The sequence below is a fragment of the Streptomyces uncialis genome (assembly GCF_001905345.1).
Classification (GTDB): Bacteria; Actinomycetota; Actinomycetes; order Streptomycetales; family Streptomycetaceae; genus Streptomyces; species Streptomyces uncialis.
In genome coordinates, this window is sequence record NZ_LFBV01000001.1 from 1,390,372 (window position 1) to 1,505,714 (window position 115,343).

98 protein-coding genes and 6 pseudogenes (1 of these 104 running past the window's edge) are annotated in these 115,343 nt (G+C 70.6%); 50 read left to right on the forward strand and 54 right to left on the reverse strand.

The window, feature by feature from the left end; genetic code table 11:
- Positions 1–26: 26 nt before the first annotated feature.
- Both AB852_RS05995 and AB852_RS06000 read right to left on the reverse strand, forming a co-directional pair.
- Positions 27–1,814 carry an FAD-dependent monooxygenase gene (locus AB852_RS05995; protein ID WP_073784287.1) on the reverse strand — a complete coding sequence of 596 codons (1,788 nt, stop codon included), beginning with the start codon at positions 1,812–1,814 and terminating at the stop codon, positions 27–29.
- Positions 1,815–1,976: 162 nt separating this feature from the next.
- The gene (locus AB852_RS06000) at positions 1,977–2,246 is read right to left on the reverse strand and encodes an acyl carrier protein (protein WP_073784289.1); all 270 of its coding nucleotides are present in this window, start codon (positions 2,244–2,246) and stop codon (positions 1,977–1,979) included.
- A gap of 234 nt (positions 2,247–2,480) precedes the next feature.
- Here AB852_RS06000 and fabG point away from each other — a divergent pair, with 234 nt between their 5' ends.
- From fabG to AB852_RS06045, 9 genes are read left to right on the forward strand one after another with little or no spacing between them, the layout of a single operon-like run.
- Entirely contained in the window at positions 2,481–3,266 is a 786-nt protein-coding gene (gene fabG, locus AB852_RS06005; RefSeq protein ID WP_073784291.1) for a 3-oxoacyl-ACP reductase FabG, read from the forward strand.
- Positions 3,267–3,282: 16 nt separating this feature from the next.
- Entirely contained in the window at positions 3,283–4,152 is an 870-nt protein-coding gene (gene rfbA, locus AB852_RS06010) for a glucose-1-phosphate thymidylyltransferase RfbA (protein WP_073784293.1), read from the forward strand.
- Between the two features lie 53 nt (positions 4,153–4,205).
- Positions 4,206–5,162, forward strand: coding sequence for a putative sugar O-methyltransferase (locus AB852_RS06015; RefSeq protein ID WP_073784295.1), 957 nt, complete (start codon positions 4,206–4,208; stop codon positions 5,160–5,162).
- The gene (locus AB852_RS06020; protein WP_073784297.1) at positions 5,159–6,178 is read left to right on the forward strand and encodes an NAD-dependent epimerase/dehydratase family protein; all 1,020 of its coding nucleotides are present in this window, start codon (positions 5,159–5,161) and stop codon (positions 6,176–6,178) included. The genes AB852_RS06015 and AB852_RS06020 overlap by 4 nt, the downstream gene beginning before the upstream one ends.
- Positions 6,165–6,893, forward strand: coding sequence for a class I SAM-dependent methyltransferase (locus AB852_RS06025; protein ID WP_073784299.1), 729 nt, complete (start codon positions 6,165–6,167; stop codon positions 6,891–6,893). The genes AB852_RS06020 and AB852_RS06025 overlap by 14 nt, the downstream gene beginning before the upstream one ends.
- The gene (locus AB852_RS06030; protein WP_073784301.1) at positions 6,890–7,999 is read left to right on the forward strand and encodes a DegT/DnrJ/EryC1/StrS family aminotransferase; all 1,110 of its coding nucleotides are present in this window, start codon (positions 6,890–6,892) and stop codon (positions 7,997–7,999) included. Before AB852_RS06025 ends, AB852_RS06030 begins: the two co-directional genes overlap by 4 nt.
- A 25-nt stretch (positions 8,000–8,024) precedes the next feature.
- Positions 8,025–8,624, forward strand: coding sequence for a dTDP-4-dehydrorhamnose 3,5-epimerase family protein (locus tag AB852_RS06035; RefSeq protein ID WP_073784303.1), 600 nt, complete (start codon positions 8,025–8,027; stop codon positions 8,622–8,624).
- Positions 8,621–10,030, forward strand: a complete 1,410-nt coding sequence (locus tag AB852_RS06040) for an NDP-hexose 2,3-dehydratase family protein (RefSeq protein ID WP_073784305.1) — start codon at positions 8,621–8,623, stop codon at positions 10,028–10,030. Before AB852_RS06035 ends, AB852_RS06040 begins: the two co-directional genes overlap by 4 nt.
- Before the next feature lie 13 nt (positions 10,031–10,043).
- Positions 10,044–11,021, forward strand: coding sequence for a Gfo/Idh/MocA family protein (locus tag AB852_RS06045; RefSeq protein ID WP_073784307.1), 978 nt, complete (start codon positions 10,044–10,046; stop codon positions 11,019–11,021).
- Positions 11,022–11,123: 102 nt separating this feature from the next.
- Here the strand turns inward: AB852_RS06045 and AB852_RS06050 are convergent, their stop codons facing one another.
- The 5 genes from AB852_RS06050 to AB852_RS06070 form a co-directional block, all read right to left on the reverse strand.
- Positions 11,124–12,158 (reverse strand): glycosyltransferase, encoded by a 1,035-nt coding sequence (locus AB852_RS06050; RefSeq protein ID WP_073784309.1) that lies wholly within the window; start codon positions 12,156–12,158, stop codon positions 11,124–11,126.
- Between the two features lie 201 nt (positions 12,159–12,359).
- On the reverse strand, positions 12,360–14,747 hold the full coding sequence (locus tag AB852_RS06055; protein ID WP_073784311.1) for an ATP-binding cassette domain-containing protein: 2,388 nt from the start codon (positions 14,745–14,747) through the stop codon (positions 12,360–12,362).
- A 167-nt stretch (positions 14,748–14,914) separates the two neighbouring features.
- Positions 14,915–15,709, reverse strand: a complete 795-nt coding sequence (locus AB852_RS06060) for a VOC family protein (protein WP_073784313.1) — start codon at positions 15,707–15,709, stop codon at positions 14,915–14,917.
- Positions 15,710–15,791: 82 nt separating this feature from the next.
- Positions 15,792–16,202 (reverse strand): VOC family protein, encoded by a 411-nt coding sequence (locus tag AB852_RS06065; RefSeq protein WP_073784315.1) that lies wholly within the window; start codon positions 16,200–16,202, stop codon positions 15,792–15,794.
- An 89-nt stretch (positions 16,203–16,291) separates the two neighbouring features.
- A complete protein-coding gene (locus tag AB852_RS06070) occupies positions 16,292–16,708 on the reverse strand; it encodes a VOC family protein (protein WP_073785511.1) in 417 nt (138 codons plus the stop codon).
- A 93-nt stretch (positions 16,709–16,801) separates the two neighbouring features.
- Between AB852_RS06070 and AB852_RS06075 the strand changes: the two genes are divergently transcribed.
- Positions 16,802–17,434 carry an SMI1/KNR4 family protein gene (locus AB852_RS06075; protein WP_073784317.1) on the forward strand — a complete coding sequence of 211 codons (633 nt, stop codon included), beginning with the start codon at positions 16,802–16,804 and terminating at the stop codon, positions 17,432–17,434.
- Between the two features lie 55 nt (positions 17,435–17,489).
- Here AB852_RS06075 and AB852_RS06080 read toward each other — a convergent pair whose 3' ends face one another.
- The gene (locus AB852_RS06080) at positions 17,490–18,023 is read right to left on the reverse strand and encodes a hypothetical protein (RefSeq protein WP_073784319.1); all 534 of its coding nucleotides are present in this window, start codon (positions 18,021–18,023) and stop codon (positions 17,490–17,492) included.
- 87 nt (positions 18,024–18,110) lie between these two features.
- Positions 18,111–18,530, reverse strand: coding sequence for a helix-turn-helix transcriptional regulator (locus tag AB852_RS06085; RefSeq protein ID WP_073784321.1), 420 nt, complete (start codon positions 18,528–18,530; stop codon positions 18,111–18,113).
- Positions 18,531–18,668: 138 nt separating this feature from the next.
- Between AB852_RS06085 and AB852_RS06090 the strand changes: the two genes are divergently transcribed.
- The 4 genes from AB852_RS06090 (at position 18,669) to AB852_RS06110 (ending at position 22,090) form a co-directional block, all read left to right on the forward strand.
- Positions 18,669–19,448: an alpha/beta hydrolase gene (locus tag AB852_RS06090; protein ID WP_073784323.1), complete on the forward strand. Its 780-nt coding sequence runs from the start codon at positions 18,669–18,671 to the stop codon at positions 19,446–19,448.
- A complete protein-coding gene (locus AB852_RS06095; RefSeq protein ID WP_073784325.1) occupies positions 19,445–19,708 on the forward strand; it encodes a hypothetical protein in 264 nt (87 codons plus the stop codon). Before AB852_RS06090 ends, AB852_RS06095 begins: the two co-directional genes overlap by 4 nt.
- 59 nt (positions 19,709–19,767) lie before the next feature.
- Positions 19,768–20,094, forward strand: a complete 327-nt coding sequence (locus AB852_RS06100; RefSeq protein ID WP_073784327.1) for a TcmI family type II polyketide cyclase — start codon at positions 19,768–19,770, stop codon at positions 20,092–20,094.
- Between the two features lie 181 nt (positions 20,095–20,275).
- A complete protein-coding gene (locus AB852_RS06110) occupies positions 20,276–22,090 on the forward strand; it encodes an ABC transporter ATP-binding protein (protein WP_143201190.1) in 1,815 nt (604 codons plus the stop codon).
- A 195-nt stretch (positions 22,091–22,285) separates the two neighbouring features.
- Here AB852_RS06110 and AB852_RS06115 read toward each other — a convergent pair whose 3' ends face one another.
- A complete protein-coding gene (locus AB852_RS06115; RefSeq protein WP_107499131.1) occupies positions 22,286–23,158 on the reverse strand; it encodes an NmrA/HSCARG family protein in 873 nt (290 codons plus the stop codon).
- A 152-nt stretch (positions 23,159–23,310) separates the two neighbouring features.
- The gene (locus AB852_RS06120) at positions 23,311–24,039 is read right to left on the reverse strand and encodes an SDR family oxidoreductase (protein WP_073784329.1); all 729 of its coding nucleotides are present in this window, start codon (positions 24,037–24,039) and stop codon (positions 23,311–23,313) included.
- Positions 24,040–24,278: 239 nt separating this feature from the next.
- On the opposite strand from AB852_RS06120, the gene AB852_RS06125 reads away from it, so the two are divergent.
- The 3 genes from AB852_RS06125 to AB852_RS06135 all read left to right on the forward strand — a co-directional run bounded on the left by AB852_RS06125 (position 24,279) and on the right by AB852_RS06135 (position 28,538).
- On the forward strand, positions 24,279–25,775 hold the full coding sequence (locus AB852_RS06125; RefSeq protein ID WP_073784331.1) for an FAD-dependent monooxygenase: 1,497 nt from the start codon (positions 24,279–24,281) through the stop codon (positions 25,773–25,775).
- Positions 25,776–25,807: 32 nt separating this feature from the next.
- Positions 25,808–27,292 (forward strand): FAD-dependent monooxygenase, encoded by a 1,485-nt coding sequence (locus AB852_RS06130; protein ID WP_073784333.1) that lies wholly within the window; start codon positions 25,808–25,810, stop codon positions 27,290–27,292.
- A 115-nt stretch (positions 27,293–27,407) separates the two neighbouring features.
- Positions 27,408–28,538, forward strand: a complete 1,131-nt coding sequence (locus AB852_RS06135; protein ID WP_073784335.1) for a ParB/RepB/Spo0J family partition protein — start codon at positions 27,408–27,410, stop codon at positions 28,536–28,538.
- A gap of 698 nt (positions 28,539–29,236) precedes the next feature.
- On the opposite strand, the gene AB852_RS06140 is transcribed toward AB852_RS06135, so the two are convergent.
- The 3 genes from AB852_RS06140 to AB852_RS06150 all read right to left on the reverse strand — a co-directional run bounded on the left by AB852_RS06140 (position 29,237) and on the right by AB852_RS06150 (position 32,214).
- Positions 29,237–30,121, reverse strand: a complete 885-nt coding sequence (locus AB852_RS06140) for a helix-turn-helix domain-containing protein (RefSeq protein WP_073784337.1) — start codon at positions 30,119–30,121, stop codon at positions 29,237–29,239.
- Positions 30,122–30,144: 23 nt separating this feature from the next.
- Positions 30,145–30,927 carry an AfsR/SARP family transcriptional regulator gene (locus AB852_RS06145; protein WP_073784339.1) on the reverse strand — a complete coding sequence of 261 codons (783 nt, stop codon included), beginning with the start codon at positions 30,925–30,927 and terminating at the stop codon, positions 30,145–30,147.
- 66 nt (positions 30,928–30,993) lie between these two features.
- Complete coding sequence (locus AB852_RS06150; protein ID WP_073785517.1) at positions 30,994–32,214, reverse strand: aminotransferase class I/II-fold pyridoxal phosphate-dependent enzyme; 1,221 nt, start codon at positions 32,212–32,214, stop codon at positions 30,994–30,996.
- A gap of 220 nt (positions 32,215–32,434) precedes the next feature.
- On the opposite strand from AB852_RS06150, the gene rfbB reads away from it, so the two are divergent.
- Both rfbB and AB852_RS06160 read left to right on the forward strand, forming a co-directional pair.
- Positions 32,435–33,418, forward strand: coding sequence for a dTDP-glucose 4,6-dehydratase (gene rfbB, locus AB852_RS06155; RefSeq protein WP_073784341.1), 984 nt, complete (start codon positions 32,435–32,437; stop codon positions 33,416–33,418).
- A 193-nt stretch (positions 33,419–33,611) separates the two neighbouring features.
- Positions 33,612–34,256 carry an antibiotic biosynthesis monooxygenase family protein gene (locus AB852_RS06160; protein ID WP_073784344.1) on the forward strand — a complete coding sequence of 215 codons (645 nt, stop codon included), beginning with the start codon at positions 33,612–33,614 and terminating at the stop codon, positions 34,254–34,256.
- A gap of 51 nt (positions 34,257–34,307) precedes the next feature.
- On the opposite strand, the gene AB852_RS06165 is transcribed toward AB852_RS06160, so the two are convergent.
- From AB852_RS06165 to AB852_RS06180, 4 genes are all read right to left on the reverse strand, one after another.
- On the reverse strand, positions 34,308–34,922 hold the full coding sequence (locus AB852_RS06165) for a response regulator transcription factor (RefSeq protein ID WP_073784346.1): 615 nt from the start codon (positions 34,920–34,922) through the stop codon (positions 34,308–34,310).
- A 77-nt stretch (positions 34,923–34,999) separates the two neighbouring features.
- Positions 35,000–36,265 (reverse strand): sensor histidine kinase, encoded by a 1,266-nt coding sequence (locus AB852_RS06170; RefSeq protein ID WP_245876617.1) that lies wholly within the window; start codon positions 36,263–36,265, stop codon positions 35,000–35,002.
- 126 nt (positions 36,266–36,391) lie between these two features.
- Positions 36,392–38,740, reverse strand: a complete 2,349-nt coding sequence (locus tag AB852_RS06175) for a TOMM precursor leader peptide-binding protein (RefSeq protein ID WP_073784348.1) — start codon at positions 38,738–38,740, stop codon at positions 36,392–36,394.
- Positions 38,741–38,937: 197 nt separating this feature from the next.
- Positions 38,938–39,126: a hypothetical protein gene (locus AB852_RS06180; protein ID WP_073784350.1), complete on the reverse strand. Its 189-nt coding sequence runs from the start codon at positions 39,124–39,126 to the stop codon at positions 38,938–38,940.
- Between the two features lie 318 nt (positions 39,127–39,444).
- On the opposite strand from AB852_RS06180, the gene AB852_RS06185 reads away from it, so the two are divergent.
- Entirely contained in the window at positions 39,445–40,254 is an 810-nt protein-coding gene (locus AB852_RS06185) for an AfsR/SARP family transcriptional regulator (protein ID WP_073784352.1), read from the forward strand.
- A 296-nt stretch (positions 40,255–40,550) separates the two neighbouring features.
- A complete protein-coding gene (locus AB852_RS06190) occupies positions 40,551–40,961 on the forward strand; it encodes a nuclear transport factor 2 family protein (RefSeq protein ID WP_073784354.1) in 411 nt (136 codons plus the stop codon).
- 110 nt (positions 40,962–41,071) lie between these two features.
- Here the strand turns inward: AB852_RS06190 and AB852_RS06195 are convergent, their stop codons facing one another.
- The 3 genes from AB852_RS06195 to AB852_RS06205 form a co-directional block, all read right to left on the reverse strand.
- The gene (locus AB852_RS06195) at positions 41,072–42,646 is read right to left on the reverse strand and encodes an alpha/beta hydrolase (protein ID WP_073784357.1); all 1,575 of its coding nucleotides are present in this window, start codon (positions 42,644–42,646) and stop codon (positions 41,072–41,074) included.
- A 456-nt stretch (positions 42,647–43,102) separates the two neighbouring features.
- Positions 43,103–44,278: a glycosyltransferase gene (locus AB852_RS06200; protein ID WP_073784359.1), complete on the reverse strand. Its 1,176-nt coding sequence runs from the start codon at positions 44,276–44,278 to the stop codon at positions 43,103–43,105.
- Positions 44,279–44,456: 178 nt separating this feature from the next.
- Entirely contained in the window at positions 44,457–45,443 is a 987-nt protein-coding gene (locus AB852_RS06205) for a methyltransferase (protein ID WP_218623232.1), read from the reverse strand.
- Between the two features lie 317 nt (positions 45,444–45,760).
- On the opposite strand from AB852_RS06205, the gene AB852_RS06210 reads away from it, so the two are divergent.
- From AB852_RS06210 to AB852_RS06235, 6 genes are all read left to right on the forward strand, one after another.
- Positions 45,761–46,789 (forward strand): methyltransferase, encoded by a 1,029-nt coding sequence (locus AB852_RS06210; RefSeq protein ID WP_073784362.1) that lies wholly within the window; start codon positions 45,761–45,763, stop codon positions 46,787–46,789.
- 166 nt (positions 46,790–46,955) lie between these two features.
- Complete coding sequence (locus AB852_RS06215; protein ID WP_079184321.1) at positions 46,956–48,515, forward strand: FAD-dependent monooxygenase; 1,560 nt, start codon at positions 46,956–46,958, stop codon at positions 48,513–48,515.
- Between the two features lie 28 nt (positions 48,516–48,543).
- Entirely contained in the window at positions 48,544–49,503 is a 960-nt protein-coding gene (locus AB852_RS06220; protein WP_073784363.1) for an aromatase/cyclase, read from the forward strand.
- Positions 49,500–51,005, forward strand: coding sequence for an FAD-dependent monooxygenase (locus AB852_RS06225; protein WP_079184322.1), 1,506 nt, complete (start codon positions 49,500–49,502; stop codon positions 51,003–51,005). The genes AB852_RS06220 and AB852_RS06225 overlap by 4 nt, the downstream gene beginning before the upstream one ends.
- Entirely contained in the window at positions 50,992–52,518 is a 1,527-nt protein-coding gene (locus tag AB852_RS06230) for an FAD-dependent monooxygenase (protein ID WP_073784367.1), read from the forward strand. The genes AB852_RS06225 and AB852_RS06230 overlap by 14 nt, the downstream gene beginning before the upstream one ends.
- Before the next feature lie 68 nt (positions 52,519–52,586).
- Entirely contained in the window at positions 52,587–53,324 is a 738-nt protein-coding gene (locus tag AB852_RS06235) for an antibiotic biosynthesis monooxygenase family protein (protein ID WP_073784369.1), read from the forward strand.
- An 84-nt stretch (positions 53,325–53,408) separates the two neighbouring features.
- On the opposite strand, the gene AB852_RS06240 is transcribed toward AB852_RS06235, so the two are convergent.
- The 5 genes from AB852_RS06240 to AB852_RS06260 all read right to left on the reverse strand — a co-directional run bounded on the left by AB852_RS06240 (position 53,409) and on the right by AB852_RS06260 (position 59,728).
- Positions 53,409–55,406 (reverse strand): hypothetical protein, encoded by a 1,998-nt coding sequence (locus AB852_RS06240; RefSeq protein WP_073784371.1) that lies wholly within the window; start codon positions 55,404–55,406, stop codon positions 53,409–53,411.
- Positions 55,403–55,738, reverse strand: a complete 336-nt coding sequence (locus AB852_RS06245; RefSeq protein WP_073784374.1) for a 4Fe-4S dicluster domain-containing protein — start codon at positions 55,736–55,738, stop codon at positions 55,403–55,405. Before AB852_RS06245 ends, AB852_RS06240 begins: the two co-directional genes overlap by 4 nt.
- A gap of 73 nt (positions 55,739–55,811) precedes the next feature.
- Positions 55,812–56,606, reverse strand: a complete 795-nt coding sequence (locus AB852_RS06250) for a DUF3050 domain-containing protein (protein WP_073784376.1) — start codon at positions 56,604–56,606, stop codon at positions 55,812–55,814.
- A 198-nt stretch (positions 56,607–56,804) separates the two neighbouring features.
- Positions 56,805–58,307, reverse strand: a complete 1,503-nt coding sequence (locus tag AB852_RS06255) for a glutamine synthetase family protein (protein WP_073784378.1) — start codon at positions 58,305–58,307, stop codon at positions 56,805–56,807.
- A complete protein-coding gene (locus AB852_RS06260) occupies positions 58,307–59,728 on the reverse strand; it encodes an amidase (RefSeq protein ID WP_245876618.1) in 1,422 nt (473 codons plus the stop codon). Before AB852_RS06260 ends, AB852_RS06255 begins: the two co-directional genes overlap by 1 nt.
- Positions 59,729–59,977: 249 nt before the next feature.
- Between AB852_RS06260 and purB the strand changes: the two genes are divergently transcribed.
- The gene (gene purB / locus AB852_RS06265; RefSeq protein WP_073784382.1) at positions 59,978–61,264 is read left to right on the forward strand and encodes an adenylosuccinate lyase; all 1,287 of its coding nucleotides are present in this window, start codon (positions 59,978–59,980) and stop codon (positions 61,262–61,264) included.
- A gap of 100 nt (positions 61,265–61,364) precedes the next feature.
- On the forward strand, positions 61,365–61,643 hold the full coding sequence (locus AB852_RS39550; protein WP_245876679.1) for a GNAT family N-acetyltransferase: 279 nt from the start codon (positions 61,365–61,367) through the stop codon (positions 61,641–61,643).
- Positions 61,644–62,201: 558 nt separating this feature from the next.
- On the opposite strand, the pseudogene AB852_RS41290 reads toward AB852_RS39550, so the two are convergent.
- A pseudogene (locus AB852_RS41290) lies at positions 62,202–62,987 on the reverse strand (ATP-binding protein); the annotation flags it as partial.
- Between the two features lie 266 nt (positions 62,988–63,253).
- Here AB852_RS41290 and AB852_RS06280 point away from each other — a divergent pair.
- The 3 genes from AB852_RS06280 (at position 63,254) to AB852_RS06290 (ending at position 65,750) form a co-directional block, all read left to right on the forward strand.
- Entirely contained in the window at positions 63,254–64,642 is a 1,389-nt protein-coding gene (locus AB852_RS06280; protein WP_073785525.1) for an NsdA family TPR-like regulatory protein, read from the forward strand.
- 75 nt (positions 64,643–64,717) lie between these two features.
- Positions 64,718–65,200 carry an SAM-dependent methyltransferase gene (locus AB852_RS06285; RefSeq protein WP_073784384.1) on the forward strand — a complete coding sequence of 161 codons (483 nt, stop codon included), beginning with the start codon at positions 64,718–64,720 and terminating at the stop codon, positions 65,198–65,200.
- A gap of 235 nt (positions 65,201–65,435) precedes the next feature.
- Complete coding sequence (locus tag AB852_RS06290) at positions 65,436–65,750, forward strand: hypothetical protein (protein WP_073784386.1); 315 nt, start codon at positions 65,436–65,438, stop codon at positions 65,748–65,750.
- Between the two features lie 60 nt (positions 65,751–65,810).
- Here the strand turns inward: AB852_RS06290 and AB852_RS06295 are convergent, their stop codons facing one another.
- The 4 genes from AB852_RS06295 to AB852_RS06310 all read right to left on the reverse strand — a co-directional run bounded on the left by AB852_RS06295 (position 65,811) and on the right by AB852_RS06310 (position 67,612).
- Positions 65,811–66,119, reverse strand: coding sequence for a hypothetical protein (locus AB852_RS06295; RefSeq protein WP_073784388.1), 309 nt, complete (start codon positions 66,117–66,119; stop codon positions 65,811–65,813).
- A 160-nt stretch (positions 66,120–66,279) separates the two neighbouring features.
- Positions 66,280–66,528 carry a hypothetical protein gene (locus AB852_RS06300; RefSeq protein ID WP_073784390.1) on the reverse strand — a complete coding sequence of 83 codons (249 nt, stop codon included), beginning with the start codon at positions 66,526–66,528 and terminating at the stop codon, positions 66,280–66,282.
- Entirely contained in the window at positions 66,525–66,830 is a 306-nt protein-coding gene (locus tag AB852_RS06305; RefSeq protein ID WP_143201181.1) for a hypothetical protein, read from the reverse strand. Before AB852_RS06305 ends, AB852_RS06300 begins: the two co-directional genes overlap by 4 nt.
- 131 nt (positions 66,831–66,961) lie before the next feature.
- Positions 66,962–67,612: a TetR/AcrR family transcriptional regulator gene (locus tag AB852_RS06310; protein ID WP_079184415.1), complete on the reverse strand. Its 651-nt coding sequence runs from the start codon at positions 67,610–67,612 to the stop codon at positions 66,962–66,964.
- Between the two features lie 80 nt (positions 67,613–67,692).
- Here AB852_RS06310 and AB852_RS06315 point away from each other — a divergent pair, with 80 nt between their 5' ends.
- From AB852_RS06315 to AB852_RS37665, 3 genes and pseudogenes are all read left to right on the forward strand, one after another.
- Positions 67,693–68,100: a RidA family protein gene (locus tag AB852_RS06315; protein WP_073784395.1), complete on the forward strand. Its 408-nt coding sequence runs from the start codon at positions 67,693–67,695 to the stop codon at positions 68,098–68,100.
- Between the two features lie 54 nt (positions 68,101–68,154).
- Complete coding sequence (locus tag AB852_RS41600) at positions 68,155–68,367, forward strand: transposase (protein WP_107499132.1); 213 nt, start codon at positions 68,155–68,157, stop codon at positions 68,365–68,367.
- Between the two features lie 44 nt (positions 68,368–68,411).
- Positions 68,412–69,164, forward strand: a pseudogene (locus tag AB852_RS37665) (transposase family protein).
- Positions 69,165–70,332: 1,168 nt separating this feature from the next.
- Here AB852_RS37665 and AB852_RS06340 read toward each other — a convergent pair.
- A complete protein-coding gene (locus AB852_RS06340; protein WP_245876619.1) occupies positions 70,333–73,578 on the reverse strand; it encodes a DNRLRE domain-containing protein in 3,246 nt (1,081 codons plus the stop codon).
- A 433-nt stretch (positions 73,579–74,011) separates the two neighbouring features.
- Between AB852_RS06340 and AB852_RS39185 the strand changes: the two genes are divergently transcribed.
- A complete protein-coding gene (locus tag AB852_RS39185; protein WP_143201183.1) occupies positions 74,012–74,242 on the forward strand; it encodes a hypothetical protein in 231 nt (76 codons plus the stop codon).
- 569 nt (positions 74,243–74,811) lie between these two features.
- Here AB852_RS39185 and AB852_RS06345 read toward each other — a convergent pair.
- From AB852_RS06345 to AB852_RS39190, 4 genes are all read right to left on the reverse strand, one after another.
- Entirely contained in the window at positions 74,812–75,105 is a 294-nt protein-coding gene (locus AB852_RS06345) for a hypothetical protein (RefSeq protein WP_073784399.1), read from the reverse strand.
- Between the two features lie 581 nt (positions 75,106–75,686).
- Positions 75,687–75,989: a thioredoxin domain-containing protein gene (locus tag AB852_RS06350; RefSeq protein WP_073784401.1), complete on the reverse strand. Its 303-nt coding sequence runs from the start codon at positions 75,987–75,989 to the stop codon at positions 75,687–75,689.
- 396 nt (positions 75,990–76,385) lie between these two features.
- A complete protein-coding gene (locus AB852_RS06355) occupies positions 76,386–77,606 on the reverse strand; it encodes an acyl-CoA dehydrogenase family protein (protein WP_245876620.1) in 1,221 nt (406 codons plus the stop codon).
- Positions 77,607–77,949: 343 nt separating this feature from the next.
- Positions 77,950–78,840, reverse strand: coding sequence for a ParB N-terminal domain-containing protein (locus AB852_RS39190; protein ID WP_073784405.1), 891 nt, complete (start codon positions 78,838–78,840; stop codon positions 77,950–77,952).
- A gap of 802 nt (positions 78,841–79,642) precedes the next feature.
- Between AB852_RS39190 and AB852_RS40550 the strand changes: the two are divergent.
- Positions 79,643–79,762 (forward strand): annotated as a pseudogene (locus AB852_RS40550) (DUF255 domain-containing protein); the annotation flags it as partial.
- A 45-nt stretch (positions 79,763–79,807) separates the two neighbouring features.
- Here the strand turns inward: AB852_RS40550 and AB852_RS40555 are convergent.
- The 6 genes and pseudogenes from AB852_RS40555 to AB852_RS06390 form a co-directional block, all read right to left on the reverse strand.
- Positions 79,808–79,894 (reverse strand): annotated as a pseudogene (locus tag AB852_RS40555) (DNA-binding protein); the annotation flags it as partial.
- A gap of 103 nt (positions 79,895–79,997) precedes the next feature.
- Positions 79,998–80,729 carry a type I-E CRISPR-associated protein Cas6/Cse3/CasE gene (cas6e, locus tag AB852_RS06370; protein WP_079184325.1) on the reverse strand — a complete coding sequence of 244 codons (732 nt, stop codon included), beginning with the start codon at positions 80,727–80,729 and terminating at the stop codon, positions 79,998–80,000.
- On the reverse strand, positions 80,726–81,565 hold the full coding sequence (gene cas5e, locus AB852_RS06375) for a type I-E CRISPR-associated protein Cas5/CasD (protein ID WP_073784409.1): 840 nt from the start codon (positions 81,563–81,565) through the stop codon (positions 80,726–80,728). The genes cas6e and cas5e overlap by 4 nt, the downstream gene beginning before the upstream one ends.
- Positions 81,562–82,917, reverse strand: a complete 1,356-nt coding sequence (locus AB852_RS06380) for a type I-E CRISPR-associated protein Cas7/Cse4/CasC (RefSeq protein WP_073784411.1) — start codon at positions 82,915–82,917, stop codon at positions 81,562–81,564. Before AB852_RS06380 ends, cas5e begins: the two co-directional genes overlap by 4 nt.
- 4 nt (positions 82,918–82,921) lie before the next feature.
- A complete protein-coding gene (casB, locus tag AB852_RS06385) occupies positions 82,922–83,521 on the reverse strand; it encodes a type I-E CRISPR-associated protein Cse2/CasB (protein WP_079184326.1) in 600 nt (199 codons plus the stop codon).
- Positions 83,514–85,118 carry a type I-E CRISPR-associated protein Cse1/CasA gene (locus tag AB852_RS06390; RefSeq protein WP_079184327.1) on the reverse strand — a complete coding sequence of 535 codons (1,605 nt, stop codon included), beginning with the start codon at positions 85,116–85,118 and terminating at the stop codon, positions 83,514–83,516. Before AB852_RS06390 ends, casB begins: the two co-directional genes overlap by 8 nt.
- Before the next feature lie 32 nt (positions 85,119–85,150).
- Here AB852_RS06390 and AB852_RS06395 point away from each other — a divergent pair, with 32 nt between their 5' ends.
- Together AB852_RS06395 and AB852_RS06405 are read left to right on the forward strand one after the other, a co-directional pair.
- Positions 85,151–88,198 (forward strand): CRISPR-associated helicase/endonuclease Cas3, encoded by a 3,048-nt coding sequence (locus tag AB852_RS06395; protein ID WP_079184328.1) that lies wholly within the window; start codon positions 85,151–85,153, stop codon positions 88,196–88,198.
- 523 nt (positions 88,199–88,721) lie between these two features.
- Positions 88,722–88,877 (forward strand): annotated as a pseudogene (locus AB852_RS06405) (DUF255 domain-containing protein); the annotation flags it as partial.
- Between the two features lie 504 nt (positions 88,878–89,381).
- Here the strand turns inward: AB852_RS06405 and AB852_RS06410 are convergent.
- Positions 89,382–90,767 (reverse strand): beta-propeller fold lactonase family protein, encoded by a 1,386-nt coding sequence (locus AB852_RS06410; protein ID WP_073784419.1) that lies wholly within the window; start codon positions 90,765–90,767, stop codon positions 89,382–89,384.
- A gap of 642 nt (positions 90,768–91,409) precedes the next feature.
- Here AB852_RS06410 and AB852_RS06415 point away from each other — a divergent pair.
- Complete coding sequence (locus AB852_RS06415) at positions 91,410–93,500, forward strand: SpoIIE family protein phosphatase (protein WP_073784421.1); 2,091 nt, start codon at positions 91,410–91,412, stop codon at positions 93,498–93,500.
- A 660-nt stretch (positions 93,501–94,160) separates the two neighbouring features.
- Here AB852_RS06415 and AB852_RS06420 read toward each other — a convergent pair.
- Positions 94,161–94,409: a hypothetical protein gene (locus AB852_RS06420; RefSeq protein WP_143201184.1), complete on the reverse strand. Its 249-nt coding sequence runs from the start codon at positions 94,407–94,409 to the stop codon at positions 94,161–94,163.
- A gap of 1,223 nt (positions 94,410–95,632) precedes the next feature.
- Between AB852_RS06420 and AB852_RS41295 the strand changes: the two genes are divergently transcribed.
- From AB852_RS41295 to AB852_RS06455, 8 genes and pseudogenes are all read left to right on the forward strand, one after another.
- On the forward strand, positions 95,633–95,764 hold the full coding sequence (locus AB852_RS41295) for a hypothetical protein (protein ID WP_281257685.1): 132 nt from the start codon (positions 95,633–95,635) through the stop codon (positions 95,762–95,764).
- Positions 95,765–96,032: 268 nt separating this feature from the next.
- Complete coding sequence (locus tag AB852_RS06425) at positions 96,033–97,445, forward strand: YVTN family beta-propeller repeat protein (protein ID WP_073784425.1); 1,413 nt, start codon at positions 96,033–96,035, stop codon at positions 97,443–97,445.
- 201 nt (positions 97,446–97,646) lie between these two features.
- Positions 97,647–97,973 carry a thioredoxin TrxA gene (gene trxA, locus AB852_RS06430; RefSeq protein WP_073784427.1) on the forward strand — a complete coding sequence of 109 codons (327 nt, stop codon included), beginning with the start codon at positions 97,647–97,649 and terminating at the stop codon, positions 97,971–97,973.
- 268 nt (positions 97,974–98,241) lie between these two features.
- The gene (locus AB852_RS06435) at positions 98,242–100,518 is read left to right on the forward strand and encodes a thioredoxin domain-containing protein (protein WP_245876622.1); all 2,277 of its coding nucleotides are present in this window, start codon (positions 98,242–98,244) and stop codon (positions 100,516–100,518) included.
- A 239-nt stretch (positions 100,519–100,757) separates the two neighbouring features.
- Positions 100,758–102,047 carry a glycosyltransferase gene (locus tag AB852_RS06440; protein ID WP_073784429.1) on the forward strand — a complete coding sequence of 430 codons (1,290 nt, stop codon included), beginning with the start codon at positions 100,758–100,760 and terminating at the stop codon, positions 102,045–102,047.
- Positions 102,044–103,681: an ArnT family glycosyltransferase gene (locus AB852_RS06445; RefSeq protein WP_073784431.1), complete on the forward strand. Its 1,638-nt coding sequence runs from the start codon at positions 102,044–102,046 to the stop codon at positions 103,679–103,681. Before AB852_RS06440 ends, AB852_RS06445 begins: the two co-directional genes overlap by 4 nt.
- Positions 103,678–104,880 (forward strand): annotated as a pseudogene (locus tag AB852_RS06450) (glycosyltransferase); the annotation flags it as partial. The gene AB852_RS06445 and the pseudogene AB852_RS06450, both read left to right, overlap by 4 nt.
- A gap of 234 nt (positions 104,881–105,114) precedes the next feature.
- Positions 105,115–107,604, forward strand: a complete 2,490-nt coding sequence (locus AB852_RS06455; RefSeq protein WP_073784433.1) for a galactose oxidase family protein — start codon at positions 105,115–105,117, stop codon at positions 107,602–107,604.
- Between the two features lie 78 nt (positions 107,605–107,682).
- Here AB852_RS06455 and AB852_RS06460 read toward each other — a convergent pair whose 3' ends face one another.
- From AB852_RS06460 to AB852_RS06485, 7 genes are all read right to left on the reverse strand, one after another.
- Positions 107,683–108,288, reverse strand: coding sequence for a lipoprotein (locus tag AB852_RS06460; protein ID WP_073784435.1), 606 nt, complete (start codon positions 108,286–108,288; stop codon positions 107,683–107,685).
- A gap of 62 nt (positions 108,289–108,350) precedes the next feature.
- Positions 108,351–109,136: a Mut7-C RNAse domain-containing protein gene (locus AB852_RS06465; protein WP_073784437.1), complete on the reverse strand. Its 786-nt coding sequence runs from the start codon at positions 109,134–109,136 to the stop codon at positions 108,351–108,353.
- A gap of 28 nt (positions 109,137–109,164) precedes the next feature.
- Entirely contained in the window at positions 109,165–109,386 is a 222-nt protein-coding gene (locus tag AB852_RS06470; RefSeq protein ID WP_073784439.1) for a DUF397 domain-containing protein, read from the reverse strand.
- A gap of 7 nt (positions 109,387–109,393) precedes the next feature.
- Positions 109,394–109,774: a Scr1 family TA system antitoxin-like transcriptional regulator gene (locus AB852_RS06475; protein ID WP_342748464.1), complete on the reverse strand. Its 381-nt coding sequence runs from the start codon at positions 109,772–109,774 to the stop codon at positions 109,394–109,396.
- Between the two features lie 45 nt (positions 109,775–109,819).
- A complete protein-coding gene (locus AB852_RS39560) occupies positions 109,820–109,978 on the reverse strand; it encodes a hypothetical protein (RefSeq protein WP_178390941.1) in 159 nt (52 codons plus the stop codon).
- A 60-nt stretch (positions 109,979–110,038) separates the two neighbouring features.
- Entirely contained in the window at positions 110,039–110,251 is a 213-nt protein-coding gene (locus tag AB852_RS06480; protein ID WP_073785533.1) for a DUF397 domain-containing protein, read from the reverse strand.
- 5 nt (positions 110,252–110,256) lie between these two features.
- The gene (locus AB852_RS06485) at positions 110,257–111,108 is read right to left on the reverse strand and encodes a helix-turn-helix domain-containing protein (RefSeq protein ID WP_073784443.1); all 852 of its coding nucleotides are present in this window, start codon (positions 111,106–111,108) and stop codon (positions 110,257–110,259) included.
- Positions 111,109–111,307: 199 nt separating this feature from the next.
- Here AB852_RS06485 and AB852_RS06490 point away from each other — a divergent pair, with 199 nt between their 5' ends.
- Together AB852_RS06490 and AB852_RS06495 are read left to right on the forward strand one after the other, a co-directional pair.
- Entirely contained in the window at positions 111,308–111,733 is a 426-nt protein-coding gene (locus tag AB852_RS06490) for an ATP-binding protein (RefSeq protein ID WP_073784445.1), read from the forward strand.
- A gap of 77 nt (positions 111,734–111,810) precedes the next feature.
- Positions 111,811–112,770, forward strand: coding sequence for a LysR family transcriptional regulator (locus AB852_RS06495; protein ID WP_073784447.1), 960 nt, complete (start codon positions 111,811–111,813; stop codon positions 112,768–112,770).
- A gap of 67 nt (positions 112,771–112,837) precedes the next feature.
- Here the strand turns inward: AB852_RS06495 and AB852_RS06500 are convergent, their stop codons facing one another.
- From AB852_RS06500 to AB852_RS06510, 3 genes are all read right to left on the reverse strand, one after another.
- Complete coding sequence (locus AB852_RS06500; RefSeq protein ID WP_073784449.1) at positions 112,838–114,166, reverse strand: fibronectin type III domain-containing protein; 1,329 nt, start codon at positions 114,164–114,166, stop codon at positions 112,838–112,840.
- 116 nt (positions 114,167–114,282) lie between these two features.
- Entirely contained in the window at positions 114,283–114,909 is a 627-nt protein-coding gene (locus tag AB852_RS06505; RefSeq protein ID WP_073785535.1) for a TetR/AcrR family transcriptional regulator, read from the reverse strand.
- Positions 114,910–114,913: 4 nt separating this feature from the next.
- Positions 114,914–115,343, reverse strand: the 3' end of a protein-coding gene (locus AB852_RS06510; protein WP_073784451.1) for a DHA2 family efflux MFS transporter permease subunit. Its footprint extends 1,127 nt past the window's final position; only the last 430 of its 1,557 coding nucleotides appear in the window; the start codon falls outside the window, past its right edge; it ends in the stop codon at positions 114,914–114,916.

Genomic DNA, 115,343 nt, shown 5'->3' on the forward strand with positions numbered 1-115,343 from the left:
CCCGGGCGGGCGCCTTGTCCGTCCGCTCATGCCTCCTGGGGGACCAGGGACGCGGCCGTCTGGTGCTCCAGCACATGGGCGACCGCGTGGGTCAGCACATCGACCGGGTTGTCGACCGCGTCCGCGCTGCGCCACGCCACATGGTTGTCGGGCCGTACCAGCACGGCGCCCTCGTCGGTCGTCTGCCGGACGGCCGCCCACCTGCCGTCCGCGTCCGTGTACTGGCCGCCGTCCCCGATCCGGGCGGTGACGATCGGGACGGAGAACTTCTCCGCGACCTGCGCGGCCGCCTCGCACCACGCGCTCCCGGCCGGTCCGGTGAGCAGTGCGAAGCCGGTCGCGCTGCCGGTCAGGTCGTGCGTCGACAGCCGCTGTCCGTCGCGCTCCAGCCAGGCGTGCGGCAGCACGTGCCCGGGGCGGGTGGTGGGGTGGTGCTCGTCGCGCATGGGCGCTCGGGTCGGCGGTCCGCTGCCGTCGGGGACGACCGCGCCGTCCTCGTAGGCGAAGCCGATCTCCAGGTCGTGCGCCTGGCAGCCGCCGCGGTGCGTCACGAACATCTCCCGTGCCCGGGTCCGCGCGAGCTCGCCCATCGGGGAGTCCTCGAAGTACGCGGTGAACATCTGCTCCCGGCGCTCCAGCGGGATGCGCTGGCCCAGACCGATGGCGTTCATGATCGCCTGGTGGTGGAGGGACGCGGACACCGCCCAGTCGACGTTGAGCCGGCACACGGGCCGCCGCTCCGCCTCATAGGTGTCGAGGAGGCTGTCGTCCGCGCGGCCGGAGAGCACCGCGGCCAGTTTCCAGGCGAGGTTGTGCGCGTCCTGGATACCGGAGTTCAGACCGAGCCCGACGGTCGGCGGCTGACGGTGCGCGGCGTCACCGGCGAGGATCACCCGGCCGACCCGGTAGCGCTCCGCCAGCAGCGCCTCCACGTTCCAGTTGGTCACATGGAGCAGGGTCAGTTCCAGGTCGGGCAGACCGAGGACCTCACGGATCTTCGGGGCGACCTCCTCCTCGTCGAAGCTCGCCGCGTCGCCCGGGTGGAAGTGGAGGACCCATTCCTCGCAGTGCTTGCCCCAGGTCGGGCCCATCTCGATGAGGTTGCCGGAGAGGTCCGGGTGATAGGGGTTGAGAAAGTGGGTGATGAGGGTGCCCTCGTGCCACCACGGTGACAGATCCGCGGAGAAGTACGCGGTCTTCACGTCGAGGAGTCCGGGGCGGCCCTGCATCCGCACCCCGAGGGCGGCCCCGATGCCGCGTCCGCCGTCGGCCGCGATGACGTACCGCGCCTTGACGGTGGTGATCTCCCCGGTCGCGGTCTCGCGGACCTCGGCGACGACATGGTCGCCCTCGTCGGAGAACGAGGTCATCTCATGGCCGAAGAGGACCCGGCCGGGATTGCGCCGCTCCGCGGACCGCCGCAGGATCGGCTCCAGCCGGACCTGCGGCAGCTTGACGGGCAGGACCGGACCGGCCGCCGCGTACGTCTCGCGCAGCGCGCCGCCGCCGAAGGCGTCCATCTCGTGGACCACCCGCGCGTCCAGCGGACCGTCCCCGGCGAGCGAGGTCAGCCAGCGCACCTGCCCGAACTCCTCCAGCGACGCGCCCTGTTCGGTCATCGGGCCGTCGAGTCCGTGCTGGCGGTAGATCCCCATCGTGCGCTGGTTGAGGTAGTGCGCCTTCGGTATCCGCGAGGTGTCCGTGTGCCGCTCCACCAGCAGATGGGCGACGCCGTGGTCGGACAAGAAGTTGGAGGCCGACAGGCCGCATCCCCCGCCGCCCACGATCAGAACTGGGACCTCGATTGCTCCCATATCCTTCCTTCCACATGTGTGCTGCGAACTTCCGGAATGTTTCCGCGTATGGAAATGCGGGCTGTCCCCACGGCCCACCGGCGCCCTTTCCGGACCCGGTTCGGTAAACGGAGTACCCGGTTCGGGGAACGGCGGACGCCGTACGGTGGCCCTGCGGCGGTGCTACGACGCCCCGGCCACGGTGAGCTGGGTGTTGACCGCCGCGATGAGGACCCTCGGGGTCTGCGCTTCGAGCAGTGCCGTGTCCTCCAGCTTGATCCCGAATTCCCGCTCGATACGGCTGCCGGTTTCGAGCCGGGCCAGTGAGTCGTAACCGAGCTCGGTGAAATCCGTGTCCAGGGTGCCGGCGCCGACATCGGCCCCGTCACTTTCGCCGGCGGCCTCGTGCAGGATGCGCCTGAGGTCGCTGACGGTGAATTCGCCGGATGCCATGGAGGCTCCTTCCCCTCGGGACCCTGCCGGTCGGTGGATCGCAGGGTGACGGCGGAGCCCGACGTTAAGCGGGCGCGTCACCGGGCCGCAACTTCCGTATTTCCTCGGAGTGTGGCGCTGAACGTTCAACTGAAGAATCGGCGTGGTCGAACCGGAGCGGTCCACCGGCGCTCGACCGAGATTATGGGAATCGCCGCGACGCTGCCGGAACACCGTATCCACGAAGGGGTTGGGATGGCGGAAAACGGAGAGCAGGTAGCACTGATCACCGGCGCTACGAGCGGAATAGGCCTCGCGGTCGCCGAGATCCTCGCGGAGCGCGGGCTCACGGTATTCATCTGCTCGCGGAACGCCGACGCCGTCGCGGAGACGGTCGGCAAGCTCCGGTCGAACGGCCACCGCGCCGACGGCTGCGCCGCGGACGTGCGGCGTCCGGAGGACGTCCGGCGGCTCGTGGCCACCGCCGTGGAGCGGTACGGGCACATCGACGTCCTGGTGAACAACGCCGGACGCAACGGCGGCGGCGTCACCAAGGACATCGACGACGAGCTGTGGGACGACGTCATCGACACCAATCTGAACAGCGTCTTCCGGGTGACCCGCGAGGTGCTCAGGTCGGGGAAGCTGCTGGAGCGCGGCTGGGGCCGGATCATCAACATCGCGTCGACCGGGGGCAAGCAGGGCGTGGTGCTCGGCGCCCCCTACTCCGCCTCCAAGCACGGCGTCATCGGCTTCACGAAGGCGCTCGGTCTGGAGCTCGCGAAGACGGGGGTCACCGTCAACGCGGTGTGTCCCGGCTATGTCGAGACCCCGATGGCGCAGCGGGTGCGCGAGGGCTACGCCGCCCACTTCGAGACGACGCAGGACGCGATCCTCGAACGTTTCCAGGCGAAGATCCCGCTCGGCCGCTACTCCACGCCCGAGGAGGTGGCCGGTCTCGTCGGCTATCTGACCAGCGACGCGGCCGCCCCGATGACGGCGCAGGCGGTCAACGTCTGCGGCGGCCTCGGCAACTACTGAGCCCGGAGGTCCCGCGGTGAAGGGAATCGTCCTGGCCGGCGGCTACGGCACGCGGGTGCACCCGATCACACTCGGGGTCTCCAAGCAGCTGCTCCCGGTCTACGACAAGCCGATGATCTACTACCCGCTGTCGGTGCTGATGCTGGCGGGCATCACCGAGATCCAGATCGTGTCGTCCCCGGACGATCTGGCGGCGTTCCGGCGGCTGCTGGGCGACGGCTCGTCGCTCGGCATCCAGCTGAGCTACGCGGAGCAGGACAAGCCGCGGGGTCTCGCGGACGCGTTCCTGGTCTCCGCCGACCACATCGGGGACGACTCCGTCGCCCTCGCGCTGGGCGACAACGTGTTCCACGGCGCCGGGTTCGCGGCCCTCCTCCAGGAGGCCGCGCGCAGCATCGAGGGCTGTGTCCTGTTCGGTCACCCGGTACGTGACCCGGAGCGTTACGGGGTCGGTGAGCTGGACGAGCGGGGCAACCTCGTGGCGATCGAGGAGAAGCCGACCAGCCCGCGGACCAATCTGGCGATCACCGGGCTCTACTTCTACGACAACGACGTGGTGGACATCGCCGGGCGGCTGCGGCCCTCCGAGCGCGGCGAGCTGGAGATAACCGACGTCAACCGCGCCTATCTGGAACGCGGGGACGCCAAGCTGATATCGCTGGGCCGGGGATTCGCCTGGCTGGACACCGGAACGCATGACGCCCTGATGGAAGCCGGGCAGTACGTGCAGGTCCTCCAGCGCAGACAGGGCGTGCGCATCGCGTGCCTCGAAGAAATCGCCTGGCGTATGGGATACATCGACCGGGAGGCCTGTTACCGCCTCGGCAGCCGGCTTTCGAAGTCTCCCTACGGCCGGTACATCATGGCGATCGCCGAAACCGGTTGAGGGCCGGCCACCACCTCGTTACCACCGCATTCCAACGGCGAGGGAAGAAGACGATGCCACACACTTATCAGGCCAGCCGGCAGTGGGAACGGATCAGCAGGGACTGGGTCACCGCAGAGGCGGCCGTGGACCTGACCGACTTCAAATCCGAGCGGCCGAACCACAAGATATCGCTCTGGGACCCGGGGTCGAACGGCGTCCGGTATCTGAAGACGATGGTCCACAACATGGCGACGGGTCTTTCCCCCGCCGACTGGGACCGGCTGCGCCGGACCCGCAACCGTGACGTGGGCAATCCGCACGCGGTGCGGTGGGACGGCGAGGACATCTGTCTCGACTATCTCCAGGCCACCCTCGAACTGGGCTTCATCGAGGAGCGGGTGGAGCTGCGGGGCGCCGCCGTCCTGGAGATCGGCGCCGGTTACGGACGGACCTGCCACACCCTGCTGTCCAACCACGACATCGCGACGTACTGCATCGTGGACCTGCCGACCACCATGGAACTCAGCAAGCGGTACCTGCGGACGGTCCTGGACGACGAGCGGTTCGCGAGGATCGACTTCGTCACCGTGGACGAGGTCGACGACGCGCTCGCCTCGCGCCGTTTCGACCTCAGCATCAACATCGACTCCCTCGCGGAGATGTTCCCGGAGACGGCGGGCAACTACCTCGCGCTGATCGACCGGTGCTGCGCCGCGTTCTACACCAAGAACCCGGTCGGCAAGTACCTCGACCGCACCCTGGACGGCCGCCCCGAGGGCGAGGACGAACTGCTGCCCGCGGCGATGGAGACCGGTCTGCTCCGGCAGGTCCTGGACGTCCACGACAGCCGCGCGGTGCGGGACGCCGTCCCCGGCTTCCTGGACGCCTACCGGCCGGGGGACGGCTGGAGCAGCGCCGCCGACGCGTGGGCCGCGCCGTGGAGCTTCTACTGGCAGGCCCTGTACCGCAAGGGCGGAACGGCCGGGAACGCAGGGACGGGCGGGAAGTCCGCGGGAGCCGCCCTGTGACGGGCGCCGGGGACCGGCCCCTGGTGACCGTGCTCGGAGCCTCCGGCTATCTGGGCTCCGTGCTCACCGCCCTCCTCGCGGACCTCCCGGTCCGGCTGCGGGCCGTGGCCCGGCGGCCCAGCCCCGTGCCCGCGCGGACGACGGCCGATGTCGAGGTGCGCACCGCGGACCTCACCGACGCCACGAGCCTCGCCGCGGCGGTCGCGGACGCGGATGTCGTCCTCCATCTGAGCAAGCACAGCGGCGGCTGGCGCGACGCCGAGGGGAACCCGCAGAGCGAGCCGATCAACGTCGGGGTGATGCGCGGGATCGTGCGGGTCATGGGCGGCCGGACCGCCGCGGGCCCGCCCCCGGTGGTGGTGTTCGCCGCGACGACCTCCCAGGTCGGCCTGCCGCCGGAGCACCCCATGGACGGCAGCGAGCCCGACCGCCCCGAGACGGTCTACGACCGGCAGAAGCTGGCGGCCGAGCGGATGCTGCTGGCCGCGTCCGCCGAGGGCGTGCTGCGCGGGGTGAGCCTGCGGCTGCCGACGGTCTTCGGCCGCAGCCCCCTGTCGGCGGTGCCCGACCAGGGCGTGGTGTCCACGATGATCCGCCGCGCGCTGGCCGGTGAGCCGCTGACCATGTGGCACGACGGGACGGTGCTGCGCGACCTGGTCCCCGTCGAGGACGCGGCCGGGGCGTTCCTGGCCGCGATGCGCCGGCCCGACGCGCTCGCCGGACGGCACTGGCTGGTGGGCACCGGCCGCCAGGACCCGCTGGGCACGGTCTTCCGGACGGTGGCGGAGTCCGTCGCCGCGCACACCGGACGGCCACCGGTCCCGGTGACATCGGTGGAGCCGCCCGCGAACGCGCCGGTCATCGATTTCCTGAGCACGACCATCGACCCCGCACCCTTCCGGCTCGCGTCGGGATGGAGTGCGCGCACCGGACTGCGGGACGCCGTGGACCGCACCGTGACCGCCTTGCTCGACGAGGCCGCGACCACAGGGAGGGAGCCCAGTGTACGGAGGTGAAGTCGCCGAGATCCACGACGACCTGAACAGCAGCCGGGGCAAGGACTACGGCTCGGAGGCCGAGTACGTCACCGAGGTGATCCGCCGCCACCGGCCGGGAGCGGCCTCGCTGCTCGACGTCGGGTGCGGGGCGGGCGGGCATCTGGAGCACTTCGCGCGGCTCTTCGACCGGGTCGAGGGCCTGGAGCTGTCCGCTGACATGCTGACCGCCGCGCGCCCCAAGCTGCCCGGGGTGCCCCTGCACCTCGGTGACATGCGGGACTTCGCCCTCGAAGGCCGGTTCGACGCGGTCGTCTCGCTCTTCGGCTCGGTCGGCCACACCCGCGACGAGGACGAACTGCGCGGCACGCTGGAGTGCTTCGCACGGCATCTCACCCCGGGTGGTGTCGTCCTGGTCGAACCGTGGTGGTTCCTGGAGAGGTTCATCGACGGCTATGTCTCCGGCGACGTGGTGGAGACCGGCCGCCGGACCATCGCCCGGCTCTCCCACACCGTGGGTACCGGCGACGCCGCCTCGGCCATGGACGTGCACTTCCTGGTGGCTGACCGCGAGCACGGGGTGCGGCACTTCTCGGAGCGCTACGAGCACAAGCTGTTCCGCCGCGACGAGTACGAGTCCGCCTTCGCCGCGGCGGGCTTCGAGGTGAGCTACGTCGAGGACGTCCAGGGCGGCCGGGGGATCTTCGTCGGCGTCGTGCGGGGGGAGCAGCCGTGACCATTCGGGTGTGGGACTACCTGGCCGAGTACGAGAAGGAGCGCGAGGACGTCCTCGACGCGGTGGGGACGGTGTTCCGCTCCGGCCGGCTCGTGATGGGCGACAGTGTGCGCGGCTTCGAGGAGGAGTTCGCCGCGTACCACGGCATCGCGCACTGCGTCGGCGTGGACAACGGCACCAACGCGATCAAGCTCGGTCTCCAGGCGCTCGGCATCGGGCCCGGCGACGAGGTGATCACCGTGTCGAACACGGCCGCGCCGACGATCGTCGCCATCGACTCGGTGGGCGCCAGGCCCGTCTTCGTCGACGTCCGCGCCGAGGACTACCTGATGGACACCGCGCGGGTCGAGGCGGCCGTCACCGCGCGGACCCGCGCCCTGCTGCCGGTCCATCTCTACGGCCAGTGCGTCGACATGCGCCCGCTGCGGGAGATCGCCGACCGGCACGGTCTGCGGGTCCTGGAGGACTGCGCCCAGGCGCACGGCGCGCGCCACCACGGCGCGCTCGCCGGGACGATGAGCGACGCCGCGGCCTTCTCCTTCTACCCGACCAAGGTCCTCGGGGCCTACGGCGACGGCGGCGCCACGATCACCGCGGACGCCGAGGCGGCGGAGAACCTCCGGCGGCTGCGGTACTACGGCATGGAGGAGCGCTACTACGTGGTGCGGACCCCCGCCCACAACAGCCGTCTCGACGAGGTGCACGCCGAGATCCTGCGCCGCAAACTGGGCCGCCTCGACACCTATGTCGCCGACCGGCGCGCCGTCGCCCAGCGCTACGCGGACGGCCTCGCGGACACCGGACTGGAGCTGCCCCGGGTGACCGCGGGCAACGACCACGTCTACTACGTCTACGTGGTGCGCCACCCCCGGCGCGACGACATCATCGAGCGGATGCGGGCCCATGGCGTCGAGCTGAACATCAGCTACCCCTGGCCCGTGCACACGATGGTCGGCTTCGCGCATCTGGGCTACGGGAAGGGCGACTTCCCGGTCACCGAGAAGCTCGCCGGGGAGATCTTCTCGCTGCCCATGTACCCCTCGCTCCCGATCGGTCTCCAGGAGAAGACGATCGGCGCGCTCCGGGAAGTCCTCAGCACGCTGTGAGCGGTTCGAGCCCCAAGGGAGAGCAGTGAAGGCGGAAGAGCTTGCGGTCGAGGGTGCGTACGTGTTCACCCCCGAGGTGTTCCCCGACCAGCGCGGATTGTTCGTGTCCCCCTATCAGCAGCACGCGTTCACGGGCGCGCACGGCGCCCCGTTGTTCCGTGTCGCGCAGACCAACCACAGCATGTCCAAACGGGGCGTCGTACGGGGCGTCCACTACACGCTCACCCCTCCCGGCACCGCGAAGTACGTCTACTGCGCCGCCGGTGAGGCCATCGACATCGTCGTCGACATCAGGGTGGGCTCGCCCACCTTCGGCAAGTGGGACGCGGTGCGGGTCAACCCCAAGGAGTTCCGCGCCGTGTACTTCCCCGTCGGGGTCGGCCACGCCTTCGTCGCGCTCGCCGACGACACCGTCATGTCGTACATGCTCGCCGCGCCCTATGTGGCCGAGTACGAGCTGGGGATATCCGTCCTGGACGAGGAACTGGGGCTGCCGATCCCCGGTGACATCGACCCGATCCTGTCCGACCGGGACCGGATCGCCCCGGGGCTGGCGGAAGCGGCGGCGGCGGGACTGCTGCCGGACTACGAGCGGTGCCGGGCCATCGAGAGGGACCTCGCATGACGTCCGCCCCGGCCCGGCACGACAGCGCCGCGCGGATGTTCACCGATTCGGTGCTGGCGCCCCGCGCGGCCGACCGGTTCGCACCCTGGTGGGCGGAGCGCGCCCGGTCGAACCGCTTCGACGTCACCCAGGTGCCCTTCGACGAACTCGGGGACTGGCGCTTCGACCCGGACACCGGGAACCTCGGCCATGTCAGCGGGAAGTTCTTCTCGATCGAGGGCATGGACGTCCGCAGCGACAGCGGCCCCGTGCGCCAGTGGTCGCAGCCCATCATCAACCAGCCGGAGATCGGCATCCTGGGCATCATCGTCAAGGTCTTCGACGGGGTGCCGCACTGTCTGATGCAGGCCAAGATGGAACCCGGCAACGTCAACACCCTCCAGCTGTCCCCGACGGTCCAGGCGACCCGCAGCAACTACACCCGGGTGCACCGCGGCGGCCGGACCCGCTACCTGGAGTACTTCGCGGAGGGCGAGGACCGCGGCCGGGTGCTCGTCGACGTCCTCCAGTCCGAACAGGGCTCCTGGTTCTACCGCAAGCGCAACCGCAACATGGTCGTCGAGGTGACCGGGGACGTCCCGCTGCACGACGACTTCTGCTGGCTGCCGCTGCGCGAGGTCCTGGACCTGCTGCACACGGACAACCTGGTGAACATGGACGCCCGTACGGTGCTGTCCTGCATGCCGTTCGCCCCGCCGCCCGGCGACAGCGGCTCCCGTCACGCGCCCGCCGCGTTCCGTGCCGCGCTCGCCCGGTCCCTGGACCGCTCCGCGGGCTCCCTGCACGAACTCGGCGATGTGCTGAGCTGGTTCACCGGCGAGCGCACCCGGCACGACATGTCGGCGAGCCTCGTCCCCGCCAACCGGATCACCGGCTGGAAGCGCACGGCCCACGAGATCGTCCACGAGGACGGCAAGCACTTCCGGGTCGTCGGGGTCGACGTCAGCGCCACCTCGCGGGAGGTGCAGTCCTGGCGGCAGCCGCTGCTGGCACCCGTCGGACGCGGTGTCATCGCCTACCTCGCCAAAACCGTCGACGGGGTCATGCATGTGCTCGCGCACGCCCGCGTCGAACCCGGCTTCGTGGACACCGTCGAGCTCGGCCCGACCCTCCAGCTCATCCCGGAGAACTACACGGGCCTGCCGCAGCCCCGCTATCTCGACGACGTGCTCGGCGCCGACCCCTCCCGTATCCGGTTCGACGCCCATCTCTCGGAGGAGGGCGGGCGGTTCCTCGACGCCCAGAACCGCTACCTGGTGGTCGAGGTGGAGGACGACTTCCCGCTGCGGGTCCCGCAGGACTACCGTTGGGTGACCCTCGGCCAGCTGAGCGGACTGCTCCGGCACAGCCACTACCTGAGCGTCCAGGCACGCACCCTCGTCGCCTGCCTGCACAGCCTCTGGTGAAAGGACGCACCGCATGCACGTGGTCCGCATGGGAGTCCTGGGGTGCGCGTCCATCGCGTTCCGCCGGGTCCTGCCGGCGATGCAGGAGGCCGACGGGATCGAGCTGAAGGCCGTCGCGAGCCGCGACCCGGCCAAGGCGCGCAGGTTCGCCGCGCACTTCGGCTGCGCCGCCGCCGACGGGTACGACGAACTGCTGGAGCGGCCGGACATCGACGCGGTGTACGTCCCGCTGCCGACCGGTCTGCACGCCCACTGGGTGAGCCGGGCCCTCGCGGCGGGCAAGCACGTGCTGTCGGAGAAGCCCCTCACCTGGGACCAGACCACCGCCCTCGACCTGGTGGACCAGGCGCGCAAGGCCGGGCTGTGGCTGATGGAGAACTACATGTTCCTCCACCACGGCCAGCACGCCACGGTCCGCGGCCTCGTCACGGACGGCCGGATCGGGGCGCCCCGGGTGTTCTCCGCGAGCTTCGGCATCCCCCCGCTGAACGAGGCCGACGTACGGTACGACTCCGGGCTCGGCGGCGGCGCCCTGCTGGACGTGGGCGTCTACCCGATCCGCGCGGCCTCCTACTTCCTGGGGCCCGAGCTGGACGTCATCGGCTCGGTGCTGCGGCTGCACCCGACCCGTGGCGTCGACGTGGCCGGCCACATCCTGCTGGCCGCCCCGTCGGGCGTCACCGCCGAACTGTCCTTCGGCTTCGAGCACTCCTACCGGTCCTGGTACGGGATCTGGGGCGACCACGGCCGGCTCACCCTGGACCGGGCGTTCACCCCGCCCCCGGCCCGGCAGCCGGTGATCCGGATCGTGTCCCAGGACCACGCCGAGGAACTGACCCTCCCCGCCGACCACCAGTTCAGGAACATCGTCGAGTACTTCGCCCGCTCGGTCCTCGACGGCGCCGACTACGACGCGCAGGCCGAGGCGATCACCCATCAGGCGGAACTGGTCGACCGGGTCCGCTCGCACGCGGTACGCGTCACCGCCTGACCGCGCGAAGAGCGCGAGAAGCGCGCAGAGCACAGCGGGAACGGCCCGCCGGCCCGGATGCCACCGGGCCGGCGGGCCGTTGTCCGTGGTGGCCGCCGCGGGTCAGCCGCCGGCCATCGTCTCCAGCTGCTCGACCACGTCGTACGGCGTCGGCAGCGCCGCGATCTCCTTGGTGAGCGCGCGGGCCCGCTCGGCGTAGCGGGGATCGCCGAGGATCTCCCGGCAGCTCGCCGCGATGACCTCGCCCGGGTCCTCGTCGGGGCGTTCCTGCGGCACCACCGTGCGGGCGCCGCCGAAGCCGGTGAAGGCCCGCGCGATCGCCTTGGCGTAGTCGTTCTCGGGGGTGATCAGCTGCGGCACCCCGGCGCTCGCGCCCGTCATCGCGGTGGACGCCCCGCCGTGATGGACCATCAGATCGCAGGTGGGGGCCACCACGTCCAGCGGCAGCCAGCCGACCCGGACATCGCCCAGTTCCGTGCCGAACTCCTCGGCCGCACCGGGCGGCGCCGCGACCAGCACCTCGGCCCCCGTCAGCGTCAGTTCGTCCACCAGCCGCCGCATGGAGGCGCCGGTGTTGCGCAGCCTGAAGGCCCGGGTCCCCGCGGTGATCAGCACCCGGGGGCGCCCCTTGGGACGGGTGTACATCCAGGGTTCGAGCCGCAGCTGCCGGTTGCGCGGCACCCAGCGCATCGGCCGCGCGCCCGGGGTCGGCGACGGACGCAGGCACGGCGGACAGACATCGATGAACAGGGCGTGCTCCGGCGGCCCGGTCAGGCCCATGCGCTCCAGCAGCGGCGGCAGCGCGGGCTCGTCCCGCAGCGGCACGATGTCCCAGTAGTGGCGCACGTACGGCACGTCGAGATGGGCGGCGAGCAGCCCGGGGACGTACGACAGACCGCCCACGACCACATCGGGCGTCCAGTCGCGCGCCAGCTCCAGCAGCGCGTCCAGCCGGGCGGCGGCCTGTCCGGGGTGGGGGGTCGGGGCCGCGGGTATGCCGATGGCCTCCGCGGTTGCCAGCGTCGGTTCGTCGACGGTCAGCAGGATCTCATGTCCCGCGTTCCGCGCGGCCGTCGCGAGCGGGGCCATGGAGAAGACGGTCGAGTGGCTCCCACCGGCGGTGAAAAGAAACTTCATGGGGATTCATCTGCTTCCCGTGAGACGGCGGACCGATGTCGACAGGCGCGGTCATCGTCCCGTGGCCGTCCTTTTGTTCGCAATCCTCGCCGGGCGCCGCCGGGTGGTCCCGCCCCGGACGCGGCCGGGACAGCCGTCGGCCCCGTTCAACTGACCGGGGGGGAACAGTCGAACGGGGCCGACGGGGCCTTGGGGGCGGGGTCAGGCGCCGACGTATGCCGCCAGATGCTCGCCGGTGACGGTGGAACGGGCGGCGACCAGCTCGGCGGGGGTGCCCTCGAAGACGATCCGGCCGCCGTCGTGGCCACCGCCGGGACCGAGGTCGATGATCCAGTCGGCGTGCGCCATGACCGCCTGGTGGTGCGCGATCACGATGACCGACTTGCCCGCGTCGACCAGCCGGTCGAGCAGCCCGAGCAGCTGCTCGACATCCGCGAGATGCAGACCGGTGGTCGGCTCGTCCAGGACGTAGACACCGCCCTTGTCGCCCATGTGCGTCGCGAGCTTGAGCCGCTGGCGCTCACCGCCGGACAGCGTGGTGAGCGGCTGGCCGAGGCCGAGATAGCCGAGGCCGACGTCCACCAGCCGTCCGAGGACCGCGTGCGCGGCCGGGACACGGGCCTCACCGGAGCCGAAGAACTCCGCCGCCTCGCTGACCGGCATCGCCAGCACCTCGCTGATGTCCCGGCCCCCGAGCCGGTACTCCAGCACCGACGCCTGGAACCGCCTGCCGCCGCACTCCTCGCAGACGGTCGAGACACCGTCCATCATCCCGAGGTCGGTGTAGACGACGCCCGCGCCGTTGCAGTTCGGGCAGGCGCCCTCGGAATTGGAGCTGAACAGCGCGGGCTTGACGCCGTTGGCCTTGGCGAACGCCTTGCGGACCGGCTCCAGCAGCCCGGTGTACGTGGCCGGGTTGCTCCGGCGCGAACCGCGGATCGGTGTCTGGTCGACCGACACCACACCCTCGCCGGGCGGGATCGAGCCGTGCACGAGCGAGCTCTTGCCGGACCCGGCGACCCCGGTGACGACCGTGAGCACCCCGAGCGGGATGTCGACGTCGACGCCCTTGAGGTTGTGGGTGTCCGCGCCCCGGATCTCCAGGGCGCCGGTCGGGGTCCGCACCTTGTCCTTGAGCGTGGACCTGTCGTCCAGATGACGGCCGGTGAGGGTGCCGCTGGCCCGCAGCCCCTCGACGGTGCCCTCGAAACAGACGGTGCCGCCGCCCGAACCGGCGCCGGGACCGAGGTCGACCACATGGTCGGCGATCGCGATCGCCTCCGGCTTGTGCTCCACGACGAGCACCGTGTTGCCCTTGTCCCGCAGCTGGAGCAGCAGATCGTTCATCCGCCGGATGTCGTGCGGGTGCAGCCCGATCGTCGGCTCGTCGAAGACATAGGTGATGTCGGTGAGCGAGGAGCCGAAGTGGCGGATCATCTTGACGCGCTGCGCCTCACCGCCCGACAGGGTGCCCGAGGACCGGTCCAGCGACAGATAGCCCAGCCCGATCTCCACGAACTTGTCGAGGGTGTGGCGCAGGGTGGTCAGCAGCGGCCCCATCGACGGCTCGTCCAGCTCGCGTACCCATACGGCGAGATCGCTGATCTGCATCGCGCACAGATCCGCGATGCCGACCCCCTTGATCTTCGACGAGCGGGCCGGGGCGCTCAGCCGGGTGCCGCCGCACTCCGGGCAGGCGGTGAAGGTGACGGCCCGGTCCACGAACGCCCGGATGTGCGGCTGCATCGCCTCCCGGTCCTTCGCCAGGAACGACCGCTTGACCTGGAGCACCAGCCCCTCGTAGGTCATGTTGGTGCCCGCGATCTTCACCTTGGCGGGCTCCCGGTACAGGAAGTCGTGCAGCTCCCGCTCGGTGTAGTCGCGGATCGGCTTGTCGGGGACGAGGAAGCCCGACTCGGAGTAGAAGCGCACCGACCAGCCGTCGGCCTTGAAGCCGGGCACGGTGATCGCGCCGTCGACCAGTGACTTGGACGCGTCGTACAACTGGGTGAGGTCGATGTCGGAGACGGTGCCCCGGCCCTCGCAGCCCGGGCACATCCCGCCGGTGAGGGTGTAGGTCGCCTTCACGGTCTTCTTGTCGCCGCGCTCGACGGTGACCGCGCCGGCCGCGCGGACCGAGGGGACGTTGAAGGAGAACGACTGCGGTGAGCCGAGGTGCGGTTGCCCGAGACGGCTGAAGAGGATGCGCAGCAGCGCGTTGGCGTCGGTGACGGTGCCGACGGTGGAGCGGGGGTTGGCGCCGAGGCGTTCCTGGTCCACGATGATCGCGCTGGTCAGCCCGTCGAGGACATCGACGTCTGGGCGGGCCATCGTGGGCATGAAGCCCTGTACGAAGGCGCTGTACGTCTCGTTGATCATCCGCTGGGACTCCGCGGCGATCGTGGCGAACACCAGCGAGCTCTTGCCCGAGCCGGACACCCCGGTGAACACCGTCAAGCGGCGCTTGGGGAGCTCGATGCTGATGTCCTGGAGATTGTTCTCGCGCGCGCCCCGCACCCGGATCATGTCGTGGCTGTCGGCGGTGTGCGGCGCGGGCGAGGGCGGGTCCGTCCTCGGGGTCTTCGTCATCGTTCTCCCTGTCGTCGGGCGGGGCCGCCCTCACGTTCACCCGCCGCGGCGGCGCCCGGCCCCTCGCGGGCCGTGCCGGGTGGTCCGGGTGCTCCGTCCGGCCCGGAGCCTTCTGCCGGATCCGGGACCGGGGCCGCCCGGCCGGGTGCGGTCCGCAGGCTCGGACCCTACGCGGCGGTCACCTTCCACAGGAAGCCGTCGGGGTCGCTGAAGTGCCCGGAGTACCCGTCCCCGGTCTCGCCCGCCTCGACGGCGATCAGTCCGCCGGAGGCGGCGGCCGCGGCCAGGGTCGTGTCGACCTCGGCGCGGGAGCCGGCCCTGCGGTGCAGCACCGCCGCGCGGAAGCCGCTGCCGCCGTCCTCGACGCCCGCGTCCTTGGCGAGGGTTCCGCGCGGCATCAGGCCGAGCCGGCAGCTGCCCGCGTCCGGGTGGAAGTCGGCGTAGTGCTTGTAGTCCTTGTCGACCTTCATGCCCAGCGCCTCGTAGAACGCCTTGGCGGCCTTCATGTCGGCCACGCCGAGCAGTGCCGCGGTCTCGGTCGGCACCGCGGGGCTCGCGGCGGGGCCCTTGTCCTTCTTGGTGGGGGCCGCCACCTTCCAGATGGAGCCGTCCGGGGCCTGGTACACCGCGGAGAACGCGCCGAACAGCGACTTCTTCGCGGGCTTCAGGACCTTCGCGCCGCCCTGGACCGCGGCGTCCACCACGTTCTTGACCTCGGTGGGCTGCTTGACGATGAAGGTCATCATGTAGCCGCGGAAGCCGGACGCGGGCTCCGCGTCCTTCCCCGCGTCCGCGGCGAGCGCCTCGGTCCCGTACAGGGCGACCTGTCCGGTCCCGTGCATGTCGAGGTTCACATGCCGGCCGCGGTCGTCGGCGGTCGGTGCGAAGGTCGTGGTGTAGAAGGTCCGCGCGTCCTCGACCTCGGGAACACCGAGGCCCATCGCGTCGAGCGAGAGCGTCATCCTTGCCTCCAGGGGCGTGGGTGAGGGGAGTGGGTGAGCGTACGCCTGGGGCTGGTGCCGCCTCGGCCGCCGGTCGGTGGGGTCAGCGGATCTCGCTGATACGGATGTGGTTGCCCGCGGGGTCGCGCACGGCGCAGTCACGCACGCCGTACGGCTGGTCCGTCGGCTCCTGGACGATCTCCGCCCCGCCCGCCTTCAGCCGCCCGAAGAGCGCGTCGACATCGGCCGTGGACAGCACCACGCCCGCGTACGTCCCCTTGACGATCATCTCGGTGATCGTCCGGCGCTCGTCGGGGGTGACGCCCGGGTCGGCGGCCGGCGGTTGCAGCACGAGGGACGTACTGGGCTGGCCGGCGGGCCCGACCGTGATCCAGCGCATCCCGTCGTAGCCCACGTCGTCCCGGACCTCGAAGCCCAGCATGTCGCGGTAGAAGGCGAGCGAGGCGTCCGGATCGGTGTGGGGAAGGAAGCTCGCGTGAATGGCGATGTCCATGTGATCACGCTAGACGGGGACCGGGCTCCCGCGCTTCTCCGATCCTGACCGGTCCGGCCGGCCGGACCGGTCCCTCTCGGCCCCGCGGGTCAGGCGCGGCGGGGCTGGGTGAAGCGCAGCATGTTCCCGGCGGGGTCGCGGAAGGCGCAGTCGCGGACGCCGTAGGGCTGGTCCACGGGCTCCTGGACGACCTCGCCACCGGCCGCGCGGATGCGCTCGTAGGTGGCGTCGCAGTCGTCGGTGTCGAAGATGACCCCGCGCAGCTGGCCCTTGGCGAGGAGCTGGGCCATGGCCTGCTTGTCGGCGGGCGAGGCGTTGGGGTCCGCGACGGGCGGCTCCAGGACGATGTCCACGTCGGGCTGGTCCCGGGAGCCGACGGTCACCCAGCGCATGCCCTCGAAGCCCACGTCGTTGCGGACTTCGAGCCCCAGGACATCGCGGTAGAAGGCGAGTGCCTTGTCGTGGTCGTCGACGGCGATGAAGCACTGCGAAAGGTTGATACTCATGAGTTGCATGCTAAGGGCTGTCCCGTGGTCCCCGGCGGGACCGCGACGCGACAGCGGACCGCAACCCGCCGGAGGGCTCGGTAGGTTGGCGGGATGAGCGATCAACTCAATGTGGAGACGGCCTGGCACCGCCTCATGGACTGGCTGGAGGCGCATGCCCCGGTCTCCCACGCGTCCCTGCTGCCGCCCGCCCCGGAGCAGGCCATCGAGATTGCCGACGCCGAGCTGAGGCGGTACCTCGGCTTCGGTCTGCCCGCTGAACTGGGCGCGCTCTGGCGGCTGTGCGGCGGTGTGGAACACCAGTACATCGAGGCCAACGAGGTGGCGGGTGAGGTCCGTTCGGGGGAGTTCCTGCCCGGCGGGATCCTGCTCGGCCCGGCGGACGCGCTCTGGCCGCGGCTGCCCGGGATCGACGGTGTCGATGTGTGGGGCGGCGCCCCGGTGGTGCCGTGGCTGACCGGCGACGAGGCGGGCCCCGAGTCCGGGGACTACGTGGGCGCGGACGGCGTCGGCACCTGGTCGCACCCGGACAACCTGGCCTGCGACCAGCCCCGCTACGCGTCGATCGCCGGGTATCTCGAAGCCGTGCACCGCACGCTCACCGAAGGGCCGGCGGACGCCATGGGCCCCGATGTGCCCGGCCTGGTGTGGGGGTGCCTGATCTGGGACTGGCCCGAGGCGCCGCTGCTGGACGACGCGCTGCCGCACTGGCACCCCGTCCACTGACGCACTGCCGACGACCAACCGCACAGCCACGGAGATCACGAACCGCGATGGACCGTCAGCGATCGTCCAACTCGATGAACCGGCTCGCCCATGCCCTGAACCGGTCGTCGGACTCCTCGCGCCCGGTCCAGAGCGCGTGCGGGTCCTCCGGCGGTTCAAGACCGAAGGTCTGCTTCAACCAGACGCGGAACTCATGGTGCCCCTCGCTGTGTTCCTCGACGTCTTCAGCGTCGAGAAACCCGAAGTCGTACATTGGCTCGCTGTCGATGAGCAGAAGCTGGAACAGCTCCATCAGGTCTCGCGCGATCACATAGAGATGGCCTTCGTCGCCGACCAGGACGACGGGCAGCGTGGCGAGGTCGGTCCGGTCGTCGCACCGCCACAGCGCGTAGTCGGAGCCGGAGCCGTTGGCCCGCGCGAAGGGGATGAACCGGCTCAGGAAATCCGGATGCTCCGACCAGGTGTCGAGGCCGGAATCCGCGCCGTACTCGCGCAGCTCGAAACCGTCCGAGTAGTAGACCCGGCCGATCCGGCCCTCGAACTCCTTGAGCAGGTTCAACTCCGGGATCGGCGAGTACGCCTCGCTCATATGGCCTCCTTGCCGGGCCGGGACGCCTGGCGCGGTCGCGGACGTCCCGCGCTGTCCAGGTGATGCTATCCACGCCGGGGACAGCCCTCAGCCTTCGGGCGCCGCCTTGGAGGTGCCGCCCCGGACCGGGCGGGTGTGGATCTTGGCGACGCAGGCCGGGATGGCGGCTCCGTCGTCGTGGCCGCGGGCGCGGTAGGCGCTCGGGCTCTCACCGACCAGCTCGGTGAAACGTGAACTGAACGATCCCAGCGACGTACAGCCGACCGCGAAGCACACCTCGGTCACCGTCAGATCGCCCCGCCGCAGCAGCGCCTTGGCCCGCTCGATCCGCCGGGTCATCAGATAGCTGTACGGGGTCTCCCCGTAGGCGGCGCGGAAACTGCGGGAGAAGTGGCCCGGGGACATCAGCGCCGTACGCGCCAGCGCGGTCACATCGAGGGGTTTCGCGTACTCACGGTCCATCAGGTCCCGTGCCCTGCGCAGCCGGACGAGATCTTCCAGTATCACACCACCACCATCCCACAGGATTCGGCGCCCGCCGCCCGCCGCTGCCGCCCGGCCCCGACCGATGCTCGACCGGCGGTCAACCGGGGTACCGGAAATTTGCGGCGCGAACACATGTCCATCCGGGGTGAGGAGTGCGTGATGCGCAAGGTCGTTTCGCGGGACGGCACGACGATCGCCTACGAGAAAACGGGTGAGGGACCGCCGATCGTGCTGCTGAACGGCGGATTCCGCGATCACACGATCTTCGATCCGCTGGTGCCGGAGCTGGCACCGCACTGCACCACCTATGTCTACGACCGCCGGGGGCGCGGGGAGAGCGGGGACTCCCCCGAGTACGCCGTCGAACGGGAGATCGAGGACCTCACGGCGGTGATCGAGGCGGCCGGCGGCGAGTCGGTGGTGTTCGCCGGTTCGTCCGGCGCCAATCTCGCGCTGGAAGCGGCCATGGCCGGCGCCCCGATCACCAAGCTGGCACTGCACGAGCCGTACTTCCGCATCGACGGCTACCCGCAGCCCCCGGCCGACTTCCTGGCGGCCCTCAAGGCCCTGCTCGCCGGGGACAAGCGCGGCGAGGCCGTCGAGTACTTCCTCGCCGAACTCGTGGGCTTCACCCCCGACACCATCGCGGAATGGCGGCAGACCCCGCTGTGGGCGATGAACGAGGCGAACGCGCACACCCTCCCGTACGACGCGGCCATCTGCGGCGACTTCAAGGTCCCCGTCGAGCGGCTGGCCCCGATGCGTATTCCGTCGCTCGTCGTCAGCAGCGACAGCACCAGCGACTGGCTGAGCGCGGCGGCACGGGCGACCGCGCAGGCGCTGCCCAACGGCTGGGGCATGGAGCTGCCCGGCTCGTGGCACCGGGTGCAGACGGACATCCTCGGCCGGGTCCTGGCCGGTTTCACCGCCACCCGGTGAGGACGACCTGGTTCGAGTCCGCCGCGCTGTCCGTCCTGAACCTCCTCGGTGAGGGGTTCATGTGGATGGGGCTGATGTGGATGGGCCCGCCCTACGGCATGACCCCGGTCCCGCCGGGCGTCACCGCCCGGACGGCACGTACGACCGGACCGGTGACCGGGCCGGGCGACGGGCGCGAACACCGGGAACAGCCTTCCGGCCCACCCCTGTCGCGTGCGGAGCGCGCCGAATGGGCAGCGCTCCAGGAACGGCTCCGCTAGCGGCACTCCCGACCGGACGGACACCGACGACGGACACCAACGACGGAGGCATCGCCACCATGCACAGCAATCTGATCGTGGCCAGGATGGACCCCGGGGCCACCGCCGACGTGGCCCGGCTCTTCAGCGCTTTCGACACGACCGGGATGCCGCACCGGATGGGAACGCGGCGGCGTCAGCTCTTCGCGTTCCGCGGTCTGTACTTCCACCTCCAGGACTTCGACACCGAGAACGGCGGCGAGCTCATCGAGGAGGCGAAGGCCGATCCGCGTTTCATCCGGATCAGCGAGGACCTGAAGCCGCACATCGAGGCCTACGACCCGGCGACCTGGCGCACGCCCGCGGACGCCATGGCGACGAGGTTCTACAGCTGGGAGTCCGAGTGACCGGTCGGCGCACGGCCGGCACGGGCACCGGGCGACCGGCGGGGGAGAGGCGTTATTGAGTACCGCCGAATCGAGGACCGGGACGACCGGCGCCGCCGCGGAGTCCGGGGAGTCCGCGAAGTCCGGGGGGCCGGGGACGACCGGGCAGCCCGGGATACCCGGGAACGCCCGGACGTCCGGGATACCCGGGAAGCCCGGGGAATCCGGAGAGGCCGGGGAAGCCGGGGAGGCCAACCCCCGGGTGCCGTTGCGGCGTATCGTCCGGCTGTTCCTCCCCTACCGGCCCAGTCTGCTGCTCGTCGGCGCCCTCGTGGTCGCCTCGTCGCTCGTCTCGCTCGTCAATCCGTTCCTGATCCGCGAGATCATGGACGTGGCGCTGCCCGACCGCCGCACCGGTCTGCTGAGCGTGCTCGCGCTCGCCATGGTCGTCGTGGCCGTCGCGAACAGCTCGTTCAACGTCTGGCAGACCTATGTCTCCACCAAGGTCGGCCAGCGCGTCATGCACGATCTGCGCAGCGCCATGTACGGGCACCTCCAGCGCATGTCGCTGGACTTCTACACCAGGACCCGCACCGGCGAGGTGCAGTCGCGTATCGCCAACGACATCGGCGACATGCAGGCCACCGTCACCACCAGCGCGACGACCCTGGTGTCCGACGTGACCGTCGTGGCCGCCACGGTCACCGCCATGGCCGTCCTCGACTGGCGGCTCACACTCGCGTCGCTCGTCATGGTGCCGTTCTTCCTCTGGGTCAGCCGGCGCGTCGGGACCCAGCGCCGCCGCATCACCCGCGACCGGCAGCGCCAGCACGCCGCGATCTCCTCGATCGTGCACGAGTCCCTGTCGGTGAGCGGTGTCCTGCTCGGCCGCACCATGGGCCGCTCACGCTCGCTGACCGGCCACTTCACCGACGAGTCCGCCAAGCTCTCCGATCTGGAGGTGCGCTCCATGATGGCGGGCCGCTGGGCCCAGTCGACGACATGGATCGTGCTGGCCTCGATGCCCGCGGTCATCTACTGGGTGGCCGGACTGGCGGGCCGCGGCGACCATATGGCGATCTCCATCGGGACGCTGGTCGCCTTCACCACATTGCAGCAGAACCTGCTGCGCCCGGCCGTCTCGCTGCTGGAGGTGGGCGTGGAGATCCAGACCTCGCTCGAACTGTTCGCCCGGATCTTCGAGTACCTGGACCTGCCCGTCGAGGTCCCCGAACCCAGGAACCCCCGTGCCCCCGAGCAGTTGCGCGGTGAGGTGCGGATGCGGGGCGCGTGCTTCTCGTACCCCGGTACGGGGGAGCGCACGCTGGACGCCATCGATCTGACCGTCCCCGCCGGGAACAGCCTCGCGATCGTCGGCGAGACCGGCTCCGGCAAGACGACCCTCAGCTATCTCATCCCGCGGCTGTACGACGTGGACGCGGGGAGTGTCACCATCGACGGCGTCGACGTACGGGACATGTCCTTCGACGTACTGGCCGCCGCGGTCGGCATCGTCTTCCAGGAGACGTATCTGTTCCACGCCACCGTCGCGGAGAACCTGCGGTTCGCCAAGCCGGACGCGACCGACGAGGAACTCGTCGCCGCGGCGCGCATCGCCCATATCCACGATCATGTCGCGTCCCTGCCCGGGGGCTACGACACCGTGGTCGGCGAGCGCGGATACCGGTTCTCCGGCGGGGAGAAACAGCGCCTGGCGATCGCCCGCGCGGTACTGCGGGACCCGCCCGTCCTCGTGCTCGACGAGGCCACCAGCGCCCTCGACACCCGGACCGAACAGGCCGTCCAGGAGGCCATCGACGCGGCGAGCGCGGGCCGCACCACGATCACCATCGCGCACCGGCTCTCCACGGTCCGGGACGCCGACGAGATCATCGTGCTGGACGGCGGCCGGATCGTCGAACGCGGCACCCACGACGAACTGCTCGCCAAGGGCGGCCGCTACACGGCACTCGTCGACCGCGACGCCGACCTGGCCGAGGCCACCGAGGCCGTCTAGGCCGCCGAAGCGGGCGGCAGCGCCGGGATCACCGGAACCGCCGGGTCCACGAAAGCCGTCGAAGCCGTCCGAGAACCGGTAACCCGGCTCCCGGACGGCTTCGCGGCCGTTCCTGGAGGACCAGCCCGTACCCGCTGTACCTGCCGGGTCGGCTCCACCGGCTCCAACACCGCCACCGGCGGGTACGGCGGGGTGTCAGGGCTGGAGGACCGGCGCGGTCCAGTTGGCGCGCAGCCAGGTCTCCAGGGTGATGAGGTCCGGCCGGAGGCGGCGCAGTTCCGGCAGGTCGGCGCGGTAGCCCTCGCGGTCGAACCAGTCGAACATGGTGGCCAGGTCCTCGCGGACCGCGCGGAGCTTCTCGATCGGCAGGTACTCGTACCGGGTGGGGACGCCGGACACCCGCGCGTACGCCTCCGCCATCTGCGGTCCGGTCAGCTCGTCCCCGGCGATCTCGACCTGCCGGCCCGCCCAGGCGGCCGGGTCGTCGAACGCGTCCGCGGCGAACGCGGCGATGTCGTCGGTCGCGATGATCTGGACCGGGACCTCCGGGCGCAGCCACATACCGAGGACGAGTCCGTCGTCCACGCGGCGGGGGCTGATCTCCTCGAAGACGTCGTAGAACATGGTGGGCCGCAGGACGGTCACCGCCAGGTCCAGGGTCCGCAGATGCCGTTCGACGTTCCACTTGCTCTCGAAGTGCGGGATGCCGCTGGCGCGTTCCGCGCCGCCGACGGAGCTGTAGACGAGATGCGCCACCCCGGACCCGGCCGCGATGTCGCCCACCGCCCGGCCCTGGCGCTCCTCGGCGGCCACCCCGCCGGGGGTCCGGAAGGGCTGGACGCTGAACACCCCGTGGACGCCCTTCATGGCGGCCCGCAGCGACGCCTCGTCGTCCATGTCGCCGTGGACGAGCACCGCGCCCGCGTCCGCGAGCGCCCGCGCCCCGGGCGCCTCGGGATCACGCACCAGGGCATGCGTCGGCCTTCCCCGGCGCAGCAGTTCGCGCACCAGCGCCCCGCCCTGCCGGCCGGTCCCGCCCAGCACCAGGATCGTCCCGTCTACCGCCACCGTGTTCCTCCATGTCTGCTTTCCCGGCCGGAATTCTCTTCGCCGCCGGGCTGCTCTCGCGGGTGATGCCGTGCGATCCGGCAGGGTGTTCCTCCGGGAGCCGCGCGGAACGGGAATGTCCGGGCGGCGTCACGGAATTTCGGGCGGTGCCGTTACCAGGGCACGGTTCCGTCGTCGGAGAGGCATGCTCCCGACGGTCCCGAGTCGTCGAGGGTGGCGAGTCGCACCGCGATCACGGCGCCTTCCGCCGGAGTCCGCTGCCCCTGATGGCCGTTGATGTCGGTGGCCACGATTCCGGGGTAGGCGGCGTTTATCTTGACCGTCGTCCCCCGCAGTTCTTTCGCGTATGCCACCGTGACGGCGTTCAGCGCGGTTTTCGAGGACTGGTACGCGATCATGTTGATGCGCGCGAACGGGGTCCCCGGGTCGGAATTCAGGGTCAGCGACCCCAGATGGCTGGACATGTTGACGATGCGCCCGGCCGCCGAACGGCGCAGCAGGGGCAGCATCGCGTGGGTCACGGTCACCACCCCGAAGACATTGGTCTCGTACACCTCCCGCATGTCGGCGGCGGTCGCCGCGCTGGGCGCCCCGGTGAAGCCACCGGCCACGCCCGCGTTGTTGACCAGCACGTCCAGCCGCCCGTAGCGCCGTTCGACCTCGGCCGCGGCGGCGGCCACGGAGGCCGGGTCCGTCACATCGAGGCGCAGCGGCACCGCCGTGACGCCGCGGTCCACCAGCGCGTCGGCGGCCCGCTTGCCGCGCCCCTCGTCGCGGGCGCCGACGAGGACGACACCTCCGAGCTCGCCCAGTTGCCGCGCCGTCTCGAATCCCATGCCCTTGTTGGCGCCGGTGATAAGCGCGATCCTCTCCACCGTCACGTCGGAGTCCCTTTTCGTCGGCTTTCATGGTCGGAGAACTGCGATACCGCCCCACCAATGAACCGTCTGTCCCCCGTGGCCGCAAGATTTCCGTGTTCACCGTGAAGTGCCGTACGGACAAGGGTGTCTCCGTGGTTGCGGTCGGCGAAGCGTTCAACCGTGCTCGATCCGCAGTCGAACCGCGGCCCGGTGTAGTTTGTCGGCGCCGATTCCAGAGCCACAGCGCGGAGGACCGGAAGATGAAGTCTGGCGTAATAGTTGTCGGTGCCGGTCCGGTCGGATTGATGCTGGCCGGTGAACTCCGAATGGGCGGGGCGGAGGTCACCGTCTACGACCGGCTGACCGCCCCCGCCGGGGAATCCCGTGCCCTCGGCTTCAACCGGAGGGCCGCCGAATCCCTGGGGCAGCGCGGGCTGCTCGCGAGGCTGGGGGACTTCCGCTGGGGCGCGATGGGCCACTTCGGCGGCGTCCGCTTCGACCTGGGCCTGCTCGACGAGGACCAGAGCGGCGTACTGGGTCTGTCCCAGGCCAGGACCGAGGAGGCACTGGGCAGCTGGCTGGCCGAGCTGGGTGTGCCGGTGCGGCGCGGGTACGAGGTGACCGGCTTCCGTGAGACGCCCGACGGTGTCGTGGTGGCCCTCGACGGGCCGGACGGCCCCGGCGAGGACTCCGCCGCGTATCTCGTCGGCTGCGACGGGGCCCGCAGCACCGTCCGCGCGCTGGCCGGGATCAAGGCCCCCGGCCCGGCGTCCACCCGGGGTATGTACACGGCGGAGATCACCGGGGCGGAGCTGCGCCCCCGGCCCATCGGCGAACGCCTGCCCGGCGGGAACATGGTGGTGAGCACCCCGCTGGGCGGCGGACGCTGGCGCATCGTGATCCACGACCGGAGCCTGCCGAAGGACCCCGACCCCGGGACGCTCACGTTCGCACGCGTCGCGGACGCGTGGCAGCGGCTCACCGGCGAGTCCGTCCACGGGGCGCGGGCGGAGTGGGTGTGGGCCCGCGGCAACGGGACCGCGCTGGCCGACGCGTACCGGCGCGGGCGGGTGTTCCTGGCCGGGGACGCCGCGCACGACCTGCCGCCACTGGCCGCCTGGGGGCTCAGCGCCGGACTCCAGGACGCGGTGAACCTCGGCTGGAAGCTCGCCGCGGTGACCGGCGGCCGGGCCCCGGACACCCTGCTCGACACGTACCACGCCGAGCGCCATCCGGTCGGCCGGCGGCTCGTCCGCGACACTCGGGCCGCGTCGATGGTGTACCTCGGCGACGACAGCATGGAACCGCTGCGCGGGGTGCTGGGCGAGCTGGCGGGCCACAAGGGCGCGGCCGGTCAGCTGTCCGGGATCGTCAGCGGGCTCGGTATCCGCTACGACATGGGTCCGGGCGACCACCCGCTGCTGGGCCTGCGGATGCCGCCCGGCCACGAGGTGATCCGCGCCGACGGAAGCCGGGTCCGGGCCGGGGAACTGCTGCGCGCCGCGCGCGGGGTGCTCGTCGTGACCGGCGGCGCCGCGAAGGCGGGCCGTCTCGCGGGCGGCTGGGCCGACCGGATCGACATCGTGACCGGCGACTGGGCGCCCGGGCAGGAGCCGTTGCCGGACGCGCTGCTGATCCGCCCGGACGGCTATGTCGCCTGGACCTCGTCCGGCAGCGGCCGCGGGCTGTCCGACGCGCTCGGCCGCTGGTTCGGCGCCGCCCGCACCGATGCCACCGCCACCCCGGCCGTCCGGTGACCGGCCGTAACGGACCGATGAGGAGCGTGGGAATGACCAGGGACGTGATCGTCGTCGGCGGGGGCCCGGTCGGGCTGATGGCGGCCGGCGAACTCCGGCTCGGCGGCCTCGACGTCGTCGTCCTCGAAAGGCTGCCCGCCCCGTCGCGGGAGTCACGCGGCGCCAGCTTCACCCGGCGCACCGCCGAGTGCTTCGACCAGCGCGGGCTGCTCGGCAGGCTGGGCGGCACGGAACGCGCCGACAGCCACTTCGGCGGGGTCCCGATCGACCTCGGCGTGTTCGAGGAGGACCACTTCGCCGCCCGGGGTATCCCCCAGTACCGCACCGAGCGGATGCTGGAGGACTGGGTGACCGAGCTGGGTGTGCCGGTGCGGCGCGGGTACGAGGTGACCGGTTTCCGTGAGACGTCCGACGGCGTGGTGGTGGCCTTCGACGGGCCGGACGGCCCCGGCGAGGAGAGCGCCGCGTATCTCGTCGGCTGCGACGGCGGCCGCAGCACGGTCCGCGGGCTCGCCGGTATCGGCTTCCCCGGCCCGGAGCCCACCCGCGGCTTCTACACCGCCGACGTCACCGGCATCGAGACCCGCCGCCGCCGGATCGGCGAGGACCTGCCGGGCGGCAGCATGGTCATGGCGATGGACCTGGAGAACGGCGTCACCAGGGTCGTCGTCCATGAGCGGGGCATGGGGCCCCGGGACCGGGACTCCCTGACGTACGCGGAACTGGCCGACGCCTGGCAGCGGCTCACCGGCGAGTCCATCCACCACGGCGACTGCCGCTGGATCAGCTGCTTCACCGACGCCTCCCGGGTGGCCGACGAGTACCGGCGCGGCCGGGTGTTCCTGGCCGGGGACGCCACCCATGTACAGCCCCCGGCCATGGCGCAGGGCCTCAGCGTGGGGGTGCAGGACGCGGTGAACCTCGGCTGGAAGCTGGCGGCGGTGATCGGCGGCCGGGCCCCGGACACCCTGCTCGACACCTACCAGTCCGAACGCCGCCCGGTCGGACGGCAGCTGGGCCGCAACGCCCGCGCCGCGATCGAACTGCGCCTCACCGGGGAGGAGATGGACCCGGTCCGCGAGGTGCTGACCGAACTGATGGGCCACAAGGACGCCGCCGGTCATCTGGCCGGGATGCTCAGCGGGCTCGGTATCCGCTACGACATGGGACCGGGCGGCCACCCCCTGCTCGGCCTGCGGATGCCGCCCGCCCAGGAGATCGTCCGCCCCGACGGCTCCCGCGTACGCGTCGTCGAACTGCTGCGCGCCGTACGGGGTGTGCTCGTCGTGACCGGCGCCGCCACCGACGCCGCGCGGATCGCGGACGGCTGGAACGACCGGGTCGACGTCGTCACCGGCGACTGGGCACCCGGCCGCGGCACCCCGCCGGACGCCGTACTGATCCGCCCCGACGGCTACGTCGCCTGGACCTCGACCGGCGGCGGGAACGGACTGTCCGACGCCCTCGGCCGCTGGTTCGGCACCGCCCGCACCGGCGTCACCGCACAGCCCGTCTGAACCACCCGCACCCGGAAACTCGAATCCGCTCCAGCCGTGCGTCCAGCCGCCCTCGACTCCGGCTAAAGACGCCTCTGCCACTCTCAGGGCACGGCAGCAGAAAGGAGCACACTGAATGGCTCTGGACCATGGGCGGGCCGTCCTGATCGCGGGCGACTTCGGCTCTGTCACGCCGGATGCCGATGAATCGGTGACCAACGACGGATTCGATCTGAAGAATTTCGAGCAGCTTCCGGTACGGGACGTTCCGGTGAGCGATCTGTCACCGGAACAATATCTGCGCAAGGGCGGCACCAACGCCGCCCATGTCCAACTGCTCGTCGACGCGGCGGGAACCTCGGCGCTGCCGCCCATTCTCGTCCAGGAGGACGGCTGGCGCGTCATTGACGGGCTGCACCGGCTGGAAGCCGCGAAGCTGCGCGGCGACCATTTCATCGAGGCACGCTTTCTCGACTGCACGGATTCGGAAGCGCTCGTCCTCGCCATGAAGGCGAACAGCTCGCACGGGCTGCCGCTGTCGAAGGCCGACCGGGTCTCGGGCGCCCAGCGCGTCCTCACCACCCATCCCGACTGGTCCGACCGCGCCATCGCCGGTATCACCGGGCTGAGCGCCAAGACGATCGCGTCGCTGCGCGGCCGGTCCCCGGGCGGGACCGCCTCCGCCAAACGGCTGGGCCGGGACGGCAGACGACGGCCGGTGGCCGCCGGTGAGGGCCGGCGGCGCGCCGCCGAGTACATCCGCGCGCATCCCGACGCCCCGCTGCGGCAGGTCGCCCGGGACACCGATGTCTCCCTCGGCACGGTGCACGACGTCAGCTCACGGCTGCGCCGCGGCACCAGCCCCGAACTCGACGGGCAGCGGGCCCCGGCGCCCGTGGACCTGCCCCCGCCCGGGACCACCGGCCGGCCGGTGCTGCGCGCGGCCGACGAGACGGCGGAACGGGACACCGACGGGCCGTCCGGCGGCGGTGTGCCGCTGCGGCGCAGGAACCACACCGACGCGCCGGTCACCTGGTCCGGGATCGCGGGCAAGATGGCCAAGGACCCGACCATCCGGTACACCGAGGCGGGCAAGGAGTTCTTGCAGTGGATGGCCCTGCACGCGAACGATCCTGACGGCTGGCGGGAGTTCGTCAGCTCCATCCCGGAGCACTGGCAGAGCGTGATCGCGCCGATCGCGGAGAGCATCGGCCGCGAGTGGAGCACGTTCGCGGAACGCCTCAAGACCAAGCAGGAGGCGGTGTAACGGGTTACCCTCGCTCGCGCTTCTGGGTTCCCCACCTGGACGTACTCGTCCCCACACAGGTACGTCCGTGGGTGCGCAGTTCCCCGCGCCCCTGGGGTCGCGCCTCTTGCGGTTTCCGTGCGGGTGCGGATGGCCCGTGGTTGCTCGCGCAGTTCCCCGCGCCCCTGGGGTTCCCCACCTGGACGTACTTGTTCCTGTACGGGTCGGACGGGGGTGCGCAGTTCCCCGCGCCCCTGGGTGGTGCCCCATTACGGTCGCTTTTCGGGTGCGGGACCGTCCTCGTTTTTGCGCAGTTCCCCGCGCCCCTTTGGGGGCGCCTCTTGAGGCTGTCGGTCGGGTGCGGAACCACTCTCCTCGCGCACTCGCCGGACTGCGGGAGGGGGTGGGCGGGAATCTCTGCTCGCAGACTCCGATGCTCTTCAGTCGGGCAACGAAACGAATTACCGAGCGTGTCGGATCGAGGACGGAGAATCCCGACCGGCACCGACCCAAAGAACCAGCAGATGGCGCCCCAAAGGGGCGCGGGGAACTGCGCAAACCCACCGAGCGACGGCACAGGAACGAAGTACGTCCCGCCGGACGGACCTCGCAAGCGCAAGCGAAGGCGACCCGCGGGGAACTGCGCAAACCCACCGAGCGACGGCACAGGAACGAAGTACGCCCAGCACAGGGAATCCTCGGAAGCGCAAGCGAAGGCGTCACGCGGTGGCGGCCACCGAAGGCAAGGCACTCGCAGGGCACCCCGCAGGGGCCAGCGGCGTACGCGGGGGCTCCAGATCGGGCAGCGCGAGCAGCACGGGCGGATCAGCCGGCCGGTCCCGCCGCAGCCGCACCGCCGTACTCGTGACAGTGCCCGCACCGACGGCGACAGCCCCGTGCCCCCCGACCAGCGAGGTGCGACGGGCCCGGGGATCGGGCCCGACCCCGTCGGCGACGGCCACCGCGTGCACGTACCACGTCCCCACGGGCACGTCCGGCAGCCGGTAGCAGGAGGGCCGCCCGCTGGGCACGTCGACGACGATCCCCGCCGCGGCCGGATGCTGGACGACGGGCGTCGGGAAGGCGCCCACGTACACCCGCGCGTTCCCGTGCCCGTCCGGCAGACTGATCGTCCCCGCGACCGCGCCGGACCCGTCCCGCGCACCCGGCCACGGACCGGGCAGACCTGGACCGGCGAGACCTGGACCGGGCGGACCCGGAGCGGGCAGAGCCGGACCGGGCGCACCCGGCCCGCCGCCGGACCGCGACAGCCGGCGGAACCGTCCGGGGGAGACCCCGACCCCGGCCGTGAAGCTCGTGGTGAACGAACCGAGGCTGCTGTACCCGACCGACGCCGCGATGTCCGCGACGTTCAGCGAGCTGCTCAGCAGGAGCCGCTTGGCCTGGTGCAGCCGCACCGCCGCGAGGAACCGGCCGGGCGTGATCCCGGTCGTGTCCTTGAACAGCCGGGCGAAGTGGAAGCGGCTGAGCCTGGCGCTCTCCGCGATGTCCGTGAGCGACAGCGGATCGCCGTACCGCTCCCGGATACAGGCGACCGCCCGCCCGACCGGATCGTCCCCGCGTGTCTCGCACACGTCACGCATCTCTCCGCCTCCCGTCCAGGGGCTCAGCGTCCGGCTCCGGACACGATCGCCGTCCGCAGCCGCTGGAGCCTCGGGCACGGCTCGATGCCCAGCTCCCGTTCCAGCACCGACCGGAGCCGGTGGAACGCCTGCAACGACCGTCCGACATGTCCCGCCCGGTACAGCGCGGTCATCAGGAACGCGCACAGGTTCTCGTTCATGGGGTGCTTGGCCGCCACGAACGTCAGCTCGCCCAGCAGGTCGGCGTGGCGCCCCAGATGCAGATCGGCCTCGATACGCAGCTCCAGCGCCTTCAGCCGGTGCTCCTCCAGCGACTGCGCCTCGATCTCCAGTACCCGCCCGAGCCGGACGCCCACCAGTGCCGCGCCGCGCCACAGCTCCAGCGCGCGGCTCAGCTCCTCCGAGGCGTACCGGTGGTCACCCGCCTCGGAGGCCTCACGTCCGGTGCGCACCCGGTGGTGGAACAGTTCCACGTCCGTCTCGCACGCGTCCTCCTCCAGCTGATAGCCGTGGCGGCGGGTGCTGAGCAGCTGCCGTGCGTCCGGGTGGCCGGAGTCGACGGCGGCCAAAGCGTTGCGCAGCTGGAGGATGTACGTCTGGAGGGTGGTGGCGAAGCTGCGCGGCGGGCTGTCCCCCCACAGCTCGTCGACGAGTGTCGGCACCGTGACGGTCCGGCCGGCGTTCACCGCGAGCAGCGCCAGCACCTGGCGCTGCTTGGGGGCGCTGGTGCGCACCGGCTTCTGGTCGAGGCGCAGCGACAGCGGGCCGAGGAGCCCGATGCTCAGGTGTCTGGACTCACGATTCATGCCGTCTCCTCAGAACCCCTCGGTCACCGACGGATCGCGCGCCCCTGGGGCGGCTCGGACCGGTCGTCAGCGGGTCGCCCTCACCGGTGCGCGGTCCGCCCCCTGGCGGAACCGGTCGGTCACCACGGGGCCCTGCCCGACGGCGCACCGTACGACGGCGCACACCCGTCGGATGTCCGCGGCGGTGACCGTGGGCCCGGTCGGCAGGGCGAGCACCTGGCCCGCCAGCCGTTCGGTGTGCGGCAGCTCGACGGGTCGCTCCGTGCGGTACGGCTCGACCTGGTGGCAGGCGGGGGAGAAGTACCGCTGGGTGACGATGTTCTCCTCGGCCAGCACCCGCATCAGCAGATCGCGGTGGATGCCGGTGACGTTCTCGTCGACCTTGACGACCACGTACTGGCAGTTGGGGCTCTGGTCCTCGTCGTAGGTGACGACCTGTACGCCGTCGAGGCCGGCCAGCTCGGACGCGTAGTGCGCGAGGTTGGCGCGGTTGTGCAGGACGGTTTCGCCGAACGCCTCCAGGGAGGTCAGCCCCATCGCGGCGGCCGCCTCGCTCATCTTGGCGTTGGTGCCGGTGCGCTGGCTGTTGCCGTCGGGTCCGAAGCCGAAGGAGCGCAGGGACCGCAGACGGCCGGCGAGGTCGTCGTCGTCGGTGACGACGGCACCGCCCTCGAAGCTGTTGACCACCTTCGTGGCGTGGAAGCTGAACACCTCGGCGCCGCCGAAGCCGCCGATGGGCCGTCCCTGGTAGGTGCAGCCCAGGGCGTGCGCGGCGTCGAAGAGCAGCCGCAGTCCGTGCCGGTCGGCGACCTTCTCCAGCTCGTCGATCGCGCTGGGGCGTCCCCACAGATGGACGGGGACGATCGCGGAGGTACGGGAGGTCACCGCGGCCTCGGCCGCGCGCGGGTCGAGGCAGCCGGTGGCCGGGTCGATGTCGCAGAACACCGGGGTGAGGCCCAGTATCCGGGCCGCGTGCGCGGTGGCCACGTAGGTCATCGGGGACATGATGACCTCGCCGGTCAGCTCCGTCGCCATGTACAGCAGTTGCAGTGCCATGGTCGCGTTGCAGGTCGCCACGGCGTTGCGGGTGCCCGCGACCTCCGCGACCCGCTCCTCGAACTCCCGCACCAGCGGGCCGCCATTGGTGAGCCATTGTTCGTCCAGCGCCCCGTTCAGCCGCTCAAGGAAACGCGAACGGTCACCGACCGTCGGACGTCCCACGCACAAGGGCTGCGGGAATTCCGCCGGGCCGCCGAAAAGGGCGAGGTCATCGAATTTCTGCTTCACGCCGGGATCTCCATCGTGGCCGTGGGTCCCGCGGTCCGGCTTCACACGGGTTCTCCCCGGCACAGGAGCATTCCGTACGTTCCTCGTACCCCGGTCGAGAGCGGCTTGTGCGGTACCGGTTCCAGCGGCACTCCACCGGGTGTCCGCCGTGTTCACCGACGCTCGGGTACGCGGAATTCCTTTCCGGCACGGCCGCTGAGATCGGAGCGCTGATCGGGTTATGAGAATACTCGTCACCGGTGGGGCCGGATTCGTCGGCTCGCAATATGTGCGCAGTGTCCTCGACGGCTCGTACCCGGGCCACGAGGACACCAAGGTCACCGTCCTCGACAAGCTCACCTATGCGGGCAATCTGGCGAATCTGCCGCTCGGGGAGGAGCGGCTGACCTTCGTCAAGGGCGACATCTGCGACGCGGACCTGCTGCTCGACCTGCTGCCCGGCCATGACGCGGTCGTCCACTTCGCGGCGGAGAGCCATGTGGACCGGTCGCTGCTCGACGCCACCCCGTTCACCGTCACCAATGTGCTCGGCACCCACACCCTGCTGGAGTGCTGTCTGCGGCGCGGTATCGGACGGGTCGTGCAGATCTCGACCGACGAGGTGTACGGCACGATCGCCGAGGGCTCCTGGACGGAGGACCACCCGCTGCTGCCGAACTCGCCCTACGCCGCGTCGAAGGCGTCGGCCGATCTGCTCGCCCGGTCCTACCACCGCTCCCACGGGCTGCCGGTGGTGATCACCCGCTGTTCCAACAACTACGGTCCCTACCAGCACGTCGAGAAGCTGATCCCGCGCTTCGTCGCCGGTCTGCTGAACGGGCAGCGGGTGCCGCTGTACGGCGACGGCCGCAACGTCCGCGAGTGGGTGCATGTCGCCGACCACTGCCGGGGCGTGCAACTGGCCCTGGAGAAGGGCCGGGACGGCGAGATCTACCACTTCGGCGGCGGTGTCGAGCTGACCAACCGCGAACTGACCGCCCGGCTGCTGGAGAAGTGCGGCGCCGACTGGGACTCGGTGCGCTTCGTCGAGGACCGCAAGGGCCACGACCGCCGCTACTCCCTCGACGACGGCAGGTCCCGACGCGAACTGGGCTATGCCCCGCGGGTGCCGTTCGAGGACGGGCTGGCCGACGTCGTGTCCTGGTACGACCGCCACCGCGACTGGTGGACGGATGAGTTCACGCCGTTCGGGGCCGGTTCCTGAGCATTCGGGACGTCCCGGCGCACGTAGGCGGGAACCCGCCGCGCTACAGGCGCCCGGAGTTGGGCAAGATGGAGTCCGCCGCCGAGTGTGCGCTGTGCACAGGCTCAGCGGCACAACTCGGGCTGCCGACACGGGTGGTGATGATGAACGCGTTGACGAAACGATCCGCCCGCGGGTCCGGAAAGCGGGGAGGATGACGGTTCCGCCGCGGGACCCGCCGGCGTTCACGACCACCCGGATCACCGCCCGGGGCGACCCCGCGGAAGTGGCCCGACGGCACCGGGAGTACGGGGCGGGGCTGCGCGGCAGCCCCGGGTTCGACCTGCTGGTCACGGTCCGGGTGGCCGGACCCCAGGACACCTACGCGACGTTCGTCCGCTGGCGCCGCGCCCGTGACCTGCTCGCCGGTGCGCACGCCGACGGGTCGGCCGACGCGCTGCGGTCCCTGCACGCCCTGGCCGCACCGGACGCGGACCCGGAACCGGACCAGTACCTGAGCGTCGGACGGCTACCCGACCGGCGGCACGACGACGGCGGCTTCCTGCTGCTGCTGCACGCCGATCTGGCGGGCGTACCGGCGGAGTTCGAGCAGTCCTTCGGCGCGCTGGTCGCCGGCTGCGCCCGCGCGCCCGGCTTCGCCGGGGCCGAACTGCTGCGCTCCACGCTCCGGCCCTACCGGTACCGGGGGCTGGTGTGGTGGTGGGACGAGCAGTCCTGCGGGCGGGCGACGGACGGTGAGCGGTTCCGGGAGGGGTCGGCCCGGCTGACCGGGACGGAGCGCGTCGACATGGAGCGTGGCCGGTGTGTCGCGCGGGTCACCGCACCGATGGCGCGGTGAGGCCCGGCGGTCCGCCGTCCCCGGGCCGTGAGCGGGGACGCCGGGGAGCGGTCAGGGTATCCAGCCGCCCTCCTCGGCTATCCGGATGGCGTCCACGCGGTTGCGGGCGTTGAACTTGGTGACGATCGCCGTGAGGTAGTTGCGGACGGTGCCGGGGGAGAGGTGGAGCGTGCCCGCGATCTCGGCGGCGGCGGCGCCCCCGGCGGCGTGCCGCAGCACTTGCAGCTCCCTGGGGGAGAGCGGGCAGGACGGGGCGTTCCAGGCGGCCAGCGCGAGTTGGGGGTCGATGACACGCTGTCCGGCCGCGATGGATCGGACCGCCTGGGCCAGCCGGTCGGGCGGCGCGTCCTTGAGCAGGAAACCGGAGACCCGGGTGGCCATGGCCCGCCGGAAGATGCCGGGCCGGTTGAGGTTGGTGAGGATCAGGGTGCCGCACGAGGGCAGCTTCTCGTGGAGTTCCGCCGCCGCCGTGAGGCCGTCCTTCCCGGGCAGGTCGACGTCCAGGACGGCGACGTCGGGTCTGACCTCCAGCGCCGTTTCGAGGATGGTGTCGCCCCGTTCGACCGAAGCGACCACCTTCAGGCCCGGCTCCAGTTCGAGCAGCGCCGCGAGGGCCCCCCTGATCATATGGACGTCTTCGGCTAGAAGGATGCGCACCGATAACATGTGTCCCCCGTCGATGTCGTCTGGTTGGCAGCGTACGTGTCCGGGACCGGAGAAATCGTTTCAGCTGAAGATGTCCATCAGCTGGGGACACCCAGCGAAAGGTGGCCGTCCGCCGGCCGTACGCCCACGGGGTCGACCGGTGCCTGCGCGCGGAGGACGAACCGTCCGTCGGCCCCCACACCGGCCCGGAAGCTGCCGCCGATCGACTCCAGCCGGTGCCGGAGGTTGCCGAGACCGCTCCCCCTGGTCCCGGTGGCCTCGACCGTGGCACCGCCGCGCACCCCGTCGTTCACCAGGGTCAGCCGCACGGTCCCGTCGTACCGGGTGACCGTGATGCCGACCTCGCGGGCGGTGCTGTGCCGCAGGATGTTGGTGATGCCCTCGCGCAGGACCGTGGCGAGCACGGTGTCCACGACCGGGTGCAGCGGACCGCAGTCCACCGTGGTCAGTGTCCGTACCTCGGCGGTGGCGAGGATGCTCGTCCCCGACGCCATCTCGGACTCCACGGTCAGATCGCGGTAACCGCTGGCCACCAGCCGTACATCGGCCAGTGCCTGACGGGCGACCGTGAGCACGTCCCCGACCTCCTCACCGGCCCGCTCCGGCCGGTCCGGCAGCAGCCGGTGCACCAGCTCCGCCTTGAGGGTGATGGCCGAGAGGCTGTAGCCGAGCAGGTCGTGCAGGTCCCGGGCGAAGCGCAGCCGTTCCCGGGTCACCGCCGCGTAGGCCCGTTCGGTGCGGGAGGCGTCGAGCCACACCACCAGGGAGGTGAGCCGGGCGAGGGCGTAGAGGAACATCCCGATGTACGCCGTGACGAGCCCGAGGTAGATCGTCCGCAGCAGGCTGTGCCCCGCGAACAGCCCCATGCCGACCTGCGCGGACACGATGACCCCGAAGACCGGCGCCGCCGCCCGCATCGGCAGCAGATACAGGACGGCCCCGGCCAGCGGTCCGCCCATGCTTCCCCAGCTGAACCCGAAGAAGGCGAAGGGCAGATGGGTCGCCACGGCCTGGACGCCGAGGGCCAGCCAGCGGTGGGAAGCGGGCCAGCAGGGCGCCTTCGGCGAGGTGATCAGGAAGCTCACGCCGATGGCGGCCAGCGCGAAGGCCAGACAGACCGCGTACTGACCGCTGGTGGCGCCCGTCCAGTACACATTCATGAAGGCGATGGCGCCGAGGCTGCACAGGGCGAACGCGGTTATCGCACGGGCCGTCCGGGGCGCGGGCATGACCGTCGGGGCGAGAAGCGGGTCCGCGGAAGCGGGGCCTTCCTTCCGCCGGGCGCTGACGGCGCAGCAGTGCGCGTCGGCTGTGTCGACAGCATGGTCCACTTCCCCGTTCAACAAGCTTCTCCCAAGAGAGGACGCTGAACCGGGTGGTTCAGACAGGCCGGTCCGCGTGGGCCTCGTCCAGAGTAACGAGCAGATTCGAACAGAAGGAAGAAGGAAGAACGCGTTTGATGGCTGGGCTCACAAAAAAAGCGACACCGGATTGAGTTCGTCGCGCCGCCGCGGCCGGCCGAGCCGTCCGAGCGCCACCGGAACGTCGTACAGCCTGCCCGGACCGAGCCTCGCCCAGAAGTGCCGCAGACCGGGAACGATCACCTTCATCACGGGAATGCCGACGTCGGGGCGGGTCTGGTCGAGCACGAGCAGCTCCATGCCCCGCTCCCGCACCAGTTCCTCCACCGCCTCGACGTCCGCGCGCAGATCGTCGCGGCGCTGGTACGGGTGGGTCCCGGGGAGGGTGGGCGGCGCGGCCGGATCGGGGCGCAGATACGGGTGGCCGACGACGGTCGCCTCCGACCACCAGGTGGCGAGATCGGTGGGGACACCCGCCGCGTACCGGCCACCGGGCGTTTCCGGGCCGGGTACGGCGGGCAGGAACTGGCCGAGCTCCGTGACGGCCCGGCGCAACGCGACCCGGGGGTCCGGGTGCGCCCCGAAGCCGAGCAGGATGTCCTCCGCCGCCCGGCCGGTCCCGTCCGCCCGGTCCGCTCCGTCCGCCCGGTCCGTCCGCCGGGAGACCGCGGCCACCACCGGGACGCCCAGGTCGGAGGTGACGTCGAGTGCCCACAGCTCCCGGCCGAGCGCGCGGTACGTGCCGCGCAGCGCGGCGAGCCACGGCTCGTCGAAGGCGTCCAGGTCGACGGCCGGATGGCGGGTGCGGTTGTACCACCACAGGGCCACCGCGTCCCGCTCGACCAGTTCGTAGAAGCCCTGGAGCAGGGCGTCCTCCGGACTGCTGCCCGCGGCCTGCCCGTTGGAGTCGGCGACCAGCGCGTCGGGCGGGCCGTCCGGGCAGGCGTCGAAGTACAGCATGGACGTGGGCAGCAGCCGGTGCCTGCGGTGGGTCAGCGACCAGACGGGGGTCCACTCCACCGGCTCGTGCTCGTCGAAGGGCAGCGGCACCTGGTGGAACGCGCCGTGGGCGGCGTTCCATTCGTCGCGCTCGCGGAACTGCCAGTCGGCGAAGAGCTGGATGTCGTCGGGGTGGACCGCCTCGTCACCGAGGGCGGCGTAGGTGTCCAGCCGGACGGCCTCGTCCCCCTGCCGGGTCGCGGAGTAGCGCTCGACGGCCTCGCACAGCGCGCTGACCCGGGCGTCGGTGTCGGTGAGGCCCTTTCCGCCGCTCATGCTCCGCAGTCCGCCGCGCAGTTGGGACAGGGTGCGCGGGGCGAAGGCCGGGTTCCAGCCGGAGAGATAGGCGTGCACGCCGTCGGGCAGCGACGGCGGCCGGCGCAGATCGGACACCACCCCGGTCGCCCCGCTCACCAGGTGCCCGTGCGCCGCGAGCATCTGCGCGGAGGACAGCGCGCGGTCGCCGCCCCGGTGGTCGGCCTTGGCGCGCGAGCGCGGTACGACCGGCTGCCAGGCCCGTGCCGCGACCAGGCCGTCGTCCCCGCACGCGGGGCACTGGGGGCGGCGGCTCAGCGGGTGGTGGGTGCTCCCCTGGGTCAGGGTGTCGACGACGCACACGGCCGACTGGTCGGGGCCCCGGACCCCGGCGAGCCATTTGACCGCCTCCAGGGCGGCCCGGTGCAGACCGAGCAGCCGGGTCGCGGGGAGCGAGGTGGCGGGCCGCGCGACGGGGCCGCTGAGCCCGAGCGCGTTGCGCAGCGGCTCCTCGGCGCGGCGGTGCAGCCGCAGCCGCTGCGCCAGACAGGACCAGCACGGCCCGTCGGGACGGAACACCGGTCCGACCCGTACCTCCACCCCGTACGGGTCCGCGAGCAGCCAGGGGCGGCCCAGCGCGCGGTGTTCCGCGTCGATCCGGGCGAGGCCGGGGTCGAGGTAGTCGTCGCACAGCACCAGACCGAGGGCGGCGGGGCCGGTGTCCTCCCCGGCGACCAGCAGTCCGGCGGCCTCGCAGGCCGAGCGGGCCTCCGCGAGGTCCGCCCGGCCCACGGTGACGAGGTCCACGGGTGACCCCGACACGGTGGCCTCGGTACCGGGGCCGTCGAGCCCGGCCAGCTCCCAGTACGCCTGGGCGGCACAGGCGTTGTCGTGCGCGCGGGGGGTGGCACCGGCCGCCGCGTCCGTGTCGACCCGGCCGATCAGTCCGGCCCGGTCCAGCTCGTCGAGCGCGCGCCGGGCGTCCTCGGCGGGCACTTCCCGGGCCGCGTCGCGCAGCAGCCGCGGGAGGGTGCGGGTGCCGTCGAGCAGCCGGGCCAGCGCCGGTACGTGCGGGCCGTGCAGGGCGATGACCCGGCGGGCGGACAGCAGGTACACGGCCTCGCCGGGCACCACCTCCGCCCGCAGATGGCGGCGGAAGCCGATCCGCGGGCCCTCGTCCGTGCCGGCGTCGCCCGTGTCCATCGGGTTCCCCTTCTGCTGGCTGGCTGGCTGGGTTGGCTGGGCGGGTTGGGCGGGTTGGCTGGTTGCCGACCGGTGACCGCTCACCGGGGCCCGCCGACCGCCGACCGCTCGCTCGTGGTGCGGCGGTCGGCGGTCGTGCGCGGGGGTGACCGGGTGCGCGCCGGTCGGTCAGCGGTCGGCGGTGGCGGTCCGCGCCGTCAGTGGTCCGAGGTGCCGGAGCGGCTCAGCAGCGTCGGCAGCGCGAGCGCCGGGGCGGCCGTCCAGTCGAGGTACTCGATCGTGACGGCCGGTGCGGCGGTGCCGCCGTCACCGGTGGACCGGAGGCCGTCGGGGCCGGCGGAGGTGCTGGAGGTCCGGGCGTACCGCGTGCTGGTGTGCGTGTTCATCCTGAATGCCCCTCTGTGTTCCATGTGGCCGGTGTGCCAGTAGATTTTCCGGTGCGCTGTGCCTGCGTTCCGATGCCGCGGCGTGTCCGCGTATCGCCGATTCCCGGCTACTGGGGTGTGGCCGGATCGACGCTCGATTCTGGGCCGCACCGGCTCGAAGGGGAAGTGTGTCCGTCACCCTCCGACCATGAGGAATTCATGGTCGCAACCGTGAGAGGCTCCCTGGCCCACATGGCACAGGGGGCGCAGGATCACCACTGGCTCATGCGACGACACCCGCCGGCCTCCGACCGGAGGGAGCGAAGGGGACTGAGCAATATGGAGATCAACGTACTGGGACCGCTGACCGCTCACGAACGCGGGGTGTCCTTGGTGCCGAGTGCCACCAAGCCCCGTCAGATCCTGGCCGTGCTCGCGCTGCAGACGGGCCATGTGGTGACGGTGCCCACCCTGGTCGAGGAGGTCTGGGGCTCCGACGTCCCGCGCAGCGCCGCGACCACCCTCCAGACGTACATCCTTCAACTGCGCCGCAACATCGCCGCCGGGCTCCGGGGCGAACCGGGCCGCTGTCCCAAGGACGTGCTGGTCACGCAGCACGGCGGCTATCTGCTCGACATAGGCACCGGCCGGGTCGACGCGCAGGAGTTCGACGGCCTGCTGCGGGCCGGCCGGTCCGCCTACGCGCAGGAAGACTTCGCGTCGGCGTCCGACCTGTTCGGCCGGGCCCTGGACCTGTGGCGCGGACCCGCCCTCGTGGACGTGCGCGTCGGCACCGTGCTCGAACTGGAGGTCCTGCGGATGGAGGAGAACCGGATGGCCGCGCTGGAACGGCGCATCGACGCCGATCTGCGGCTCGGCCGGCACCGTGAACTCGTCCCCGAGCTGCATGTCCTGACCGCCCGGCACCCCATGCACGAGAACTTCTGCGCCCAGCTCATGCTGGCACTGCACCGCTCCGGCGGCGCTTGGCGGGCGCTGGAGTCGTACCAGCGGCTGCGCAAGGCGCTGGTCAGCGAGCTGGGCCTGGAGCCGTCGCAGAACCTTCAGCGGCTTCACCGGGCGGTGCTCTCCGGTGACCCGCAACTGGAGCTGCCCGAGGCCGTCGCCGACCGCAAGGGCGGGCGCTGACGGCCGCCGCCCGCACCGCGGACTCCCCGGGGACGACCGGCCCCGGCAGGCCCGACCCCCACGGTCCACGGTGCCTCCGTGGTCCCGTACGGGCCCGCTCAAGTCCCGTTCGAGCGCGGTTCGAGGCGTACTCGACCGGCTCTCGACGGGGTGTGTTGTAGGGATTGAGCAATACGGGAGAAGCTCGGCCGCTTCCGGGAGGAAGCGAGCCGTTCCGGTGAGCCTGCGCGGCGCTGTGCCGCGCGACGGGCCCGGGACGGTCGGACCGGTGCTCACCGAACTACGGAGGAAATGCCATGGCGGAGCATTCGCCGACGGTGACGAAGCGTCTGTACGAGGCGCTGGACCGGTGCGACCTGGAGGCGCTCGTCGGGCTGTGCGACCCCGCGGTCGAGGTCGTCGCGCCCCCCTCGCTGCCCTGGGCGTGCGGCACCCGCACAGGTCTGGTCGGTGCCGTCGACTGCTTCACACGCGCGTTCGGGATGCTGGAGCGGACCCGCTTCTCCGTCACCGAGATGCGGCCCACGGGCGACGACCGGATGACCGTCGTCGGGAACTGGTGGGGCCGGGTGCGGGACACCGGCCGTGAGTTCGACGTCCGCTTCGTGCATCTGTGGACGTTCCGCCACGGCATGGTCGTCAAGGCCGAGGTCATCATCGACAGTGCCGGCATCCTGCGCGCCTTCGAGCCCGGAACGGGCCCGTAGGGACGTACCCCCACGTCCGGGAACCGGACGTACGACGGCCGTGGCCGCGACGGGCATCTCGCCCGCCGCGGCCACGGCCGTCACTGTCGTGCCCGTGCCGGTGCCGTGCCTCAGCCGAGGCCGGGCGCCGCCGCGAGCGGGGTGGGGGCCGACGGCTGCGGGGGCGGGCTCGCCTCGCAGTGGGCGTCCGGGCCCGCCGCCGAGGACGGCCGGGTGCCGTTGCGCAGATAGTCGGCGACGTACGTGTTCATGCACTGGTTGGCGTTGCCCGTGAGGGACGTACCGTGGAAGTTGCCGCCGCGCTCCAGGACGAACCGGGAGTCGGGGAACCGCTGGTGCGTCTCGTGGGCGCCGGCGACCGGGGTCGCCGCGTCGTTCTCCGCCTGCACCAGCAGCATGTTCACACCGCTCGCGCCGACGTTCTGCTTCTGCCGGGGGAGCGCGGTCACCGGCCAGAAGGCGCACGGCGCGTTGTACCAGGCGTTGTGCCAGGTCATGAAGCGGAAGCCCTCGCCCTGCTGGCGGGTGTGGTCGGTCTTCCAGCGCTGCCAGTCACGCGGCCAGGCGGAGTCACGGCACTGGGTCGCCGCGTACATCGCGTAGGTGTTCTGCGCGCGGTAGTCGCCCGGCATGTGGTTGTCCCGCAGCCCCGCCGGGTTGCCCCGCAGCACCCAGTCGGCCAGCACCTCGGCGTGGTAGCTCCAGATGTAGGTGCGGTAGCCGTTCACGATGAAGATGTCGTTGTACTCGGCCGGACCGATCTTCCCGTCGATCGGGGCGGCACGGAGCTTGTCCATGCCCTTGTAGTAGTTCGCCTCGACCTCCGCCCTGGTCGCGCCCAGGTGGTACACCGAGTCGTGCCGGGCGATCCAGTCGAAGTAGATCTCGGCGCGCTTCTGGAACGCCACGTTCTGGTCGAGGCCGCCCTGGTAGCCGACCGTGCTCGGCCGCACCACACCGTCCAGCACCATCCGGCGCACCCGGTTCGGGTACAGCGTGGCGTAGACCGAACCGAGGTACGTGCCGTACGAGTAGCCGAGGTAGTTGATCCGCTCCTGGCCCAGCGCCCGGCGGATCAGGTCCATGTCGTGGGCCATGTCCTTGGTGCCGAGGTGCTTGAGCGAGGCGCCGTACTTGCGGCTGCAACTGTCGGCGAAGGCGCGGGCCCGGTCGAGCCATTCCCGCTCCTGCGCGGCCGTGCGCGGCACATAGTCCGGCCGGGCCTTCGCCGGGTACAGATAGTCCGGGTCGCAGGTGATCTTCGGCTCGCTGGCCCCGACCCCGCGCGGGTCGAAGCCGATCCAGTCGTACGTGGAGCCGACGTCCTTCGGCAGCCCGGTGGTGCCGTCGGCGAACCGGGTGGGCAGGTCGCGCCCGATGGTGCCGGGCCACTGGCCGCGGTTGAGCAGTACGGCGCCCTGGTACTTCTTCGCCGGTGAGGTGTGCTTGGCCCGCGTCAGTTCCAGGGTGATCTTCCGGCCCTCCGGCCGGCTGTGGTCGAGCGGCACCTTGAGCGAGCCGCACTCCAGCCCCATGAGGTAGTCACCCATGAGCGGGTCGTTGGCCGGACAGGGGGCCCACGCGATGGTGCCCACCCGCGGTCCGGCCGGCGCCTCCTGGGGTATCACCACCTGTGCGCCCACCAGGACGGCCGCGGCCGCCGTGATCACGACGAATCTCTTCATTCATACCCCCGTGGTCGAGCGCGGGCTCGTCGAACGAGTCCGGACAGCAGAAAGTAGGCGTGGGGGGTGGCGCGAAGACAACCATGGGGGTACGTGGCCTGTCCAATCGCAACAGGCCATCTTGGAAGCCGAGTTGTCGCCATCCGTCGGGTGGCGGGTGGGCCGCCGGAGGCCCGGCCCGGCCGCGGACCGGCGAAACCGCTGTGACCAGGCATGCCGGTTGAGTGACATCGGTACGGTCGCCGCCGGTCAGGGGGGCGGGAGCGGGGTGCGGGGCCGTCGGGGGCCGGGTGCCTTTCGAGCCATCCCGGCCCCGGTCGCGGTCGGGTTCCCTGCGGGCCGGGTGATATCCCCCACACACAGAACCGGCCGCTCAACTCCGTTGGGGGCGAACCGGATCGCGTCGCGCACGAGGTATGTGGCGTGTGCTCACAGCGGTGTTCGTCAGCAGGCGGCTCAACTCGTTCCGGATACGCGCAGGTTCTCCATCATTCCCACCACCTCGGCGGGTGTCGGGAGCCCGGCGATCTCGTCCGCGAGGTCCCTGGCCCGGCGTGCGTAGCCGGGGGTGCCGAGGATCTCCAGGCAGCCCGCGGCGACCAGCTCGCCCGGGTCCTCGTCCGGATGGTCGTCCGGTGTCACGGTCAGGGCCGCACCGGAGCCGGTCAGGGCCGCGGCGATGAGCCGCGTATGGGTGTTGGGGGGCATCAGCAGCTGCGGTACGCCCGCGGCCATGATGGTCATGGCGGTGGTGGCGCCCCCGTGGGTGACCGCGAGATCGCAGGTGGGGGTCACCGCGTCGAGCGGGAGCCATCCGATACGGACGCCGTCCGGCAGGGCGCCGAGCCGCTGGGCGACCTCTTCGGGCGCCGCGATCACCACCTCGGCCCCCGCCCCGGTCAGCCGGTCCACCAGCAGCCGCAGCGAGTCGCCGGGGAGCATCAGGAAGTGGGTGCCCGAGGTGATGAGCACCCGGGGACGGTCCACCGGGCGGGTGTACATCCAGCTCTTCAGCCTGCGTTGGGGGTTCCTCGGGATGAACCGCATCGGCTGCGCGTCCGGCGCCCCGGGCGGGCGCAGCGAAGGCGGGCAGACATCGATGAACAGATCGGGCTCCGGTAGCCTGGCCGACCCCAGGCGTGCCAGCTCGGGCCGCAGCCCCTCCTCGGCCCCGACGTCGATGCCGGTGACCGGGATCGCCAGGTACTCGGCGTGCCGGACGTACGGGACCTTCAGGCGGGTGGCGAGCAGCCCCGCCGCGTAGCTCATCGAACTGCCGACGACCAGGTCGGGCGGCCAGTCCTCGGCCAGCCGGTACAGGGTGTCCAGCTCGGCGACGGCCATCCGGGCCAGCCCGTGACCGGTGGTGGTCAACTCGGCTTCGGTGTCGGGGCCGTGCGCGTCGTTCGGGGTGTCCGAGGGGGCGTCGCCCGGGTCGCCGGCCGTCATGAAGTGCCGGATCGTCTCGGGCAGGACGGAGACCGTGGGCACCCCGATGGCCTCCGCCGCCTCCATCAGCGGCTCGTTGGTGGCCAGCAGGATCTCGTGACCGGCGTTCTGCGCGGCCGTCACGAGCGGGGCGACCGCGGAGAGGGTCACATGGCTGCCGGTGATGAGGAACAGGATCTTCATGGATTTCGGGCGCTTCCCGTGAGACGGCGAGGGCGGCGGACGTGGTGGCGGACGTGACGCACGCGTCTGACGTGATGGACGCGTCGGGCATGACGGGCCTGCGGCGGGCCGGAGCGGGCCGTTCGACTGCGTGGGATCGGCAGTCGAACGGGCCCGCGCCCGGCCGGGTGCCGCGCTCTCAGCTCGGACGGCTCTCGATGATGAAGTGCCCGGACGGGCTCTCGCCCGACGCCGAGACGGTCAGCCCGGCCTCCGCGGCCAGTACCCGGAACTCGTCCAGGCTGCGCGGCTTGCCGCCGGTCATCACCATCAGCAGCAGCCCGCCCTTGCCGGCCGCCCGGTCGGCGGACACGCCGCCGACCACGACGACCCGGCCGTTCGGCGCGGCGGCCTCGGCGCACCGGGTGAGCAGCCGGGTGGCCTCCTCGTCGGGCCAGTCCAGCAGCACGGACTGGATCAGATAGACGTCGGCCCCGGCGGGGAGCGGTTCGAAGAAGCTCTGCGGCGCGACCGTGGCGCGGTCGGCCACCCCGGCGGGCCCGAAAATCTCCCCGGAGCGGGCGACGGTACGGGGCAGATCGACCAGGGTGCCGTGGACATGGGGCCGGGCGCGCAGGATCTCGGCGAGCATCGCGCCGGTGCCGCCGCCGACGTCCACGACATGGCGGACGTCCGCCCAGTCGGCGTCGTGCACGAGGACCGCCGGGTCCGGCACATGACGGCCCTCGACCATCATCGAGTCGTAGCTCTCCGCGAGGCCGGGATGGGCGTCCAGGTCCTCCCAGAACGGCAGCCCGAAGACGCCCTGGTAGGTGGGGCGGCCACTGCGTACGGCGTCGAGCAGCCCGGTCCAGGCACCGGCCAGCCGGCCGCCGTGGCCGTCGAGGTTGAGTCCGCCGCGCAGCGGGCCGGGCTCCAGGAAGACCCGGGCCGCCTCGTTGAGCGTGAACTCGTCCTCGGCGGGCTCCTCGAAGAGGCCGTTCGCCACGAGACGGCGCAGCACCCGGGCCAGTGACTCACCGTCGCAGTCGGTCCGCCGGGCCAGTTCGCCGACCTTCGTGACGCCGTCCGCCATGTGCTCGGCGACGCCCAGGGTCACCACCACGCGCACGCACCAGGGGGTCGCCAGATCGCTCAGCGCCCAGAGATCCACATTGTCCGACACTTCTTGCCTCCATGGTGATTGGGGCCTGCCCGTGTCAAGACAGTAGAGAGGGGGACGGCGGCGTCACCACTGAATCCGGGAATGCGCGTTCAACCGGGACCGGAAACGCGTTCAACCGGCGACAGGAATACGCGTTCAACCGGTGAGCGGAATGCGTGTTCAACCGGGGCGGGAATGCGCGTCCGGCCGGGGACGGTAACAGGCGTTCAACCGGGGAGCGGTGGGAATCCGGAAGTTGTGGGCGGGAACCCGCCGACCTATCGTCGGCAACCTGAGGCCGACAATTCCTCAGGGCCACGAATTCCGGAGGTATTCCCATGTCCGCAGTGCCCGCCGCACGGGACCAGTCTGCCGCGTACTCGTTGCTCGATCTGATCCAAGGCTCGGTGATCACCCAGGCGATCTCCGTCGCGGCGAGGCTCGGCATGGCCGATGTGCTCGCCGAAGGGCCGCTGACCGCCGAGGACATAGCCAAGCGGGTCGGCTCCGACCCCGACGCGACGTACCGGCTGCTGCGCACGCTCTCGGGCTTCTCGGTGTTCGCCGTCCAGCCCGACGGCCGGTACGCGCTGACGCCGATGGCCCAGGCGCTGAGGGAGGACGCGCCGGACTCCATGCGCGGCCTCGCCATGCTGATGGGCCACCCGCTGCACTGGGAGGAATTCGGTCATCTGATCTCCTCCGTGCGTACCGGCGAGGCGAACCTGCCGAAGCTGCGCGGCAAGGGCGCGTACGAATTCCTCATGTCGAACCAGGAGTACGCGGCGGAGTTCTTCGGGGGCATGCGCAGCATGTCCGAGTCGGAATGCGACCCGGTCGTCGCGGCGTACGACTTCACCCCGTTCCGCAGGATCGTGGACGTCGTCGGGGGGCGCGGCACCCTGCTGTCCACGATTCTCGGGCAGGCGACCGGGGCCCAGGGCATCCTGTTCGACCAGGAGGCCGCCACCGCGGACGCCCCGGCGGTGCTCACGGCGGCCGGTGTCGCGGACCGGGTGACCGTCGAGAACGGCGGCTACTTCGACAAGCTGCCGGTGGGCGCGGACGCGTATGTGCTGAAGCACATCCTGCACGACTTCGCGGAGCCCGACTGCGTCCAGATGCTGAAGAACGTCCGGGAGGCGATCGCCCCCGACGGGAAGATGCTCGTGATCGAGTACGTGCTCAACGAGAACAACGAGCGGCACTACGGCAACATCATCGACCTCTGGCTCCTGCTGCTCCTCGGTGCCAAGGAGCGCACGCTGCCGCAGTACACCGAGCTGTTCGCCAAGGCGGGCCTGAAGGTCACCAGGTCGATCGCCACCACCTCCCCGGTCTCGATCATCGAGGCGGTTCCCGTCTGAGACCCACCGGCCCGGGTCCCGGGGCCCACGGCCCGGCTCCCGCCGCCCGGTACCTGGTGCTGAGCGCCGGGCCCCGGGACCCGGCGCCGGACCCCACCGCTCGTCAGCCCCGCCCGCATGCCCCCGCGCATGCCCCGCTCGAAGCCGAGGACAGGAAGTGGATGTAGTGGACACGGATGTGATCGTTGTCGGCGCCGGGCCCACGGGGCTGATGCTCGCGAGCGAGCTCCGGCTCGGCGGCGCGGACGTCATCGTCGTCGAACGGCTCGCCGAGCGCAGCTGGGAGTCGCGCGGGATCGGGTTCACCGCGCGCGCCGCCGAGGTGTTCCACCAGCGCGGACTGCTGGAGCGGCTGGAGAACACCGAGATCACCCGGCAGGGGCACTTCGGCGGGCTGCCGGTCGACTACGGGGTGCTGGAGGGCTCGCACTTCGGGGTCCGCGGCGCACCCCAGTACAAGATCGAGGAGATGCTGGAGAAGCGGGCCCTGGAGCTCGGGGTGTCCGTGCACCGCGGATTCCGGGTGACCGGGCTGGCCGACACCGGGGACGGCGTCACCGCGACCGTGGAGGGGCCCGACGGCCGTGCCGAGTACGCGGCCCGCTATCTGGTGGGCTGCGACGGCGGCCGGAGCACCGTCAGGAAACTCGCGGGCTTCGGCTTCCCCGGCTCCGACGCCACCCGCGAGATGTATCTGGCCGACGTCAGCGGCTGCCGTATCCGGCCACGGCCGATCGGTGAACTGCTGCCGAACGGCATGGTGATGGCGGCCGGTCTGGAGGAGGGCTTCTTCCGCATCATCGTGTGCGAGAACGGCACCCCGCCGGACAAGGACCGGCAGGCCGGCTTCGCCGATGTGGCGGACGCGTGGCAGCGGCTCACCGGCGAGTCGATCCACGGCGGACAGGCCCGCTGGGTGAGCAGCTTCACCGACGCGACCCGGCAGGCCGCCGAGTACCGGCGCGGCCGGGTGCTGCTCGCCGGGGACGCCGCCCATATCCATCTCCCGGCCGGCGGCCAGGGGCTGAGCATCGGGGTGCAGGACGCGGTCAACCTCGGCTGGAAGCTGGCCGCGACGGTCACCGGCCGGGCCCCCGAGGCCCTGCTCGACACCTACCACAGCGAGCGGCACCCCGTCGGTGAGCGGGTCCTGCGCAACACCCGCGCCCAGGGCACGCTCAACCTCAGCGGCACCCCGGCCGCACCGCTGCGGGACGTGATGTCCGAGCTGATCGCGCTCCCGGCGGTGGCCCGGCATCTGTCCGGCATGGTCAGCGGGTTCGACATCCGCTACGACGTGGGGGAGCGGGGCCACCCGCTGGCCGGTGCCCGGATGGCCGACCGTGAGCTGGAACTCGCCGACGGCGGCACCGACCGGATCGCGCGGCTGCTGCACCCGGCGCGCGGCGTCCTGATCACCGCCGACGGCTCCGGGGGGACCGGCCGGGCCGCCGAAGGCTGGGCCGACCGCGTCGACGTGGTGCGGGTGAAGGGCTTCCCGGCCGGACCCGAGGAAGGACCGGCCGCGACGGAGTCGGTGCTGCTCCGCCCCGACGGACACGTCGCCTGGGCCGCGCCCGGCGGGGGCCGCCTCACCGAGGCCCTGGAGCGCTGGTTCGGCCCGGCCGGCAGAACCCCCGGCACCGAGGCCGCGCCCGGCACCTCCGACACCGCGCCCGATACCGGTACCGCCTCCGGTCCCCAGCAACTGACTTCCGCCGGTTAGCCGTTCCGTGACGCAGAGGAGAAGAATCGTGACTACGAGCGCGGTCCGTGCCACGGAGCACACCGTGGACGTCGCGGCCCCCGCCGACCAGGTGTACGCGTTGATCGAGGACGTCGGCGGGTGGCCGGAGGTCTTCCCCCCGACCGTGCACGCCGAGTGCGTCGAGCGGACCGGGAACGCGGAGGTGATCCGGCTCTGGGCGACCGCCAACGGCACCGCCAAGACCTGGACGTCCCGGCGCGAGCACGACCCGGAGCGCCGGAGCATCACGTTCCGCCAGGAGCGCTCCCAACACCCGGTCGGCGGCATGGGCGGGGAATGGGTGGTGGAGCCGGTCTCCGCGACCGCGTGCCGGGTCCGGCTGCTGCACGACTTCTTCGCGGCGACCGACGACCCCGCCGACCTCGACTGGATCAGCCGGGCCGTCGACCGCAACAGCGGCTCCGAGCTGGCCGCGCTCAAGACCCGCGCGGAACTCGGCGGCCCGGACCAGCTGATCACCTTCGAGGACTCGGTGACCGTCGACGGCAGCGCCAAGGACGTCTACGACTTCCTCAACGAGGCCCAGCGGTGGGCCGAACGGCTGCCGCATGTCGCCCGGGTGGAGCTCACGGAGGACACCCCCGGGCTCCAGACGCTGGAGATGGACACCAGCACCAAGGACGGCTCGGCGCACACCACCCGGTCCGTACGCGTGTGCAGCCCGCACCGCGCCATCGTCTACAAACAGCACGTCCTGCCCGCGCTGATGACCCTGCACACCGGCCGCTGGCTGATCGAGGAGCGTGCCGGAGCGGGTGTGTCCGTCACCTCGCGCCACACGGTGCGGATCAACACCGAACGCGTTCATGAGGTGCTCGGCCAGGACGCGGACGTGCGTACCGCGCGGGAGCTGGTCCAGAAGGCCCTCAGCGGCAACAGCACGGTCACGCTGCTCGCCGCGAAGGCCTTCGCCGAGGGCGCCGCCGGCGGGCGCACAGGGCCGTGACCCGCCCCCCGGCGACCACACCGGTCGCACCGGCCCCGTCAGTCGCAACAGCCCCATCGCCCGTACCGTCCGCCCCGGTCGTCGTCGTGGGCGCGGGACCGGTCGGACTGCTGCTGGCCTGCGAACTGCGGACGGCCGGGGTGCCGGTCGTCGTCGTGGAACGGCTGGCGGAGCCGATGACGGAGTCCCGCGCGAGCCAGCTCACCGCGCTGACCGCCGAACTGCTGCACGAGCGCGGTTTCGACGCGCTGCTCGCCGAGGCCGCGCACGAACCACGGGCGCACTTCGGCGGGCTGGGGTACGACCTGTCCGCCCTGGACAGCCCGTACGCGGGCAACTGGAAGGTGCCCCAGTACCGCACCGAGGCGTTCCTGGGACAACGCGCCACGGAACTCGGCGCGACCGTGCTGCGCTCGACCGAACTCACCGGACTGACCGAGGGCCCGGACCACGTCCTGTGCGAGGTCCACGGCCCCGCGGGCCCCCGCCGGATCGAGGCGCGGTACGTGGTCGGCTGCGACGGCGCCCGCGGCGCCGTACGCAGGCTCGCCGGGTTCGCCGTCACGGCCACCGCGCCGACCAGGGAACTGCTGCGCGCCGACGTGACCGGCCTGGCCGTCCGCGACCGCCGCTTCGAGCGGCTGCCCGGCGGGTTCGCGGTCGCCTCGACCCGCGACGGCGTCACCCGCGTCATGGTCCACGCCACCGGCCGGGCCGTCACGGCACGCACCGGGCCCCCGGAGTTCGCCGAGATCGCGGCCCGGTGGGAGCGGGTCACCGGCGAGGACATCTCCGGCGGTCGGGCCGTCTGGCTGGACGCCTTCGACAACTCCACCGCACACGCCACCGCCTACCGCCGGGGCCGGGTGCTGCTGGCCGGTGACGCCGCCCACCACCATCTGCCGATCGGCGGCCAGGCCCTCAACACCGGCCTCCAGGACGCCGTCAACCTCGGCTGGAAGCTCGCCGCGACGGCGCGCGGCCTGGCGGCCCCCGGACTGCTGGACACCTACCACGACGAACGGCACCCGGTCGCCGCGCGGGTCCTCGCCCATGTGACCGCCCAGGAACTCCTGCTGCTCGGCGGCTCCGGGGCCGAACCGCTGCGCGCGGTCCTCACCGAGCTGACCGGCCTGGACCGGGTCCGTACCCATCTGGCCGCCGCCGCGTCGAACCTCGGCGACCGCTACGGCCCGCCCGGACCCGGGCTCACCGGGCGGCGCGTCGCGGGGCTGCGGCTGCGGACGGCCACGGGCCCGCTGCTCGCGACGGGCCCCGGGCCCGTCCTCCTGACGCTCGCGCCCGGGGCGGCCGGCCCCGGCCGGTTCCCCGTCCCGGTGCTGCGTGTCATCGACGAGTCGGGGTCGCTCCCCGGCATCACCACCGTCCTCCTGCGGCCCGACGGCTATGTCGCCTGGGCCGACGGCAGCGAGGAAGACCTGGACCAAGCCCTCGGGAAACTGCTGCATCCGGAAGTGAGGAAGCGAAATGCAAGGCTTTGATGCCGATGTCATCGTGGTGGGGGCAGGCCCCACCGGGCTCATGCTCGCCGGTGAACTGCGCCTGGCCGGAGTACGGACCCTCGTGCTCGACCGGCTGGCCGAGCCGATGAGGCAGTCGCGCGCCCTCGGCTTCTCCGCCCGCACCATCGAGGAGTTCGACCAGCGCGGGCTGCTGCCCGGCTTCGGTGAGCTGGCGACCATACCCGTCGGCCACTTCGGCGGGCTGCCCATCGACTTCCGGGTGGTGGAGGGCGGTTCCTACGGCGCGCGGGGCAAGCCCCAGTCCCTCACCGAGGGTGTGCTCAACGGATGGGCCACCGGGCTCGGCGCCGAGGTGTACCGGGAGCACGAGGTCACCGGGCTCACCCAGGACGAGGACGGCGTCACCCTGGACGTCGTCACCCCGGACGGCACCAAGCGGCTGCGGGCCCGCTACGCCGCGGGCTGCGACGGCGGCCGGAGCAAGGTCCGCAACCTGGCCGGGGTCGACTTCCCCGGCACCGACCCGACCCTCGAACTGTGGTTCGCCGATGTGGCCGGCCTCCAGCTGCGGCCCCGGTTCTCCGGCGAGCGGGTACCGGGCGGGATGGTCATGGTGCTGCCGATGGGCCCCGAGATGAACCGGGTCGTCGTCCATGAACGCGGCGGCGAGCGGCAGGGCGACGGCCCGCCGTCCTTCGAGGAGGTCGCCGCCGCGTGGAACCGGCTCACCGGCGAGGACATCAGCGGCGGCAAGCCCCTGTGGACCAGCTACACCACCGACGCGAGCCGCCAGGCCGCCGAGTACCGCAAGGGCCGGGTGTTCCTGCTCGGTGACGCCGCGCACATCCATCTGCCGGTCGGCGCCCAGGGCATGAGCGCGGGCATCGGTGACGCGATGAACCTCGGCTGGAAGCTCGCCGCCGCGCTGCGCGGCGACGCCACCACGGAACTCCTCGACACCTACCACGGCGAGCGGCACCCCGTCGGGGCCCGCATCCTCGCCAACACCCTCGCCCAGCGCATCCTCTACCTCAGCGGCGACGAACTGGACCCGATGCGCGAGGTCATGACCGAGCTGCTGGCCTACGAGGAGGTCCAGAAGCTGCTCGTCGGCATGGTCACCGGCCTCGACATCCGCTACGACGTCGGGGCGGGCGGCCACCCGCTGCTCGGCCGCCGGCTCCCGGACACCGAACTGACCGGCGACTTCGCCCCGTCCGGCACGGCGAACGCCTTCCAGCTGCTGCACGCCGGACGCGGCTTCCTGCTCGACCTGCGCGACGACGAGGAACTGCGCGCCGCCGCCGCGCCGTGGACCGGCCGGATCGACGTCGTCACCCCCAGGTCCCGCCCCCAGGGCGCCCTCGCGGACGTCGAGGCGGCGCTGGTGCGCCCGGACGGCTACCTCGCCTGGATCGGCTCCGGCGGGTCCGGAACGGCGGGACTGACGGACGCCCTCGGCCGCTGGTTCGGCGCGCCGGGCGACCACGACCGGACCCAGGCCCCCGCCGCGGCGGGCGCCCGCCCGTAGACCGGGTCCGACCCTTCCCGCCCGGCCCGCGACCGGTAGCGACCGAAACCAGAGGATGCGAGGAGAGCATGCCCTTCATCAACCCCGAGAACGGGTATCTGACCGTCATCAACCTGTTCAAGACCGACCTGCCGGAACGGGTGGACACCCTCGTCGGCGAGATGCGGTCGATCGTCGACACCGCGGCCTTCCCCGGCTGGGTCTCCAGCACCGTCCACCGGGGCCAACAGAAGATGGGGACCGCGAACTTCATCCAGTGGCGCGGCACGCAGGACCTGGAGTCGCGCTACCAGGACGACGAGTTCAAGCACCGCACGGTGCCGGTCTTCCATGAGATCTCGACGTTCATCCGGCTGATGCAGACCGAGGTGGAGGTCGCCCAGCGCCACCCCTCGCTCGGCGACGTCACCGAGATATCGCCCGACCGCGACGACTACACGGTCATCGAGGTCCTGGGCGTCGCGTCCGCCGACCAGCGCGCGCTGATCAGCACCCTCGGCTCGGCCCACGACTGGCTGGTGGACGTGCCGGGCTACCGCTCGCAGAACGTGCTGCGCGGCATCCGCTCCCGGGGCACCCTGGACGGCGCCCTGACGGCCTTCGGCAAGGACGACGACTTCGTGGTCGTCTACTCCCAGTGGGACGGCCGGGAGTCCTACGAGACGTTCCGCACCATGACCGAGGACAAGCAGCCCGACGCGCGCCGCAGGAACCGGGCCAAGCGCGACTCGCTGACGACCGCGGCCGACTGGAACGCCTACCGCGTCGTCCACACCCGGTCCGCGCCGCAGCCCGCCGGGGTCTGACCGCACCACCCCACCCGGGGCATACGCCAGGGGCCCGCCGACCACAACGGTCGGCGGGCCCCTGGCGTATGCCCCGGCCGGGCGCTACCCGGCGATCCGGTCCCAGTGCCACTGGCTGTCGAACGTCCCGATCTCGACGTCCGCGCCGTCCGCGACCAGCGCCGCGGCCAGGCTCGTGGCCTTCGCGACGAACCCCGAGGCGCGGTGCGCGGCCAGCAGGTCCTGCTCGTCGAACGGCTTCCCCTCGCAGCGCAGCAGCCGCAGATCGACGAACCCCCCGAACGTCCGGCCCAGCACCTCGACCGCCTGCGGACTGCGGATGCTGAAACGCACCTTGGCCGCGACATGCCCGTGATGGTGCTGGTCGGAGTGGTACGCGATGTCCGGCAGCGTGGGCGGCACGAAGTAGTCCCGGGCCTCGACCTCGGGCACCTTCGGCAGATTGCCGACCAGGAAGTGCCACGAGTTGTACTGCATCCGCGCCGACATCGACCACGCCATGTCCGCCAGATGCGCCGACGAGTCCCCGAAGTACCGCCGGGCCCCGGGCGCGGGCACGACACAGCAGAAGAAGTGCGGGGTGTCCCACTCCGCGATCCTCGGCCACTCCTCGGCCCGCAGCGCCGCGACCAGCGCCGTCAGCGACCGCATACCGCGGCTCATCGCGAAGTCGGCGGCGAACACCTCCGTCGCCGCGGACACCGTCTCGTGCACCAGGGACTCCAGACCGCTCCCGTAGCCCCCGTGCGGCTCGGCCAGCCAGCCGGGCGCCGCCCCGGCACCGGCGGCCAGCCCGTCGAACGTGTCACCGTCACCGACCGGCAGCCGCTCGCGCAGCCGCGCGCACAGCTCCGCCTCCAGCCGCCGCGCACCCTCACCGGGAGCGCCGGCGACCCGTTCGACCTTGTGCATCAGCGGGCCGTGGATCTCGCGGTAGAGCTGGACACCGGCCGTGACCTCCCGGCGCCGCCGCCCGAGCGCCTCCGCCAGCCCGGCCAGGTCCGCCGCCCCGGCCGAGGCCGCGGGCGCCACCCGGGTCCCGCCCGGCACGCCCTCGTACGCCCGGCGGGTGTGCTCCAGGAGGTGGGCCACATGGTCGGTGGTGAGCTGGGTGCCGTTGGCCTCCTCGATCCGGGCGAACCCGGCCGAACGCACCAGCAGCGTCAGGCACACCACCATCCGCACATCGCTGTCCGACCACAGGTCGAGCGGGACCGGCGCCAGACTGCTGAGCGCGCAGTCGGGATGCCCCGGCCACAGCGTCTTGCCCGTCAGCGTGTTCTGGTCCCGGAAGTTGGTGTACTGCCGGTCCCCGGAGTACAGCACGAAGGGCGCCGTCCGCAGGGCCGCCTCCTTCAGCCGCTCCAGCATCTCGCGACGGCCCTCCGGCCCCGCCTCCGCCAGCCACTTCCGGCAGTCCGCGTCCGACTCGCCCAGCCGCTCGGCGCCACGCAGCGAAGCGGCCCGGTACTCCGCGAGATCGCGCCCGGACCACGGCACGCGCAGCACACCGCCGACCAGCTCCTCCCGCCCGGCCAGCGGCTCCTTCGACGGGACCCGCACCACGACCCGGCCGCTGGTGTTCAGCCCGATCTCCCCGAGGAACGCCGTACCCGCGGGATGTTCCTCCCCGGTGCCGGTGCCGGTGCCGGTGTCCGAGCCGGTGCCGTCCGCCGGACCTGTACGGACCGCGGAGCCGGAGCCGGTACGCGAGCCGCCACCGGGGCCGCCACCGGCACCTTCCCCGCCTCCGTGCCCCGCCGCCCGCCACGTCCGCCCGAGCAGGACGTCCAGCGCGCACTCCTCGGGGGCGGGCAGCGCCCGCAGCTGGACGTCCGCGGGCACATGTCCGTCGAGCGTGAGCAGCACCTCCACCGCCGAAGGCAGGTCCGCCGCGGCCGACGCCCGCTCCCAGGTCCGCTTCAGCAGCCCCGGGAACCCGGCGTCGTCGGCCACCACGTAGTCCGGCTCGGGCGCCGACCCCGCCCGCCGGCCGAGCCGGCTGGGCCGCCGGCTCTGCCGGGCCTTCGCCATCGCGGCCTTGCGGGACAGTCCCGCGTCCCGCTCGGTGGGCAGGGTCATGGCGCAGCTCCTTCGGCCGTCAGCTCGATGTGGTCCCACATCCGGTCCCCGGTGGGCGACCACTCCTCGTCCACATAGATGCAGTCGACGGGGCAGACCAGCACGCACGCGGGGCAGCCGGAGCACAGCTCGGGGACGATCACGACATCGAGTCCGCTGTCGAAGATCGCCCCGAACTCCGGCGGGCAGTTGCGCAGGCACAGGTCGCAGGTGATGCACTCCGACGCCTCGATACGACGTGGCGCCTTCTTCCAGTTGTCACCGCGGGAGCGCTCCGCGATCCGCTCGGCGCGCCCGGTGCCCGCTGTGGATGTGTCCTTGTCCCTCGGCATGTCGTGCTCCTCAGCTTCCTGGCGTCCCGGGCCCGTGCCGCCACGGGCCCGGGACGCGTCGAATCAGGTCCGGTCAGCGGGAGCCCTCGGGGAACGCCCCGAGAATGCCGTCCCACAGCCGGATCCGGGCCGCGAGCGCGACGTTGATGGTCTCCTCGCACTCCGCCCACTTGCGCTCGTCGTCGCCGCACAGATCGGCGAGCATCTGCATCGCCATCGGGGTGTGCTCCTCCGCGTCCACCTGGATATGGCGGCGGAGGTAGTCGACGAACGTCGACAGCTCGGCGTGCTCCGCGCCCAGCGCGGCGACCTGGTCGAACATGTCGGGGATCAGGTCCTCGCGGCTGAACGCGAAGGCCGCGGCCTGCCGGTGCGTGGGGGCGTTCTCGATGAACTCCCACGTCGTGGCGACGAACTCCGCGGAGGGCTCCGGCACGCCCGCCTCCTTCAGCGACGGCAGCACCGGCCGCCCCTCGCGCAGCAGCGCGATGAAGGAGTCGACGCGCGCGGTGTCGGCGCCCGCCTGCCGCATACCGTCGAGATACAGCTCGAAGTGGCTGATAAAGCCGTCGCCGAGCTCGTCGCTCTCCTCGACGAGGACGATGTCGTTGATGAGCCGGCGGCTCCCGGTGGGCCCGTCCGGCACCCACGGCACCTCGACACAGGTCAGGCTGCGCTGGAGGGACTTCAGCAGCGACATGAAGTCCCACACCGCGAAGATGTGGTGCTCCATGAACGTGACGACGGCTTCCTTGGTGTTCAGCTGGTGGTAGACCGGGTGGCCGATCACCTTCTGCCGGGCGGGCGCGATGGCCTGCTTGAGCCTGTCGATGCCGGGGTTCGTCTCGCCCCATTCGTACCGTGACATTGCTGTTCTCCCTCTCGTCCGGACAGTGCTGTGCGGTGGTGCGGTGGTGCGGTGGTGCGGTGGTGGTGCTTGGGTGCGGTGGTGCTGGGGTGGTGCCGTGCGGTGGTGCCGGGGTGGTTCTGAAGGTGGTCCTGAGGTGGGGCCGGGGTGGGCGCCGGGACAGGACCGGGATGGGGCCGGGGTGGGTGGCCGGGTTGGTCAGAAGGCGTCGAAGTACTCGCGGTGCTCCCACTCGGTGACGTCGCCGGGAGGCGGGCGCTCCGCCTCGTACCACGCGTCGAACCGCGCGAGCTCGCTCTCCTTCAGCTTCGTCAGACAGGTCTTGAGCGGTGCGCCGAGCAGCTCGGTCGCGCGGTCGCTCGCGCGGAACGCGTCCAGCGCCTCGCCCAGCGACACCGGCAGCGCCGGGTACGCGGGCCGGTGCGCGGCCGGGTCCGCCACGATCCCGGCGTCCATCCCCGCCAGGCCCGCGTGCAGCTGGGCGGCCATGGTCAGATAGGGGTTGGCGCACGGTTCCCCGATCCGGTTCTCGGCGTGCGTCGAGCTGCCGCCGCTGAGCACCCGGACCATCACGCTGCGGTCCTCGTAGGCCCAGTCGACCGAGGTGGGGGAGAGCGTGAACTCCGGTGCGAGGCGCCGGTAGCCGTTCACCGTCGGCACGGACAGCAGACAGAACTCCCGGGCCCGGGACAGCAGTCCCTCGACATAGGCGGCGCCCGCCGGGGAGATCGTGTCCGGTCCCTCGCCCGCCGCGAACACATTGGCGTCCGTCTTCGTGCTCGCCACGGACTGGTGCAGATGCCAGCCGCTGGAGTCGAACGCGTCCAGGCGCGGCAGTGTCATGAACGAGGCGTGGTGGCCGCGGCTCCGGCAGAAGCGTTTGATCTGGGTGCGCAGCAGCAGCATGGCGTCCGCCGCTTCCAGGGCGGCCATCGGGGCGAACGTCGTCTCCAACTGCCCGGGTCCCGATTCGTGCTCCATCGTGCGCAGCGGCAGTCCGAGCGACATCAGCGTCAGGGCGAGCGGGTCCGCGATATGGGCCACCGAGTCGTACGACGCGTCGAGGTTGAACTGGTAGCCGGGGTTCACGGCCTCCACCGCCGGGGCGGCGCCCTGCCGGCCGAAGCCGTTGCCCGTGTTCCCGGGCGGCCCGCCCAGCAGCCGGGTGAGGTACCACTCGACCTCCAGCCCGACGACCGGCGCCAGATCCCGCTCGGCGTACGCGGCCAGCACCCGGCGCAGCACACCGCGGGGGGAGAGCGGATGCGGCGTGCCGTCGCGCAGGTACTCGTCGCCCTGCACCCACGCGGTCCGCGCCCCGGTGCCGGGCAGTACCTGGAACGTGCACGGGTCGGGGACGAGTACGAAGTCCCCCGCGCCGCGCAGTTCGTCCACGCCCACACCGGGGTCGGTGAGGAAGTCGACGGCGACGGCGTGCCCGGTGTCGAAGAGGAACGGTCCGGCGCTGAAGTCCATGCCGTTGCGCAGCACCGTGCGGAAGACCTCCGCGGGCACCGTCTTGGAGCGGGCCAGCCCGTGCGGGTCGCAGAAGACGACCCGGACGAGGTCGATGTCGTCCAGCTCGGCCGCGATCCGTTCGGCCGCCGCGATCCGGCGTTCGTCCCAGAGCCCGAACTCCGCGACGAACGAGGGGCGTCCGACCCCGCTCTCCTCGCCGGTCGGGGACCATGGTCTCGGCATCACGCTCGTTCTCCTTTCGTTTCCCGGCCGGGCGGCACCATCGCGAGGCCCAGCCCGGCCTCGACCCGGGCGGCGGCCGTGAGCACCAGCTCGTCGTCCCCCACCCGGCCGACCAGCTGGAGGCCGACCGGGAGCCCGCGGGACGTGAGACCGGCGGGCAGCGACAGGGCGGGCTGGCCGGTGAGGTTGAACGGGTAGGTGGCGGGCGACCAGGCGAGCCACAGCAGGTCGTCCGGGTCGGTGGCCCAGGGCGGGGCGATCGCGTCGGCGGCGAACGGCTCGGTGGGGACGGTGGCCATGGCCAGCAGGTCGTAGTCCTCCATCACGGCGGCCAGCCGCGCCCGCAGCGCCATACGGGTCTCCTCGGCGCGCGTCACCGCCGCGCCGCTCAGCGAGCGCCCGTACCGCACCAGCGCGAGTCGCCCCTCGTCGCACCACCGCTCGTCCTCCGGCGCCGTGCCGGCCGCCTCCGCCGCCGCGAGGACGTCCACCAGCGCGCCGTACGGGTCGGGGAACGGGACGTCGATCCGCTCGACCCGGTGGCCCTGGGCGGCCAGCACCGGCAGGGCCGCCTCGGTGACCGCGCGGACCTCGTCGGACGTCCGGGGGAACTCGATCCACCCGACCCGCAGTCGCGCGGGCTCGCCCGTACGGCCGGTGGGGGCGTGCAGCGAGTCCGGGTCGCGAGGGTCGGGGCCCGTCATCACCGCGGTCAGCACGGCGGCGTCGGCCACGCTCCGCGTGAGCGGCCCGACATGGGCCAGCCGGTCGGCGCCGGGCGGTACGTAGGGGACGCGGCCGAAGGACGGTTTGAACCCGACCACCCCGCAGAACGCCGCCGGGATACGGATCGAGCCCGCCCCGTCGGTGCCGACCGCCGCGGTGCACAGTCCCGCCGACACCGCCGCGGCGGAACCCCCGCTGGAGCCCCCGGCGGTCCGGTCGGGTGCCCAGGGGTTACGGGTGGGGGCGGCCACCCTGCTGACGGTGCTCGCGCTCCATCCGTACTCCGACGTGGCGGTCTTCCCCACCACGACCGCACCGGCCGCGCGCAGCCGGGCCACGGCCGGCGGGTCCGCGTCGGGGCGGCGGTTGGGCAGCAGCGAGCCCCGCGTGGTGGGCAGGTCCCGGGTCTGGACGAGGTCCTTCACCGCCACCGTGACCCCGAGCAGCGGCAGTTCGCGGAACGCGTCCTCGCCGAGCCGGGCGAGGACCCCGTCGGCGGCTTCCGCCTCGGCGATCGCGCGGTCGTCGGCGACCGCCACGAAGGCGCCGAGGGCGGGGTCCGTCTCGCGGATGGCGGCGAGGACGGAGCGCACCTGCCCGGTGACCGTGGTGCGGCCCCGGAGAAGGGAGTTCCTGGATTCATGGAGGGAAGGGGCGGCCGGCTGTCTCGTGATCTCGGTAGTGGTGACTGGCACGGCACCACTACAAGGCAGGGACCGAATGTCCGGCAACCGAGGTACGACAGGAAAAGAGTTCCGGAGAGCAATTCCGGAGAAATTCCGTGCGCGACGGCCGGATTCTTCCGTTCAACCGTGAGGAAAACGCAGTTGAACGACGGCAACCACGGAGAATTCCGCAGGTGGTCACGGCATCAGACTGCCATACCCCGCCACTTGAATAAGTATCCTGCGGCTGGCAAGAATGCCTGCGAAGGGACTCCGGTGATGATTTCCCGTTATTCGCTGCCCGAGATGGCGGAACTCTGGACCGACCAGGCCAGGTACACCACCTGGACGAAGGTGGAGGTCCTGGCGACCGAGGCGCAGTCCCGGCTCGGCCGGGTCCCCGCGAGCGCGCTCGCGGACATCCGGCGGGCCCGGGTGCCGGCCGCCGCCCGGGTGGCCGAGATCGAGCGCGAGCGCGACCACGAGATCCTGGCCTTCCTCGCCGCCTACTGCGAGGACATCCCCGACGACTCCGCCCGCTGGGTGCACCTCGGTATGACGAGCTACGACCTGGTGGACACGGCCTTCGGCCACACCCTCGCCCGCGCCTGCGACGTACTGCTCACCGCGGTGACCCGGCTGCGCGGCGTCCTGGTGGACAGGGCCGTCGAGCACTGGGACACCCCCTGCATCGGCCGCACCCACGGCATGCACGCGGAACCCACGACGTTCGGCCACAAACTCGCCGGCTTCGCCTTCGCCGCCGACCGCTGTGTACGGCGGCTGGAGACCGCCCGCGCGGAGGTCGCGGTCGGCACGGTCTCCGGCTCCGTCGGCACGTACGCGCTGATCGACCCGTACGTCGAGGAGTACGTGTGCGCCGAACTGGGCCTCGGCGTCGAGGAGGTGCCGAGCCAGGTCGTCTCCCGCGACCGGCACGCGCAACTGCTTCAGGCGGTGGCGACACTCGGCGCCTGCGTCGAGCAGATCGCCGTCGAGGTACGGCTGTTGTCACGCACCGAGGTCCGCGAGGTGGAGGAACCCCGGACGGCCGGCTACCAGGGCTCCAGCGCGATGCCGCACAAACGCAACCCGACGACGGGCGAGCGGCTGACCGGCCTCGCCCGGCTGCTGCGCGGCTACGCGGGGATGGCCGTGGAGAACGTCGCCCTGTGGCACGAGCGGGACCTGTCCCACTCGTCGGTCGAGCGGATCGCCGTGCCGGACGCGCTGACCGTCGCCCACTACCAGGCGACCGCCGCGGCGGACCTGATCGCCGGACTTGAGGTCTCCCCGGAGCGGATGCGCGCGGCGATCGACGCCACGGGCGGCCTGGTGTACAGCTCGGCGGTGCTGGCCGAGCTGCTGGAGGGCGGCACCGAACGGGAACACGCCTACCGGGCCGTCCAGTCCGCCGCGAACGGCGTCATCACCACCGGCGGTGACTTCACCGCGCTGCTCGGGGCCGAGGGCATCGACACGGGACCGCTCGGTCCGGAACGCTTCCTGGTCCATCACGACGTACTCCTCAAGCGATTGGAAACCCTCCGTGGACATCAAGCGTGAGAACGGCGCCGATCTCGACCTGGACGAGGTGCTGGCGGTCTACCGCTCGTCGGGCCTCGGCGAACGCCGCCCGGTCGACGACACCGCGCGTATGGCGGCGATGGTCCGGAACGCCAATCTGGTGATCACCTGCCGGATCGACGGCGCACTCGTGGGCATCGCCCGCAGCGTCTCGGACCTCTCCTATGTCACCTACCTCTCCGATATCGCCGTGAGCCGCGAACACCAGCGCGCGGGCATCGGAAAGGCCCTCATCGACGCCACCCGCAAGGAGGCCCCGACAGCCAAACTCGTCCTGCTCTCGGCCCCCGCCGCGGCGGACTACTACCCGCACATCGGTTTCACCCGGCACGGATCGGCGTGGCTGCTGAACCCGTGAGGCGTGCGGCGTGACCCGGAGTTCCGGGGCGGCGATTCCCCGGATCGCGGTGCGATGCGGTCGTGAGCGGGACGGGGCGTCACCACCGGGACGACGCCCCGCCCCGAACGGGGTGAGTACGGCCGGGCAACCGGAACATGGCGATCGCCAGCCGCTCGTACCCTCACGGCACTCGGGGTCGTCGTCCCCCACCGGCACGAGCAGATGGTGGTCGCCACCGGTCACCCCGTCCGAGTCCCCGGCCACCACGCTCGCCCACGCGGACCGCCAGGCGGGGTACTCGGGAGCGTCGTGCCCCGCGATGTCCTGGTGCTCACCGACGACCACGTGCCCCGCGCGTTCGGCGTGCCGCCGCAGTACGGCCGGCACCGCCGCCCCGCCCTCCTCGGTGGGGTACAGGGCGTAGAGCGACACGCGATGGGGCTCGTCGGCGACCGGGGTGCCCGTCGCGTGCGCTGCCCCGCTCCGAGGTTCCTCCGCGAGGTCCGCCGCGGTGGGAGCGGACGTGGCGTTCGCCGGGCAGGGCTCCTCCCGGGAAGTGCGCAGTCTCATCCAGACCGATTTGCCCGGGGTACCTGTGTCGACGGTGTGGGTGGTTCCCCACGCGTCGGCGATGCTCTGCACCATCTCCAGGCCGCGGCCGTCCGTCCCGTCGTGGCCGGAGTGGCGCCGCAGCGGGGCCACGGGGGACCGGTCCCCCACGCTGACGCGCAGCGCTCCGGCGCCGAGCTCCACGGTCACCGCTACCGGATCACCGGGAAGCGATCCATGGACGATCGCGTTGACGACGAGTTCGTTCGCCGCCGCGGTGACCAGGTCCGCGTCCTGGGACAGTCCGGCACCCCAGGTGTCCATGACGCCCGCGATCAACCTCCGTACGGCGCGGGCGTGCTCGGGCCGCGCCGGGAAGACGGCATGACACGCACGCGTCCGCTGTCCCTCCCCGCCGGAGGGTGAGGTGCGGGGGAGCGGGCCGGGGCGGCCCCGGACCAGCTTCCACGGCGACACCTCCCACGCGGCGGGCCGTACCGCCTCGACCCTGACCTGATCGGCCGCCAGTGCCTCAAGAGCCGCCTTGCGCCCGGCGGTGCCGACGGCGAGTTCATCGGTGGAACGCACCACCAGGACGGCCGGTCCTCCGTCGGGGATCAGACGGCTCAGGAACCGCCAGGCGGGACGGCACCCCAGCGCCAGGTCCGTCCCGACGGCGTCGCACACCGCCGCGCGGACCTCGTACCGCCGTTCCTCGGCGAAGCCGGTCAGGTCGGACAGCGCGGTCATCGCCGCGCCGACGTCGGGACGGCACGTGTAGACGAAGGCCGTTCTCACGGTGCTGTTGGACATGGGGGACCTCCGACTGGCGCAGGAGTGACGACGGCTGGACCGGACGTACGGGCGGACGCGGCGTCGGCCGGGAGGGCGCCGCGTTCCGGCCGGGACCGGAGCGGTGCGCGTTCCGGTCCTCTCCGTCGATATCCCTACCGATCGTGACGGTGCGGAATATCGTGGTGACACAGAGGAAACCGTCCTGGGTGGTGTGCGGGCACCCCCGGGGCGGCCCGGAAGTCGCCAAGGCCGCCAAAGATCATTTCGGAACCGAGGGACGCACGATGGCGCGCACACGCAACACCCGGCTCGCGGAAGTGATCCGGGAGACCGGCTGGCCGCAGACCCAGGTGGCGACGCACTTCTTACGCGTGGCCGCCGAAGCCGGAGCGGACGAACTCCTGACGGTGTCCCGCTCCCACGTCTCCATGTGGGTCGGCGGGACACGACCCGAAGGGCGGGCCGTGGCAGTCTTGTGCGAGACGTTCTCGCGGAAGCTGGGACGCGTCGTCACACCCGCACAGATCGGTCTCGCTCCGGTCGGGGAAGAGCAGCGAACCGGCAGCTGGGACATCGGCACGTTGACCGCGCTATCCGAACTCGGGGGTACCCAGATGGACATAGCCCGCAGGCGGCTCCTCAAGACATCCGCCTACTCGGCCGTCGGCACGGCACTTCCCCCCGACACCTGGTGGGACCAGGCCCTCACCGACGCCCAGGCCCGCCGACCCCTCTCGCGGGACCGGGTCACCGGCGCGCACGTCGAAGCGGTGCGCGACGCCCACGCCCACTACTCGCGCGGCGATCAGCTGCTCGGCGGGCGTGCGGGCAGGAGCGCGCTGACCGCCTACCTCCACACGGACGTCGCCGACTACCTGGCCGCCCGCATCCCCTCCGAACAGCTCCGCAAGGACCTCATGTCAGGAGCCGGTGAACTCGCCTACCTCGTGGGCTGGATGAGCTTCGACAGCGCCGAGCACGGTCGGGCCCAGCACTACTTCCGACTCGCACTGCGTATGGCCGCCGAAGCCGACGACGCGCCCCTCGCCGGACACATCCTGCGTGCCATGTCCCACCAGGCCGCCGATCTCGGCCACAGCCGCGATGCCGTGAACCTCGCCTCCGCCTCCGTCGAGCGCAAGCGCTACACCGCGGCAGGTCCCCGTGAACGGGCCCTCATCGGGGTCGTCCACGCCCGTGCCCTCGCCGCTGACGGCCAGCGGCGTGCAGCCGTCGCCGCGCTGAGGAGGGCCGAGGACGACCTCACCGCCGCCGACCCCGCCGCCGGTGCCGAACCGCAGAGGGTCTTCTTCTTCGGCGAGGCGTCCCTCGCCTCGCAGACCGCCCACACCCTGACCGCACTCGGTGATCTGGACGGCGCCGGACGGCAGTTCACCCGCAGCGTCCGCACCCGCCGCGCACAGACCTTCCGCCGCACCCACTCCGTCACCCTCGGATACCTCGGCGCCGTCCAGGTCAAACAGGGCGCCCTTGACGCCGCGATCGGCACCTGGACCGAAGCCCTCGACGCGATGGAAGGCGTCCACTCCGGCCGTGCCACGGAGACCGTCGTCCAGATGCGCCGCGCACTCAGCCCCTTCCGCCATCGCGGCAACCAGGCCGCCGGCGCGCTCGACGACCGGGCGCGCACCCTGTTGCGCCGCACAGGCTGACAGGCCCATGCCGGGACACCGGCGACGCAGCCCGGGACGTCACCCGGGCGCCCACGAACGAGCCGAGGGAGAACCGTGCCGGACACCTACGAGTCCACGCCCGTAGCCACCGTCGTCGGTGGCCACACCGGGGTCGCCGACGACTATCAGGGCGGCATGGAAGCGCTCATCCGGCTCCGGGACGACTTCCCGGCCGAAACCCTCCAAGGGCTGGCCGAGTTCTCCCATCTGGTCGTCACCTGGCACTTCCACCTCGCGCGCCCCGATGACGTGGCCCTCCATGTGCGCAGCCCGCGCGGCAACCCGGCCTGGCCCGCGACCGGCACCTTCGTCCACCGCAACCACCGCCGCCCCAACCAGCTCGCGACCTCGTTCCCCCGTATCCTCGGCGTCGACGGCCGCGACATCCGCGTCACCGACCTCGACGCGGTCGACGGAACACCGGTCCTCGACCTGGCACCCTGGTTCCCGTCCATGGGCCCACGCGGCGAGGTGCGCGTGCCGTCCTGGGTGGACGACATGCTCCCCGACTACTGGCGCCGGTCCGACGAACGCTGAGCCCGGCCCGGGCCCGACCGACGAGGGCCACCAGGGCCGGGCCCTGCTCGACCGGGGGTCGCAGCACCACGCGGATCCGTCGCCGGGCGCACAGCACGTGCGTGGGGAGCGCATCCCGACTGCCGGGCGCCCGGGCCGCGCCCCAGGACACCTGCCCCTTTGCGTCAGTTCCGGACGGCGGGGGCCGCCGGTCCATAGTGTGGGGACCCACCGAGCCGGGCGGAGGCAGAACCTGATGGCGGACCGAGCCGAACCGACCTTCACGACCTACATCGGTGACGGCGAGCTGGTGGTCCTGCCCGCCACCATCGACGGCATTCGCGCCGCCCTCCCCCCGGAGCGTCACGCCGCTTTCGAAACCGCCGTGGGCACCACTCACGCGGAAGAACTGCTCGCCGTGCTCCAGTACTGGGCCCAGGAGACCAGTCCCGAGCTCCGCGCCTTCCAGTACTCCGTGTTCGAGCGGTTGGAGCGCGGCGACGACAGCGGCTTCATCCCCGCCGAAGAGATGCGCGCCCTCCTCGGACACGACTCGCAGGGACCCTGGTGAGTGGCTCCTACCGCGTCCAGTACTCGAACCAGGCAGCGGACGCCCTCCGGAAGATGACCGTCACCGTCGTCCACCCGGATTGAACAGGACAGCGACCTCGTCCTCGGACACGGTCCCCGTGAAGTCGCCCTCCGCGATCCGCCGGAACGCGGCCTCCTTGTCAGCGATCAGGTCCGGCCGGGTCCGTTCCGCCCAGGTGGCGAGGAGTTCCAACAGATCCTCCGCGCCCGCGTTCTCGACAGCCTCGGTGAAGGCCGCTCGCTCGGCGCTGGGAAGGGCCTCCCGGATGTCCTTGATGGTCGCGGGCAACATGACCAGGTCGCCCCCGCTCAGGTAGGTGCTGAAGGTCCTTCCGTAGCTCTCGGACACCGTTCTTCTCACCCTTGTCGTCGTCGTTGTGCCGGGCGCTTGTGCTGCCATGGAAGGTGGTACGTCCGGGGCCGAAGTCGCTGGGCCGGAACAATGCCGCCTTGACGCGTTGAAGAGATCAGTCCGCCTGCTGCCGCCAGGGGGCCCGCCATGACGGCGGTCAGGGCGCGGGCACGACCCGGAGCACGGTGATCGTCAGCACCCCGCTGCTCACCTCGTACCGGATGACCGCGACGCAGCCGATCGTGGCGTCCCTGCGGTCCCTGTCCCCCTTCACCGCCCGCGATCCGCACCCATAGGGGGCTCGGGCGAGCACCGCGACGCCCGTGTCGAAGTCCTTCCGCCGCTTGGGGACAAGAGCGCCGCGTCCCGCCTTCGCCTCATCGGTGTAGGCGATCCGGTGGCTCATGGGGCGCTCCGGTACTCGTCGTCGCCCAGTTCGTCGGCGAACGTCACCCCCGTCAGATCACCAGCGGCCAGCCTCTCCGCCAGGGCTTCCTCCGCCTCATCGTGCGGGGTGGGAATCCGCATCACCCACCGCATCAGGGTCATCTGGAGCTCATCGGCGGACACGTTCTCGATCTCCGCCGTGAACTCGGCCCGTTCGGACTCGGGCAACGCCTCACGGACACCCCGGATGGTCGACGGCACCGTCACCGGGCCGCCCGTCATATACATCGTCAGTGGCTCACGCCCACTGTCATTGCTCATCCCGGGACCCCCTCCGAGCACGTGGGCGCGTGGCACCCGCAGGACGCAGAATGGCGCCCAGCGTAGGCCGTTCGGCCCGGCAGCGGACTGCCCCCGAGGGGGCGCGTGTGATTGCTGGGGGGCGCGTGCGGCTAGGGCCTGTGTCTCCGATCGGGAGAGTTGGGCCGGGCTGGGGCCGGCCGGCCCCAGCCGTGCTCAACCGACCGGCGGCATCGGGCGGGTTCGTCTCCTGCACTGGTGAACAGTGCGGTCAGCATGGGTGCGCCGTGCGCAAGGGTCTGGTGCGGCAGGGGGCCTGTGGCGACGAGGGATGCGAGTCCGTGACCGACTGTCCAGCTCTGTGTCGCCAGTTCCTGCGGGTCGACCTCGTCGCGGAAGCGGCCGCTCGCCTTGGCCCGCTCGATGGCCTCGACGAGGCGGTGCAGGGTTTCGTCCGCGGTGCCGGCGTCTTCGAGGTCGAAGCCCGCGTCGAACATGACGCGGTAGAGGTCAGGGTTCTCCAGGGCGTTGGCCAGGTAGGCGCCGCCCAGGGCGGCGAGGTCCCGTACCGGGTCCGCGGACATCCTGACGGCCGCAAGTCGGGCGGCCAGGCGGGTGAAGCCTTCTTGCCGCAGCGCCTTCCAGAGGCCGTCCATACCGCCGAAGTATGTGTAGACGGCCATCGTTGATACGCCGGTTCCGGCGACCAGGGTGCGCAGCGTGACCGGTTGCCTCGTCCGCAGCATCTGTGCGGCCCGTTCGAGAAGCAGGGAGCGGACCGCTGGATCTTTCGTCCTTGCCATGGCCTCACAATACATAGCGTCGTTATGCTTTGATGAGTGCTGATCTTGCTGTTCCCGACGCCACGAGGAAGAGGCCGTTCATGTCTGTGACGCTGCTCAATCCCGAGGGATTGCCGAAGCCCGAGGTCTACCGGCAGATGTCGGTCGCCACCGGATCGAAGCTGGTGTTCCTCGCGGGACAGGTCGCCCGCGACGCTGACGGCCGGCCCGTGGGCCAAGGGGACTTCGCCGCTCAGGTCGAGCAGTGCTATCTCAACATCAGCACCGCTCTGGCCTCTATCGGCGGCTCCTTCGACGACGTGGCGAAGCTGACCGTCTACGTCGTCGACTGGAGTCCCGAGAAGATGCCGCTGCTGGGGGAGGGCGTTGGCCGGGCGGCAGCGAAACTGGGCATCGATCCGGTCAAGCCGATCACCCTGCTGGGCGTCGCGGCGCTGGGGGAACCTGACCTCCTGGTCGAGGTCGAAGCCACCGCGGTCATCGAATAGCCGTACCTCTGCGAACAGGGAGACTCTGGGCCTGCCCATGCTGAGTCGGGGGATCTGACGGGCGGCGAGTGGGCAGTGCTGGAGCCGTCTTTGCCGGTGGGCAACAACCGGTGCGGCCGTTGGCGCGATCACCGGCAGGTGATCAACGGGATCATCCACCCGCTGGGCACCGGGGTGCAGTGGCGGGAACTGAGTCCTTTTCAACCTGACCGTGGGGCTGTGGTGTTGGTCGGGGCGGGCTGTACGAAACGATGGAGCTCCTGGTAGATGGGTTCTCGACCAAGATCACCCGTGTCCGCCAGGCGTTTCGCGTGCTTGTCTACCCATCGTCGATCGACCTGTCCAGCAAGACCTTGCGGCACCCGGCCGGGCAGCTTGCAGTCCGGCGACGGGAGACCGGTACGCGGTGGCGACGGCTGCCAGCCGGCCGGCAGGCCCTGCTCGCCCTGGCCTATCTGCGGTGCGGCGACACCTACGCCCGGCTTGCCGCTGGCTTCGGAATCGGCATCGCGACCGTCTACCGGTACGTACACGAGGCCGTCGAAGTCCTGGCCGCTGGCGCACCGACCCTGGCTGAGGCGATAGAGACGGCCCGGAAGAAGGCGTTCGTGATCCTGGACGGCACGCTGCCGATCGACCGGATCGCCGCCGACACCCCCTACTACTCGGGAAGACACAAGCGTCACGGCTTGAACGTCCAGGTCCTCACCGACCCGTTCGGCCGACTGCTCTAGGCTTCCCCGGCCCTGCCCGGAGCCACTCACGACCTGACCGCGGCCCGAAGCCATGGCATCGTCGACGCACTCGCGGCCACGGGACTGAAGTGCTGGGCGGACAAGGCCTACCAAGGCGCCGGCCGGCACATTCGAGTCCCCCTCCGGGGCCGCCGGCTCAAGCGCTGGAAGCGACGGCATAACAGTAGTCACGCCAAGATCCGCTGCGTCGGCGAGCAGGCCATGGCCGTGCTGAAGGGTTGGCGCCTCCTGCGGAAGCTCCGCTGCAGCACCAACCGGATCACCGACATCGTGAAGGCCATCCTCGTCCTCCACCACACCTCAACATGAGGTTGCAAAAAGGCTCCTTGTGTGGGGGACCGGGAAACGATCGGGGCGGCGACATGGAGACATCGCCGCGCGCCGGTAAGGCAGTCGCTTCCTACCCCGAGGACGACCACCTTCACACTGCACGGATGGAAGCGTTCCACCCTTACTTGCTCGATACACCTAGGAACACTTCTTCGACGGAGAAGTTTCCGGCAGAACCGTGCGGAACCGTAATGCCCCCGGATGGCGCCAGGCGATGCGCATGCCAACCGAACAACACAGCAAGCGCCGGAGAGCGCCGAGCATCCGAGATACGGCGAGTCCGGTCCTGGGAATCACCTGCATCCGGCGTGAATGGGGGACCCTTAACGGATTGGGAGCCGCTGTGGGCGGCGATGCCGATGGTCCTGAGCCGGAGAGCGATCCCGGGCGGTACAGGAGCGGTTTGCCGGGACGGTGCGTGTCGGACGACGATGGCAAGGTCCGTCCGTGCGACGTCCGTTGTAGCGAGCGGGCGGGCGGGCGGGCGGGCGGGCGGGCGGGCGGGCGCTCGCTCCTGCTCCCTGTCGAGCGAACTATGCTGTTGGCGACTCAACTGTCCACGTGTGAGGTGCCCTTGAGTAGGCTGCTGGATTCATACGAGACCGAGGTATCACCGAGTTACCGGATCTTCGGGTTGGTTGATACGAGTGTGGATACCTATTCGCCCCACACGGATCGCGCGAACTGGATCCTCTCTGCCCCGGGGATGGTCTACTTGCAGGTTCCACCCCAGGTCATCCGTGCGTCCGTACGGTTGGAAAGCTGGTCGACAACGCCGCCCGGGGACGATGCGCAGTGGTGTGGTATCGCGGACGTGGAGGTGCAACTGCCTTGTGGGGAACTTGCATTGGAAACCATCGACGGAGGCCAGACGCAAGTACCACTTGTCCTCCCGTCGCCTGGATTGTACGGAATGCGTTGGCATTGGATATTCAACCACCAGCGTGGGCCCTTCACCTCGCCGCTGGCGGACCAAAGATCCGCCCTGCTCATGGTGCCCGGGCGAGAAGAGGATTTGCGTGGTGCGGATCAGTACTGCCTTGTCCGGATCTGGCGCATCGAAGCCAGCGAAGAGGCAGAATGAACGCGAGGGGCCGGCCCTGTGGGCCGGCCCCTCTTGATGGCATTACCCGACAGCGGCGACGGCTCAGTTGCCGACCGTGATGATGAACGGGTCGTAGCTCAAGATGCGGTCGTTGTCGTACCATGCGCCGAGACGTCGCCCGGCTTCCTGATTCTCGATGGGGTCGATGTAGCGGACGGAGAAGTCGTCGCGGTACGGCTCGCCTTCGTACTGATGGCGCGCGGCACCCTGATAGCTGGAGGCGAAGGGGAATTCGTCGCAGTCGAGCTGCACTCCGGCCGGCGGCTGGCCTGGAACGGCGGGATTGTTGCACGTAGAGGTGACGACGGAGCGATTGGCGTCGTAACGCGCCTTCTCATTCGCGCCGAATCCGGGCACGAGCCGATGCATCGGGTTCAGGGGGCTTCCGCCGGGAAGCTTCTTGCTGGCTTTCGTCGGATACGTGCCGCCCGGGTTGTTGAGAGCGTCGCCGATGTGGTCCGCGACGGCCGCTACCCCGTAGTAGGGCTCCACGGGAGCAGTAGGAACGGACTTGTCGCTCCGGTCGTAGCGGAGGGCGGGCGTAGCGTCGGGGAAGACGGAACCTGCTTGCGCTCGCTGGTTGTAGGCAGCGCTGTCGAAGCGGATTTCTCCCTTTTCACCCCCAGCGGGTATGACTTGGGAGTATCCGGGGAGGGTGAATTTGAGGATCGGTGTGAACTGACCTGTGGCGATCTGATCGCCGTTGGCGAGGTCGGGCAGCTTGGGGGCGAGGGACCACAGGTCGAATGTGGTGTCGCCGTTGTGCTTCCACTGGCTGGGTGAATCAGTTCGTCCGACGTGGATACCAGGCTGGCAGGCGTCCTGTGCGGTGGGGCTTCCCGGCACTCCTATGGCCCAGTCCCCCTTGCATTCCAGTCGTGCTTCCAGCTTGGCGCCGGCTTTGTTGAAGTCGCCGCTGGAGAGGAAGACGTCCACATTGAAGTCGAATTCGGCGAAACGAGTCAGCGTGCTTCCGTTCAAGCCGCCGATCTGACCTCTACCGATCAGGGTGTTGGTAGAAATGAATGTGCCCTGTAGGTAGCAGCCGGGGGGCCACAAACCGCACTTGACCGCTGGCATGACCGTCATGGTCTCCTGGCAGTACGAGAAGCGGTTCTTGAGCCACCCCGACGCGTTGTCCGCGTCGTCAGCGTTTCGGCACTCGTTGGTGCTCGCGATGTACTCGTACGGGTGCTGGCCGTTGTTCTCCGGCTTGCGGCCCCGGTTGAACCGGTGACTGGGAACGGTGTAGGTGCGTTCCCAGACAGCCTTCGGCCCGACGGACGTCGGTGTGGTCTGGCCCATGGCGGGGCGTGTGCGCGGTTTGAGCCCCAGTGCTTCCAGATTCCCGTCCCTGTTGAGGATTTGATCGACCTGGGCGGGGTTGGCGATCAGAGCGGGATCGTTGATCGTGTAGGCGTCGCCGGGTTGGAGAGAGGTGGGAACGCCTGCGGCGGCGGTCTCCGCGACGAACGTCCGCCAAGGGGACCAGCCCAGGTTGTAGTGGGTGCCGTCGTAGGCGTTGGTGCGGAACTTGTACATCTTGCCGTCCACGAGCTGCCCGCCCGGCACCTGGACGGTCGCCCACGTGCCCGGGGTGACGAAGGCGGAGACGATCACGCCGTCCCCGGCAGGAGTGGTGATGGGCGTGTTGGTTTCCGCGTCGTAGACCTGGAAGCTGCCGTTGACCTTGTCGCCGTTCGCGTCCGTGAACTTGTCCCGCAGCGTCGGTGTGAGGGTATTGACACCCCAGACCTGGTTGTGGGTCCGAAAGGGCGGCCCTGCTTGCTGAGCCGTTCCGTCGGAGGGACGGTAGTTGTAGGTCACGGTCAGCTTTGGCTGGTTCGCCGTCGCGTTGCCTGAGTTGACACGCTTCCAGCCTCGGGTGTCCGCTGCGGCAGCGCGCAGGCCCATGTAGCCGCGGGTCGCCTTCGCCGAGGCCCAGGTCTGGACAAGGACGTCCACGTCGGCGTTGATCCAGCCGTCGGGCTGCGCGGCTGTGCAGCCGGGGTTGCCGCGAGTCTGTGCTGAGGCGTGGTACTGCTGGTGCCAGGTGGGCTGGCTGGTCCACCTGGAAGAGGTGGACGCCTGCGTGGTGTCCCACACCGTCCATTGTTGGTTGGTGCAGTCGGTGTTGCCGGAGTGGAAGTTCCACAGCGCCAGGTTCGTGTCGATGATCAACGCGTCCTGAATGGGCGTGGTGTTCCAGTGGATGAAGGACCGGGCGAGCCGGGTGGTGCCGTCCGGGTTCTTGGTGCCAGGGTCGCCGAAGTCGAGTTCGGTGTCGGTGGACAGATCGACGGCTTCGCCGCGCTGCACATACGTGTCGAACGTTGAGGCAAGACCGGAAGTCGAAGGGTCGACCGTGACTGGGTATCGGGTTCTGGGGTCGGCGAGGAATTCCGCGCTGGGTGTGACGACCAGGTCGATGCGGCCGGTGCCCTTGTCCACTACCTTCATGCCGACGCGGACACGACGAGTGTGTTCGCCGGACGGTTTGTCCACCGAGGCGTCCCACATGACTGGAGCGGGCATCACCGCTCGCCGCTCTCCGGTCTCGGTGTCGCTGAACGTCACCGATCCGTCTTTGTTCGCCTTGGCCTTCAGCCCCTTGGCCTTGATCGGCAGGATGTAGGAGTATGCGCCGGAGGGCCTCTTGCCGATCTCCACGAACTGTTCGAAGCCGGTCCGGGTCGCTTCGACGATGACATCGGCCCCGGGGACTGCCTCCCGATAGCGGGCGGTGGTGCCGGTGAGCTCCGGAGCGGGAAGACCACCCTTCCACTGGAGCGTCACCGCTTGGTCACCGGTACCGAGGGTGACGAGGTCACGAGGGGCGGCGTTCTGGGCGTCGGCCAGCGAGCGCGGCACCGTGCCGCCGTCGCCTGCGAGGCGCAGGCCGTGGGCATGCTCCTTGGCCTTGACGGTGCCGTCGCCGGACCTGGTCAAGGTGGCATCGACCTTGCGCCACTTGCCGGCCCGCCACACTCGTTCGGGACCGGAGGTCAGGTCCGTGGTGAGGGTGCCATCCGGATTGGCCACCGTGTAGGAGGTTGCTGTCGTCTCGTCCTGGGCGACGACCGCTTTGCCGGTCTCCCGCGCCTCCAGGACCGCCCACGCTTTGGAGCCTTTGGAGTACCGGGGCGCTTGCTTTGCGCCGGTCGGCGAGGTCTTGGATGCTGTGGGCCGAGAAGACTCTGCCGAAATGCCGAGCGACTCTTGACCGCGCTCCGGTTCGGGAGCTGCCGCTGCCTGACCGGCGCCGACGACGCAGACCTCGGCGATCACCGCCAGTATGGTAGCCGCCGCAATTCGGCTACGTATTCTTTGTCCGTTTGAAGCCGCATGGGTGGGTAAGCTCATAAAATGCCGTTCCCTTCCTGCTGGACTGAACAGGCTGCCTGCGCGAAGACCGCACGGGCGTCAGTACCTTAGGCAGACGGGTCAGCACTTTTGGGAGCTGATTTCAGGACGCATGCAATTGGTCAGGCTTTTCGGACGTCAGACGGCATCGGTGTAGGTGAACACGTATGCCAAACGTCAGATGGATCACAGTGCGGCCAGTCTCGGGAAGAGGTAGCGATGTGCGCGTCCATTGCTATTTGTCTTGTGGTGCCCGGCAGTGCTCGCTGTGCTGGGGTCGCCTGCCCTTGATCGGTCGTGCGCTCGTGTTAAACGCTTTATGCTCGTACCGGTCTACGAAGGGTGCGAGAAGGTGAAAATGACGCATCGCACACCCGTGTGTGATGGTGCTCCGCTTATCCGGGGTGCCGACTACGCGAACTGGCTACGCGGGAACAAATGGACCTTCAAGGGCCGCTTGTGTGCTGCCGAGAGCGGAAAGGAAGAGCGCAAGGCTTACATCGGGCATTTTGGTGATTTGCGAGAGTGGCTGAATGAATCGCGGCTGAGAGTTTTATTTCGCGAGCGAATGATCTCGCCGATTTCGTGAGAATTCCGGATGCTTGTTTCGGGTGCATAGTTGTGCGCTGCACGGCGAGGGGGCCCGGCTGTTGCCGAAGATCCAAGGTGGATCTGTATGCAGCTAGGCGCCGTGGTGCGTGTCAAACCCTTTCGAACCTTGCCCTCCAGCGGAGGTGCGGCGTCGAATTACTTGCGTCGCATGAGCTGTTGCGGTCGGCGCGTTTCGCTGCCACGGAAGCAGCTGCCGCCGTGGGACCCGGCTGGACCGGTTCGGGCGTCGCCGAGTCGGCTGCTTCCGAGCATGTGACACGCCGATGTGAAGTGTCTGGCGACTCCCGATCGCCGCAGGCTCTGCCCGGCGGAGAATCTGGGGTGGGTTTCGCCGCGTAACAGGAGAAGTGAGGCAATGCGGACTCCTGCTTCGTGTGGGCGTCGCCCCCTCTGTTTTCGGCGGCTCCGGTTCGCCCGGCATCCCGGCGGCAACGATCACCGGACCCTCCCCCCGCTGACCGGCCAGCCCGAGAGCCCCGGAGCCCCACGCGGCGTCCCGGACCGCGGCGGAGTCGGGCTCTCAACCCAGGCCGACCCCGCCGATCGTCAGCTCCACCTCGTCCCCGTGCGGACGAAATCCCGGACCAGCCAGGTACAGCCCTCGATCTGCGTGCCCGCCCCGGTGGTGTAGGCAGGGACGGCGAGTACGGCGTCGGCCGGGCCGTCGGTGCGTAGCTCCGCGTCGGTGGTGACCGAGTCCGAGAAGCGCAGGAGCACATCGACAGGCCGTGGCCGGTCGGCGAACGTCTGGGGGTCGGGCAGTCCCTGGAGGCGGCAGCGGGCGCCGGGGTAGAGATGCGTATTGCCGCACACGGCCAGGAAGGTGTCGGGCTGGGGCATGGGTGGGCTCCGGTGTGCGCGGTGGCGGTCGGGCCCCTCGCATTCTGGTGGCGGGCCCGCCCGCGCCGTGGCTCGTCCTGGCCGGGCTGCTCCCGCCGTCACCCGGTCGGCCGGGCTGCCCCCGCCGTCACCCGGTTGGAGGCGGGGCCACCGTGCTGCGTCGCTGATCAGGCATACGTCCTGTCCGCCTGGTCCAGCTCTTCGCCTGTGGGGGTCGCTCCCTGGGACGGACACGTCCCCGGACCACTCCCAGGGCCTCACCGCGCTGGACAGGGCTGAACCGTGAGGTTGCCGTCCCGGCCCACCCGGGGAGCCGAACCGCACGCATGGCCCGTGCCGGACCAGAGGCCGAGACCGGGACACCGCCCCGGTCTCGGCCGGCCGCTGCGGACTCGGGCCAGCACACCAAGGCATCCGCACCGGGCGCTGAACGGCCCACACGGCTGGCGCCCTGTTCACCTGCCGGGGTTGTCCCCGTGGGCGCGAGGCCGCTCTGCCCGCCCCCGGAGGTGTGGTGTTCACGGGGAAGCGTCACGCTGGTGCGATTCACCCGTCGCGGGCCCCGGCGGGTCCGGGTGGGCCTACACGGTAGCGGCGATCCAGCCGACGGTCTCCTCGGTGTGCGTGCCGTCGGCGGTGACCTTGCCGCTGGCGTGGAGTTCGTTGATACGGATCTTGAATCCGGTCGGGGTGACGTCCGCGATCCGCAGTCCCGGTGTGTCGGGGCCGTTGAACGTCTGGACGAAGGGGGTCACGATCACCGTGGAACCGGCGGGGAACGGGGCGGGGAAGGTGACCTGGGTGAAGGTCGACGTATCGCCGCCCGTGGTGGCCACAGGGCGTGTGGAGTTCAGCTGGAGCTTGCCCGTCTGGATCGCGCTCACGGCATCCACCTCTCAACGATCAGTCACCGCTTGAGGACCTGAGCAGCCCGGCGGTGCTGGATGTCTGACGCCTCTTGTGGGGCGCCGCGAGGAGGCTGCCCGGGCGATCTCCGGTTTAGCGGGATTTCCACCCTTCAGGGTGGTCATTCTTTATAGGGCTACGTCACCCGTCGGGATCTGCTTCCGTACCGGCGGACACGCACCTGCCGGTGCGGAAGCAGATCCCTGGCCGACGCAGCGTGAAGAGAACCCGAGAATCCCGGGACCGTATCCGGCCTTCCGGTCCGGGAGCTCCCGGGCATCACAGGTTCCGGCCCCCCGCTGATGGCAGGAGGGGCGCCCGGTGTCGGTCGGCCTCTGACCGGGGGAGGGTCGGACCCGGGTGGCCAGGCCACGTCACGTCAGGTCGAGGAAGCTCCAGTGGGCGTCCGGTGCGGCGCCGCTCAGCCACTTGCCGCAGTTCTGGAGTACGACCGGGCTCGACGTGATGTGCTGCGCGCCTGTACCGAGGTCGCGCAGGAAGCGGTCGAGCGGGCCGCGGCGGATCGCCGCCGAACCGGCCCAGCGGTGCACGGTGCGGCCCACGCCGGACACGGTCGAGGTCGTGTGATTGAGCGCGAGACGGATCAGGGTGTCCTGCTCCGTGCTCGGCAGCTCACCCTTGTCCAGCGTCCGTTCGACGTCCCGCCATACGTCGTTCGCCCAGGCACGGGCGGCCCGCAGCCCGGCTTCGGCCGTCGCGTACTCGGCGTGGAACTGCGAGGTGTCGACCGCCGCGCCCCGCGAACCGGTCCGCGCCGCCGCGACCCGCTTCATCTCGTCCAGAAGCCGCCGGCCGACGCCGAGGGTCCACCCCGTGTGCCCGATCGCCGACAGGTTGACGAGGCCGAGGCGGTAGAGGGCGCCACCGTTGAGCGGCGTGTCCGTGGTCGCGGCGTAGGTGTACTCGCGCGGGACGTACACGTCGGTGCAGTGGTAGTCGACGCTGTGCGTCGCGCGCAGCCCGAGCACATCCCAGTTGCCGTCCAGGGTGACCTGGGACTTCGGCATCGTGAGGACCCGCTGCTCACCGGTGCCCTCGACCTGGAACGCGCTGTGGATGTGGGTGGCGTGTGCCACCCCGGAGGCGAACTGCCACTGACCGCTGACCCGGTAGCCGCCCTCCACGGGCACGGCCCGGCCGGGGCGCGTACCGTGCCCGGCCAGCAGCGCGTGCTTGCCGTTCGGTATGTCCGGGAACAGCTCGGCCGCGGTGTCCGCCGCGAGGTACGCCGCGGTGGTCCCGGTGATCATCTGGAGCGCGACCATGGTCCACCCGGCCGCGGCATCGTGGTAGCTCACCCGCTCCGCCGCCTGGATCAGCTGCCGGGGCGCGAACTCGTACCCACCGAGGCCCAGCGGCAGCTCGGCCCGCACGATCCCCGTGTCGAGCAGCGCGTGTGTCGTGTCCTCGGGGAGCCGTCCCAACTCCTCGGCGGAAGGCGCCCGTTCGTCGAGCGTCGCCCCGAGCGCGTCGATCCGCTCCAGCACCCCGGCCAGTTCCGCACTGACATTCAGCCGGCCCTCGTCGCCCATGGAATCCCCCTCGTCGCGGCTGTGCCCGATTGTCGCACGCACGTCCTACGCAACCTTTGGCCCGACCGCCACCGCGGCCCGGACCCACGCCCGTCCGGCGTCAGTGCCGCCATCGCCCGATCCGGGTACGCGCCGTGCGACGATGCCGATATGAATCGCCTGGCGGACTCCCAGTCGCCCTACCTCCTCCAGCACGCCTCCAAGCCCTTTGGATTGGAGGCCATGAGGAGGGGAGGCGATGCAAGAGGCTAAGCGGGGCGATGCAGTCGATCCTTCTCTGTGGGCTATTCGCCGGACTGCCTGCCTGATGCCCCTGACTTCGGTTGTACGGGCGCAGTGGCGCTGCGGCTTGTGATCGGCCGGCTTGGTGCTACAGCTGCTTTCTCTATGCCTGAGAGGCCGAGCTCCCCTCAGGCAGCACGTGCACGGGCCTGGGCATCTTCTCTCCGCGCTGGAACCGAAGCTGTTTGACGGGTCTCTGAAGGACCCAGGCGTTCCATGCCTTCAGGTACAGGCCAAGCTGCCCGCGGGAATCGTTGCGACGGCGTCCACTGGTACCTGTACCAAGGGAAATCAGCGCATTGCGAAGGGCTAGCCGGGCATCTCCTGGGGAGAGATCGGCACCGGTCGTCACGCCCCTCACCCATGAATCCTGATCGACGCCTGGTGACGCCTCATGCGTCGTGTAGTAACCGACTGCCGCAGCAGTGGGAATAATGAGACGTTCTTTGCTCATGAGCCGCGCGATCCCGCAGGCCCTCGTTACCTTCTCTCGATTCGCGTCCAGGAAGGTAAGTACCTGGGCGTTGGTGAGGCGAGAGGAGTGCCCCTTCCATTCAGTGTCGGGCATGGTGCTGAAGAGGTGGATGTGCCGAATGGTGGCAGCCAGGAGGGCTGAGTCCTGCTCGCCTTGCATGGCGAGGACGGTCGATGCCGTGCGAGAACGGCCAGTATCCATGACGGAGAACGTTTCGGCTGCCACGTTCTCGAATACAAGCAGCGGGACTGTTTGGCCGGATTGCCGGATGGCTTCGAGGCGATGCTGTCCGTCCAGGAGGCGACTGTCGGTCCAGAGTCCTGAAAATGCGATTCCTTGATGACTGATGAGCCATTCGCCCCTGAGGATCGCCTCCCGGAGGTGCGATACTCGCCCTCTGTCAAGGGGACGGTTCTCGCGGTTACGTGTAAGCATCTCAGTAGCCAGGGCTGGCGAGATGTCCATGACGCCCGACGAGAGGGGTAATTCTCGGGAGGCGGTCTGCCGAGTGGTGGTCATATCGCCCAGTGTCACGCGAATTTCAGCTCTCTCATGCCATTCGATCGCATCTCATCGTAAGTTCTCGTTGTTGGTGCGCCAGGTGCATGAGTCTGATCGATCCATCTCAAATATTGATCATATTCTCTTCACGTCATCCGAGCTGTGGGCATGGCCTTGGATGTCATGACGGCTGCTTTCCTCGTGACAGGGATCAGTGTGTGGTGGCCTCTGCGAGAGTCGGCGCGTGATGCCTGGCGCGTCATCGGGAGAGCCTCGTCTGAGGTCTGGCGGGAGCCGTGGGAGACCCTCCGAGATGACATACTGCTACGTCCGGTTACCGGTTGATGTGCTGGTGAGTGAGCCGGATCGGTGTGTCATGTCTGAGCTCGACCTCTCTGGCGAGGCCCATCACCTTGACGTCACCGAAGAGCTGAGCTGGTGAGCATCGGTGCCTCTGCTGGGGGGCAGTCGGAGTGTGCCCGTCGGGTCGGTTGGCCGGTTTGCTCTATGGATTGGCCAGCTGTCTTCGAAGTGCCTGAAGGTTCCGGAAGTTGGCTGTCGACTCAAGCTCCTTGTGATGCTCGTCTACATGATTCTTGTGGTCATCAGCGCTGCCGGTGCCGGTCTCCTGTGGAGCGTGCTCAGCCATGAGCGTTCGGCAAGCCTGAAGGCTGCCAGCGGGACGTTCCTGAGCTTGGCCGGGGTCACGGTCGCCCTGCTCCAGCTCCCCCTTTGGCCATAGCAGGAGTCACGACGGGGTCTACTCGCTGGATTGTGTAGGAGCGGAGGCATGAACCGACTGGCACACTTCCAGTAGCTCTACCTCCTCCAGCACGCCGAGAACCCCGTCGACTGATGGCCGTGGGCACCCGATGCCTTCGAGGAGGCGCGGCGGCGCAATGTGCTCGTGCTGCTCAGTGTGGACGACTCCGCGTGCCACGGGCGCCTCTGTACTCACAGACCCTGTAGTCGGTGGTGCATACCACTCTCTGATGATCACGCGCTTCCCACAGAGCTTCGACCAGTCGTCGTGCTCGGAGGTCAGAACGATGACGGGATCCGGGACGCGGAGGCCGGATCGCGGCGGTCCAGTTGGGACCTCGGGGGCAAAATCCCCTTGGTGAACCCCGTTCCGAGCGCCGCGACCCGGCCGTGATCCGGCAGATCTTGCTCGGTCAACTACTGTCTGGGGAACGAACCAGGAGCAGTCCCGCACCGTAGGAGCGGGCCCGGCCGACGCCGTTGGCAAGGGCCTCGACGAAGGTCTCCGGGTCGGTGACGGTCAGCTCTCCCTTCAGCTCCGCGCGCCCGATCCTGGCACCCTGGTGCTTGGCTGTCAGGCTCAGCTTGGGCAGCATGCGCACGGCTATGCTGTCCGTCACCCCGTGCGCCCCGATGCGACGGACACCGAGGGGACCTACGCGTTCCTCGCCGTCGGCCTGAAGACGATCGGCGAACCACTGTCGGACATGACCGGGGGTCGAGTCGGACAACCGCTTGCGGGGTGCGTGATCGTGCTCGCGCGCCCCACGCTGGCGCGTGGGGTTCACCACGATCCGGAAGGTATATGTCTCTCCGGTGCGGACCGCCATGTCGATCGGCAGGGTGGTGATGCCGTCGGTCAGGGCCGCACGGGGAATGAACGACCAGTCCGACTGGACGCGGGACTGGACGATAAGGACCAGCCTGTTGTTCCTCAGGTCCAGTGTCCAGGCGTGCAGGATGCCCATCTGGGCCCGCGGATCCGGCTCGCCCGGCGTGATCCATCCATTGAATCCCGACATCACGAGGCGATGCATGATGTGCGGGTCGAGAATGGCCTTCTGTGCCAGAACATGACGGGCGTCGAGGTGGAGGACGCTGTGGCAGGCCACGAAGCGCGCGACGGTGGTGGAGGCCGTGGTCACAGCAGGTGCTCCCATCCGATGGACTGACCCGGTTCAATGCGCACGCGTCGTTCCCAGCGGGGTGCGTAGCTGCGGTGGGTGGGGTGAAAGCTGACCGGCTGGTCGTTGATCCGAGAGGCGCCGGTGGTGCCGGGCGCCACCTCGACCCAGGTCCACGGCTGTTCGCTGGTGGCCTGCGGGAGCAGGCGGGTGGTAGCGAAGACCTCCTCGATGCATCCGGGGTGCACCCCGCCGGAGATCTCTCCTGCGGGCGGGCAGGATTTCCGCCCGAGCCACAGGAGGCGCCGAGGCTGTTCCAGAGCCACGGCCAACTCGTCCAGCATCTGTTTGTCCTCATGCTCGACCGCCGCGACGAACTGGGCATCCGCGAGGTAGGAGCGGTTGGTGATGATCGGATTGCGGTGCCCCGTGCGGGCCAGGAGCTGGCCGCTGTCCGCATCAGGAGCGATGCCCTTGGGCGCCCCGTACCAGCCGTCGGCTGAGGGGCTGGGCATGACACCGAACGCCCTGCCGGGCACGTCGTCGAAGAGCGGCGCCATCGTCCGGTTCAGCCGGTGGTCGGTGATCAGGTCACGGGGGCGAAGGGGATACCGTCCACCGCCGACGGTGTGGTAGTCCTCAACCGGGGTGCCGGGCCGGTCGGCACGCACTGCGAAGCGGAGTTCGTCGAGCGGCGTGATCGGATCCTCCCGGTTGAACCCCACGGCAGCGGCGAGCAGACCGACGAAGCCTGATTTGGTGGGCCTGAGGTGTGTGTCCCGCTGGTCGAATCGCGAGCTGAGCCCCCAGGACTGGAGAGGGCCGGCCAAGCGGGCCAAGAGTACGTACGGGCTCACGGGGTGGTCATTTCCTCGACGGAACCCGCCTCGGTGGCGACGAGCGCGCCGTCCTGGTCTGCGAGTTCGGTCAGCAGCTCCTGGATGTCCAGGTCATAGGTGAGGACGCGTCCCCCGTCGATGTCGGAGCGCTTACGCGTGACCAGGCGGTGCTGTGCGAGGAGCCTGCGGGCAGCCGAAAGAGCGACTCCGCCACCCGCCCGCTCTTCGATCGGCGATTCGAAGGCCGCAGAGTAGTTGAACGGACGTGCCCCCTCGAAGGCGAGGACCAGCTTGGGCAGAGAGCCCGTGGAGGCGGTGGTGTTCTTCTTCGCGTGGGGCATGGCGTCGACGAAGGCCTCGACGAACTGGCGTTCCGCCGCGCGGGCGGCCTTGTCCACTTCCTCGGGCGGCATCCCGCCAGCCGCCAGGTTGTTCCGCAGCTGCACTCGGTCCAGCGCGGCGTGCCGGTAGAACGTCCCCGAGATCAGGGACTGGTAGCCCGTCATTCCCGCGCCCGCATCGTCCGCCGCGTCGAGGAAGTCTAGGGCGTTCGCTTTGCGCCGGATCTTGGCATCGTCCGCGGCGCTGTAGAAGTCGTCGATCTGATTGGCCCTGTGCACGGTGAAGGCGGGCCCGGTCATCACAGCGCCGTCCACGTTCGGCGAGTCCGCGATCTCGGCGAGGAAGCGCCCGTACAGCGCGATGTCGATAGCGTCCCTGGGGGCGAGCGCCGAGAGTACCCCGGCCCGTACCTCTCTTGGCAGAGGAGGGATGCGCGACTCGCTCGTCCCCTCCTCGCCGTCGGCCGTCGGCTCGGTATCCGCAGCCCTTCGTTTCCTGCCTCGGGAACCGCTGTTCGCAGCCTCCCGAGCCGCTTGGAACTCCTTGATCCACCCGGCCACGGCCTCGCGCTTGGCGTCGATGGAAGCGCCCAGCTTCTCTCCGGCGTCCTCGGGAGCGAAGACCAGCACCTTGGTCAGGTCGCGGGTGCGCTCCTTGTCCCCGAACTTGAGCCCCACGCCTTCCAGGACGGCTTTGGCGGTCGGGAGGGCCTCGGCCCGCTCCCAGCCCAGAACGCAGAGTGCGTCCGCAGTGAGAAGCGCCCACTCGCGGGTGCGCATGCCCATCGTGTAGCCGGCCAGCGCTCCCTCGCCCGCGTTCGCACGGTCGCGGCCGAGCGTCCGTTCCGCCCGCCGGCGCGCCTGCGACGTGATCAGATTCCGTGTCTCGCCACCGAACGGGATGATCTTCGCCATCCCGTTCTCGTCGCGCACCGGCAGCACTGCCACCAGGCTTTCGAGCGCGTGGAGGGAGAGGAACTGGTGGCAACCGAGCTGTTCGTACACGGCGTTGCTGCGGATGATCGTCACGTCGTCAGTCGTTCCTCTTCGAAGGGAAAACGGGGGTGTAGAAGTCGCGGGCCCAGTCATAGGCGACCGACCTGCCGGGTGACCGCCACTCCGTGAGGTCGTCCGCCAGCCGCGCCCAGGACGGGGGTGTCACGTCGCAGGCGCGGGCGCGCTCGATCGCGTGCTGCAGGTGCCGCAGGGGGAGCTCGTGCGAGGCCACCAGCCTGTCGAGGAGACGGGTCGCCCCGGAGTCCTTGGGACCCCGGCCGCCCGGACCGCCGATACGGCGGAGCGAGCCGCCCATGGAGCCCGAGCCCGGAAGCGGCCTGCTCCGGCCTGCGTGGAAGCGCGCGAACAGGAACGCCACCTTCTCGTAGACGAGCCGTTGCTCCTCCTCCGCGGCGTAGTTCGCGGCGATCAGCCTCGGCTCGGTCAGGGCTTCCGGCCGTCTCAGATCGGCGAGCGCACCGGTGTCGTGCGTCCACACCAGGCGGCACAGATAGCGGCTGAGCCGCTCGGACGAAGGGCGCTCCACAGGGGGCGGGCCCTCGGACGTCATGGCCGCGCTGTCGGCACCCTCGCCGATGAGGGCCTGCAGCTCCGGGGGTAGCTGGGCATCAGTCATCGGGGTCTCCCCTGAGATGGTCGGGGCACTTCGCAGCCGTCAGCATGGTCTTGAGCTTTGCCTCGGACAGGATCCGTGCCCGCATTCCGCGCTCGCCGGGAGGCAGCGAGGCCAGGCGGGAGCGCAGAGCCTTGCGCGTCGACGCTCTGATCTCCCGTGCGAACGTTTCCAGCGGTCCCGCGTCGGGGCGCCGGCCGGCGTTCACGGAGTCGAGCAGCGCATGGAAGGAGGCGGCGGCTCCGGCCCACATGTCCCGTGCCCCGTTGAACCGGGCGATCTGCGGGGCGCGGTCTTTAGGCTTGGCGCTCGGGTACGCCGCCTCGCGAGCGGTCGCCGCCGCCGCCCACAGCGCCTTCGCCGCGTACTCGCAGATCGCCGATCCTTCGTCGGACGCCCACTTCAGGTCGACCCGCAGGCCCGGTGTGTACGGAAACGCGTCCGACACCCACTTGCTGGCGGCGGACTTCCGGGAGATGAGCCCGACCGCCCAGAGGTTCACCGTCCTGTCGGGCAGGTCGGCGAGGCGGTCGTACAGGTCAGCCCCCTTGGTCCGGTCGGCGGCCGCCGCGTAGAGCGCGTGCGCCTCCTGCCAGATGGCCCGCTCGGCGTTCGGACGCAGAGGCCCCTCGTAATTCGTCGTCCGCGTCAGCGCCGCGTCCTGCAGGTAGGTCGGGGGCAGCGGGGCAAGCAGCTCTCCTGCGGCCAGGAGCACCCGGTCCACCATCACCCGGCCGTCGACGAGGACGGGGCGCAACAGGACTGACCGTCCGAGGAAGGAGTGCAGGTCCGCCCGGCCGTCGGGCAGACGGGGCTCCTTCCCGGAGCGGAAGGTACGCCGGGGCCGCCGCCCGTCCGTCCAGGAGTAGTTGAAGGTAGGCCGCCGGTCCCTGCCGGGAACGAGGTTCAGCCGGAGTGTGTCGCCGAGCGTCTGCCCCGTTGCGATCACGCGGATGCGGCCGCCGAGCCGCGCGACGGCCTGGTAGGTCAACTGCGGTCCCATCCAGCTCGCCTTGGCCATCGCCCGGCCACCGAGGCCGTAGGTGTGCTGGGTGAGCATCGCCCTGAACGCGATGTCCGGCTGCATCGGATCGGGGTCGTGCAGGTGGGACTTGTCGAAGAACTGGTTGTAGTCGCCCGCGCGTTCGATGACGAGCTGCGCGTGCCCCACCCCGTACTTCTCTAGAAATGGGGCAAGTTGTGCGTTCTGACCCAGCGGCCGGTCAGGGTGGAAGAGATCCCAGCGGTCGTCCGGCTCACCGGCCAGCCAGTCTGCCGCCGGTTCCAGTGACTCCCGGTCCTCGACCCAGCGACGCCACTCCCTGGGCGATTCGGGGACGTGCTCCGACGCGTAGAGGATCGCCGTCAGGTACTCGAAGACGGCGACGTTCTCGCCAGGCGTCAAGCCTGCCAGTGCAGGAATCCGGTCCGCGTTGCGAAGGAGCTCCACCAGGCTCATCGCCCGGAACGAGGTCCTGCCAGAGATTTCATCCAGTGTCAGTGCCAGCTGGCAGGCTTGTGTGCGTGGATCCCACCGCCATGCCGGATCAGATGAATTATCTAAACCTCGGTATGTCGTTGTGGGTTGGGCGGAGTGCATGAGTCGGACGCTAGCAGCAGCGGGGTGATCGGATGAGGGATTTTCGAGAAGTCGGTCCCGAGTGGTTACTGATCTGGGGCAAGACGGATCGGCGCGGTGTCAGTGGCCGTCGTGGTGGGGCGAGTTGGAACCCGCTGTTCGCGCACATGCTCGATGTCGGTGCCATCACAGGTGAGCTGTGGGACAACTATCTCGCGCGGCCGGTACGCGACCGGCTGGCCGAGGCCTTGGGGGCCGGGGAGGAGCCGGTGGCCCGGCGGAACGCGATGTTCTACGCCGCCCTGCACGACCTGGGCAAGGCGTCCGCCTGCTTCCTCGTCCGGTTCGGTACGAGCAGGTGGGATCGCGGGCAACTGCGACAGGAGGGAAGGGCCTGGCGTGCGACGGCGCGCCGGGCGGGGCTGCCGCTTCCGCCGGAGTCGGGGATGGCCCCCCGGGCTGGACATCAGCACATCACCGCCCATCATCTGCCGCGTCTGCTCGGCTGCCGGTGCGGGCACTGCGGAGGTGCGGGACGGCCCACGTTTCCCGGGCTCCACACCATGGCGTTGCTGCTGGGCGGCCATCACGGCCATATCCCCCACCTCGACACCGTCCACCGGGCGGCCCGCGCGGCCCGGGCTGACGACTGGGAGCCTTACTACCGGCACATGATCGATACCCTCGCGCGCCTGTTCGGTGTCGATCTGGAGCACTTGCCGCAGCGAACCTGCCTCGAACGTCCGGCGAATCTACCCCTGTTCGCCGGTCTGGTCGTCATGGCCGACTGGATCGCCTCCGACGAGACGCTTTTCCATTACCGGCTTCCCGTCCAGCCCGTCGAGCGGTGGTGGAACGCGTCGCGGAAGGAGGCGGACGCCGCTGTGCGGAAGCTGCGGCTGCACTCCTGGGACCCCGGGCCCGCGCAGTGGGCAGGGCTTTTCCCCGATACCCCTCGACCGCGTCCTTTCCAGGCGACCGCCATGAAGGCCGCGCCCGCCGACGGTCCCGCACTGGTCATCGTGGAAGGCGCCACCGGGTCGGGAAAGACCAGCCTTGCCCTCTGGTACGCCCACCATCTCGCCCGCGTCAACGGCTATCACGGGTTGTACGTCGCGATGCCCACCCGCTCAGCGACCGATCAGGCCGCTGCCGAGTACGTCTCCTTTCTCACCCACGCCTTCGGAACTCCTACGGACGCCAACCTGGCGATCGTCCACGGCACGGCGGAAGCGTCCTCGGCCGTTCACCAATTGCTCGATGCCGGAGAAGGGAGGCGCGGGGGCGGACACGAACACGTGGCCGACACACTGCCGTTCATCGAAGACACCCTGTCCTGCGCGCAGGATTCGGAGACGTGCGGACGGCCGGTCCTCGACCCGTGGTACCTCCGCAGATGCCGCGGCTTGCTCTCCCCGTTCGGCATCGGGACCGTGGACCAGATCACCTTGGCCGCCCAGGCGTCGGAGCATTGGTTCCTGCGGCTCTTCGGCCTGGCCAACAAGACGGTGATCATCGACGAGGCCCACGCGTACGAACTGTTCCAGGAGCGGCTGCTGGAGGCGGCGATCTCCTGGCTCGCCGACGCCGGAGCCTCGGTGGTGGTGCTCTCCGCCACGCTGCCCACCGTCACCCGGCAGGCTCTTGTCGACGCTTGGTGCCGCGGCCACCGCACCCAGCCACGTGCACTCCGGACAAACGGGCCCGTCACCCTGGTCGACGAGGACGGGCGGGTCACCTGCGTGCGACCGGACGAGGAGCCCGCAGCGCACCACACTTGTGTGGAACTCGCCCCCGACCCAGGCCCAGCCGAACTTGCCGACCTCATTCTCCGCGAGGCCGCAGGCGGAGGGATCATCACGGTGATCCGCAACCGGGTCGACTCCGCCCACGACCTCTGGACCGAGGCTCTCGCGCTGGCCGGGAAGCACGGCTGGCGGCGCGAGGAGATCGTTCTCCTGCACGGGCAGATGCTGCCCCGTATCCGCCTCGTCCGGGAGGTATCGCTGCGGGAAACGCTGGGGCCGGGCAAGGACCGCAGCGAGCGCAACCCCGCCCGACCAAAGCGCCTTCTCGTCATCGCCACTCAGTTGCTGGAACAGTCCCTGGACCTGGACTTCGACCGCCTCTACACCGACCTGGCCCCGGTCGATCTGCTCATCCAGCGCCGAGGGCGTCTTCACCGTCACGCACCCAACCAGGAAGGTCGCCCGGCCTCAATGCGCGATGCGCGGATGACCGTCCTCCATCTGCCCGGCCCGGACGGTCTCCCCCTTGTGCGGGTCCCCGTCGATGGCGCCCTGGGCACCCCGGCGGCTCCGGGCAACAAGGACGCCCACGTGTATGCGCCCTACGCGCTGGCGATGTCCTGGTACCTCCTCCACGGCCTCGTCACCGCCCCGTCGTCATGCCCACTCCACGCGGACGAACCGAACCCGGAACGGAGGCACGGAACCGCCTGCTTCGACGCCATGCGTGATGGTGCCTCTCTGATCGAGCGTGCTTACAACCCGGCGCCCTTTCCGGTGACGCCCATCGGCTCCTTGCTCCGCGCGACCCACGAGCGGTGGACGGACGATCTCGGCGATCAGGACAACACCGCCTACGTCCGCGCCCTGCACCCCTACGGCCTCGACGGAGAGCCGACCGGTGTCGAGGCCCTCAAGAGCGGCGAAGCACACGGCCGGGGCAGCGACGGCACCCGAGAACTGGCGGCGCGGTCGCGCATGGGGGAACCCACCACGAGCGTGATCGTCCTCTTTCGCCGCTATGCCGACGACGGGAGCCCGTCCCACAGCTATGACATCGATGGCAACATCCCCGCCGACCTCGATGACCACAGCGCGCAAGGCGATCAGGAAAGCATCGAGGCTCACAGGGCCCAGCAGCGCAACCTGCTTCTCAATACTTTCGGCCTTCCGGCCAGTTGGTTCAGACAAATCCCGCCGGTCTCCGAATGGCCCCCGTTCTCCGAGGGCCGGGCACTGCGGAACAGGCATGTGATCGTCTTCGATGACGGGGGTAGATGCGTCGGCGGGCCGAAACAGGGGCCCATCGCCTACAACTCCGCGCGAGGCCTGCACGTTGTTCGCAAGACCTGAGCGGTACGCTGCCCTTCCCTGCTCCCTCCCACCGCAGGGATGGGCTGGACATACCGAGATTTCCGGCTCCCTTCTCCCCGTGTCAGCGGGGCCCTTGGTGCGACCGAAGTAGGGTACGGCCACGCGGATCACCTCCCATGCCTGACCGGGTTCCAGCTGTTTCCACTGAGGAGGGCGGAGTCGTTGAAGACGCGCCTCACGGAATGGCCAGGCCCGAGCGTCCTCTCGGTACCTCTTCGTCGGGCGGCCGTGGACGAGCAATAGGCGGTGGAGGGCTCTATCCATGACGCCGTCGACACCGCGTCTCCCAAGCCGATCCTGAAGAAGATCGGCTCCGCGTCGATCGTGGGCGATCTCTCGGGCTTGCTGATGCTGTGGCGGGCCAGCGTCCACCGCTGCCGGGTCGGCTCGTGGCGGCCGAACTCCCACACTTCGGGCAGACGGGCGGCGGACGCCGACTCCGGGGGCGGTAGCCGCCCGCCACGTGATGGCTCACAAGTGCAATTAGGCCAAGCGAGGCCGTATGAACCGGTTGGCTGGTGTGACCTCGCCTTATCTGCTTCAGCACGCAGAAAATCCGGTCGCCTGGTGGCCTTGGTTGCCCGACGCCTTCGAGGAGGCGCGGCGGCGGCGCAATGTGCTTGTGCTGCTCAGCGTCGGCTACTCCGCGTGCCACTGGTGACAATGCATGTCACTAATGCACAAGTCCGCGGACATCTCGAATTTTGGTCCCGTGCCTCGTGAGTGCGAGAGGGGCCCCGGCTGGGCTGCGAACGGCCACCGTCCGCAGCCCGACGCGGGAATCTGGTCAGGCGTAGGCGGCGATCCAGCCGATCGTCTCCTCGGAGTGTGTGCCGTCGGAGGTGACCTTGCCGACGGGGGCACGCCCTCTTCGACGCGAGAGCCGGCTCGCCGCGCGGCATCCCGGCCCCGGTCGTCTGCGGCTTCGGCTCACGGCCGCGCATCCAGGTTGTTCGCGGCCTCGACGCCGCCGCCCGTGAGAGGCGCACCTGGTGATGGCCGGAGACCCCCGAGCCCGGTGCCGACGGAGTGTCGCGGGTTCTGCCGCTGTCGGCTGTGCTGAACGGGGTTTTCCGAGGGGTGGCTTGTCGTGCGTCACCCCGTGGACGCCCGGTGGCCCGTACGCGCCGTCGGGGCCGTACGGGCCCGGCTGGGCGGGTGGCTAGTTGCAGGTGATGTTGAGGCTGGTGGTGGCGGTGCAGGTGCGGGTGGCGGTGTCGTTGGCGGGGTTGGGGTCGGTGGGTGCGGAGGCGGTGCGGGTGGCGGTGACGGTGTAGGGGCGGCCGAGGCTGAGGGCGGCGACGCGGATGGTGAAGGCACGGGTGGCGCTGGCGCCGGGGGCGAGGCCGGTGAGGGTGCAGGTGACCTTGCCCGCGGTGGGGGTGCAGTCCGGGCTGGTTGCCGTCACGGAGCCGGGCAGGGTGGCGGTGACCGTGGCTTCGTCCAGCGGATCGGGTCCGTTGTTCGTGAGGTTGAGGGTGTAGTCGATGCGGCCGTTGAGGAGGCCGGGGACCGGGGTCGCGGTGAGTGCGACGGCCAGGTCCGCGACCGGGGGCGGCAGAGCGCCGACCGCGATCGACGAGGGTGAGCGTCCGACGGCAACGGTGTCCGTGACGGCGTCGGTCGCGGTGTCGATCACGGAGACCGTGTTGGGGAAGGAACTGGCGACGTAGGCGCGGGCGCCGTCCGGGGACAGGGCCACGCCCCGAGGGCCATCACCTACGGTGACTGTGCCGGTGGCCGTGTTGGCGGCGGTGTCGATCACCGACACCGTCTTGCCGAGGGTGTTGCCGGCGTAGGCGTGGGTCCCGTCGGGGGAAACGGCCACGGCCCGGGGCCCCTCCCCGACGGCGACCGTGCCGGTGACGGTGTTGGACGCGGTGTCGACTACGGAGACCGAATTGGAGAAGGAGTTGGCGGTGTAGACGCGGGCCCCGTCCCGGGACACCGCCACCGACGCCGGACCGTTTCCGACCCTGACGGTGTCCGTGAGCGTGTTGGTCGCGGTGTCGATCACGGAGACCGAGTTCGCGCCGAAGTTGGCGGTGTAGGCGCGGGCCCCGTCCGGGGACAGCGCCACCGACTGCGGACTCCTCGCGACCCGGACCGTCGCGGTCACCGTATTCGTCGCCGTGTCGATCACCGACACCGTATTTGCCTGGAAGTCGGCGGTGTAGGCGCGGTCACCGTCGGGGGACACCGCCACCGAGAACGGCCCGTCCCCGACCGGAACTGTGGCGGTGACCGTGTTCGAGGCCGTGTCGATCACGGAGACCGAGTCGGAGTAGTCGTTGGCGGCGTAGACCCGTGTCCCGTCCGGGGACAGCGCGACCGACCGGGGCGCGTCCCCGACCGGAACCGTGTCGGTGACGGTGTGGGTGGCGGTGTCGATCACGGAGACCGAATCGCCGGCGGTGTTGGCGACGTAGGCGTGGACCGGCCCCGCGGCCGCCCGCCCCGGAGCGGAAGCCGGTGCTGGAGCGGCGGACGCCGACAGGGGAATCAGGCATCCCGCGGCCACCGTCAGCGCGACGGCGAACCGGGACATTTCGCGGACAGGGAAAGTGGAACGTAACAGCAAGGATCTCTCCTCGATCGTGCGCCCCCGCGTCCGTCTCCCGAGGACCGGACTCCCCGGTGCGGCAGGTGCGGGCCGGCTGGTGACAGCCCGGTCCGGCACAGGGACAGACGGCCGGAGCCGGCACAGAGCTGTCCCTCGCCCCCGGGGACCGGGAGACCGGCAAGGAGCGCGGCCTCCTCCGAGGCTCCCCCGACACACCAGCCTCCACAAGGGCGCTGATCTGCCCCCACGCGCCCCTGGCGTGCACCCGCGCGCACAGCAGGGCTGCCCGCCCCCCCAGCGTGCCGGTCCGGAGTGGGCGGCTCCGGGACCGGCCCCACGCCGACGACCTCGCCCACGAGCGCGGGACCGACGCCCCGGCCCCGGCCAGGAGAGCCGGATGGCCACGCACAGTGACGCCGGGTACGGAGGGGGCCTGGCTGGGCAGGGGGCGCTTCGGCGGCGCTGCCGGGCAGCCGCAGCGAAGACGGCCGGACGGGGCGGCCACCGCAGCCGCGACTCTCCGGCCGGTAGCCGCGGGGCGCGGATCAGCTGATCCGCACATGCCCGGGGCGCGGTGCCGGGGGATCATCGTTGTGGGGCGGTCAGCGGGTCGGGAAGGGCGAGCCGATGTTCGAGTTCGAGAGCTTCGAGGAGGCTGACGTCGCCGCCGCGCTCCTGACCGGCCCCCGGTACCGGCTGGTGCAGCGCAACCGGGCCTTTCGGGAACTGTTCGGTCTCTGGCGTAACGGTCAGGAGGCCGGTGTCGCCCTGGCCGGCGCCGGGCTGCGCCCCGTGCTGCGGGCACTGCACCGGGCCGGGACCGACCGCTCCCCGGCGCTGCTCGACGCGGCCGGGGTCACGGCCCACGGGCCTCCAGGGCATCGTTTCTGGGCGGTGAGCTGCCTGCCGGTGACCTCCCGGCACGGGGCATCCGTGCTGCTGCTCGCGCTCAAGGTGCCGCAAGAGCCGGGCAGCACCGCCGTGGTCGCGGCGGCCTCGGCGGATCACGACGCGGACCTGGCCCGGTACGAGGCCCTGCACTCCGCCGTGCCGCAGGTGGTCTGGCGGATGACCCCGCAGGGCGAGGTCTCGGCCCTGGTGGGAAGCCTCGGGGACACCGGGGGCGGCCTGTGGCACCCCCGCCGGCCCGGTCCCGCCTGGATGGACGCCGTCCACCCCAAGGACCGCGACTGGTTCGCCGGGCAGTGGGCCGCCACGGCCCGGGGCGACGCACTCCTCGACGCCGTGGCGCGGATCCGCCAAGCCGGGGACCCCGTCCGCTACCGGCACATCAGGATCATCGCCGTGCCCGTCCTGCGCCACGGCGAGCTCCGCGAGTGGATCGGCACCGTGGCGGACGCCGAGGACCAGTGGCGCCAGCAGACCCGGGACCGTCTCCTCAAGCGCGCGTCGGCGGCCGCCTCCGCCCATGACCTGCGCGAAGCGTTCGCCACCACCGCCCATGCCGTGGTCCCCGATCTCGTCGACGCCTTCGTCGTCTTCCAACTGAGGTACCCCGAACACGCCCGGCCCGGAACCGAAGCCCTCCACGCCACCAGGGCGCGCAGGGCGCTCGCCCCCGGCGTACCGCCCCTCCCGCCGCTCGCCGACGACTTCACGCTCGGCCCGCTGGCAAAGACCGTGGTCGACAGCCGGCAGACGAAGCTGGTGACCTTCCCACCCGGCGAACCGCCCAGAGCCCTGGTGTCAGGCCCGTCCGCCGACTGGATGGCCCAGGCTCGCGCCACCAGCCTGGCCATCGTGCCCGTCGTCCTCGACGAACAGACCGTGGCGCTGGCCGCGGCCGCCACCTGCCTCGGCAACCCGCCGCCCGACGAAGCCGAACTCGGCCTGCTCGAAGAAGTCCTCCACAGCGTCCGCGACCCGTTGCGCCGCACCCTGGAACTCCAGAGCGTCCGCCACACCGCCCTGGTCCTCCAGCGGTCCTTCCTCACCACCCCGCCCCCCGTCGACGGCGCGGAACTGGCCGCCGTCTACCAGCCCGCCAGCACGACGGCGGAGATCGGCGGCGACTGGTACGACGCGATCGTCCTCCCGGACGGCGCCATCGCCCTCTCCATCGGCGACGTCGCCGGACACGACCTCGACGCGGCGACCCAGATGACCAAGGCCAGCAGCATGCTCAGAGCACTGGCCTACGCAGACGGCCCGGCCGGCCCCGCACACACACTCAGCCGCCTCGACCACGTACTGCAAGGCGTCAGCACCGCCCCCCTCATCACCGCCCTGCACCTCGTGCTCCGCCCCACCGCGAACCACGCCTGGAGCGTCACCCTGTCCAACGCGGGACACCCCCCACCACTCCTGATCCCGGCCCACGGCCCGCCGAACTACCTGCACGGCTCGCCCGCACCGGATCCGCCCCTGTGCGTCGCACCGGACGTGAAGCGCCGGCACTCGACCCACGAACTCACCGACGGCGACACCCTGCTGCTCTACACCGACGGACTGGTCGAAGTGGCAGGCGCCGACATCTCCGACGGCCTGCGGCACCTCGCCGACCAGGCCACCCTCGCTTGCGACCCCGACCTACCCCTCACCGAACTCGTCAACACGCTGCTCCCCCCGCCCCACGACCGAGCCGACGACATCGCCGTCCTCGCGTTCCGCGCCGACAGCCGATCCCCACCACCGCAGGACCGGAACCCCACGAAGAGCCCACCCCACGCTGAAAGCGGCGCCGGACCGGCACGGTAGCGGTCAGCGGGTCCCGTCCCGGTCGGTGCGGGGCATCTGACGCGGTGCACCGGGTGCGACAGCGGGGTCACGGCGTCGCTGTGGTTCGGCGGCGAGGCCGGTCAGGGCGTTGTGGATGCCAGCGACGTTCCTGCGGTGGCACACCGTCGGCAGGGCCTTCGCCCAAGGGTGGGAGTTCCGCTTGGGGTCGCGGACCAGGGCGTGGGCGCCCTCGTGGAGGGGCCTGGACGGTGAGGGAGCGCGGGCGTGCGGTTGGTTGGCGACCGTCCAGGGTGTCCCCTGGGACCGGAGGACGCCGGTCCCAGGGGAAGGCTGCGGGGGCCGTGCGGGCCCTCGAAGGGCGAGTGCGGCACGGGCGCCGGCGCCTGTCGTATCCACCCGGCGACGTCGGCGGCGCAGCGGCACCCCGGGCCTGCCGAACTCCGCACGACACCGACGACCACTCAGCCCGGTGTCGCGCGGCCCCGGGATCGGTGCCCTCGCGTGAAGAGGGCCGGAAACTCCAGGAGAGTTTCCGGCCCTTGGGGAGCCCCTATGGCTATGTCGATCCCGCCCAGAACACAGGTGCCGCGAGATGGATAGGCGACCTGGGTGATCACCCTTCAATGCGGCCACTGCTCGAAGGGAACTGTCCGGAATGCAATTATTTGGACCGTCCTCCTAGTTGAGCACCAAGATGTTGGTGCCGATCGGGAGGGCGTTCGCATGGTCGACGCGAATCTTGATTCGGACGCCACCGTCGAACGGGGTCACCTGCTCCACGATGAAGCCCCCCGAGGCGCCCGTGTGCGGCTTCCCCGCCGCGACTTCGAATGCCGATACGAAAACACGTGACGTGGCCCGAATCTGGTCACTGCTGTAACTCAGGAAGGTCGTTCCCCGGGCGCTCGGCCAGTCGAGCTTCTGCACACTGTGAAGGCCAGGCAGGACCGGAGGGGGACTTGTACTCATCGCTGCTCCTTATCCAGGACCGTGAAACGGCCTTTATTTCTCTGACCACCGGAACGTCCCCCCCCCCCGAGTCCGCCACGTGCTCACGGGGAGCACATCTGACCCAAAGGCACATCTCCTGTCTCTCCACGCAGTCTTGATCGGGGTCACCTCGATGTGCATAAGCGGTGGATGCGTTCCCGTAACGGAACACAGAAACCCCGATAGAACATTAATTCGCCTTCATTCGACTCCCGGAGGCATTCGATTTCCGGAGGTGCCGCCTTGCCCATACGTCTCCGCTGTCCCAGGGAGCCCCGAGTTGGTTCCCGTGGTGTCCGCTGTGGGGGCGGGACCGTGCTGTCGGCCCCTCGGTGGTTTCTGTGCGGGCTGACCGTTCGTGCGCTGAAGTCCGGGTTCTTGCGGAGGATGCGACGGCGTCCGCTCTCCCGTGGTGGGGAGAGCGGATGCCAGGGACGTGCGGGTGGGGCAGACGTTGGTGATCAGGCCGGTGAGCACGGTGCAGTTGGCGACGCCGCTGTCGTCGGCGGGGTCGGGGCCGGCGGGGCTGCTACTGGTGCGGACGGCGCCGGCGGGCAGGGAGCCGAGGGGGATCAGGTTGAGCTGCGCCGACGGCTCGGTCTCCCGTAGGCCCGACCCCCGGTCCGCTCCGGGGAGTCATCAACTCGTGTGCTCATCCGGCAGAGCGTTTGCATCGCTGGAGCGGTGGACGGGCCTGTGTTCGCACTGCCGTTCTGGGGGCACTCCTGGCCATGGCCTGCGGGTGAGCCGTGGGACGCGATGGCCGGATAAGGTCGCGATCTCGCGGAGCGGGACACTGCTCCGGGTCGGGTGACAGGGGACGTGGCCTGTGCGTCCGTACCCATGCTTCTCCCGTGTCCCACCGGCCTCATACAGGGGATCTCATCCGGCCGCGAGCGGCCCCTGCGGGCTCTGTGGCAAGAGGGCGTTCCGCGCCTTCTCCTCCTGGCCTCTTCCGCCCTCTGTTCCTGCCAGGGGCGCGGCTAGGTTGTTCCGGTGTCCCGGAAGGGGCGCCTCCGGGGCAGACGAGAGGAGCACGGCATGGGCGCGTTTGTGCGCGAGCTGAGCGGAACCGCTCTCCCGGGTTCGAGGATGTCGAGCAGTGCTTCCTGTCCCGCGCGAACGAGTTCCGGGCCTGCAAGGCCGACCTCGATGTGACCATGACCAGCACCGCCGTTGCCTTCGGCGACGCCGGCGGTCCGGGGTACGGCGACGCGCTGCGGACCATGGATCAGCCGGAATTCCGCACCCTGCCGGCGCCGGTGCCCTGGGCGCGGAACAGACCCCGGTGACCTCGGCCGTGCGCAGGCGTCTGGTGCGTCAGGGGGGCGTGCGGGATTGGCGTGAGCGCCCTTGCAGGGACGGGGACGTCGCAGAAGTCTCGACGGGATTCTGTGCACGGTGCCGTGCGGGCTGCCGGTCCCCAGATGACGACGCGTACCCGCCCAGCCGTATGTCCGGGCTCGGACGGGGCCCCGTTGCCGTCCGGCCGACCATCCGCGTCGCCACCGCCCAGGCCCCGGGGCGGTGGGGCCGTCCGTATCAACGAGGAGTTCCCTGTTGCCTGCCACTCCCGTCTCAGCCCCTGCCGTCCGGAAGCTGTCCCGTCTCGCCGTCGTACTGACGGTCGCCGCAGGCTGTCTTGCCCCCCTGACAGCGTCCGCCGCGTCGGCCCCGGTGCGGGCCGCCGCACCGCCGGTGTACGCCTATACGGCCAATATCAACGCTGGTTCGGTGTCGGTGATCGATACGGCCACGAACGCGGTCACCGCCACCGTCCCGGTCGGGAACGCACCCCAGTCGGTCACCCTGTCCCCGGACGGGACCCGTGTCTACACCGCCAACTACCTGGACGACACGGTGTCGGTGATCGACACCGCCACGAACACCGTCACCGACACGGTCTCCGTCGGCAGGAGCCCGGCATCGGTGAAGGTCTCGCCGGACAACTCCCGCCTGTACGCCGTCAACTACATCGGTGATTCGGTGTCGGTGATCGACACCGCGACGAACACGGTCACCGCCACCGTCCCGGTCGGGAACGCACCCCAGTCGGTCGCGGTGTCCCCGGACGGGAGCCGTGCCTACACCGCCGACTCCGACGCCAACCAGGTGTCGGTGATCGACACCGCCACGAACACCGTCACCGGCACGGTCGCCGTCGGCAGGAGCCCGGCATCGGTGGTGGTGTCCCCGGACAGCTCCACCGTGTACGCCGCCAACTCCTACGGCGACTCGCTGTCGGTGATCGACACGGCGACCCATACCGTCACCGGCACGATCCCGACCGGGAATCTGCCCCGCTCGGTGACCTTGTCCCGGGACGGGGCCCGCGCCTACACCGCCAACCTCGTCGACGACACGGTGTCGGTGATCGACACCGGCACCCGGACCATCACCGCCACCGTCCCTGTCGGGAACGGATCCCAGTCAGTGGCCCTGTCCCCGGACGACTCCCGCGCCTACACCGCCAACGCATACGCCGGCACGGTCTCGGTGATCGACACCGGTACGAACACCGTCACCGCAACCGTCACCGTCGGCCAGGGCCCTGTGGCGATCGCCGTCGGCGCACTCCCGGCCCCCGACGCCGACCTCGCCGTCGCCCTGGCCGCGACCCCGGTCCCCGGCCTCCTCAACGGACGCGTGAACTACACCCTCACGCTCACCAACGACGGGCCCGCCACTCTTACCTCGGCGACGGTCACCGCCACCCTGCCCGGCTCCTTGACCGCGACCAGCCCGGACTGCACCCCCACCGCGGGCAAGGTCACCTGCACCCTCACCAACCTGCCCGCCGGTGACAGCGTCACCCGCCACTTCACCCTCCCCGTCGCCCTCCTCACCCTCGGCCGCCCCTACACCGTCACGGCCACCCGCACCGCCTCCGCACCCACCGACCCCAACCCCGCCAACGACACCGCCACCCGCACCTGCACCGCCACCACCTCCCTCATCATCAACTGCACCTGACCACCCCAACACCACGTGCCACCCCCGCGCCCATCGCGATGAATCCAGGTGCGGAACGGCCGAGGGGCCGGGCAGAGCACCACGGCACCGCCCGGCCCCTCGGTGAACGATTCCCGACTACGGAACCGCCCCGCGCAGTGCGCGGGCCGCGCCCCCGGAGGGGCGGGTACTCCAGGAAACGAAACGACGAGGTGAGGTCTGATGAGCGGTACCGTCACCGAACTGACCGACCATTCCTTCGAGGAGCGCGTGCTGCGGGCCGAAGGGCCCGTGCTGGTCGAGTTCTGGGCCGAGTGGTGCGGGCCGTGCAAGATACTGGCGCCCATCCTCGACGAGATCGCCGCCGAGTACGCCGGGAGGCTCACCGTCGCCAAGCTGAACATCGACCAGAATCCGGCCACCGCACCTCAGTACGACGTGAGGGCCATCCCGGCCCTTCTCGTCTTCAAGAACGGCATCGTGACCGCGACCAAGGCCGGCGCCATGTCGAAGTCCCAGCTCACAGAGTTCATCGACGCGAACCTCTGACAGCAGCACAGGGAAGAAGTGCCGGCGGCGATGATCCGCAGGCGCCGTCACGTCGGGGAGCCTTCGAGTCGATCGACCACTACCGGACCGGGAGTCCCGGCGGCCCGCCCACACCCCGCGCCCCTCTGCGGGCTCGAAGGCATGTACGGCGGACCCTGACGACCGATCCGTTCGTTCTCGGCCAGTCGCCTTCCCACAGCGAACCGACCCGGCGACCCTGGCCACGCAAAGCTCGGCCGGAGGGTCCGGATCATGCGACGATGCCGGTATGAACCGACTGGCCGACGAGCAGTCGCCCTACCTGCTCCAGCACGTCTCCAATCCGGTGGACTGGTGGCCCTGGACGACGGAGGCTTTCGAGGAAGCCCGGCGGCGCGATGTACCCGTACTGCTGTCGGTCGGCTACTCCGCGTGCCACTGGTGCCACGTGATGGCGCACGAGTCGTTCGAGGACGAGGCCACCGCCGCGCTGCTCAACGAGCACTTCGTGAGTGTGAAGGTGGACCGGGAGGAGCGCCCGGACGTCGATGCCGTCTATATGGAGGCGGTGCAGGCCGCGACCGGGCAGGGCGGCTGGCCGATGACCGTGTTCCTGACGCCGGACGCGGAGCCGTTCTACTTCGGTACGTACTTCCCGCCCGAGCCCCGGCACGGCATGCCGTCGTTCCGGCAGGTGCTCGACGGGGTGCGCCAGGCGTGGGAGGGCAGGCGCGGTGAGGTCGCCGAGGTCGCCGCGAAGATCGCCCGGGACCTCGGGGAACGCGAGATCGGGCTCGGCGACGGGGAGCGGCCCGGGGAGCAGGAGCAGGCGCAGGCCCTGCTGGGGCTGACCCGGGAGTACGACGAGCGGTACGGCGGATTCGGGGGCGCCCCGAAGTTCCCGCCGTCCATGGTGCTGGAGTTCCTGCTGCGCCATCACGCCCGCACCGGCGCGGAGGGCGCGCTCCAGATGGCGCTCGACACCGCCGAGCGGATGGCGCGCGGCGGGATCTACGACCAGCTCGGCGGCGGTTTCGCCCGCTACTCCGTGGACCGCGAGTGGGTCGTGCCCCACTTCGAGAAGATGCTGTACGACAACGCCCTGCTGTGCCGTGTGTACGCCCATCTGTGGCGGTCCACCGGCTCGGAGTCGGCCCGGCGGGTCGCCCTGGAGACCGCCGACTTCATGGTCCGCGAACTGGGCACCGAACACGGCGCGTTCGCCTCCGCGCTCGACGCGGACAGCGAGGACGCCGAGGGCCGGCACGTCGAGGGCGCCTACTACGTATGGACCCCCGCCGGACTCCGCGAGGTGCTCGGGGAGCAGGACGCCGAGCTCGCCGCCACGTACTACGGCGTCACCGAGGAGGGCACCTTCGAGGAAGGCGCGTCCGTCCTGCAACTGCCCGTCACCGAGACGGTGGTCGACGCCGAGCGCGTCGCCTCCGTACGGGAGCGGCTGCTCGACGCCCGCTCGCGGCGCCCCGCCCCCGCCCGTGACGACAAGGTGGTCGCCGCCTGGAACGGGCTCGCCATCGCCGCGCTCGCGGAGACCGGCGCCTACTTCGACCGCCCCGACCTGGTGGAGGCCGCGGTCCGCGCGGCCGATGTCCTCGTACGGCTGCACATGGACGACGCGGCGCGGCTGCTGCGCACCTCCAAGGACGGCCGGCCCGGTTCCAACGCGGGTGTCCTGGAGGACTACGCCGATGTCGCCGAAGGGTTCCTCACGCTGGCGTCGGTGACCGGCGAAGGTGTGTGGCTGGAATTCGCGGGCTTCCTGCTGGACCATGTGCTCGCCCGGTTCACGGGGGAGGGCGGCGCGCTGTACGACACCGCGTCGGACGCCGAGCAGCTGATCCGGCGCCCCCAGGACCCCACCGACAACGCCACGCCCTCGGGCTGGACCGCGGCGGCCGGTGCCCTGCTGTCGTACGCGGCGCAGACCGGCTCCGAACCGCACCGCACCGCCGCCGAACGGGCCCTCGGGGTCGTCAAGGCGCTCGGTCCGAAGGTGCCCCGGTTCGTCGGCTGGGGCCTCGCCGTCGCGGAAGCCGCGCTCGACGGGCCGCGCGAGGTGGCCGTGGTCGGCGCGGAGGGTGATCCGCTGCGGGAGCTGCTGCACCGTACGGCGCTGCTCGGTACCGCACCCGGCGCCGTCGTCGCGGTCGGCGAGCCCGTACCGTCCGCGACCGAGCCCACGCCGCCCACATCCGATCCCGCAACCACGTCCGGGCCCGAGTCCGCGACCGAGCCCGCACCGCCCGCAACCGAGCCCGAGCCCCCGGCCACGTCCGAGCCCGGACCCGCACCCGAGTCCGCCCCCACACCCAGCGGGACCGCTCAAGGTGTCGCCGAAGGCCCGAAACCCCCTTCCCGTAAGCGTGTTGATGTGCGCGAGGTCGAACTCCCGCTGCTCGCCGATCGGGTGCTGGTGCGGGGGCGTGCGGCGGCGTACGTCTGCCGGGACTTCACCTGTGACGCGCCCACCACCGATCCCACCCTTCTCGCGGACGCGCTCGGGGTACGTGTAGACGTCAACGACGGTGATATTCGGTCAACTTGAGCAGTCCCCCCTCGTTCCGCCCCCGCCTCGGCGAGGGCGGTGCTGAGCGCACGTCCTCCTTGTCGCGACCGGAATCCCTCCCTCCTGTGCCCGAAACATCGGAGGACGGAACCAGGCCATCGGATTCAGGCCATTTCTCGGCCGTGCACCCCATCGTCATATAACCCTCTTACTCTCTCCACATCGGTTGGGGGGTACGACGACGTGTCGTACGACCGAGGGGGATCTGGGGGGATCTGTTGCTCACGTCCGTGTTCATCGCCGCCGTTTCGCTGGCGCTGTTCTGGATGGCGGCGTTCACGCTCTGGTGGCAGATGCACGCGTGGCGCACCCCGGAGACGCTCGCCGCCACCAGCTTCGGCAGGCCCGAGGGCGAGGCCGGGCTGTCGTTCTCGCTGCTGCTGCCGGCCCGCCACGAACAGGCGGTGCTCGACCACACCATCCAGCGGCTGCTGGAGTCCGGGCACACCGACTTCGAGATCATCGTCATCGTCGGCCACGACGACCCGGACACCACCGAGGTCGCCCGCCGCGCCGAGGAACGCGACCCGCGGGTCCGGGTCGTCGTCGACACCCACGAGGCCAAGAACAAGCCCAAGGCGCTGAACACCGCGCTGCCGACGTGCCGGGGTGACATCGTCGGGGTCTTCGACGCCGAGGACCAGGTCCACCCCGAACTGCTCACCCATGTCGACCACGCGTTCCGCGCGACCGGCGCGGACGTCGTGCAGGGCGGTGTGCAGCTCATCAACTTCCATTCGAGCTGGTACAGCCTGCGCAACTGCCTGGAGTACTTCTTCTGGTTCCGCTCCCGGCTGCATCTGCACGCCCAGAAGGGGTTCATCCCGCTCGGCGGGAACACCGTCTTCGTCCGCACCACCGTGCTGCGCGAAGCGGGCGGCTGGGACCCCGAATGCCTCGCCGAGGACTGCGACCTCGGGGTACGGCTCTCCAGCGTCGGCAAGAAGGTCGTCGTCGCGTACGACTCCGACATGGTCACCCGTGAGGAGACCCCCGGCACCCTGATGTCGCTGCTGAAGCAGCGCACCCGCTGGAACCAGGGATTCCTCCAGGTCTACCGGAAGAAGGACTGGAAGCAGCTCCCCACCGCCGGTCAGCGCATGCTCGCCCGCTACACCCTGATGACGCCGTTCCTCCAGGCGTTCTCCGGGGTCGTCATCCCCGTGAACGCGGCCGTCGCGATCTTCCTCGACGTGCCCGTCGGGATCGCGTTCCTCACCTTCCTGCCCGCCGTGACCGCCCTGGTCACCTTTGTCTTCGAGGTCGTCGGACTCCACGACTTCGGCAAGCAGTACGGGCTGCGGGTCCGCGTCACGCACTACATCAAGCTCATCGTCGGCGGACCGTTCTACCAGGTCCTCCTCGCGGGCGCCGCGATCCGCGCGGTCTGGCGCGAGCAGCGCGGCCGTCACGACTGGGAGCTGACCAGCCATGTCGGCGCCCATCTCGCGACCGGCCCGGCCACCGACCCCCGCCACGCCGATCCCCGAGAGGACGCCCACGCGTGACCTCCACCCTCACCGCGGTGGACACTGCCCCTGTCCCCGCGCGACGCCTGCGCGCGCCCCGGCGCCCCGTCATGACCCACCGGCCCGTCGTCCGGTTCCGGAGTTCACGCACCGACCTCGCCGTGTGCGCGGCGCTGCTGGCGCTGATCGTCCTGGTCCAGGGCTGGAACATCGCCCAGTACCCGTCGTTCAGCGACGACGAGGGCACCTATCTCGCGCAGGCGTGGGCCGTCCAGCAGGGCGAGGGCCTCGCCCACTACACCTACTGGTACGACCATCCGCCCGTCGGCTGGCTCCAGATAGCCGCGCTGACCTGGCTGCCCGCGCAGATCGCCCCCGAGTCGATGACCGTCGGCGTGATGCGGCTCGCGATGCTCCTGATCAGCGCCGCCAGCTCCGTCCTGCTGTACGTCCTCGCCCGCCGACTGTGGCTGCCGCGCTGGTCCGCCGCGCTCGCGATGGCGCTGTTCGGGCTCTCCCCGCTGTCCGTGATCCTCCAGCGGCAGATGTACCTCGACAACATCGCCGTCCTGTGGATACTCCTCGCGTTCTGTCTCGCCGCGTCCCCCAGCCGCCATCTGTGGCACCACTTCGCCGCCGGGATCGCCGCCGCGATCGGCGTGCTCAGCAAGGAGACGATGCTCCTGCTGCTGCCCGCGCTGATGTTCACCATGTGGCGCTACAGCCACCGCGACACCCGTAAGTTCGCCTTCACCGGCGCCATCACCGCGTGCGCCCTGATCGGCCTGTCGTACCCGCTGTTCGCCCTGCTGAAGGGCGAGTTGCTGCCCGGTCCGGGCCATGTCTCCCTCTGGGACGGCATCACCTACCAGATGAGCCGCCCCGGCTCCGGCTTCATCCTCGACGAGGGCTCCGGCTCGCACGGCGTCCTGCGGTCCTGGCTCTACTACGACCGCGTCCTGCCGGTCGGCGGACTCGCGGGCGCGCTGCTGCTGCTCGTCACCTACCCCTGGTCGGTCACCGCCCGGGCCCTCGCCGGACCCGCCGCGTCCGTCGCGATCCTCGCCCTGGTCGCCATGCGGCCCTCCGGCTACCTCCCCGCCATGTACGTCGTCCAGGCCCTGCCGTTCCTGGCCCTGGTGCTCGCCGGGGGCGCGGCGAGCGTCGCCCACGCGCTGCTGCGCACCTGGCGCCGCCCCGGCGAGAAGCAGGGCGTACGGGGACTGCGGCTCACCACCGCCGCCGTGCTCACCGCGTCCGCCGTCGCGTTCGTCCTCCCGCGCTGGTACGAGGGCAACCGGATCGCCCTCACCACCGACGCCAACGCCCCCTACCGGCAGGCCGCGCACTGGATGGCGAACGAGGTCCCCGACCCCGCCCGCACCCGCGTCCTCGTGGACGACGCGCTGTGGCTGGATCTTGTGCACGCCGGATACCAACCGGGCCTGGGAGCCGTCTGGTTCTACAAAGCGGATCTCGACCCGGCCGTGACGAAGACGATGCCGCGCGGCTGGCGGGACCTCGACTACGTCGTGTCGTCCCCGACGGTACGGCGGGACGCCGTGAACCTGCCCAACGTGAAAGCGGCGCTGGAGCACTCCGCACTCGTCAAGGTCTTCGGCGCGGGCGAGGACCGTGTCGAGATCCGGAAGATCGCGGGAGGCACACGATGAACGGCCACGAGGGCACGGTCCCGGGCGACCTGGACGCCCGGCTGGAGGACGACCCCGGGCCCGAACCAGGTGCCGTGACCATCGTCGTCCCCACCTTCAACGAGTCCGCGAACATCCGTGAACTGCTGCGCCGCGTCACCGACTCGGTACCGGCCGCGCTGCCCTGCGAGGTCGTCTTCGTCGACGACTCCACCGACGACACCCCCGAGGTGATCACCGAGGCGGCGCAGGACTGTCCGTTCCCCGTCACGCTCATCCACCGGGAGCGGCCCACCGGCGGCCTCGGCGGCGCGGTCGTCGAGGGCATCAGGGCCGCCACCTCGCCCTGGGTCGTCGTCATGGACGGCGACCTCCAGCATCCGCCCGCCCTCGTCCCCGAACTCGTCGCCGCCGGGGAACGCTCCCGCGCCACCCTCGTCGTCGCCAGCCGCTACATCGAGGGCGGCAGCCGCGCGGGACTCGCGGGCGGCTACCGGATCGCCGTGTCCCGGCTGTCGACCTGGCTCACCAAGGGCCTCTTCCCGCGCGGACTGCGCGGTATCAGCGACCCGATGAGCGGCTTCTTCGCGATCCGCCGCACCGCGGTCACCGCCGACGCGCTCCAGCCCCTCGGCTACAAGATCCTGCTGGAGCTCGCGGTCCGCCTCCGCCCGCCGGGGGTCACCGAGGTGCCCTTCGAGTTCCAGGACCGCTACGCGGGCGAGTCCAAGTCGACGGCCAGGGAGGGACTGCGCTTCCTGCGCCATCTCCTCGCCCTGCGGACCTCCTCGCGGCTCGCCCGGATGATCGTCTTCGGGCTGATCGGACTGACCGGGTTCCTGCCCAATCTGCTCGCCCTGCACGGCCTCACCACCGCCGGGATGCACTACCTGCCCGCCGAGATCGTCGCCAACCAGGCCGGGGTGGCCTGGAACTTCCTCCTCATCGAGCTGCTGCTGTTCCACGACCGCCGCGGTCACCGCCACTGGGCCGACCGCACGGCCCGCTTCGCGCTGATAGCCAACGCCGACCTCGTGCTCCGTATCCCGCTGATCGCGCTGCTCGTCGGCCAGTGGCACATGGCGGTGCTGCCCGCCACCGCACTGGCCCTGGTCACCACGTTCGTGCTGCGCTTCGCCGGTACGGAGGCCCTGATCTACCTGCCCGCCCGCGACCGCACGGGACGCGCCGGGCGTACGGGAAGCGGTCGTACGGGACGCGGCGGTCGTACGGGAGGCGCTGGTCGTACGGGACGCACGGGCCCCACGGGACACGACAGCCGCGACGGCCACGCCACCACCACCGGCACCGGAGGCACGACCGGCACCGTCACCGGCACCGAAGGCACCACCGGCACCGAGAACACCACCGGCACCGAAGGCATCGCCCCCACCGAGGACGCCCCCCACCCCCACGGAACGAGCCGCCCGGCCCAGCACGGAAGGCAGTAGCCCATGACCCTCATCCCCGCGCGCCTGAGGCCAGCCGGACGCGCCCGCTCCCCGAGACGGCGAAGAACCGCGCTCATCGGGGTGGCCGCCATGGTCGGCGGGCTGCTGCTCGCCGCGCCCCCGCCCGCGTCCGCCGCGAACCTCCTCACCAACCCCGGCTTCGAGACCGCGGGCGCGGCGGGTTCCGACATGCCGCACTGCTGGGCGAAGTCCGGCTGGGGCGACAACGACTTCACGTTCGAGACCGTCGCGGACGCGCACACCGGCACCAAGGCGATGAAGGTCGAACTGACCCGCCGCGCCGACGGCGACCGCAAGGCGATGATCACCGAGAACGCCGCCTGCGCCCCGAACGTCCAGCCGGGCAAGCAGTACGACCTGGGCTTCTGGTACAAGTCGACGACCCCGGACACCTCGGTGACGCTGTTCCGCCGGGACGCCACCGCCGGCTGGCAGTACTGGACGGATCTGCGGACCCTGCCGGTGGCCGCCGGGTACGAGCACGCCGAGGTACGCACCCCGGAGATCCCGCCGGGCACCGACCAGATCACCTGGGGCGTGTCCGTGTACGGCACGGGCTCCGTCACCACCGACGACTACACGATGCAGGATGTCACCGTCACCCCGCCGGACCCGGAGTGCACCGGGACCGCGCAGGAGTGCGCGGACGGCAAGTGGGAGGTGCTGCCGACGCAGAACCCGGTGCGCTCCATGCACTCCGTGGTCCTGCACAACGGCAAGGTGCTGCTGATCGCCGGTTCGGGCAACAGCGAGGAGATGTTCGAGGCGGGGACGTTCACCTCGGCGCTGTACGACCCGCAGGCGGGTACGTACACCACGATCCCCACGCCCAAGGACATGTTCTGCGCGGGCCACGTCCAGCTCAGGGACGGCCGGGTCCTCATCATGAGCGGCAACATGGCCTATCCGGCGGCGGACGGTTCCCACGGGTACAAGGGCTACAAGGACAGCTACGTCTTCGACCCGGCGACCGAGTCGTACGTGAAGACCAACGACATGAACGACGGCCACTGGTACCCGTCCGCGACCGCCCTCGGCAACGGCGACGTGCTCTCCTTCGGCGGGCTCAAGGAGGACTCCACCGGCTCGGTGACCGCCGAGCGCTGGTCGGCCGCCCAGAACCGCTGGCTGCCCACCTGGCAGGTCAACCAGACCTGGTCGTACTGGGGCCTGTACCCGTCGATGATCCTGATGCAGGACGGGCGTCTCTTCTACTCCGGCAGCCATGTCTTCGGCAACGGCACCCCCGGCACCGGCGCGTCGGTCTACGACTACGACGCCAACACCATCACCGATGTGCCGGGTCTCCAGAACAAGGACCAGCGCGACCAGTCGGCGAGCGTGCTGCTGCCGCCCGCGCAGGACCAGAAGGTCCTCACCCTCGGCGGCGGCAACATCGACTCCAATCCGGACGCCAACCGGCTCACCGACATCATCGACCTCAAGGACCCGAACCCCCGTTATGTCGCCGGGCCGCCGCTGCCGCAGGGCACCGTCGACCGGGGCGCCGGACAGGTCCCGCAGACCGGTGACCAGGGCAAGATGTATCTGTCGGCGGTCCTCCTCCCGGACGGCAAGGTCCTGGAGACCGGCGGCTCCCTGCACAACCGGGCGGACCCCGTGTACTCGGCGTCGATCTTCGACCCGGCGACGGAGACCTTCGACAAGGTCGCGACCGACCCGCAGGCCCGGGGCTACCACTCGTCGTCGTTCCTGCTGCCCGACGGCCGCGTGATGTCGACCGGCGACAACCCCGGCAACAACAGCTACAACCACAACGTGTCGATCTACACCCCGCCGTACCTCCTGAAGGGCCCGCGCCCGCAGATCACGTCGGTCATCGACACCGAGTGGAACTACGGGGACACCCAGCGGATCACCGTGGACCGTCCGATCGTCAAGGCCGAGCTGATCCGCCCGGCGGCGGTCACCCACTCCTCCGACCCCAACCAGCGGTTCGTGGACCTGCCCCTGACCGTCGACGGCAACAACATCGACCTGAACGTCACGAGCAACCCGAACCTCGCGCCGCCCGGCTGGTACATGCTGTTCGGCGTCGACGCGAACGGCGTTCCGTCGGTCGCGAAGTGGGTCCGGCTGGACGGCCCGGCGGCGATGAGCTCCACCGCGCGCCAGGGGGCGTCCGACAGCGGTCCGTCCGCGCACGTCCACGAGTTCGCGGACGAGCTCAAGGCGAAGCCGCGCGGCCCCGGCAAGAAGCGCTCCTCGCACGACGTGGGCCCCACGGTGTCCGGCTGCGACCGGCACTACGGCTCCGCCAATGTCTGTGTGCCGACCAACTTCCCGCCGGAGGTCAAGCGGACGACCGTGTCCCGCTGCGAGTGGCTCGCCCGCCACGACTACGGACGGCTGCGCGTCAACGGCAAGGACGACCCGCTGCGGCTCGACCCCAGCCGTGACGGCGTCGCCTGCGGAAAGGCGGACCTCCGCAGGCCCCGTGCGGGCCGCTGACCGGAACGTGTCGCGCTGAGGGTGAGGGGGGCCGTGTCGCGTACACGGCCCCCCTCGTCGCGCACACGACCCGGCGGCTCACCCCGACGGACGCACGGTCCGCTTCGCCAGCTCGTACGCGGTGCGCAGCCCCGCCTCGGCGTCGGCGCTCCCCCAGAGGTGGACGATGACGACACCCTTCCCCGTGCCCACGGCGAACGCCCGCGAACGGTTCGCCATGGCCTTCTCCGTCCCGCTCTTCTCGGCGTACACGACCTCCGCCCCCTTGAGCCCACCGGCCGCGAAGCCACTGTGGTCGGCCGTCACCGGCCGGAGGGTGAACCCGTCCACGAACTCCTTCAGCGCGCGTTCCGGGTCCTTCTCCGTCCCGCCCGCCCAGACGCGCAACAGCCCCGGGGTCCCGGCCGCGTTGCCGCTGATCTCGCAGACGAGGGATACGGTTCCCCGCGGGTTCGGAGCCGCCGAAGCGGCGTCGGTGGCGCCCGCCTCCCAGTCCTTCACCAGGTCGAACGAGACCGGCAGCGCGCAGGGGGAGCCCGCGCCCCCGACCGTGGCCTTCCCGCCGGTGGCCTCGTTCCCGGAGGACTTCTCCGCGTCCGACGCGCCGCCGCAGCCCGCGAGCAGCACGGTCAGCAGGGCGAGTGGAGCCGTGCCCCGGACGAAGCGTCTCGCTGCCTTGGCCATCGGAAGGTCCCCCTGGTACGCGTACGGATGAGGTGATCGTGGTCGATCGTGGACAAGGACGCTCAGTCGTGCGGGAGCGGTTCGGTTCCGGTCGTGGTCCGCGCGGCCCCGTCCGGCCCGAACTCGGCGAGCGCGTCGGCCACCATCCGCTCCAACTGGCTGTGATGGGCGCCCCGCCAGTAGACGTTGCCGCAGTCGGCGCACTGCGCGAACACGTCGTACGACCGCTGGGTGCCGTCTTCGAGCCGGTCCGCGACCTCGTCCCTGGTCGCCGCCCGGAGGGTTCCGTTGCACGCGGTGCACCGGGTCCACGGCCGCAGCCGGGGCGCGAACCGGTCCAGCACATCGCGCAGTTGCTCGTCCGGCCGGTCGCTGTACACATAGGCGCCCGCCCACGGTTCCCGGCGGCGCAGCAGTCCCCGGTCCCGGCTGAGCAGCACCCGCCGCTCGGCGGCCGACCGGGTGGCGAGCGCGGGGTCCCCGATGTCGACGGCCTCGTACGCGGTGTCGACCCCGAGTACGCGCATCCGCCGCGCCAGCGTCCCGAGGTGCACGTCCAGCAGGAACCGCAGCGGCGCCCCCGGTACGTCCTGCGGCCGGACGACGCCCCGCACCTCGACGGACTCCCCGCCCCGCGGCACGTACGACACGTCCACGTCCCGCCCCCCGACGACGAGCGAGCCCACCTCGGTCAGCGGCACCCCGAGCGACTCCACGACATGCCCGAGGCTGGACGTCCCGTCCACCTTGAGCCCGGTGGCCCCGCCCCGCCGCTTGTGCGGCACGAACAGGGCCAGCCCGGGGGCGACCTGGACGGTGATCTCGGCGGAGCCGGGGTGCGCGTTCACGGGGCCAGGATCTCACCGGCCCGACGACTCACCCCTCGGGGGGCGCCTCGGTGAAGTGGTCGAACTCGCCCGCCTTGATCCCGAGCAGGAAGGCGCGGAGCTTCTCGGGGGTGGTGGTGACGACGGTGCCGGGGGTGTCGCTCTCACGGAGGAGGACGGTGTCGCCCTCGGTGGCTATCTCGATGCACTGGCCGCCGTCGCCCCCGCTGGAGTGCGAGGACTTCTGCCACTGGATCTCGTCGTGCTTCATGGTCGTCTCACATCTCCTTGGCGATCGCGTGGATCAATGACCGTGAATCGCTGCTGTCGAGCGCGACGTCTCGCATGGCCTTGACAAGTGCACGATACGTTTCGAGCTGGGCAATGGCATCCAGGAAGGCCACGTCGAAGGCGTTGTTGACCTGAACCGTGTCCAGTTGCGGCACGGGACCGCCCGCCAAGGTGAAGGGCTGGACGGATGAGGTGACCGTCGGCGCCGTGAAGGGGGTGACACGGATCGTCACGTTCTCCCGGTGGGACACCGCCGCGAGCGAGGCAAGCTGTTCGCGCATGACCTTTAGGCGCTTGTGTCGGCTACGCGACGCCAATTCAGCTCGGAAAACTTCGGGTTCGGGCGGTACAGGCCGATCAAGCACCACCAGGCTTCGTAGCTGGTGGTAAGAACGGCCGCTCGTTGATCGCTCCTAGGGAGAGGGCGGCGGCGTTTCCCTGCGTCGGTAGCAGCCCGGGGCGATCAGCAGTTCCATGGAGCACAGGGACATGGCGTCGTCGGTTGCCGACTTCACCGAGCCGATGACCATGCCGATGCGTCTCTCGGCGGCACCCTGCCCCTCGTCCTGCATCCTGCGTGGTCGCGGTCCGGGTTCTGGCTCTACTGAGTCGCTTCTGAGGAAGGAGCCGGACTACGCTTCTGTAGGCGCCTCGGCGAAGTGGTCGAACTCGCCCGCCTTGATCCCGAGCAGGAAGGCGCGGAGCTTCTCGGGGGTGGTGGTGACGACGGTCCCGGGGGTGCCGCTCTCGCGGAGGAGGATTCCGTCAGGGGTGACAGCGATCTCCAGGCACTGGGTGTCCCCATTGCACAGCGATGACTTGGTCCACCGGATCTCTGGTTCCATCGCGCTCACAACTCCTGAATGACTTTGTGGATGAAATCGTTTGACTGGACAGGCGTTAGCGCGACGGCCGAGGCGCGCTCGATCAGCGCGCGGCACTGGACGAGCTGTGAATCTGCCGAAAGGAATTCGAGGCTGTACGCGTTGTCGACCTGGATGGTGTCAAGCCGAGGCACCGGTCCCCCTGCGTGCAGCAACGACTGGGCATAGCCGTGAAACGCGTCGATGTCGAAAGGGACAACTCGAATGGTGACCGAGGGGTTCTCCTGAACTTCCAAAAGATGCCGTAGCTGGGACCGGACGATATCCCGACTTCCGTAGCGCATCCGAAGGCCCGCTTCATGAACGACCGCGGTGAACGGGGTGGGATTCGTCCCGGAGAGGACTCGGCGTCGGGCCATCCGGTGCTCGATGTGCTGCTCGATCACATTCGGGGAGAGTTGGCAACTGCCGTTGACGAAGATGGAACGAGCGTAATCAGGTGTCTGGAGGAGTCCGGGCACCGCGAGCATCTGCATGCTCTGCAAGTACACGGCGTGATGTTCCATCTCTGAGATGTCCAGCATCGTCGGCGGCAATACGTCCTTGTACGCGGTCCACCAGCCCTTGGTGTGGTCGTCGGCCATCTTCGCGAGGGCGTCGACGTACGCCGTGTCCCGGGCCGAGTAGTGGGCCGCCAGGTGCCGTACCCGTTCGCCGCTGACGCCGTGGCGGCCCGACTCGATGTGGCTGACGCGCGGTCTCTCCCATCCGAGGGACGCGGCGGCCTGGGCGCTCGTCATGCCCGATGCCTCACGCAGCTTGCGCAGTTCCGCGCCGATCCGCGTCTGACGTGCCGTTGGCTGGCCTCTCGGCGGCACCCTGTTCCCTCGTCTCTCGTGGTCGTGGTCGGGGTTCCAACTCTGCCCGTGTCACTCCTCCGTGGGCAATCGCGGGCTCACTATTGTGCCGTATCACTAGTGAGTCCTACTGTCCGTGGTGCCCGCCGGATGTCCCGTCTCATGGGGAAGTGTCCGTCGGCGGGCCCGAGTCGGCCGTGAACGATCACCGGGAGAACGCATGTCCGCACCACCCCTCGACCCCCCACGCCACAGCTACCGCTTCACCGCTCCCAACACCGGGACGACCGTGAAGGTCACCCGGGACCTGGTCGGGGCGCTGCTCGTGACGAACGGGCACGGGGAGCTCACCGACACCGTGCGGCTGCTCGTCTCCGAGGTGGTGACCAATGTGCTCCAGCACACCGGTGCCGCGCTGCTGACCGTGGACGCGACGATCACCCCGGAGGCGGTGACCGTGCGGGTGACCGACCGGGAACCGGGACGGCGGCCCGTGCCGCCCCGGTCGTTCCCCGGGGACGCGGCCGAGGGCGGGCGGGGGCTCATGCTCGTGGACTGCCTGGCCGACCGGTGGGGGGTCAGTGTGAACGAGGGGTTCGACCCTGTCAGCAAGTCCGTGTGGTTCGCGCTGAACGGCAAGGGCTGACCGGAGCCGTCGCGGGGCCGGACAACCGGCTCCCGGGCGAGCCACAACCACCGGTTGGGCGCCCCTACGCTCGGGCGATGGATACCGAGGCAGTACGGACGTTCGTCCGCGCGGCCGAACTCGGACAGCTGCGGCACGCGGCGGACGAGCTCGGCGTCACCCAGCAGGCCGCGTCGAAACGGATCGCGGCCCTTGAACGCGAACTCGATGTGCGGCTCTTCGACCGGACCGCCCGGGGGGTCGAGCCGACACTGGACGGCCAGGTCTTCCTCCCGCACGCCCGGAACATCGTCACGGGTGCCGATCGTGCCGTCACCGCGATCAGACCGGGCTCGCGGGCCCTGCGGATCGACGTGCTCGGCCTGCGGTCCGCGCAGGCCGTCGTCCTGCACGACTACTGGCGGTCACACCCCGGGACCGACCTCGACGTGGTGACGCTCAGGGCCGACGATCCGCGTGTGGTGGTCGCCGCCGTCGAGGCGGGCGAGCTCGACGCCGCGTTCCGCTCGGTCACCGACCCGGCCGCGCTGCCGCGCGAGGTGCGGATGATCCACGCGTTCGGCTCCCCGCTGGAACTCCTGGTCGGCCCGCGCCACCCGCTCGCCGCCGCGCGCACCCTGACCCCGGCGCAGTTGCGCAAGCACCGGATCTGGGTACCGGGCATCGTGCCGCGCAGCGAGTGGTCGGACTTCTACGACCAGCTCGCCACGGAGTTCGATCTCCGGATCGACGCCGCAGGACCGAACTTCGGCAACGAGGTGCTTCTCGACATCCTCGCTGACTCCTCGGACGTGGCCACCTTCGTGGGCTCGCGTGACCGCTACCTCTGGCCGCCCGGCCACGACCTGCGACGTATCCCGATCGTGAACCCGGCGCTCGTCTACCCGCTCTCGTTCATGCACCTGCGGGCGAACCCCCACCCCGGACTCCGCCCGGTCATCGAGCACTTCGCGACCCTGCCACCCCTCCCCGAACCGGCGTGGCTACCGTCCTGGGCCCGGGCGCCACGCCGCGACGAGGAGACTCCCCGGCCCTGACGGCCCACCGTCCCCGCTGGGAAGGGACGGCCGCGGGCCGGCCGGGACCGTGCGGAGCGGGTCCGCCTCACTCCTCGGGCAGCGGCGGCGGTTCGATCACGTCGACGTGGGAGAACGTCTCGCCGCTGTCGAAACGGGAGTTGCCCGCTTCGTCCACCGCGACCACGGCCCAGCGGACGGGCCCGCCCTGGGGATCGTAGACCTCCTGGTGGTAGCCGCGGTACGGATCGTCGTCCCACGCGTAGTGGCCGACATCGCTCCACCGTTCGTACTGCCACACCCCGTCCACGAGCAGACCGCGGTAGACGCTGTAGTGGCTGACATCGTCCTCCGGGCTCCGTGCCCAGTACAGCAGGATCTCGTAGCCGTCCATCACCCCCGTCAGTTCCTCGACGGCCGCCGGGGCCAGCCCGGTGGACGGCGCGGTACCCGGGGCAGGAGCCGACGGGGCGGACGGGTGGCCCGCACGGTCCACGGTGGTCATCGTGTACGTGTACGAGGTGCCGTGCTTGACCCCGGTGTCGATGAAGGATGTCTGACGGACGGAGACCTCGTCGACGAGTCGGCCGTTCCGGTGGATCAGGTACTTCGACAGGTCGTACGCGATCGGCGAAGTCGGCGCTTTCCATGTCAGCTTGATGCCGGTCGGGTGCGGCGCGGCCTTCAGCGTGGTGGGTGCCGAGGGCGCTTGGTCGCCGCGTGAGATGAACCTGGGCGCCGACTTCGCGGAGGCGTTGCCGCCGGCGTCCACCGCCGTCACCCAGTAGCTGTAGTCCAGGTTCTCCTTGATCGTGGTGTCACGCCACGTCGGGGAGGTCACCGTCGCCATCTTCAGTACGGGATTGCCCTCGCCGTCGTACTCCCAGCGGCGGTGCACGACATAGGACTTCGCGCCGGGCACCGTCTTCCAGGCCACCGTGATGCCCGGCTGGCTGTTCTTCGCGGTGACCCCCGAGGGCTTGCCCGGAGGCGTCCTGTCGACGCTGGTGACGGCACGGTCGGTGCTGCCCTTGGAGGTGTTGCCCGACCTGTCGTAGGCACGGATCTCGTAGTAGTAGGTGGCGCCGGTGGCGGGCGGGCTGTCGGTGTGGGACCTCGTCTTCGTGGTGACCAGCTTCGTCCAACTGGTGCTGCCCTTGACGCGCCGGTACACCCGGTAGCCCGAGAGATCCCGCTCCCGGTTCGCGGACCAGGTCACCTTCGCCTTGCGGGTCGAGGTGCTGTACGTCGCCTTGACGCCGGTGGGAGCGGCGGGCTTGACGGTGTCACGGCCCGCCGCCGCGAAGCGGGACGTGGCGAGCGCTCCGTCGGCGGCGGCAGGGGTCGCCACGAGGAGCGGGACCACCGTGCAGGCACAGAGCACGACGGCGACGGGCACGCCTCTGTAGGGGTTCATGTGTTCCTTCGGTCCTGATGATGGGCGGCCGGGAAGAGGGCGCCGGTCATCAGGACCGTTGTGCGGGGCGCTTGGTTGTACCCTCGGCCGTCCTCTCGGGACGGCCGGTACGCGGGTCAGCCCGGCAGGCCCCCGTCGATCGTCGTCAGGGCGCGGTCCACCAGGGTCCTGATGTCGTCGCGGTAGTCGGTCTCCGCCCAGTACAGGGACGCCTCGTGCAGGGCGGCGAGGATGCTCATCGCGTAGACCCGGACCTCCAGGGTCTCCTCGTCCAGCCCCGCGCGCTCCGCGATCACCCGGCACAGCATGCGGCCGGTGACGGACATGCTCTCCAGGGTCCGGGCGCGGACCGCCGGGACCTCGGCCATCAGCCGCATCCGGACCTTCGTGGTCTCCGGCTCCGTACGCAGCGCGAGTTCCAGCGCCTGGGCGAGGATCGCGCGCAGCGACTCCAGGAACGGCTCCTCGGCCGGCCGGGCCCGCAGCACGCCCTCCAGGACGGCGTCGTACTCGTCGGTGAGCACGATGTCCTCCTTGGTGGGGAAGTACCGGAACACAGTGCTGGGGGAGACCTCCGCCGCCTCCGCGATCTGTTCGACCGTCGTCGCCTCGTACCCCTGCTCCGCGATGAGCCGGTAGGTGGCCTCCCGGATCGCGATCCGGGTCCTCAGCTTCTTGCGCTCGCGGAGCCCGAGCTGTGACGGGTCCACCGGCGGGAACGACGGCTGCGTGGTGACGGACATACCCTCATTGTCGGCCATCGGGCGGGTCGGCGGGGCCGCCCGGGAGGCTTCCGCCCGGCTCCGGGCGGGCCGGGAGCAGGGCGAGCGCGGCCAGCGCGGTCAGCAGCGCGGCGACCGCGCAGACGACCAGGATCACGCCCATGCCCTGGACGTACGCGGTGTCCGCCGCCGACGCGAGCCCGGGCTCGCCGAGCCGTTCCGCGACGAGATGCGCGGCCACCACCGACTCCCGCGCGGTGTCCGCGTCCCCGGCCGCCAGAGCGCCCGTGGCCAGCCGGTCCGCGTAGCGGCCCGCCAGCAGCGAGCCCAGCAGCGCGATCCCGAGGGCGCTGCCCATCTGCCGTACGGTCATCAGCAGGCCCGAGCCGCTGCCCGCCCGCTCCGGCGGCAGGGTGCCCAACGCCGTGTCCATCGCCGGGACCACCGCGAAACCG

Excerpts from the sequence above, each read along its gene's own strand:
- AB852_RS06490 (WP_073784445.1), top strand. The coding sequence starts at position 111,308 with ATGTCCGCACCACCCCTCGACCCCCCACGCCACAGCTACCGCTTCACC.
- AB852_RS06435 (WP_245876622.1), top strand. The coding sequence starts at position 98,242 with ATGAACCGACTGGCCGACGAGCAGTCGCCCTACCTGCTCCAGCACGTC.
- AB852_RS06060 (WP_073784313.1), bottom strand. The coding sequence starts at position 15,709 with ATGACGCTCTCGCTCGACGCGATGGGCCTCGGTGTTCCCGAGGTCGAG.
- AB852_RS06140 (WP_073784337.1), bottom strand. The coding sequence starts at position 30,121 with ATGCGTGACGTGTGCGAGACACGCGGGGACGATCCGGTCGGGCGGGCG.
- AB852_RS06160 (WP_073784344.1), top strand. The coding sequence starts at position 33,612 with ATGACGGTTCCGCCGCGGGACCCGCCGGCGTTCACGACCACCCGGATC.
- AB852_RS06075 (WP_073784317.1), top strand. The coding sequence starts at position 16,802 with ATGAGCGATCAACTCAATGTGGAGACGGCCTGGCACCGCCTCATGGAC.
- AB852_RS06210 (WP_073784362.1), top strand. The coding sequence starts at position 45,761 with ATGTCCGCAGTGCCCGCCGCACGGGACCAGTCTGCCGCGTACTCGTTG.
- AB852_RS06065 (WP_073784315.1), bottom strand. The coding sequence starts at position 16,202 with ATGGACATCGCCATTCACGCGAGCTTCCTTCCCCACACCGATCCGGAC.
- AB852_RS06245 (WP_073784374.1), bottom strand. The coding sequence starts at position 55,738 with ATGCCGAGGGACAAGGACACATCCACAGCGGGCACCGGGCGCGCCGAG.
- AB852_RS06280 (WP_073785525.1), top strand. The coding sequence starts at position 63,254 with ATGGCGCGCACACGCAACACCCGGCTCGCGGAAGTGATCCGGGAGACC.
- AB852_RS06125 (WP_073784331.1), top strand. The coding sequence starts at position 24,279 with ATGAAGTCTGGCGTAATAGTTGTCGGTGCCGGTCCGGTCGGATTGATG.
- AB852_RS06145 (WP_073784339.1), bottom strand. The coding sequence starts at position 30,927 with ATGAATCGTGAGTCCAGACACCTGAGCATCGGGCTCCTCGGCCCGCTG.
- AB852_RS06190 (WP_073784354.1), top strand. The coding sequence starts at position 40,551 with ATGGCGGAGCATTCGCCGACGGTGACGAAGCGTCTGTACGAGGCGCTG.
- AB852_RS06040 (WP_073784305.1), top strand. The coding sequence starts at position 8,621 with ATGACGTCCGCCCCGGCCCGGCACGACAGCGCCGCGCGGATGTTCACC.
- AB852_RS06495 (WP_073784447.1), top strand. The coding sequence starts at position 111,811 with ATGGATACCGAGGCAGTACGGACGTTCGTCCGCGCGGCCGAACTCGGA.
- AB852_RS06315 (WP_073784395.1), top strand. The coding sequence starts at position 67,693 with ATGTCTGTGACGCTGCTCAATCCCGAGGGATTGCCGAAGCCCGAGGTC.
- AB852_RS06185 (WP_073784352.1), top strand. The coding sequence starts at position 39,445 with ATGGAGATCAACGTACTGGGACCGCTGACCGCTCACGAACGCGGGGTG.
- AB852_RS06180 (WP_073784350.1), bottom strand. The coding sequence starts at position 39,126 with ATGAACACGCACACCAGCACGCGGTACGCCCGGACCTCCAGCACCTCC.
- AB852_RS39190 (WP_073784405.1), bottom strand. The coding sequence starts at position 78,840 with ATGACCACCACTCGGCAGACCGCCTCCCGAGAATTACCCCTCTCGTCG.
- AB852_RS06135 (WP_073784335.1), top strand. The coding sequence starts at position 27,408 with ATGGCTCTGGACCATGGGCGGGCCGTCCTGATCGCGGGCGACTTCGGC.
- AB852_RS06080 (WP_073784319.1), bottom strand. The coding sequence starts at position 18,023 with ATGAGCGAGGCGTACTCGCCGATCCCGGAGTTGAACCTGCTCAAGGAG.
- AB852_RS06500 (WP_073784449.1), bottom strand. The coding sequence starts at position 114,166 with ATGAACCCCTACAGAGGCGTGCCCGTCGCCGTCGTGCTCTGTGCCTGC.
- AB852_RS06410 (WP_073784419.1), bottom strand. The coding sequence starts at position 90,767 with ATGTCCCGGTTCGCCGTCGCGCTGACGGTGGCCGCGGGATGCCTGATT.
- AB852_RS06505 (WP_073785535.1), bottom strand. The coding sequence starts at position 114,909 with ATGTCCGTCACCACGCAGCCGTCGTTCCCGCCGGTGGACCCGTCACAG.
- AB852_RS06090 (WP_073784323.1), top strand. The coding sequence starts at position 18,669 with ATGCGCAAGGTCGTTTCGCGGGACGGCACGACGATCGCCTACGAGAAA.
- AB852_RS06310 (WP_079184415.1), bottom strand. The coding sequence starts at position 67,612 with ATGGCAAGGACGAAAGATCCAGCGGTCCGCTCCCTGCTTCTCGAACGG.
- AB852_RS39550 (WP_245876679.1), top strand. The coding sequence starts at position 61,365 with ATGGTCCGGAACGCCAATCTGGTGATCACCTGCCGGATCGACGGCGCA.
- AB852_RS06345 (WP_073784399.1), bottom strand. The coding sequence starts at position 75,105 with ATGCCCCAGCCCGACACCTTCCTGGCCGTGTGCGGCAATACGCATCTC.
- AB852_RS06290 (WP_073784386.1), top strand. The coding sequence starts at position 65,436 with ATGGCGGACCGAGCCGAACCGACCTTCACGACCTACATCGGTGACGGC.
- AB852_RS06390 (WP_079184327.1), bottom strand. The coding sequence starts at position 85,118 with ATGCACTCCGCCCAACCCACAACGACATACCGAGGTTTAGATAATTCA.
- AB852_RS06300 (WP_073784390.1), bottom strand. The coding sequence starts at position 66,528 with ATGAGCCACCGGATCGCCTACACCGATGAGGCGAAGGCGGGACGCGGC.
- AB852_RS06055 (WP_073784311.1), bottom strand. The coding sequence starts at position 14,747 with ATGACGAAGACCCCGAGGACGGACCCGCCCTCGCCCGCGCCGCACACC.
- AB852_RS06470 (WP_073784439.1), bottom strand. The coding sequence starts at position 109,386 with ATGAAGCACGACGAGATCCAGTGGCAGAAGTCCTCGCACTCCAGCGGG.
- AB852_RS06200 (WP_073784359.1), bottom strand. The coding sequence starts at position 44,278 with ATGAAGATCCTGTTCCTCATCACCGGCAGCCATGTGACCCTCTCCGCG.
- AB852_RS06255 (WP_073784378.1), bottom strand. The coding sequence starts at position 58,307 with ATGCCGAGACCATGGTCCCCGACCGGCGAGGAGAGCGGGGTCGGACGC.
- AB852_RS41295 (WP_281257685.1), top strand. The coding sequence starts at position 95,633 with ATGACCAGCACCGCCGTTGCCTTCGGCGACGCCGGCGGTCCGGGGTAC.
- AB852_RS06415 (WP_073784421.1), top strand. The coding sequence starts at position 91,410 with ATGTTCGAGTTCGAGAGCTTCGAGGAGGCTGACGTCGCCGCCGCGCTC.
- AB852_RS06130 (WP_073784333.1), top strand. The coding sequence starts at position 25,808 with ATGACCAGGGACGTGATCGTCGTCGGCGGGGGCCCGGTCGGGCTGATG.
- AB852_RS06305 (WP_143201181.1), bottom strand. The coding sequence starts at position 66,830 with ATGAGCAATGACAGTGGGCGTGAGCCACTGACGATGTATATGACGGGC.
- AB852_RS06175 (WP_073784348.1), bottom strand. The coding sequence starts at position 38,740 with ATGGACACGGGCGACGCCGGCACGGACGAGGGCCCGCGGATCGGCTTC.
- AB852_RS06165 (WP_073784346.1), bottom strand. The coding sequence starts at position 34,922 with ATGTTATCGGTGCGCATCCTTCTAGCCGAAGACGTCCATATGATCAGG.
- fabG (WP_073784291.1), top strand. The coding sequence starts at position 2,481 with ATGGCGGAAAACGGAGAGCAGGTAGCACTGATCACCGGCGCTACGAGC.
- rfbB (WP_073784341.1), top strand. The coding sequence starts at position 32,435 with ATGAGAATACTCGTCACCGGTGGGGCCGGATTCGTCGGCTCGCAATAT.
- AB852_RS06235 (WP_073784369.1), top strand. The coding sequence starts at position 52,587 with ATGCCCTTCATCAACCCCGAGAACGGGTATCTGACCGTCATCAACCTG.
- AB852_RS06480 (WP_073785533.1), bottom strand. The coding sequence starts at position 110,251 with ATGGAACCAGAGATCCGGTGGACCAAGTCATCGCTGTGCAATGGGGAC.
- AB852_RS06100 (WP_073784327.1), top strand. The coding sequence starts at position 19,768 with ATGCACAGCAATCTGATCGTGGCCAGGATGGACCCCGGGGCCACCGCC.
- AB852_RS06195 (WP_073784357.1), bottom strand. The coding sequence starts at position 42,646 with ATGAAGAGATTCGTCGTGATCACGGCGGCCGCGGCCGTCCTGGTGGGC.
- casB (WP_079184326.1), bottom strand. The coding sequence starts at position 83,521 with ATGACTGATGCCCAGCTACCCCCGGAGCTGCAGGCCCTCATCGGCGAG.
- AB852_RS06250 (WP_073784376.1), bottom strand. The coding sequence starts at position 56,606 with ATGTCACGGTACGAATGGGGCGAGACGAACCCCGGCATCGACAGGCTC.
- AB852_RS06015 (WP_073784295.1), top strand. The coding sequence starts at position 4,206 with ATGCCACACACTTATCAGGCCAGCCGGCAGTGGGAACGGATCAGCAGG.
- AB852_RS06230 (WP_073784367.1), top strand. The coding sequence starts at position 50,992 with ATGCAAGGCTTTGATGCCGATGTCATCGTGGTGGGGGCAGGCCCCACC.
- AB852_RS06050 (WP_073784309.1), bottom strand. The coding sequence starts at position 12,158 with ATGAAGTTTCTTTTCACCGCCGGTGGGAGCCACTCGACCGTCTTCTCC.
- purB (WP_073784382.1), top strand. The coding sequence starts at position 59,978 with ATGATTTCCCGTTATTCGCTGCCCGAGATGGCGGAACTCTGGACCGAC.
- AB852_RS06045 (WP_073784307.1), top strand. The coding sequence starts at position 10,044 with ATGCACGTGGTCCGCATGGGAGTCCTGGGGTGCGCGTCCATCGCGTTC.
- AB852_RS06000 (WP_073784289.1), bottom strand. The coding sequence starts at position 2,246 with ATGGCATCCGGCGAATTCACCGTCAGCGACCTCAGGCGCATCCTGCAC.
- AB852_RS05995 (WP_073784287.1), bottom strand. The coding sequence starts at position 1,814 with ATGGGAGCAATCGAGGTCCCAGTTCTGATCGTGGGCGGCGGGGGATGC.
- trxA (WP_073784427.1), top strand. The coding sequence starts at position 97,647 with ATGAGCGGTACCGTCACCGAACTGACCGACCATTCCTTCGAGGAGCGC.
- AB852_RS06395 (WP_079184328.1), top strand. The coding sequence starts at position 85,151 with ATGAGGGATTTTCGAGAAGTCGGTCCCGAGTGGTTACTGATCTGGGGC.
- AB852_RS39560 (WP_178390941.1), bottom strand. The coding sequence starts at position 109,978 with ATGCAGGACGAGGGGCAGGGTGCCGCCGAGAGACGCATCGGCATGGTC.
- AB852_RS06455 (WP_073784433.1), top strand. The coding sequence starts at position 105,115 with ATGACCCTCATCCCCGCGCGCCTGAGGCCAGCCGGACGCGCCCGCTCC.
- AB852_RS06460 (WP_073784435.1), bottom strand. The coding sequence starts at position 108,288 with ATGGCCAAGGCAGCGAGACGCTTCGTCCGGGGCACGGCTCCACTCGCC.
- AB852_RS06240 (WP_073784371.1), bottom strand. The coding sequence starts at position 55,406 with ATGACCCTGCCCACCGAGCGGGACGCGGGACTGTCCCGCAAGGCCGCG.
- AB852_RS39185 (WP_143201183.1), top strand. The coding sequence starts at position 74,012 with ATGACGCATCGCACACCCGTGTGTGATGGTGCTCCGCTTATCCGGGGT.
- AB852_RS06070 (WP_073785511.1), bottom strand. The coding sequence starts at position 16,708 with ATGAGTATCAACCTTTCGCAGTGCTTCATCGCCGTCGACGACCACGAC.